This window comes from Geothrix sp., assembly GCF_030219325.1.
In the GTDB taxonomy this organism is placed as follows: Bacteria; Acidobacteriota; Holophagae; order Holophagales; family Holophagaceae; genus Geothrix.
Window position 1 is genome coordinate 3,104,856 of the sequence record NZ_CP126625.1, and the last position, 113,313, is coordinate 3,218,168.

Annotated in this window: 91 protein-coding genes, 4 tRNA genes and 2 riboswitches (1 of these 97 cut by a window edge); of the genes, 55 read left to right on the forward strand and 40 right to left on the reverse strand. The window is 68.5% G+C overall.

The window, feature by feature from the left end; translation table 11 throughout:
- Positions 1 to 2,420: the 5' portion of a TonB-dependent receptor gene (locus QOZ81_RS13805; RefSeq protein WP_291205167.1), read on the reverse strand. The gene continues 460 nt to the left of window position 1, outside the view; the window shows 2,420 of its 2,880 coding nt (coding positions 1-2,420); the start codon lies at positions 2,418 to 2,420; its stop codon lies beyond the left edge, outside the window.
- A 176-nt stretch (positions 2,421 to 2,596) separates the two neighbouring features.
- Here QOZ81_RS13805 and QOZ81_RS13810 point away from each other — a divergent pair, with 176 nt between their 5' ends.
- On the forward strand, positions 2,597 to 2,857 hold the full coding sequence (locus QOZ81_RS13810) for a hypothetical protein (protein ID WP_291205164.1): 261 nt from the start codon (positions 2,597 to 2,599) through the stop codon (positions 2,855 to 2,857).
- 7 nt (positions 2,858 to 2,864) lie between these two features.
- On the opposite strand, the gene QOZ81_RS13815 is transcribed toward QOZ81_RS13810, so the two are convergent.
- Genes QOZ81_RS13815 through QOZ81_RS13840 form a run of 6 tightly spaced genes read right to left on the reverse strand, consistent with a single transcriptional unit; the run spans position 2,865 to position 8,022 of the window.
- Complete coding sequence (locus QOZ81_RS13815) at positions 2,865 to 3,332, reverse strand: DMT family transporter (RefSeq protein WP_291205160.1); 468 nt, start codon at positions 3,330 to 3,332, stop codon at positions 2,865 to 2,867.
- A 43-nt stretch (positions 3,333 to 3,375) separates the two neighbouring features.
- Complete coding sequence (locus tag QOZ81_RS13820; RefSeq protein WP_291205157.1) at positions 3,376 to 4,794, reverse strand: serine/threonine-protein kinase; 1,419 nt, start codon at positions 4,792 to 4,794, stop codon at positions 3,376 to 3,378.
- Entirely contained in the window at positions 4,791 to 5,723 is a 933-nt protein-coding gene (locus QOZ81_RS13825) for a GGDEF domain-containing protein (protein ID WP_291205154.1), read from the reverse strand. The genes QOZ81_RS13820 and QOZ81_RS13825 overlap by 4 nt, the downstream gene beginning before the upstream one ends.
- Positions 5,724 to 5,753: 30 nt before the next feature.
- The gene (locus QOZ81_RS13830; protein ID WP_291205151.1) at positions 5,754 to 6,692 is read right to left on the reverse strand and encodes a GGDEF domain-containing protein; all 939 of its coding nucleotides are present in this window, start codon (positions 6,690 to 6,692) and stop codon (positions 5,754 to 5,756) included.
- The gene (locus QOZ81_RS13835) at positions 6,689 to 7,474 is read right to left on the reverse strand and encodes a hypothetical protein (RefSeq protein WP_291205148.1); all 786 of its coding nucleotides are present in this window, start codon (positions 7,472 to 7,474) and stop codon (positions 6,689 to 6,691) included. Before QOZ81_RS13835 ends, QOZ81_RS13830 begins: the two co-directional genes overlap by 4 nt.
- On the reverse strand, positions 7,474 to 8,022 hold the full coding sequence (locus tag QOZ81_RS13840) for a hypothetical protein (protein ID WP_291205145.1): 549 nt from the start codon (positions 8,020 to 8,022) through the stop codon (positions 7,474 to 7,476). Before QOZ81_RS13840 ends, QOZ81_RS13835 begins: the two co-directional genes overlap by 1 nt.
- 92 nt (positions 8,023 to 8,114) lie before the next feature.
- On the opposite strand from QOZ81_RS13840, the gene QOZ81_RS13845 reads away from it, so the two are divergent.
- A tRNA-Gln gene (locus tag QOZ81_RS13845) sits at positions 8,115 to 8,189 on the forward strand.
- Positions 8,190 to 8,206: 17 nt separating this feature from the next.
- Positions 8,207 to 8,281, forward strand: a tRNA-Glu gene (locus QOZ81_RS13850).
- A 321-nt stretch (positions 8,282 to 8,602) separates the two neighbouring features.
- Here the strand turns inward: QOZ81_RS13850 and QOZ81_RS13855 are convergent.
- Positions 8,603 to 8,857, reverse strand: a complete 255-nt coding sequence (locus QOZ81_RS13855; RefSeq protein ID WP_291205142.1) for a hypothetical protein — start codon at positions 8,855 to 8,857, stop codon at positions 8,603 to 8,605.
- A gap of 151 nt (positions 8,858 to 9,008) precedes the next feature.
- On the opposite strand from QOZ81_RS13855, the gene QOZ81_RS13860 reads away from it, so the two are divergent.
- A complete protein-coding gene (locus QOZ81_RS13860) occupies positions 9,009 to 10,079 on the forward strand; it encodes a VanZ family protein (RefSeq protein ID WP_291205139.1) in 1,071 nt (356 codons plus the stop codon).
- On the opposite strand, the gene yihA is transcribed toward QOZ81_RS13860, so the two are convergent.
- Both yihA and ftsE read right to left on the reverse strand, forming a co-directional pair.
- Positions 10,076 to 10,663, reverse strand: coding sequence for a ribosome biogenesis GTP-binding protein YihA/YsxC (gene yihA, locus QOZ81_RS13865; RefSeq protein WP_291205136.1), 588 nt, complete (start codon positions 10,661 to 10,663; stop codon positions 10,076 to 10,078). The genes QOZ81_RS13860 and yihA overlap by 4 nt on opposite strands.
- Before the next feature lie 42 nt (positions 10,664 to 10,705).
- Positions 10,706 to 11,392 (reverse strand): cell division ATP-binding protein FtsE, encoded by a 687-nt coding sequence (gene ftsE, locus QOZ81_RS13870; RefSeq protein ID WP_291205133.1) that lies wholly within the window; start codon positions 11,390 to 11,392, stop codon positions 10,706 to 10,708.
- 142 nt (positions 11,393 to 11,534) lie between these two features.
- Here ftsE and purU point away from each other — a divergent pair, with 142 nt between their 5' ends.
- On the forward strand, positions 11,535 to 12,389 hold the full coding sequence (purU, locus tag QOZ81_RS13875) for a formyltetrahydrofolate deformylase (protein ID WP_291205131.1): 855 nt from the start codon (positions 11,535 to 11,537) through the stop codon (positions 12,387 to 12,389).
- A 13-nt stretch (positions 12,390 to 12,402) separates the two neighbouring features.
- Here the strand turns inward: purU and QOZ81_RS13880 are convergent, their stop codons facing one another.
- Positions 12,403 to 13,575: an acetyl-CoA C-acetyltransferase gene (locus QOZ81_RS13880; RefSeq protein WP_291205127.1), complete on the reverse strand. Its 1,173-nt coding sequence runs from the start codon at positions 13,573 to 13,575 to the stop codon at positions 12,403 to 12,405.
- Positions 13,576 to 13,684: 109 nt separating this feature from the next.
- Here QOZ81_RS13880 and QOZ81_RS13885 point away from each other — a divergent pair, with 109 nt between their 5' ends.
- The 3 genes from QOZ81_RS13885 to QOZ81_RS13895 are packed head-to-tail and all read left to right on the forward strand — an operon-like array spanning position 13,685 to position 17,540.
- Positions 13,685 to 14,590, forward strand: coding sequence for a DUF4097 family beta strand repeat-containing protein (locus QOZ81_RS13885; protein ID WP_291205124.1), 906 nt, complete (start codon positions 13,685 to 13,687; stop codon positions 14,588 to 14,590).
- A gap of 26 nt (positions 14,591 to 14,616) precedes the next feature.
- Complete coding sequence (locus QOZ81_RS13890) at positions 14,617 to 16,284, forward strand: M16 family metallopeptidase (RefSeq protein WP_291205121.1); 1,668 nt, start codon at positions 14,617 to 14,619, stop codon at positions 16,282 to 16,284.
- On the forward strand, positions 16,281 to 17,540 hold the full coding sequence (locus QOZ81_RS13895; protein ID WP_291205119.1) for a M16 family metallopeptidase: 1,260 nt from the start codon (positions 16,281 to 16,283) through the stop codon (positions 17,538 to 17,540). The genes QOZ81_RS13890 and QOZ81_RS13895 overlap by 4 nt, the downstream gene beginning before the upstream one ends.
- Before the next feature lie 9 nt (positions 17,541 to 17,549).
- On the opposite strand, the gene QOZ81_RS13900 is transcribed toward QOZ81_RS13895, so the two are convergent.
- Positions 17,550 to 18,428, reverse strand: a complete 879-nt coding sequence (locus QOZ81_RS13900; RefSeq protein ID WP_291205116.1) for a phosphoribosylaminoimidazolesuccinocarboxamide synthase — start codon at positions 18,426 to 18,428, stop codon at positions 17,550 to 17,552.
- Positions 18,429 to 18,476: 48 nt separating this feature from the next.
- Positions 18,477 to 19,520, reverse strand: a complete 1,044-nt coding sequence (locus tag QOZ81_RS13905) for a tetratricopeptide repeat protein (protein ID WP_291205113.1) — start codon at positions 19,518 to 19,520, stop codon at positions 18,477 to 18,479.
- 114 nt (positions 19,521 to 19,634) lie between these two features.
- On the opposite strand from QOZ81_RS13905, the gene QOZ81_RS13910 reads away from it, so the two are divergent.
- Both QOZ81_RS13910 and QOZ81_RS13915 read left to right on the forward strand, forming a co-directional pair.
- On the forward strand, positions 19,635 to 20,201 hold the full coding sequence (locus QOZ81_RS13910) for a hypothetical protein (protein ID WP_300714866.1): 567 nt from the start codon (positions 19,635 to 19,637) through the stop codon (positions 20,199 to 20,201).
- Positions 20,202 to 20,278: 77 nt separating this feature from the next.
- On the forward strand, positions 20,279 to 21,040 hold the full coding sequence (locus QOZ81_RS13915; protein ID WP_291205107.1) for an MBL fold metallo-hydrolase: 762 nt from the start codon (positions 20,279 to 20,281) through the stop codon (positions 21,038 to 21,040).
- A gap of 3 nt (positions 21,041 to 21,043) precedes the next feature.
- Here QOZ81_RS13915 and QOZ81_RS13920 read toward each other — a convergent pair whose 3' ends face one another.
- The 8 genes from QOZ81_RS13920 to QOZ81_RS13955 all read right to left on the reverse strand — a co-directional run bounded on the left by QOZ81_RS13920 (position 21,044) and on the right by QOZ81_RS13955 (position 27,785).
- Positions 21,044 to 21,400: an Hpt domain-containing protein gene (locus QOZ81_RS13920; RefSeq protein WP_291205105.1), complete on the reverse strand. Its 357-nt coding sequence runs from the start codon at positions 21,398 to 21,400 to the stop codon at positions 21,044 to 21,046.
- Positions 21,401 to 21,477: 77 nt separating this feature from the next.
- On the reverse strand, positions 21,478 to 21,900 hold the full coding sequence (gene atpC / locus QOZ81_RS13925; RefSeq protein ID WP_291205102.1) for an ATP synthase F1 subunit epsilon: 423 nt from the start codon (positions 21,898 to 21,900) through the stop codon (positions 21,478 to 21,480).
- Between the two features lie 61 nt (positions 21,901 to 21,961).
- Entirely contained in the window at positions 21,962 to 23,383 is a 1,422-nt protein-coding gene (gene atpD, locus QOZ81_RS13930) for a F0F1 ATP synthase subunit beta (protein WP_291205099.1), read from the reverse strand.
- Positions 23,384 to 23,502: 119 nt separating this feature from the next.
- Positions 23,503 to 24,384 (reverse strand): ATP synthase F1 subunit gamma, encoded by an 882-nt coding sequence (atpG, locus tag QOZ81_RS13935; protein ID WP_291205096.1) that lies wholly within the window; start codon positions 24,382 to 24,384, stop codon positions 23,503 to 23,505.
- A gap of 4 nt (positions 24,385 to 24,388) precedes the next feature.
- Positions 24,389 to 25,957: a F0F1 ATP synthase subunit alpha gene (gene atpA, locus QOZ81_RS13940; RefSeq protein WP_291205093.1), complete on the reverse strand. Its 1,569-nt coding sequence runs from the start codon at positions 25,955 to 25,957 to the stop codon at positions 24,389 to 24,391.
- Between the two features lie 36 nt (positions 25,958 to 25,993).
- The gene (atpH, locus tag QOZ81_RS13945) at positions 25,994 to 26,536 is read right to left on the reverse strand and encodes an ATP synthase F1 subunit delta (protein ID WP_291205089.1); all 543 of its coding nucleotides are present in this window, start codon (positions 26,534 to 26,536) and stop codon (positions 25,994 to 25,996) included.
- Positions 26,533 to 27,270, reverse strand: a complete 738-nt coding sequence (locus QOZ81_RS13950) for an ATP synthase F0 subunit B (RefSeq protein ID WP_291205084.1) — start codon at positions 27,268 to 27,270, stop codon at positions 26,533 to 26,535. Before QOZ81_RS13950 ends, atpH begins: the two co-directional genes overlap by 4 nt.
- A gap of 2 nt (positions 27,271 to 27,272) precedes the next feature.
- Positions 27,273 to 27,785, reverse strand: a complete 513-nt coding sequence (locus tag QOZ81_RS13955) for an ATP synthase F0 subunit B (RefSeq protein WP_291205081.1) — start codon at positions 27,783 to 27,785, stop codon at positions 27,273 to 27,275.
- 194 nt (positions 27,786 to 27,979) lie between these two features.
- Here QOZ81_RS13955 and QOZ81_RS13960 point away from each other — a divergent pair.
- The 4 genes from QOZ81_RS13960 to QOZ81_RS13975 all read left to right on the forward strand — a co-directional run bounded on the left by QOZ81_RS13960 (position 27,980) and on the right by QOZ81_RS13975 (position 29,831).
- Positions 27,980 to 28,055: transfer RNA gene (locus tag QOZ81_RS13960), tRNA-Val, on the forward strand.
- A gap of 28 nt (positions 28,056 to 28,083) precedes the next feature.
- Positions 28,084 to 28,160, forward strand: a tRNA-Asp gene (locus QOZ81_RS13965).
- 878 nt (positions 28,161 to 29,038) lie between these two features.
- Positions 29,039 to 29,497, forward strand: a complete 459-nt coding sequence (locus QOZ81_RS13970) for an SRPBCC family protein (RefSeq protein ID WP_291205078.1) — start codon at positions 29,039 to 29,041, stop codon at positions 29,495 to 29,497.
- On the forward strand, positions 29,484 to 29,831 hold the full coding sequence (locus QOZ81_RS13975) for an ArsR/SmtB family transcription factor (RefSeq protein ID WP_291205075.1): 348 nt from the start codon (positions 29,484 to 29,486) through the stop codon (positions 29,829 to 29,831). The genes QOZ81_RS13970 and QOZ81_RS13975 overlap by 14 nt, the downstream gene beginning before the upstream one ends.
- Before the next feature lie 21 nt (positions 29,832 to 29,852).
- Here QOZ81_RS13975 and QOZ81_RS13980 read toward each other — a convergent pair whose 3' ends face one another.
- Positions 29,853 to 30,257, reverse strand: a complete 405-nt coding sequence (locus tag QOZ81_RS13980) for a nuclear transport factor 2 family protein (protein ID WP_291205072.1) — start codon at positions 30,255 to 30,257, stop codon at positions 29,853 to 29,855.
- Positions 30,258 to 30,358: 101 nt separating this feature from the next.
- On the opposite strand from QOZ81_RS13980, the gene der reads away from it, so the two are divergent.
- The 4 genes from der to QOZ81_RS14000 all read left to right on the forward strand — a co-directional run bounded on the left by der (position 30,359) and on the right by QOZ81_RS14000 (position 36,623).
- Positions 30,359 to 31,939: a ribosome biogenesis GTPase Der gene (gene der, locus QOZ81_RS13985; protein WP_291205069.1), complete on the forward strand. Its 1,581-nt coding sequence runs from the start codon at positions 30,359 to 30,361 to the stop codon at positions 31,937 to 31,939.
- Positions 31,940 to 32,010: 71 nt separating this feature from the next.
- Positions 32,011 to 33,267, forward strand: coding sequence for a metal-dependent hydrolase family protein (locus QOZ81_RS13990; RefSeq protein ID WP_300714873.1), 1,257 nt, complete (start codon positions 32,011 to 32,013; stop codon positions 33,265 to 33,267).
- A 276-nt stretch (positions 33,268 to 33,543) separates the two neighbouring features.
- A complete protein-coding gene (locus QOZ81_RS13995) occupies positions 33,544 to 35,883 on the forward strand; it encodes a M4 family metallopeptidase (RefSeq protein WP_291205063.1) in 2,340 nt (779 codons plus the stop codon).
- 59 nt (positions 35,884 to 35,942) lie between these two features.
- On the forward strand, positions 35,943 to 36,623 hold the full coding sequence (locus tag QOZ81_RS14000) for a response regulator transcription factor (protein WP_291205060.1): 681 nt from the start codon (positions 35,943 to 35,945) through the stop codon (positions 36,621 to 36,623).
- Between the two features lie 6 nt (positions 36,624 to 36,629).
- Here the strand turns inward: QOZ81_RS14000 and QOZ81_RS14005 are convergent, their stop codons facing one another.
- On the reverse strand, positions 36,630 to 38,312 hold the full coding sequence (locus QOZ81_RS14005; RefSeq protein WP_291205057.1) for a DNA repair protein RecN: 1,683 nt from the start codon (positions 38,310 to 38,312) through the stop codon (positions 36,630 to 36,632).
- A gap of 60 nt (positions 38,313 to 38,372) precedes the next feature.
- On the opposite strand from QOZ81_RS14005, the gene QOZ81_RS14010 reads away from it, so the two are divergent.
- From QOZ81_RS14010 to QOZ81_RS14085, 16 genes are all read left to right on the forward strand, one after another.
- Positions 38,373 to 39,371, forward strand: coding sequence for a PLP-dependent cysteine synthase family protein (locus QOZ81_RS14010; protein ID WP_291205054.1), 999 nt, complete (start codon positions 38,373 to 38,375; stop codon positions 39,369 to 39,371).
- The gene (locus tag QOZ81_RS14015; RefSeq protein WP_291205051.1) at positions 39,368 to 40,330 is read left to right on the forward strand and encodes an alpha-ketoacid dehydrogenase subunit beta; all 963 of its coding nucleotides are present in this window, start codon (positions 39,368 to 39,370) and stop codon (positions 40,328 to 40,330) included. The genes QOZ81_RS14010 and QOZ81_RS14015 overlap by 4 nt, the downstream gene beginning before the upstream one ends.
- 3 nt (positions 40,331 to 40,333) lie before the next feature.
- Positions 40,334 to 41,275, forward strand: coding sequence for a hypothetical protein (locus QOZ81_RS14020; protein ID WP_291205048.1), 942 nt, complete (start codon positions 40,334 to 40,336; stop codon positions 41,273 to 41,275).
- A 1-nt stretch (position 41,276) separates the two neighbouring features.
- Entirely contained in the window at positions 41,277 to 42,158 is an 882-nt protein-coding gene (locus QOZ81_RS14025) for a tetratricopeptide repeat protein (protein ID WP_291205045.1), read from the forward strand.
- The gene (locus QOZ81_RS14030) at positions 42,155 to 44,644 is read left to right on the forward strand and encodes a sulfatase-like hydrolase/transferase (RefSeq protein ID WP_291205042.1); all 2,490 of its coding nucleotides are present in this window, start codon (positions 42,155 to 42,157) and stop codon (positions 44,642 to 44,644) included. Before QOZ81_RS14025 ends, QOZ81_RS14030 begins: the two co-directional genes overlap by 4 nt.
- Positions 44,641 to 45,864 (forward strand): YaiO family outer membrane beta-barrel protein, encoded by a 1,224-nt coding sequence (locus QOZ81_RS14035; protein WP_291205039.1) that lies wholly within the window; start codon positions 44,641 to 44,643, stop codon positions 45,862 to 45,864. Before QOZ81_RS14030 ends, QOZ81_RS14035 begins: the two co-directional genes overlap by 4 nt.
- 57 nt (positions 45,865 to 45,921) lie before the next feature.
- A complete protein-coding gene (locus QOZ81_RS14040) occupies positions 45,922 to 46,326 on the forward strand; it encodes a response regulator transcription factor (RefSeq protein WP_291205037.1) in 405 nt (134 codons plus the stop codon).
- Between the two features lie 8 nt (positions 46,327 to 46,334).
- Complete coding sequence (locus tag QOZ81_RS14045) at positions 46,335 to 47,414, forward strand: HEAT repeat domain-containing protein (RefSeq protein ID WP_291205034.1); 1,080 nt, start codon at positions 46,335 to 46,337, stop codon at positions 47,412 to 47,414.
- Positions 47,411 to 48,841 (forward strand): glycosyltransferase family 2 protein, encoded by a 1,431-nt coding sequence (locus QOZ81_RS14050; protein WP_291205031.1) that lies wholly within the window; start codon positions 47,411 to 47,413, stop codon positions 48,839 to 48,841. Before QOZ81_RS14045 ends, QOZ81_RS14050 begins: the two co-directional genes overlap by 4 nt.
- 52 nt (positions 48,842 to 48,893) lie before the next feature.
- A riboswitch (SAM riboswitch) is annotated at positions 48,894 to 48,997 on the forward strand.
- Positions 48,998 to 49,063: 66 nt separating this feature from the next.
- Positions 49,064 to 50,932 carry a bifunctional homocysteine S-methyltransferase/methylenetetrahydrofolate reductase gene (locus QOZ81_RS14055; protein ID WP_291205028.1) on the forward strand — a complete coding sequence of 623 codons (1,869 nt, stop codon included), beginning with the start codon at positions 49,064 to 49,066 and terminating at the stop codon, positions 50,930 to 50,932.
- Complete coding sequence (locus QOZ81_RS14060; protein ID WP_291205021.1) at positions 50,926 to 51,210, forward strand: 2Fe-2S iron-sulfur cluster-binding protein; 285 nt, start codon at positions 50,926 to 50,928, stop codon at positions 51,208 to 51,210. The genes QOZ81_RS14055 and QOZ81_RS14060 overlap by 7 nt, the downstream gene beginning before the upstream one ends.
- Before the next feature lie 109 nt (positions 51,211 to 51,319).
- Positions 51,320 to 54,742, forward strand: a complete 3,423-nt coding sequence (gene metH, locus QOZ81_RS14065) for a methionine synthase (protein WP_291205015.1) — start codon at positions 51,320 to 51,322, stop codon at positions 54,740 to 54,742.
- A 157-nt stretch (positions 54,743 to 54,899) separates the two neighbouring features.
- Positions 54,900 to 55,094 carry a hypothetical protein gene (locus tag QOZ81_RS14070; protein WP_291205013.1) on the forward strand — a complete coding sequence of 65 codons (195 nt, stop codon included), beginning with the start codon at positions 54,900 to 54,902 and terminating at the stop codon, positions 55,092 to 55,094.
- A 105-nt stretch (positions 55,095 to 55,199) separates the two neighbouring features.
- A riboswitch (SAM riboswitch) is annotated at positions 55,200 to 55,300 on the forward strand.
- 127 nt (positions 55,301 to 55,427) lie between these two features.
- Entirely contained in the window at positions 55,428 to 56,714 is a 1,287-nt protein-coding gene (locus QOZ81_RS14075; protein WP_291205010.1) for an O-acetylhomoserine aminocarboxypropyltransferase/cysteine synthase family protein, read from the forward strand.
- Between the two features lie 4 nt (positions 56,715 to 56,718).
- A complete protein-coding gene (gene metA, locus QOZ81_RS14080) occupies positions 56,719 to 57,654 on the forward strand; it encodes a homoserine O-acetyltransferase MetA (RefSeq protein WP_291205007.1) in 936 nt (311 codons plus the stop codon).
- The gene (locus QOZ81_RS14085; RefSeq protein ID WP_291205004.1) at positions 57,651 to 58,979 is read left to right on the forward strand and encodes an aspartate kinase; all 1,329 of its coding nucleotides are present in this window, start codon (positions 57,651 to 57,653) and stop codon (positions 58,977 to 58,979) included. Before metA ends, QOZ81_RS14085 begins: the two co-directional genes overlap by 4 nt.
- On the opposite strand, the gene QOZ81_RS14090 is transcribed toward QOZ81_RS14085, so the two are convergent.
- Complete coding sequence (locus tag QOZ81_RS14090) at positions 58,976 to 59,215, reverse strand: hypothetical protein (RefSeq protein WP_291205001.1); 240 nt, start codon at positions 59,213 to 59,215, stop codon at positions 58,976 to 58,978. The two genes, QOZ81_RS14085 and QOZ81_RS14090, sit on opposite strands and share 4 nt — an antisense overlap.
- An 86-nt stretch (positions 59,216 to 59,301) precedes the next feature.
- On the opposite strand from QOZ81_RS14090, the gene QOZ81_RS14095 reads away from it, so the two are divergent.
- Positions 59,302 to 60,054: an SDR family NAD(P)-dependent oxidoreductase gene (locus tag QOZ81_RS14095; RefSeq protein ID WP_291204998.1), complete on the forward strand. Its 753-nt coding sequence runs from the start codon at positions 59,302 to 59,304 to the stop codon at positions 60,052 to 60,054.
- Positions 60,055 to 60,075: 21 nt separating this feature from the next.
- Here QOZ81_RS14095 and QOZ81_RS14100 read toward each other — a convergent pair whose 3' ends face one another.
- Positions 60,076 to 63,351, reverse strand: coding sequence for a S41 family peptidase (locus QOZ81_RS14100; protein ID WP_291204995.1), 3,276 nt, complete (start codon positions 63,349 to 63,351; stop codon positions 60,076 to 60,078).
- A gap of 158 nt (positions 63,352 to 63,509) precedes the next feature.
- Here QOZ81_RS14100 and QOZ81_RS14105 point away from each other — a divergent pair, with 158 nt between their 5' ends.
- The 5 genes from QOZ81_RS14105 (at position 63,510) to QOZ81_RS14125 (ending at position 67,624) form a co-directional block, all read left to right on the forward strand.
- On the forward strand, positions 63,510 to 65,558 hold the full coding sequence (locus tag QOZ81_RS14105) for a M13 family metallopeptidase (protein WP_291204992.1): 2,049 nt from the start codon (positions 63,510 to 63,512) through the stop codon (positions 65,556 to 65,558).
- Positions 65,559 to 65,575: 17 nt separating this feature from the next.
- A complete protein-coding gene (locus QOZ81_RS14110; protein WP_291204989.1) occupies positions 65,576 to 66,169 on the forward strand; it encodes an isochorismatase family protein in 594 nt (197 codons plus the stop codon).
- Between the two features lie 10 nt (positions 66,170 to 66,179).
- A complete protein-coding gene (locus QOZ81_RS14115) occupies positions 66,180 to 66,593 on the forward strand; it encodes a hypothetical protein (protein ID WP_291204986.1) in 414 nt (137 codons plus the stop codon).
- 6 nt (positions 66,594 to 66,599) lie between these two features.
- Positions 66,600 to 67,202 (forward strand): uracil-DNA glycosylase family protein, encoded by a 603-nt coding sequence (locus QOZ81_RS14120; RefSeq protein ID WP_291204983.1) that lies wholly within the window; start codon positions 66,600 to 66,602, stop codon positions 67,200 to 67,202.
- 68 nt (positions 67,203 to 67,270) lie between these two features.
- Complete coding sequence (locus tag QOZ81_RS14125; protein ID WP_291204977.1) at positions 67,271 to 67,624, forward strand: c-type cytochrome; 354 nt, start codon at positions 67,271 to 67,273, stop codon at positions 67,622 to 67,624.
- Between the two features lie 73 nt (positions 67,625 to 67,697).
- Here the strand turns inward: QOZ81_RS14125 and QOZ81_RS14130 are convergent, their stop codons facing one another.
- A complete protein-coding gene (locus QOZ81_RS14130) occupies positions 67,698 to 68,885 on the reverse strand; it encodes a tetratricopeptide repeat protein (RefSeq protein WP_291204974.1) in 1,188 nt (395 codons plus the stop codon).
- 17 nt (positions 68,886 to 68,902) lie between these two features.
- Positions 68,903 to 70,306, reverse strand: coding sequence for a hypothetical protein (locus QOZ81_RS14135; RefSeq protein ID WP_300714886.1), 1,404 nt, complete (start codon positions 70,304 to 70,306; stop codon positions 68,903 to 68,905).
- Positions 70,307 to 70,428: 122 nt separating this feature from the next.
- Here QOZ81_RS14135 and QOZ81_RS14140 point away from each other — a divergent pair, with 122 nt between their 5' ends.
- The 3 genes from QOZ81_RS14140 to QOZ81_RS14150 all read left to right on the forward strand — a co-directional run bounded on the left by QOZ81_RS14140 (position 70,429) and on the right by QOZ81_RS14150 (position 75,731).
- On the forward strand, positions 70,429 to 73,233 hold the full coding sequence (locus QOZ81_RS14140) for a M16 family metallopeptidase (RefSeq protein ID WP_291204967.1): 2,805 nt from the start codon (positions 70,429 to 70,431) through the stop codon (positions 73,231 to 73,233).
- A gap of 135 nt (positions 73,234 to 73,368) precedes the next feature.
- Complete coding sequence (locus QOZ81_RS14145) at positions 73,369 to 75,246, forward strand: RluA family pseudouridine synthase (RefSeq protein ID WP_291204964.1); 1,878 nt, start codon at positions 73,369 to 73,371, stop codon at positions 75,244 to 75,246.
- Positions 75,247 to 75,272: 26 nt separating this feature from the next.
- A complete protein-coding gene (locus tag QOZ81_RS14150; RefSeq protein ID WP_291204961.1) occupies positions 75,273 to 75,731 on the forward strand; it encodes a hypothetical protein in 459 nt (152 codons plus the stop codon).
- 12 nt (positions 75,732 to 75,743) lie between these two features.
- Here the strand turns inward: QOZ81_RS14150 and QOZ81_RS14155 are convergent, their stop codons facing one another.
- Positions 75,744 to 76,052: a 4a-hydroxytetrahydrobiopterin dehydratase gene (locus tag QOZ81_RS14155; protein WP_291204955.1), complete on the reverse strand. Its 309-nt coding sequence runs from the start codon at positions 76,050 to 76,052 to the stop codon at positions 75,744 to 75,746.
- Positions 76,053 to 76,118: 66 nt separating this feature from the next.
- Between QOZ81_RS14155 and QOZ81_RS14160 the strand changes: the two genes are divergently transcribed.
- Positions 76,119 to 76,877, forward strand: coding sequence for a 3-oxoacyl-ACP reductase family protein (locus QOZ81_RS14160; RefSeq protein WP_291204949.1), 759 nt, complete (start codon positions 76,119 to 76,121; stop codon positions 76,875 to 76,877).
- On the opposite strand, the gene QOZ81_RS14165 is transcribed toward QOZ81_RS14160, so the two are convergent.
- Positions 76,874 to 77,248, reverse strand: a complete 375-nt coding sequence (locus QOZ81_RS14165; RefSeq protein ID WP_291204945.1) for a response regulator — start codon at positions 77,246 to 77,248, stop codon at positions 76,874 to 76,876. The genes QOZ81_RS14160 and QOZ81_RS14165 overlap by 4 nt on opposite strands.
- Before the next feature lie 70 nt (positions 77,249 to 77,318).
- Positions 77,319 to 78,233 (reverse strand): bifunctional methylenetetrahydrofolate dehydrogenase/methenyltetrahydrofolate cyclohydrolase FolD, encoded by a 915-nt coding sequence (gene folD, locus QOZ81_RS14170; protein WP_291204942.1) that lies wholly within the window; start codon positions 78,231 to 78,233, stop codon positions 77,319 to 77,321.
- A 179-nt stretch (positions 78,234 to 78,412) separates the two neighbouring features.
- On the opposite strand from folD, the gene rimP reads away from it, so the two are divergent.
- The 4 genes from rimP to hppD all read left to right on the forward strand — a co-directional run bounded on the left by rimP (position 78,413) and on the right by hppD (position 84,759).
- Positions 78,413 to 78,982 (forward strand): ribosome maturation factor RimP, encoded by a 570-nt coding sequence (gene rimP, locus QOZ81_RS14175; protein WP_291204938.1) that lies wholly within the window; start codon positions 78,413 to 78,415, stop codon positions 78,980 to 78,982.
- Position 78,983: 1 nt separating this feature from the next.
- Positions 78,984 to 80,312 carry a transcription termination factor NusA gene (gene nusA, locus QOZ81_RS14180; protein WP_291204935.1) on the forward strand — a complete coding sequence of 443 codons (1,329 nt, stop codon included), beginning with the start codon at positions 78,984 to 78,986 and terminating at the stop codon, positions 80,310 to 80,312.
- Between the two features lie 58 nt (positions 80,313 to 80,370).
- Complete coding sequence (gene infB / locus QOZ81_RS14185; RefSeq protein ID WP_300714892.1) at positions 80,371 to 83,457, forward strand: translation initiation factor IF-2; 3,087 nt, start codon at positions 80,371 to 80,373, stop codon at positions 83,455 to 83,457.
- Positions 83,458 to 83,634: 177 nt separating this feature from the next.
- Positions 83,635 to 84,759, forward strand: a complete 1,125-nt coding sequence (hppD, locus tag QOZ81_RS14190; protein ID WP_291204925.1) for a 4-hydroxyphenylpyruvate dioxygenase — start codon at positions 83,635 to 83,637, stop codon at positions 84,757 to 84,759.
- Positions 84,760 to 84,913: 154 nt separating this feature from the next.
- Here the strand turns inward: hppD and QOZ81_RS14195 are convergent, their stop codons facing one another.
- The 3 genes from QOZ81_RS14195 to QOZ81_RS14205 all read right to left on the reverse strand — a co-directional run bounded on the left by QOZ81_RS14195 (position 84,914) and on the right by QOZ81_RS14205 (position 95,828).
- The gene (locus tag QOZ81_RS14195) at positions 84,914 to 88,867 is read right to left on the reverse strand and encodes an immunoglobulin domain-containing protein (RefSeq protein ID WP_300714894.1); all 3,954 of its coding nucleotides are present in this window, start codon (positions 88,865 to 88,867) and stop codon (positions 84,914 to 84,916) included.
- Positions 88,868 to 89,027: 160 nt separating this feature from the next.
- The gene (locus QOZ81_RS14200; RefSeq protein ID WP_300714896.1) at positions 89,028 to 92,702 is read right to left on the reverse strand and encodes a putative Ig domain-containing protein; all 3,675 of its coding nucleotides are present in this window, start codon (positions 92,700 to 92,702) and stop codon (positions 89,028 to 89,030) included.
- Positions 92,703 to 92,753: 51 nt separating this feature from the next.
- Positions 92,754 to 95,828 carry a TonB-dependent receptor gene (locus QOZ81_RS14205; RefSeq protein ID WP_291204920.1) on the reverse strand — a complete coding sequence of 1,025 codons (3,075 nt, stop codon included), beginning with the start codon at positions 95,826 to 95,828 and terminating at the stop codon, positions 92,754 to 92,756.
- 559 nt (positions 95,829 to 96,387) lie between these two features.
- Here QOZ81_RS14205 and QOZ81_RS14210 point away from each other — a divergent pair.
- Positions 96,388 to 96,789 (forward strand): type II secretion system protein, encoded by a 402-nt coding sequence (locus QOZ81_RS14210; protein ID WP_291204917.1) that lies wholly within the window; start codon positions 96,388 to 96,390, stop codon positions 96,787 to 96,789.
- Between the two features lie 19 nt (positions 96,790 to 96,808).
- Positions 96,809 to 97,336, forward strand: a complete 528-nt coding sequence (locus tag QOZ81_RS14215) for a DUF4149 domain-containing protein (protein WP_291204914.1) — start codon at positions 96,809 to 96,811, stop codon at positions 97,334 to 97,336.
- Here QOZ81_RS14215 and hflX read toward each other — a convergent pair.
- Positions 97,318 to 98,517: a GTPase HflX gene (gene hflX, locus QOZ81_RS14220; RefSeq protein WP_291204911.1), complete on the reverse strand. Its 1,200-nt coding sequence runs from the start codon at positions 98,515 to 98,517 to the stop codon at positions 97,318 to 97,320. The two genes, QOZ81_RS14215 and hflX, sit on opposite strands and share 19 nt — an antisense overlap.
- Positions 98,518 to 98,598: 81 nt before the next feature.
- Here hflX and QOZ81_RS14225 point away from each other — a divergent pair, with 81 nt between their 5' ends.
- From QOZ81_RS14225 to QOZ81_RS14235, 3 genes are read left to right on the forward strand one after another with little or no spacing between them, the layout of a single operon-like run.
- Positions 98,599 to 99,921, forward strand: a complete 1,323-nt coding sequence (locus QOZ81_RS14225) for a response regulator (RefSeq protein WP_291204908.1) — start codon at positions 98,599 to 98,601, stop codon at positions 99,919 to 99,921.
- A 19-nt stretch (positions 99,922 to 99,940) separates the two neighbouring features.
- Positions 99,941 to 101,167 (forward strand): ABC transporter permease, encoded by a 1,227-nt coding sequence (locus QOZ81_RS14230; RefSeq protein ID WP_291204905.1) that lies wholly within the window; start codon positions 99,941 to 99,943, stop codon positions 101,165 to 101,167.
- Complete coding sequence (locus QOZ81_RS14235; protein WP_291204902.1) at positions 101,164 to 101,814, forward strand: ABC transporter ATP-binding protein; 651 nt, start codon at positions 101,164 to 101,166, stop codon at positions 101,812 to 101,814. The genes QOZ81_RS14230 and QOZ81_RS14235 overlap by 4 nt, the downstream gene beginning before the upstream one ends.
- Here the strand turns inward: QOZ81_RS14235 and ruvX are convergent, their stop codons facing one another.
- A complete protein-coding gene (gene ruvX / locus QOZ81_RS14240) occupies positions 101,815 to 102,252 on the reverse strand; it encodes a Holliday junction resolvase RuvX (protein WP_291204899.1) in 438 nt (145 codons plus the stop codon).
- A gap of 41 nt (positions 102,253 to 102,293) precedes the next feature.
- Between ruvX and QOZ81_RS14245 the strand changes: the two genes are divergently transcribed.
- Positions 102,294 to 103,889, forward strand: a complete 1,596-nt coding sequence (locus tag QOZ81_RS14245; protein WP_291204897.1) for a GMC oxidoreductase — start codon at positions 102,294 to 102,296, stop codon at positions 103,887 to 103,889.
- A gap of 33 nt (positions 103,890 to 103,922) precedes the next feature.
- On the opposite strand, the gene QOZ81_RS14250 is transcribed toward QOZ81_RS14245, so the two are convergent.
- Genes QOZ81_RS14250 through QOZ81_RS14265 form a run of 4 tightly spaced genes read right to left on the reverse strand, consistent with a single transcriptional unit; the run spans position 103,923 to position 109,218 of the window.
- Positions 103,923 to 104,858: a glycosyl hydrolase family 17 protein gene (locus QOZ81_RS14250; RefSeq protein WP_291204895.1), complete on the reverse strand. Its 936-nt coding sequence runs from the start codon at positions 104,856 to 104,858 to the stop codon at positions 103,923 to 103,925.
- Positions 104,859 to 104,876: 18 nt separating this feature from the next.
- Positions 104,877 to 105,836, reverse strand: coding sequence for a glycoside hydrolase family 17 protein (locus QOZ81_RS14255; RefSeq protein ID WP_291204893.1), 960 nt, complete (start codon positions 105,834 to 105,836; stop codon positions 104,877 to 104,879).
- A gap of 18 nt (positions 105,837 to 105,854) precedes the next feature.
- Entirely contained in the window at positions 105,855 to 106,109 is a 255-nt protein-coding gene (locus QOZ81_RS14260) for a hypothetical protein (RefSeq protein ID WP_291204890.1), read from the reverse strand.
- 52 nt (positions 106,110 to 106,161) lie between these two features.
- On the reverse strand, positions 106,162 to 109,218 hold the full coding sequence (locus QOZ81_RS14265; protein WP_291204888.1) for an Ig-like domain-containing protein: 3,057 nt from the start codon (positions 109,216 to 109,218) through the stop codon (positions 106,162 to 106,164).
- Positions 109,219 to 109,619: 401 nt separating this feature from the next.
- Here QOZ81_RS14265 and QOZ81_RS14270 point away from each other — a divergent pair, with 401 nt between their 5' ends.
- Positions 109,620 to 110,798: an AraC family transcriptional regulator gene (locus QOZ81_RS14270; RefSeq protein WP_291204885.1), complete on the forward strand. Its 1,179-nt coding sequence runs from the start codon at positions 109,620 to 109,622 to the stop codon at positions 110,796 to 110,798.
- Positions 110,799 to 110,816: 18 nt separating this feature from the next.
- Here the strand turns inward: QOZ81_RS14270 and QOZ81_RS14275 are convergent, their stop codons facing one another.
- Entirely contained in the window at positions 110,817 to 113,108 is a 2,292-nt protein-coding gene (locus QOZ81_RS14275; protein ID WP_291204882.1) for a glycosyl hydrolase, read from the reverse strand.
- Positions 113,109 to 113,313 lie beyond the last annotated feature (205 nt).

Below are 113,313 nucleotides of genomic sequence, written 5' to 3' on the forward strand. Positions count from 1 at the left end.
ATGGTGTTGATCCGGGAGCGCAGGGGCACGTGGCCCAGCAGGTAGCCATAGGGGTTCGTCACGGCGGGATCGTACATCGAGACGCCGTTCTGCACCGTGAACCAGTCGTAGCCCGCGCCGGACCCGGGTGCGCCCTTCACCTCGCCTTCGTAGTTGCCCTTCAGGCGGCTCAGCACGAGGTTGCCGTTCACCGTGTAGCGACCCTTCGCGAGGGCGCCTTCCAGTTCCACGCTCCGGTAGTCGCGCTTGGCGCCGGGCTCGTTGTGCCAGTAGGTGATGTAGAGGGGACTGCCGCCGCCCGGGTTGGCCACGGTGCCATCGTTGCCGGCCCGGAGGTCGATGAGGTGGTTCCAGGTCTTGCTGATGAAGGTGGCCTTCAGGTAGCCCTCGCCCAGGGTCTTGTGCTTGAAGTTGTGCAGGGCGCTCAGCTGCACCTCGTCCACCGTCTGGGCCTGCAGGTTGGGATCCACCTTGATGTTGACGGCGGCATCCGTATAGGACAGCGGAATGGGATTGTAGTTCGCCGGATTGGCCAGGGCCGAGAAGGGCTGCACGCCCGCGGGCCCGTTGTAGCCGAAGGTGGCGGCGATGGGGTTGTTCACGTAGGTGGCCACGCTCAGCTGGATCTCCAGCGGCTTGCCGTTGTAGCGGCTGTAGGCCGCGCCCAGGATCCAGGCGCTGTCGCCCAGGATGTCGAAGTTCACGCCCAGCCGGGGCGAGAGGGCGTTGTTCGAGGCCGTGGTCCGCTTCAGGGCCCGGTCCTCGGCGGTGTACTTGTCCCAGCGCAGGCCCAGGTTGGCGTTCCAGTGCTTGTTCAGGGACCACTTGTCGTTGACGTAGAGCGCGTGCTGCTCGGTGCCCGCCTCTCCGGGCTGGGTGAGGTAGCTGAAGGTGGTGGCGCCATCGGTGTTCACGGTGCCATTGGTCAGGTCGAGGCCGCCGGCGGCGACATAGGAATTCCAGGCCTTTCCGCCGATGAGGAGGTCATAGGGCGTCTGCGCCCCGGAGGCCCTGGTGGTCCCCCGGTAGTAATCCCAGCCCAGGTCGAGCTGGTGGCTGCTGTCGGCGCTGGAGGCGAAGTAGGAGAACTTCAGGTTGGCGGTCTGGTTGTTCCGGATGTCCCCGGGATCCCGGGGATCGAAGTAGCCGGCCCGGTAGAAGTAGCCGTCGTCGTTGTTGAAGATGGGCAGGGCCACGTTGTTGGAGCCCACCGCGATCTTCTGGTCCTTCTTGCCGATCTTGAAGGACATGGTGAGGACATCGGTGAGGAGGCTGCGGAGTTGCAGGCCGTAGATCTCCTGGGTGAAGCGCCGCGTGCTGAAGAAGCCATCGCCGCTGCCCACGTAGTCGATGTTCGCGAAGGTCTCGCTGTAGCCGTGGTAGGTGCCCACCAGCGTGTGCCGGTCCGTGATGGCCCAGGTGAGCTTCAGCTGCCGCCGGATGTCCTTGATGTTCTGGGTGTAAGGGGCGCCCACCGGCGCCCCGATGGCCGCCTGGTCCGTGGGTAGGCTCTGGGCCGTGTCCTGGGCGGTGCTGAAGTAGCTGGTGTAGAACCAGAGCTTGGATTTCACGATGGGGCCGCCCACCTGGAACATGCGCTCCTGGTTGATCTTGTCGGAGAACGCACTGGCGTCCTCCCCGTGCCGGGCCGCCTTCCAGCGGTCGCTGCTGAGGTCCCAGCGCAGCTGGGCGGTGAACTCGTCGCCGCCGGACTTGGTGATGGTGTTCACCACGCCGCCCTCCACGTCGCCGAACTCGGCGGGGATGGCGCCCGTGATCACCTGCGTCTCTTCGATGGCGTCCGTGACGAACTTGGCGCGGGGTCCGTTGTAGACATTGTCCGCGTAGTTCTGGCCGTCCAGGAGCCACAGATTGCCCGTGCCCTGGCTGCCGCGGATCTGCATGCCGCCGCGGTCCTGGTTCAGGTTCTCCACCACGCCCGGCGCCATGAGGGCCACGTTCAGGGGGTTGCGGTCCACCGGCAGGGCGTCGATGGACTCCTTCGAGAAGTTGGTGGAGGTCTTGAACTCCGTCTTGTCCTGTCGGACCGAGGAGGCCACCACCTCGACGGTGGTTCCCGCCTCCTTGGAGAGCGTGAAGCGGCTGTTGAGGTTCTGCTCAAGGCCCAGCCGCTCCTCGCGGGTGACGGTGGTGAAACCGGCCTTGGACAGGCTGATGCGGTAGAGACCGGGGGGCAGCAGCCGCGCGGCGAAGCGGCCCCCCGCATCGGTGACCACCACGCGGACGCCCTGCAGCGAGGGGCTGCTGAGGCGGATCTCCACGCCCGCCATGGGGGCCTCTGCCGCGTCCACCACCTGACCCACGAGGCTGGCCGTCTGGGTGCCCTGGGCCAGGCCCTGGATCTGCCCGGCGGCGAGAAGGGCCGCCATGCGGCCGAAGCTGAGCAGGGTTTGTCTCATGGTGGACCTCCCAAAGGTGGTTGAGACAGGAAACCTGCGATCCAACCCTTCCCTCTGGAAGGCTTTAGGGGCGAGGCCCACCAGTGCGGGACGAGCCGTGGCCCGGCAGGGGGGAACCGCCGGAACCTCCGCCGACGGGGACCCGGGCCGCTATACTCAGCCCTTCCGGAGCGTCCATGTCCCAGTCCATCGACCGTCCCGAACTCAGCGCCGCCGAATGGAAGCTCATCCAGGACCTGCGCGCCCTGCCCGACGAGCCCCTGCGCAGCCGCGTCCACGCGTCCCTGGGCGAGCTCCTCTACTTCTTCCAGAACCCCAAGTGCCAGGGCGTCGGCGTCGATGGTTTCCCCTGCGGCACGCCCCGGTCCTCCTGCGAGGACTGCCACCAGATCTGGGAGGCGCTGGACAAGGTGGCCGAGCGGACGAAGAAGGGGTGAGCTGCCGCTAGGCCTTCGCCAGCCACCGGTCCCCGAAGTTCACCAGCACGGCGCCGAGCAGGAGCAGGGTCGCCCCGGCCACCCGGATCCAGGAGATGTCGCGCACGGGGAGGCCCAGGAGCCCGAAACGGTCGAAGAGCAGGGACGAGACCACCTGCCCTGCCACGATGAGCGAGATCATGGCCGCCATGCCGATGCGTGGGGCCAGCAGGGTCGAGCCGAACACGAAGAAGGCACCCAGCACGCCGCCCAGCCACTCCCACCAGGCGATGCGCGGCAGGCCCGCCAGGGTGTGGAAGGGCTGGCCGGTGGCCACGCAGGTGAGGGCCAGGGCCGCGGTCCCCACCGCGAAGGAGACCAGGGCCGCCAGCAGGGAGCCGCTGCCCAGCGCCTGCCGCAGCGAGTTGTTCACGGCGGACTGGAGGGGGATCACCAAGCCGATGACGAAGGCCATGAGCAGCAGGAGCAGGACCATCCAGGCACCTCGTCGGGAAGCGCCGATGGTACCCCAAGGTTGCTCAGAGTGTCTCCCAGGTGGCCCGGGCCTGACCCGCCGCATCGGCCGTGGCCGCCTTCAGGCGGGATCGCAGGTCGTCGGGCAGGAGGCGGCCCGCCTCCAGGGCCTGGAGCCGGGAGGGCGGGGTGAGGCCCGGCCATCCGGTCAGCATGGCCTTCACCCAGGCCTCGTCGCCCAGGGTCGCCCGGGCGGGCCAGCGCCAGGCATGCCCCAGGCCGGGCTCCCGCAGGGCCCTGAGCGCAACCTCCACCTGCCCCGTGCGGCTGGCCACGGCCGCAACGGCCTCGGCGGCCTCCCGCTGGGCGAAGGGATCCGCCAGCAGGGCCAGCAGGGGTTGCAGCGCCTCGGTGCCGCCCACCTTGCCCAGGGCCCGGGCCAGGGCGAAGCGGGCGCCTTCGGGCGAGCGGGCCAGGGCGGCGATGAGCCATCCGCCGTCGGAGCCGCGGACGGCCGCCACCAGGCCATCGGCGGCGGCCCGCCGGGCACCCACGGGGCCCGTGGCCAGGGCATCCAGGTAGGGCGCCAACCGGACCTCGGGCCCCTCGTCTCGGCGCGGTCCCGCCACGGTGGCCAGCTCCCGGTCCCGGGCCGAGAAGCCCGGCAGGGGTTCCTCGCCCCAGCCCACCGCCTCGGCGCTCTCCAGCCAGTCGGCCAGCTCCCGGCCGAAGGCTGCCATGTCGGGCAGGCGCTTTGCGGGATCCGGCTGCAGGGCCCGCATCACGAGCCCCGCCATCCGGGGCGGGAAGCCAGGCCGCACGGCCGCCGGGGGCAGCTGCACCTGGGCGTAGGCCTGGCCCGTCGTGAACTCGAAGAGGATGGCGCCCAGGGCGTAGACATCGCAGCGGCCATCCACCCGGCGGGGATCGCCGTGCTGCTCGGGGGCCATGTAGCCCAGCGTGCCCACCACCATCTGGCTGCGGGTGGCGCGGGTGCGGCCCTCCTCGCCCTCCCAGTAGCACACGCCGAAGTCGGTGACCTTGAGCTGCCCGTCCGCCGCGAAGAGCAGGTTCGACGGCTTGAGGTCGCGGTGCACCACGCCCGCCGCGTGGGCCACGCCCAGGGCGCCGCAGACCGGGATCAGCCGCCGGACGAGCGCGGCCGGGGCCTCGCCGCGACAGGCCTTGAGGCTGCCGCCGGGCAGGAGTTCCATGATCAGGTAGGGCCAGGCGCCGCTGGTGCCGAAGGCGAAGATCTCGACCAGGCTGGGGTGCGAGAGGCGCGTGAGCACTTCGCCCTCCCGCAGGAAGCGGCGGACCAGATCCTGGTCGCGATGGACCTCCGGGCGCAGCAGCTTCACCGCGCAGGAGGCGGCAGGGCGGAAGCGGTCTTCGCCCCGGAACACCAGGGCCATGCCGCCTTCGCCCAGGGGCTCCAGGAGGCGCACGCTGCCGATCTGCGCGGGGGGCCGCAGGCCGCTCATGGGGCCGGGTACGCCCGGTCGCGTCCTCCGGCCTTGGCGCCGTAGAGGGCCGCATCGGCCCGGGCCAGCAGGGCACCGCCGTCCGAATCCCCATCCTTGAGCTCGGCCACGCCCAGGCTGCAGGTGAGCCGCAGATCCAGGCCGCCCTCCAACTCCAGGGGATGCTCCGCCAGGGCCCGACGCAACCCCTCCGCGGCATTGAGGGCCATCATCACGGAGGTCTCGGGCAGCACGATGAGGAACTCATCTCCGCCCAACCGGCCCACGGGATCCGAGCCCCGGAGACGGAGGTGGAGGAGGGCTCCGAACGATTCCAGGGCACGGTCGCCCGCCCGGTGCCCATGCGTGTCGTTGACCTGCTTGAACCAGTCCAGGTCCGCCAGGATCACGGCCAGGGGCCGGCGGTGGCGGCGGGCCAGGTCGAAGTGCGACTCCAGCTGGTGCAGGACCGTGGCCCGGTTGCCCACGCCCGTCAGCGGATCCAGCGTGGTGCGGGCCACCATGGCCTGGTGGTAGCGGCGCTCGAGGGCATCCATGTGCTTGAGCTTGAAGGCATGCCCTCCGACGCGCACCACGTCCTCGGCCCTCAGCTTCAGGGGACCGGGATTCGCGTAGACCCGCTTGCCGTTGATGAAGACGCCATTGGTGGAGCCCAGGTCGCGCAGCTCCACAGTCTCCAGATCCGCCGCGATGTTCAGCCGGGCATGGCGGCGGCTCACCTCGGGTTCCGGCAGGCAGAGCCCATTCTCCGGCGCCCGGCCGATGCTCAGGCCCTCCAGCGGCAGGGGGATGAATTCGCCCATGGGCTGGCCCACATAGCGGATCAGCACCCACTCGCGGGTATCGAGCTCGCCCAGGAGTTCCGCGTCCTCCCGCACGGAGGCTGGATCCCAGGGGGGAAGATCGGGGGGCGTGTGTTCGAGGGGCATCTGGGAAAGTCTAACGGAGATCGGCGAGGGCTAGCCTTCGCAGACCTGGTTGCGCCCCCCGCCCTTGGCCCGGTAGAGGGCCGCATCCGCCCGGGCCAGCAGCTGGCCGGCGTTGAGATCATCCCCGGTCCGCTCGGCGATGCCCAGGCTGCAGGTGACGCTGAGTCCGCCAGAAGCCAGGGGGATCGGGGTCGCGGCGATGGCCTTCCGCAGCCGCTCAGCGAAGGGCCGGGCCCCCGCCAGATCCGTCTCCGGCAGCACCATGAGGAACTCCTCACCACCGATGCGGCCGGCCAGATCGGCCTCGCGCAGGGTCGCGATGAGGCGCTCGCCGAAGGTGTGCAGCACGAAGTCGCCCGCCCCGTGGCCGTAGGTGTCGTTCACCTGCTTGAAGTGGTCCAGGTCGCAGACCACCACCGAGAGGGGTCGGCCGTAGCGCTGGCTCAGCCCGAAGCGGTTCTGCAGCTCCGCCAGGGCGCTGCCCCGGTTGGCCAGTCCCGTGAGCGGATCCTTGGTGCTGAGGTCGAGGAGCGTCTCGTGGAAGGCCCGCTCCAGCGGATCGAGGAACACCAGCTTGAGTACATGGCCACCGATGGCGATGCGGTCGCCCGGGCGCAGCTCCGCGAGCCCCCGTACCGGGTCCCCATTCACCCGCGTGCCGTTGGTGGACTCCAGATCCTCGACCAGGACCCGGCCCTCTTCGACCCGGAAGCGCGCATGCTGGCGGCTGACCTCGCCATCGAGCAGGGGCACGCCCGAATCCGGCGCCCGGCCCACGATCACCTGCCCGGCCGCCAGCGGGAACACTCGGCCCAGGGCCGCACCCGCATAGGCCACCAGGGCCCACTCGGCAGGGGCCGCCAGGGCATCCACGTCGCTCTTGGTGCGCACCACCGTCGGGATCTCGGGCAGCCCGGGAAGCGTCTTGGCGCTCAGGGGCGGCTTCTTCGACGAGGCCTTGCGCGTCACGGATCCTCCACGAAGCAACTCACCAGGCTTCCATCGTCCTTTCGCCGGGCCAGGATGAATGGTGCACGGGGCGCCCGGACCGCCGAGGCCTCCAGGCGGACGAGGATCCGGCCCTGCCCCGGATCGTGGCGCAGGTCCGCCACGCCCTTGCTGGGGAGGCGGAACAGGCCGAGGACCTCGAGGTTCCGGACGTTCTCCCCGGTGCCCCGCACCAGCTGCAGGCTGTAGCGCATCCACAGGCCCTTGGGCAGCAGGTGGATGGCCTCGGCCCGGATGGGCACCGCCAGCGACAGCATGAGCTCCAGGCCGGCTTCGGCTGTCCCTCCCTCCAGCGTGGGGTCCAGGCGCCGGGCGCCGGGCGGGGGCAGCTGTGCCGACAGGCGGCGCGGGGCGGGGCGGACGAGCGGTTCCAGCCGACCCAGGGTCTGCGCCTTGCGCGGCAGCGGGGGCACGGCCACCCGCGCGGCCTGCCCGCCCGCCAGCGGCGTCATGCGGATGACCTCGGCCTCGGCACCCCACCGGGCCCAGCCAGACTCAGCGCAGAGCCTGGCCTGAAAGGGCTCCAGGGCCTTCGCCTCGGTGGCCCCGCTGAGCCGCTGCATCTCGCGGCAGGCCGTGACGGGGGGCTCCAGGCCGGCCCGGACCTCGGCCCCCAGGGGCGCGGAGCCACGGGCCTGCGGCAGGAAGGGCTCGGCGGCCACCTCCACCACCCGGAGTCCGGCGAAGGCCTGCCGCAGCGTTTCAGCCGCGTCCGCCATCGCATCCTTCACCCGGCCGAACATCAGGACTCCTTGACGACCAGGCTCTGAAGGGCCGCCGTGACGCGCTCCAGGGGCTCGGCCAGATCCATGTGGTAGCCCGCCTCCAGCAGCTTCCCCACGGCCTGCTCCTGAGCCGCCGGTTCCACCGCGGCGGCGAACATCACCCGCAGCGGGGCGGCGCCTTCGGCCAGCTGGATGAGCAACTCCCGCGGCCCGGCCCGGAAGGTGTCCCCCACCTTGGAGAGGGGGGACTCCTGGCTCTTCTGCACCGCCAGGACCGGGTACTTCACGTCGCCGGACCAGCCGCCCGCCAGTTCCGTGGCGCTGAGGATGAACAGGTCGGGCGGCGCCTTGAGCTCCTTCAGCAGCGTCTTCTGGATGACCTCCTCCTTGAGGTGCGGCTCCAGCGACTTGCCGTAGAGGATGCTCTGCAGGCGCGTGGGCGTGATGGGCTCGGTGTAGCGGAAGTCCAGCGGGATCCCGGAGGTGTCCGTGACCAGGAGGCCGCCGAGGTAGCTGGCGCCCTCCTTGACGGCCATGAAGTACGCGAGCTTGATGGGATCTGCCATGAAGACACCTCTGCCGGGAAGGCTACATCCCCATCGGCGGAACCTGCTCTTGCCTTTTGTCCCGCTCCTGGTACATTGGTTATTCCACTCGTTGGGGAGTGGTCTAATGGTAGGACAACGGTTTCTGGTACCGTCAGGTGAGGGTTCAAATCCTTCCTCCCCAACCATTCACAACTTGTTCAGTGGTCCCATCGTATAGCGGTTAGTACACCGCCCTCTCACGGCGGGAACAGGGGTTCGATTCCCCTTGGGACTACCAACAACGGCCCGGCGCAAGCCGGGCCTTCTTCATGTCCCAAGGGGAATCGAAATCCCAGCCAGCGCGCAGGTAGGGCCAGGCTCGGACAGCCTGGGGGGCTGTTCGAGCCGGTCCGCCGCAGGCGGAGGCCCGTGCGCATGCTGGCGTGCGGCCGGAGCGTCACCTCGGAGGCGCAGCCGCAGAGGTGACGAGGAGGGATTCCCCTTGGGACTACCAGCAACGGCCCGGCGCAAGCCGGGCCTTCTTCATGTCCCAATGAGAGTCGAAGTCAGCAGTGGCCGGCCTTCTCACCGGTGCCGTTCCCGCCGTGAGCGCGCCGGATCAGGAGGCCAGCGCCACCAGCGCCCGCACCGCTTCCCACCCCTTCGGCGTGAGCACGTAGGAGTGGCTGAGGTCCAGGCTCAGCAGCCCGCCCTCCTCCAGCTTCGGCAGCGATTCCCCGGCGGGCACGGCCTGGGTCTCGCCCTTGCCCAGCAGCGTGACCACGCCTTCTTCATCGAGGTAGAAGCCGAGGCGCCCTTCGGCATCCCGGGATGCCAGGTGGAGCACGCAACGGTCGTGGGACGTCAACTGCATGGAAACCTCTGGATCCATCTAGTCAGTCGACTGATCGGTTCACAAGTTAATTGATGTTAAGAAGCGGCTTGAGAAGGCCACGAGTGGGTCTTTTCTGCCCTCCCGCATCCGTCCTGTTCGCTTCCGGGCCCGGCCTGTGTTTGGATGGGGCATGCGCACGCGTTGGCTCTGGCTCTTTCCCCTGGCAGTGGCCGCAACCATCGTCTGGCTGAGCGCCCAGTCCCATTATCCGGGCGGCATCCAGCTGCCGCCGCCTCTGGACAAGGTCGCCCACGCCTGCGTGTTCGGGGGCCTCGCCTGGGCCCTGGACTTGGCGATCCGGCGCAGTCGGCCGGACTTGCCCATGTACCGGAGGCATCTGCTGGTCTTCGGGATGGTGGCCGTGTTCGGCGCCACGGACGAGTGGCACCAGAGCTTCGTGCCCGGTCGGTCCTGCGAGTTCGGCGACTGGGTCGCCGATGCCTTCGGGGGGGGATTGGGGCTTCTGGCCGGGAACCTCCACCTCCTGTTCACTCGCCACTTGGCGGCGCTGTCCTGGTGGCGCGGCACGACCCGGCGTTCCGATCCGGGCCGGGACCTGATCCTGGTGGCCGACCCCCACTGGGCGGCGGAGCTCACGGGTCTCGAGGAAGGCACCGCGCGCTTCCCGGAAGCCGACTGGCTCTTCCTCGGCGATGTGTTCGACGTGTGGGTCGGGATGCCCGGCATGGAGACCGAAGCCCAGCGGGCCTTCCTTGAGTGGGTTCGCGTCCGCAGGACCGCAGGCCGCTGGGTGGGGCTGTGGCTGGGCAACCGCGAGTATTTCCTCGAGCGGCATGCCGCCGGCTTCGACCTCATGGGCGAAGGCATCGGCGGCAGGCTCGAAGGCGAGCCCCTGACTTGGGAGCACGGCGACCTCGTCAACACCGCCGACCGGCAGTACCGGCTGTGGAACCTGGTCTCGCGCTCCGGCCTCCTCTGGCTGCTGTTCCGCCTGATGCCCAGCGGCACCGCCCGCCGGGTATCCGCCTGGATGGAACGGAAGCTCCGCACCACCAACAGCACCTACAAGCTGGCCTTCCCGAGGCGGGCCTTCCGCGCCGCCGCCGAGTCCCACCCGGGCACGACCTTCCTCACCGGCCACTTCCATACCCACGAGGTCGAGGCCAACGGCATCGCCCTGCCCTGGGCCCACGAGGGGCGGTTCATGGTGTGGCGCGGCGGGAAGGTGGAGGCGCTCTAAAGGTCCAGCAGGTCCGCCACCTCGCGGCGCAGCTCGGGAATGCCGAGGCCCTTCGCGGCGCTCACCCAAGCGATGTCCGGTGCCTGCAAATGCAAGTCGGCGGCCACGTCCTTGCGCTGTTTCAGCGCCTTGCTGGGTTTCACCTGGTCGCTCTTGGTGGCCACGATGCGGTGGGGCAGGCCCTCGACGCGCAGCCACTCGATCATCTGGTGATCCAGCTTGGTGGGGCCCACTTCCGCGTCCACCAGCACGAAGACCATGCGCAGCGTGGGCCGGCTCGTGAGGTAGCCCTCCACCATGGCCTGCCAGGTGGCCCGCTCAGCGGCGGGACCCGTGGCGAAGCCGTAGCCCGGCAGGTCCACGATCCAGCGATCCGGCCCCGTGAGGAACACATTGATGAGCCGCGTGCGGCCGGGCGTCTTGGACACGCGGGCCAGCTGCTTCTGGTTGGCGAGGGCGTTCAACAGCGAGGACTTCCCCACGTTGCTGCGGCCCACGAAGGCCACTTCCGCGTGGCAGATCCCCAGCTTCCGGGCGTCGGCGGCGGAGGTGACGAAGCGGGCATCGGTGAGGGGCTGGGCCATGGGGATCCAATCTGCTGACTTCAGGCTACAGCCAACGGCTCCTCACACTGTCACGAGGCTCGTCGGCGCGGGCTGGTCGAAGGCGATGCGGCCGTGGTCCAGGCCGATGACGCGCTTGCGCATACGCTGGATGAGGCTGCGATCGTGGGTGGCCACGACCACCGTGGTGCCCTGGCCGTTGATGCGCTCGAAGAGGGCCATGATCTCGTGGGCCAGATCGGGATCCAGGTTGCCCGTGGGCTCGTCCGCCAGCAGCACCAGGGGATCGTTCACCAGGGCGCGGGCGATGGCCACGCGCTGCTGCTCGCCGCCGGACAGCTGCAGGGGGTAGCTGCTGAGCTTGTGCTGCAGTCCCACCATCTTCAGGGCGCGGAAAGTGCGCTGCTTCTGCTCGGCGGCGCTGACGCCCAGCACCTTCAGCACGAAGGACACGTTCTCGAAGATGGTGCGGCTGCGGATGAGCTTGAAGTCCTGGAAGACCACGCCCAGCTTGCGACGCAGCAGGGGAATCTCCGTCTCGGCCATGGAGGCCAGCCGGTGCCCCGCCATCTGGATCTCGCCGCTGCTGGGAATCTGCTCGCGGAAGAGCAGCTTCAGCAGGGTGGACTTCCCCGCGCCGCTGGGCCCCGTGAGGAACACGAACTCGCCGGCGTCGATGCTGAAGCTCACATCCGCCAGGGCGGTGTGGATGCGGTCGTACTGCTTGCCGACGTGGGTGAGCGTGATCATGGCTAGGAGTATTAAACCGCAGATGGCGCAGATGGCCGCAGATTGGATGGGAACCCGCTCCACCGGCGTCCTCGGGGACCCCCTGCAACGCCTTGCCAGCCCCATGGATTGTGGTTCAGGGCGGCCCAGGGTGAAATGGATCATGTCCAACCCGACGGCCATCTTCCTCATCTCCTGCCCGGACCAGAAGGGCATCGTGGCCCGCCTGACCGGCTTCATGTACCAGCACGGCGGCAACATCGTCGACTCGGACCACCACTCGGATCTGCAGGCCGGGCGCTTCCTGGGCCGCATCGAGGTGGAGGTCGCGGGCCTGGACCTGGACCGCGCGGGACTCCGGGCGGGCCTGGCGGCCATCGCCGACCCCATGGGTGGCCACTGGGAGCTGCACTTCTCGGACGTGGTCCCCAGGATCGCCCTCTGGTGCAGCAAACAGGAGCACTGCCTCCTGGACCTGCTGTGGCGGCACCAGGCCGGTGAGCTGGGGGCCGAGATCGCCTTCGTGCTCAGCAACCACCCCACCCTGGGCCGCCATGTCGAACCCCTGGGCATCCCCTTCCACGTGGTGCCCATCACCCGGGACACCAAGGCCGGGGCCGAGGCGCAGGAGCTGGCCCTGCTTCGTTCCGAGCGGGTGGACCTGGTCATCCTCGCGAAGTACATGCAGGTGCTCAGCCCGGATTTTCTGGGGGCCTTCCCCTCGGTCATCAACATCCACCACAGCTTCCTGCCCGCCTTCGCCGGGGCCCAGCCCTACCACCAGGCCCACGCCCGGGGCGTGAAGCTCATCGGCGCCACGGCCCACTACGTCACGCCGGATCTCGATTCCGGGCCGATCATCGACCAGGACGTGGTCCGCGTGAGCCACCGCGACACCGTGGAGGATCTGGTGCGCAAGGGCAAGGACATGGAGCGCCTCGCCCTCTCCCGCGCCGTGCGGCTGCACCTCCAGCACCGGGTGCTCACCTACGGGAACAAGACCGTGGTGTTCGAGTAGGACGATCCCAGCCCTAGAGCCGCTCCACCAGCATGGCCACGCCCTGGCCGCCGCCCACGCAGAGGGCCGCGAGCCCGAGTTTCTTGTTCTCGTCCTGAAGCAGATGCAGGAGCGTCACCAGGATGCGGGTGCCGCTGGCGCCGATGGGGTGGCCGATGGCGATGGCGCCGCCGCGCAGGTTGACCTTGGCGGGGTCGAGGTCGGACAGCTCCGCCAGCACGCCCAGACTCTGGGCGGCGAAGGCCTCGTTCAGTTCGAAGAGGTCGATGTCCTGGAGCTTCACGCCGGTCTTGGCCAGCAGCTTCTGGATGGCGGGCACGGGACCCAGCCCCATGGTGGCCGGGTCCACGCCGGCCTGGGCGAAGCCGAGGATGCGGGCGATGGGCTTGCGGGCCTGGGCGGCGGCCTCGGAGGCCAGCACCAGGGCCGCGGCGCCATCGTTGATGCCGCTGGCGTTGCCCGCGGTCACGGTGCCGTCCTTCTTGAAGGCCGGGCGCAGCTTGGCCAGCCCCTCGGCGGTGGCGTCGGTCTTGATGTACTCGTCCCGGTTGAAGAGCGTGTCGCCCTTCTTCCCGACCAGCGTCACGGCGAAGACTTCGCGGTCGAAGGCGCCGGCGATCTGTGCCGCCGCGGCCTTCGACTGGCTGGCGAGGGCGAAGGCATCCTGGGCCTCGCGGGTGATCCCGTGCCTGGCGGCGACGTTCTCGGCGGTGATGCCCATGTGGGTGTCGCCGTGGCCGCACCAGAGGCCGTCCTGGATCATGCTGTCGATGAGCTTGGCGTCGCCCATGCGGGCACCCCAGCGGGCGGCGGGCAGCAGGTAGGGGGCGTTGGACATGCTCTCGGTGCCCCCGGCCACCACCAGGTCGGCGTCGCCCATGGCGATGGACTGGGCGCCCAGCGAGACGGCCTTGAGGCCCGAGCCGCAAACCTGGTTGGGCGTGTGGGCGGGGGTGGCATAGGACAGGCCGGCCTTCAGGGCCGCCAGGCGCGCGACGTTCTGGCCGCTGCCGGCCTGCAGCACATTGCCCAGCACCACGTCGCCCACCTGCTCGGCGGCAACCTCTGCCCGGGCCAGGGCCTCGGTGATGGCCAGGGCGCCCAGCTGCACCGCATTCAGCGGCTTGAGGGCGCCACCGAAGGTTCCGACGGCCGTGCGGGTGGCGGAGAGGATGTACACGGACATGGGGCACTCCTAGGAAGTTCCAGGGTATCGTGACTAAACCTTCCCACCCCGGGTTCGTGAACTGCACACCAGGCCCGCCCTGGATCTTTCTTCTCCCACGGGAGCCACCATGATCGCCCTTCGCCGCTGGATCCCCCTGTTCCTGGTCGGGAGCGCCCTGCTGGCCCAGGCGCCCCCACCGCCGCCCCCACCGCCGGCTCCGCCCGAACCACCGGCGCCCATGATCGGCGTGGACATCCCCTCGGGCTCCCGTACCGAGCAGCGGACTGAGAAACTGGCCATGGGCTCCAAGCTCTGGGTGAAGAACCGCAATGGCGGCATCCGGGTCACCGGCTGGGACAAGGACGAGGTCGCCCTCACGGCCCAGATCCGGGACAGCGCCAAGCGGAAGGTGGACCTGGTGCTCCAGCGGAAGGGTTCCGACCTCGACATCGAAGCCGTCTTCCAGCAGCCCTCCTGGAGCTTCGGCGTCTACATCAGCCCCCGCTGCGAGATGACCCTCATGGTGCCCCGCAAGCTGCAGGGCCACTTCCGGACCACCAACGGCACGGTATCGGCCGAGAACCTGGATGGCTACGCCCGCTGCGAGGCCACCAACGGCAGCATCGTCGTCTCGCACATCCGGGGCGAGGTCCACGTGGACACCACCAACGGCCCCATCGAGGCCCGGGGCCTGGCCGCGCGCCTCAAGGGCAGCACCACCAACGGACGGATCATCCTCGAGGACGTGGACGGCGGCATCCGCCTGGAGACCACCAACGGCAGCATCCGCGCCCGCAACCTCGACGGCTGGGGCGAGGGCATCCACCTGGAATCCACCAACGGCAGCATCGAGGTGGAACTGGGCAAGGCCGCGGGGGACCTGCACGCCGAGAACAGCAACGGTTCACTGGAGGTCAAGGTCAGCGGCGCCCAGGTGATCGAACAGACCAAGCACAGCGCCCACGTGAAGGTGCCCGGCCGCACCCAGACGATCCGCCTCGAAACCACCAACGGCAGCATCCGGGTCAAGTAGGACTGTGAGGTAGTACTCTGGGAACCATGCGCCTGCTGGTTTCCGTCCTCATCTCGTTCCTCACCCTTCACGCCCAGACGCCCCGCCTGGCCGACGTGCAGGAGCGGCGGCTGGCCAATGGGGTCCGCCTGCTGCTGGTGGAACGGCGCGGTCTGGCCGCCTTCCACGCCACCCTGGTCTTCCGGGGGGGCTGGGCCGAGGAGCCCGCCCCGGCCGCCGGCGGCATGGATCTGCTGGCCCGGGCCCTCTACGGGACCACCTGGCCCGAGGACGTGGACCCCGCGAAGACCCAGCCCGGCCTGGAAGCCCTGCTCAAACAGGAGGAGGGTCTGCTGGAGGCCCTCCGCCTCGAACGCCTCCGCCAGCGCCAGCGCCAGGATCCAGCCAACGCGTCAGCCCTGCCCGCCCTGGAGAGCCACCTGGAGTCGGTCCAGGGCCGCCTGAGGGCGCTGTTCTCGCTTTCCCCCCTGGCCGACCTGTACACCGCGCGGGGTGGACGCCAGACGGCCGAGGCCACGGCCGATGCCCTCCAGGCCCACACGGAATTGCCCCAGGAGGCCTTCGAGTTCTGGTGCCGCACCGAGGCCCAGCGCCTCCGGTCGATCCAGCTCAGCCGGTTCTCGCAGGCCCGCACGGCCCTCGTCACCGAGCTCCGCGCCCAGGGAGCCCAGGGCGTGGCCCTGCTGCGCGGCGCGGCCCTGCCCGGCCATCCCTACGGCCGCGATCTGGCGGACCACCTGCCCTCGCTGGAGGCCCTCCGCTGGTCGGATCTGCGGGCCCTGGCCCGGCGCACCCTGCGGCCGGACCATCTGATGGTCATCATCATCGGCGGCCTGAGCCTGGACAGCGCCCTGCCCACCCTGGAACGCCACCTGGGCAGCCTGCCCGCGCCCCCCGAGGGCGAGGACGCGCTGCTGCCGGAGATTCCCGCCGATCTCGGGGACCGGCGCGTGCAGGCCACCCTGGGTGGGTCGCCCAGCCTGCTGTGCGGCTGGCGCCTCCCCGCCCGCCGGCATCCGGACCACCTGCCCTTGCGTCTGGCGGCACAGCTGCTTGGAGGCGGGCGCACCGCCCGCCTCGAAAGCCGCCTGGTGCGCCAGAAGGCCATGGCCCAGCAGGTGGACCTGCGCATGGATCTGCCCGGCGGCCGGCTTCCGGGTCTGCTGATGATCGGCTTGAAGCCCGCCGATGGCCACAGCCTGGCAGAAGTGGAGGGCGCCCTGCATAGCGAGATCCTCCGCCTCCACCAGGATCCGATCCCCCAGGACGAGTGGCTGCGGGCCATCGCCCAGTTGGAGGCGGACCATGTCCGGATGTTGGACGAACCGGCCGCCCTGGCACGCGCCCTCGGCCAGGCCTGGGCAGAAGGGGGAGACTGGCGGCTGCTGGAATCGGACGCCCAGCGCCTCCGCACCCTGACCCCGGAGTCCGTCCAGGCCGCCGTCCGCGATTGGCTGAAGCCGACCCACCGGACCACCGTGATGCTGGAACCCACGCCCGACGGCCCCCTGAATCCGCTCGAGACAGAGATGAGCCGGGTGCTCAACGCCCTGGCGGCCCACCGCATCCAGGACCCGGCCCAGCGGGAGCGGCTCGTGTCCGAAGGCCTCCGGCAGCTGCGGATGTTGAACCCCGAGGAGCGCCAGCGCACCCTGAAGCTGCTCGAAGCCCAGCTCACCCCGGAGAGACGATGAGGCGGGTCCTGCTGGCCAGCCTGGCGACTGCGCTCGCCCTCCAGGCCCAACCCAGCCCTCAGCGTTTCACCCTGCCCAACGGGCTACGGGTGATCCACCTGGAGGACCATGAGCATCCCGTGGTCCGGGTGCGGCTCCACCTCGGCCTCGAACCTGGCGACACACCCCCGGGCCGCCAGGGGCTGCCCCTGCTGGCGATGCGGATGTTCCTCCACTCCGATGCCGCCGATCTGAAGGCGGAGGCGTTCGACCGTCTGCTGGAGGACTCCGGCATCCAGCTCCGTTCCAGCACAGAGCCCGGGGCCCTAGAGTGGCGGCTGGCAGCCCGCAGCCGGGACCAGGACCGGGCCCTGAGTCTGCTGGCAGATCGGCTGCTCCGGACGGTCTTCGATCCCATGGTCCTGGAGACCCAGCGGCTGGCCTGCTGGCGCCAGGTGGAACAACTGGACGCGACCCCCTTCCAGCGGCTCGAGGCCGCCCTGCTCCAGGCCCCCGACGCGCGCCCCACCCCCATCAGCCTGGGCGCCATCACCCTGGAGGACCTCCTGGCCTTCCGGGCGAAGGTGTTCCGGCCGGACCGGGCCCTGCTCCTGATCCATGGCGATGTGGGCTTGGAGCAGGCCAAGCGGCTGGTGCTGCTGAGCCTGGGTTCATGGACCGCCGGGGACCCACCCCAGCCGCTGGAGCCCTCCGTCCCGGCGCCCCCAGGCAGGGCCCTGGGCCCGGTGGCCAACCCGCTGCGCATTCCCGCACCCGGAGCGGGGTTGCGGGTGCAGGCTGTCCTGCCCCGACCCGCGGGCCTCGCGGCAGAGCCGACCACCCTGATCGCCCTGCTGATCACGGGGGAGCCCACCCTCTTCCCCGTCTCGATCGTCTGCCGCCAGGACTGCCTGGTCGCCACCCTCGATGCCGGGCCGGAGGCCACCCCCGCACAGGCCTGGGCCCTGCTCCAGGGCCGCCTGGACGCCCTTCGCCTCCGGGGGTTCAGCGCCTCCGATCTGGAGAAGGCCCGGTCCGCCTGGGCGGCAGCCCGCAGCCTGGATTCCCTGGACGCGGAGGCCCAGCTGGACGCAGCCGCGGCCCAGGTCTTGGGCCGGGGTGCGACCCGCGACCGCATGAAGGCCCTGGAACTGGACCAGCTGAACGCCGCGCTCCGGACCTGGCTCGGGTCCGGCGAGACCCGCCGCGGCATCAGCGGAGTCCCGGCGGGACCGGGTGATCTCGCGACTGCCGGATCCCAGCGCAGGCTCCGCTAGGGAAGGGCGCTATACCTCCACGCCAAACCGCGAAGCCAGATCGAGGTACCGGGCTCTGATGCCATCCACGACGGGAGCAGGCAGGTGCGGCGCCGGCGGTTGCTTGTTCCAGCCCTCCAGGGTCTCCAGGTAGTCCCGCAGGAACTGCTTGTCCAGGCTCGGCGGATTCCCGCCGGGCGCCCAGCTGTCCGCCAGCCAGTAGCGGCTGCTGTCCGGCGTGAGGGCCTCGTCGATCAGGATCACCTCGTCCGTGTCGCTCAAGCCGAATTCGAACTTGGTGTCGGCCAGCAGAATGCCGCGCTGGCCGGCCAGCTCCGCGCCGCGGCGGTAGAGGGCTAGGCTCAGGTCCCGCAGCTTCTCCGCCAGGCCCCGGCCCACGATGTCGGCCATGCGCTCGAAGGAGATGTTCTCGTCATGGCCCTCCTCGGCCTTGGTGGCGGGCGTGAAGATGGGCTCGGGCAGCCGATCCGCGAGCCTCAGGCCCGCGGGAAGGGGCACGCCGCAGACCATCCCGTTGGCCTGGTACTCCTTCCAGCCGCTGCCCGCCAGGTAGCCGCGCACCACGCACTCGATGGGCAGGGGGCGCGTCTTCTCCACGACGACCGCCCGGCCGGCCAGGGACTCGCGGTAGGGGGCCACCGCCTCGGGCCAGGCCTGGTTGCCGCGGAAGTGGTTGGGCACCAGGTCCTCGGTGGCCGCCATCCAGTAGGAGGCCACCGCAGTGAGGATCCGCCCCTTGTCCGGGATGCCCTCGGGCATCACGCAGTCGAAGGCGCTGATGCGATCGGAGGCCACGATGAGCAGCTGCTTGCCCAGGTCGTAGACATCCCGCACCTTGCCCCGGCGGAAGACCGGAAACGGGAGATCGGTGCTGAGCAGGACGGACATGGGGCCCCCAAAATGGAAAAGGACCATCATCGCAGATCCGCCCGCAGCCTAGCCTAGTTCTGGAAGCCGCCTGGGCGTGGGCGCCGACCAGTTCAGCCCGCCGGGCAGCAGCGCGTACCGGTTCATCACGCCCACCCAGCGGGCCAGCTCGGACTCGCGCACGGAACCATCGGCGCTGGCCAGGGGCAGGCCGAGGAACTGGAGGTAGTCCTGCACCTCGGCGCCCGAGACGCCCAGGAGCGCCGGGAGCCCCTCCAGGTCATAGGTGCGGTCCCCCGCCGGCGCGGCCAGGAGCCGATAGTCGAAGGTCTCCCGGAGCACGGAGGCGGTGGCCCCGGGGTCCAGCTCCTGGGCGGCATCCAGGTGGGGGAAGGGGTTACCGCCCAGAAGGGCCAGCGCCTGGGCCATGCCGAGGTGCGCCAGCAGGTGGACGGGATGGACCTTCAGCACGGCCTCGAAGGCGGCCCTGGCCTCCTGGACCCGGCCCAGGCGCACGAGGGCCTCGCCATGGCGCAGCTTCGCCTCCACCCGCCCCGGTTCCGCCTTCAGCCAGCGCTCGGCCACCGCCGCCATCTCCTCGGCCATGCCCTGGGACCGGAAGAACCCCGTCAGATAGGCGAGGGCGGTGACGTCTCGGGGTGCCAGGAGGAGCAGGCGGTCCAGGATCTCCGCGGCCCTCAGGGCCTGTCCCTCCTGGTCCAAGCGGTGGGACCAGTCCCGCAGGATCTCCACCTGGCGGGGCACGGGGTGGTTCGGGGTGGACCGTGCCGATTCTGCAGGGTGCAACAGTTGGGTGCGGACCCACAGGTAGCGCAGGGCGTTGCGCCCGTCCGGGCCCCCCAGTTCCTCCTCGATGGCATGGATGATGGTCTTCAGGCCGTGCTCCCAGAGGGGCGGCAGGGGCATCTGGACGTGGGTGCGCAGTTCCCGCGTGAGGGGATCGAGAGGGTTCCCCGCCCGTCCCAGGTGCAGCCGCAGCCTGAGCAGCTCCAGTCCAGGTTCCGGTCCCGGCTGGAAGGCCACCCGCAGGGCGAGCTCCCCCGTGTCGGGGTCGAAGTCGTCCAGGATCAGGAAACGCAGGTGGGCCCGCATAAAACTGAGATTAGCAAGTTTCTAGATCCAAAGGAGGTTGACCGGCACAGGACCAGGGCTGATCATGCAGTATCCAGATGATCGGGGGTTACCATGCGCAGGGGGTTGTTGCTCGTGTCTTTGCTGGCCGTCCTGCCGGCTTCGGCCGGGGAGGTGGGCCTGCTGGTCGATAAGCAGGCCGGGAAGGCTCAGGTGGCCACTTTCGGCTCCAGCCAGAAGTACGACGCCGTGAGTCCCACGGGATTTGGCATCAGGGGCGGCTTTGACGTCCTGGACCTGAAGATCGCCGCCCTGCAGCTGAACGCCACCTGGCACAACAAGACCAAGGGTGATCTGACGTATGGCGGAACCAACTTCGGCGAGTTGGAGAACCAGTACTGGGCCGCGGGTGCCATGGTGAACTGGAAGCTCCTGGTCAACGTGGGCGCCGGCGTGGAGTACCGCTCGGAGAAGCTGACCTTTCGGCCCCTCACGGGCGCCAGCACCGACAGCACCCTCGGTCGTCCCTGGGCCCGGGTCAACGTGGGCTTCAGCATTCCCACCCCTGTCGTGAGCCCGTTCTTCCTCCTCGAAGTGGCCGCGCCTCTCTCCAAGAAGGACTCCACCAGCACGGCCAAGGACCTCACTGACGCCATGGCGCCCCAGGTGCAGGTCGGCATCTATGGCGGCATCCGGTTCTAAAGCTGGCCGATCCAATTGAAAGGGGCGCCCCAAGGCGCCCCTTTTCCGTATCATAAGGGCACTTTCACCGAGGGACGATGGAACTCCGGATCCTGGGCTGCAGTGGCGGGGAGGCTGATGGCGAGCGCCTGACGGGGCTGCTCGTGAACGGCTGCGTGGCCATCGACGCCGGCTCCATCACCGCGGCCCTGACCGTGGAGGAGCAGGTCGGGATCCAGCACGTGTTCCTCAGCCACTCGCACCTGGACCACATCTGCACCCTGCCCTTCTTCACCAAGAACATCTTCGGCCGCACCCACGAGGCCGTGGAGATCCACGCCCTGCCCGAGACCCTGGACGTGCTGAGGCGCCACCTCTTCAACGACGAGCTCTGGCCCGACTTCAGCGTGATTCCGAGCCCGAACGATCCCACCATCCGCTACCTGGAGCTCGAGCCGGAGCACACCTACGACGTCTGCGGCCTGCACATCACGCCGATCCGCGTGAACCACCTGGTGCCCTGCGTGGGGTACAAGGTCGATGACGGGAAGGATGCCTTCCTCTTCACCAGCGACACCGCGGAGACCGATCGCATCTGGGAGTTCGCCAACGCCACGCCGAACCTGCGGCTCGTCATCACGGAAGCCAGCTTCCCCAATGAACAGGCCCGCCTGGCGGAAGCCTCCAAGCACCTCACGCCCTCGAAGCTGGGCGCCGAGCTGAAGAAGCTGCATCGCGACGTGCCGGTGAGGATCTATCACCTGACTCCCGGGGACAAGGCGACCATGCTGCCGCAGCTCCAGGCCCTCGGGGACCCCAGGGTGAGCCTGCTCGGCCAGGACGAGCGCATCACCTGGTAGGGATCAGCCCTCGGGAAACGCCGAATGCAGGGCCGCCAGGGCCTCCGCGTAGGCGCCTGGCAGGGTATCCGCCAGGACGGGCAGGTCATCCAGATGACCCTGCCGCGCCTGCGCCTCGATGCAGGAGGCCAGCTCCGCGAACCGCACCAGGCCCAGGTTGCTCAGGGCCCCCTTCAGCTGGTGCGCTTCCATCATGGTCTGCTGGGCATCCCGGGCGCACAGCGCGCTCTGCAGCAGGGCCAGCCGCGCCGGCACATCCTCCTGGAAGAGCGTGATCAGCTCGTGAACCAGCGCCGGTGACGCCCCCAGATCAAGGAGATCGCGCAAGGGCTGGAGATCGAGGACCGGCAGGTCGTTCAACGCGCGCTCCGGATGGGTAAGCGGCTTCGAGGATGGTTCCCGCCCACAGGCGGGCCGGAGGGCGCGATGAGTCCGGATCAGAATCCGTGGCCGGCGGGATGTCCTGCGGCCTGGAGCCGGATCAGGCTGGCGTTGAGCTTGGCCTGGGCCGCAGCCAGGTCGTGTTCGGTCTGGGCATCCTTGAGGAGCTTGAGGGCCCGCTGCCGGGAGGCCTCGGCCCGCTCCAGGTCGAGCATGTCCATGGTCTCGCTCTCCCGGGCCAGGATGGTCACGTGGTCCGGTCCGATCTCCGCGAAACCACCGAACACCGTGATCCAGTGCTTCTGGCCCTCCTGGATGTAGTAGAGCAGGCCGTCGCCCACCTCGGTCATGACGGGCGTGTGGCCCGGCAGGATGCCGTAGTAGCCGCGGGAGGCCGTGGGGAACTGCACCTCGGCCACCTCGGCGGAAAAGACCGGCCGCTCCGGGGTGACGACTTCCAGCTTGATGGTTTGGGACATGACAATCTCTCTGGAATACTCGGAATCCGCTTCGCGGATTCCGAGCCGGGGAACTGCAAACCTAGACTGCCGCCAGCTTCTCAGCCTTCTCGACGGCTTCCTCGATGGTGCCGACGAGGTAGAAGGCCTGCTCGGGCAGGTGATCCCACTTGCCGTCGCAGATCTCGCTGAAGCCCTTGATGCTGTCCTCGAGCTTCACGTACTTGCCGGACATGCCCGTGAACTGCTCGGCCACGAAGAAGGGCTGGCTGAGGAAGCGCTGGATCTTGCGGGCGCGGGCCACGATGAGCTTGTCGTCGTCGGACAGTTCGTCCATGCCCAGGATGGCGATGATGTCCTGCAGCTCTTTGTACTTCTGGAGGATCGCCTTCACGCGCATGGCGGTGTTGTAGTGGTGCTCGCCGAGGATGCGGGGATCCAGCAGGCGGCTGGTGGAGGCCAGGGGATCCACGGCGGGGTAGATGCCGAGGGCCGCGATCTCACGGGAGAGGTTGGTGGTGGCGTCCAGGTGGGCGAAGGTGGTGGCGGGCGCGGGATCCGTGTAGTCGTCCGCCGGCACGTAGACGGCCTGCACGGAGGTGATGGAGCCCTTCTTCGTGGAGGTGATGCGCTCCTGCAGCTCGCCCATTTCCGTAGCCAGCGTGGGCTGGTAGCCCACGGCGGAGGGCATGCGGCCCAGCAGCGCGGACACTTCGGCGCCGGCCTGGGTGAAGCGGAAGATGTTGTCCACGAAGAGCAGCACGTCCTTGCCTTCCACGTCGCGGAAGTACTCGGCGACGGTGAGGCCGGTGAGCGCCACGCGGGCACGGGCTCCGGGGGGCTCGGTCATCTGGCCATAAATGAGCGCCACCTTGCTCTTGGAGAGGTCGTTTTTGTCGATGACGCCGCTGTCCATCATCTCGTGCCAGAGGTCGTTGCCCTCGCGGGTGCGCTCGCCCACGCCAGCGAACACGGAATAGCCGCCGTGGCCCTTGGCGATGTTGTTGATGAGTTCCATGATCAGCACGGTCTTGCCCACGCCGGCGCCGCCGAAGAGGCCCGTCTTGCCGCCCTTCGCGTAGGGTTCCAGCAGGTCGATGACCTTGATGCCCGTCTCGAACATCTCGGAGGAGGTGTTCAGGTCCTCGTACTTGGGGGCCTCGCGGTGGATGGGGAGGGTCATCTTGTGGCCGATGGGGCCGCGCTCGTCCACGGGATCGCCCACCACGTTGATGATGCGGCCCAGGGTCTCGGGGCCCACGGGCACGTTGATGGCCTTGCCGGTGTCAGTCACGATCTGGCCGCGCACCATGCCCTCGGTGGGCTGCATGGACACGCAGCGCACGCGGTTCTCGCCGAGGTGCTGCTGCACCTCCAGCGTCACCAGCGCGCCGCCGATGTCGGTGTGCAGCGCGTTCATGATCGAGGGGAGGTGGCTGTCGAACTCGACGTCCACGGCGGGACCGACGACGGCGATCACGCGGCCTTGAAGGGTGTTGGACATGGGGACCTCGGAAAAGAAGTAACCGCGAATGACGCTAATGGGCGCGAAGAAGAACTTAAAAGCAATGCCGGTGGTTCATTGGGCCGTTCCATTCGCGAACATTCGCGAAATTCGCGGTTTCAAGCATTTGCGCCGCTGACGATCTCGATGATCTGGTTGGTGATGCTGGCCTGGCGGATCTTGTTCATGGTGAGCGTCAGCTTGGCAATCATCTCGCCCGCGTTGTTGCTCGCCTTGTCCATGGCCGCCATGCGGGCGCCGTGCTCGGAGGCGCTGCTCTCTAGGAGGTTGCGCAGCAGCTCCGTCTCCACGAACCGGGGCAGCAGGGTCTCCAGCACCGCGTTGGGATCGGGCTCGAGCAGGTGGGAGACCTCGACGGCGTCCCGCCCTTCGGCGCGGCGATCCAGTTCCATCGGGAAGACCCGGAACACCGTGGGCGTCTGGGCCACGGCGCTGTTGAAGTAGTTGTAGATCACGTAGAGGGCGTCGATCTCGCCGGCGTGGTACTGCTCCGAGGCGCTCTTCGAGATCTCCGTCACGACCTGCTGGAGGCCCGTCAGGGGCACGTTGAGGTACTCCCCGGCCGGAGCCAGCTTGCGCTTCTTCGCCCACTCGGCGGCCCGCTTGCCGACCACGTCCACATGGACGATCTCGGCCTGGCACTCGGAGACGAAGACCGTGGCGGCCTTGAGCACGTTGGCGTTGAAGCCGCCGCAGAGCCCCTTGTCCGAGGCCACGAGGACCACGCGGATGCGCTTCTCCTCGCGGGGGGACAGGAAGGCCTGGGCGGCGGGTCCCGGCTGGATCTCGGAATCACCCTTGATGCGGCCCACGACCCGGCGGACGACTTCCATCATCTTGGTGGCGTAGGGGCGCAGGGCCACCAGGCGTTCCTGAGACTTCCGCAGCTTGACCGCGGAGATCATCTTCATGGCCTTGGTGACCTGCTGGGTGTTCTTCACCGACCGGATGCGGCGGCGAATGTCCTGGAGACCGGCCATCGGACTAGGCTCCCGTGGTCTGGTTCAGGGAGGCCGTGAAGGTCTCCTTGAAGGAGATGACCTGGGTCTTGAGCTGGGCCTTGGCGTCGTCGCTCAGCACCTTGGTGTCGCGGATGCCGCGCAGCACCTCGGGGGCGTTCACGTCGAGGTAGGCCATGAACTCGGCCTCGAAGCGGCGGACCTGGGCGACCGGCAGGTCATCCACGTAGCCGTTGGTGGCGGCCCAGATGATGACCACCTGCTTCTCCACGGCCATGGGCGAGTACTGTCCCTGCTTCAGGATCTCCACCAGGCGCTGGCCGCGGTTCAGCTGGGCCAGGGTGGCCTTGTCCAGGTCGGAGCCGAACTGGGCGAAGGCCGCCAGCTCGCGGTACTGGGCCAGGTCGAGCTTGATGGTGCCGGCCACGGACTTCATGGCCTTCACCTGGGCGGAACCGCCCACGCGGCTCACGGAGATGCCCACGTTCACGGCCGGGCGGACGCCCGCGTTGAAGAGGTCGCTCTCCAGGAAGATCTGGCCGTCGGTGATGGAGATGACGTTGGTGGGGATGTAGGCGGACACGTCACCGGCCTGGGTCTCGATGACGGGCAGGGCCGTCAGCGAACCCGCGCCCCGCTCATCGCTGAGCTTGCAGGCGCGTTCCAGCAGGCGGGAGTGGAGGTAGAACACGTCGCCAGGGTAGGCCTCACGTCCGGGAGGACGACGCACCAGCAGGGAGATTTCGCGGTAGGCCGCGGCCTGCTTGGAGAGATCGTCGTAGATGCAGAGGACGTGGCCGCCCGGGTTGTCCTTGCCGGCGGGCTGGCCGTCTTTGCCGTGCCACATGAAGTACTCGCCGAGGGCGGCACCGGTCATGGGGGCCAGGAACAGCAGCGGGGCGGCTTCGGAGGCGGAGGCGGCCACCACGATGGTGTGCTTCATGGCGTCGTACTCTTCGAGCGTCTTCACCACCTGGGCGATGGTGGAGCGCTTCTGGCCGATGGCGACGTAGATGCAGATCACGCCGGTCTCGCGCTGGTTGATGATCGTGTCGACGGCCACCGCGGTCTTGCCGGTCTGGCGGTCGCCGATGATCAGCTCGCGCTGGCCACGGCCGATGGGGATCAGGCTGTCGATGGCCTTGAGGCCCGTCTGCATGGGCTCGTGCACGCTCTTGCGATCCACGATGCCGGGGGCGATCTGCTCGATGGGGTTGGTCTTGGCGGCCTGGATGGGGCCCTTGCCGTCGATGGGGTTGCCCAGGGCGTCCACCACGCGGCCCACGAAGGCGGGACCCACGGGCACGGACATGATCTTGCCGGTGCGCTTGACGGTGTCGCCTTCCTTGATGGCGGCGGCGTCGCCCAGCAGGATGATGCCGACGTTGTCCTCTTCCAGGTTGAAGGCCAGGCCCATGACACCGTGGGGCAGTTCCAGCAGTTCGCCGGACATGGCCTTCTCCAGGCCGTAGGCGCGGGCGATGCCGTCACCGACGCTGATGACGGTGCCGACTTCGGCCACGTCGACCTGGGCATCGAAGCCCTCGATCTGGCTGCGGATGATGCGGGAGATCTCTTCCGCGCGGATGTCCATGAAGTCCTCCAAACCTGCGAGTTGAAAGCGAATGAATTAGGCGGTGAGAAGCTGCGTCTTGAGCTGGCGGAGCTGGCCCTGGAGCGAGGCATCCAGGACCGTGGAGCCCACCTGGACCTTCACGCCGCCCAGGAGGGTGGCGTCCTGGTGCCAGCTGAGGCGGATGGTCTTGCCGGTGCGGGTGCCGAGGGAGGCGATGAGGGCCTTGGCCTGGGCGTCCGAGAGGGGCTGGGCGCTGGTCACCTTGGCCTCCACGATGCCGGCCCGCTCATCCACCTGGTCGGCGAAGGTGCGGCGGATGTCGGGCAGCAGGTTCAGACGGCCCGCTTCGGCCACCACCTTGAAGAAGTGCCGCATGGACTCGCTCACCTTGGCGGCCGCGAGGATGGTCTCGAAGACCTGGGCCTTCTTGGTGGGCAGCACCAGGGGCGAGGCCACCAGGCGGGAGAGGTCGGCATTGGCGGCCACGGTGGCGGCCACGGTTTCCAGTTCCTGCTGAAGCTGGGGCACGTTCCCCTGCTTGTCGGCGATCTGGAGGAGGGCCTTGGCGTAGCGCCGGGCGGTCAGGCGGCTGCTCACTGGGCGCCTCCGATCTGCTGAATGGCACGGTCCACGGCCTTGGCGGCCTCGGGCCCCTGCAGCTTGGCTTCCAGGCGCTTGGCGGCGCCTTCCACCGCCAGTTCGGCGACCAGGGCCCGCAGTTCCTGCTCGGCCTGGCGCTTCTGGTAGCCGATCTCGGCCTGGGCCTGGGCGAGGATCACGGCGGCTTCGGCCTTGGCGGCCTCCAGCACGCGCTGCTTCTCGGCTTCGGCATCGGTCTCGGCCTTGGCCAGGATGCCCGCCAGCTCACCTTCGAGCCCGGCCATCTTGGCTTCCATGTCCTTCATCTGGGCTTCGCCCTCGGCCTTGTCACGCTCCGCCTGGGCGAGCATGGTCTCCAGCTCTTCCTTGCGGGACTTGAACATGGCGGACAGGGCACCCTTCAGGATGAAGAAGAGACCCGCGCCGTAGATGGCGAAGTTCAGCAGCTGGACGAGGAAGGCACCGCCGTTGCCGTACTCCTTGCCGAAGAGCTTCATGGCCGGGCCGTGGTGGGCGCCGCCATGGGCTTCGGTGCCGTGGGCTTCACCGGGAGCGGCGTGGGCCTCGCCCGCTTGGGCCTCGTGGCCTGCGGGTTGGGCCTCATGGCCGGCCGCGGGGGCTTCGTGCTTCTCGGCAGCCGGGGCCGGATGGGCATCATGGGCCTGCGCCACCAGCGCCACAGGGCTGAGGGACAGCAGGACTGCCAGGGAGAGTCGGGTCAGCTTGTGCATGCTCAGGCCTGCTTCAGAAGGGTCTGGGCCATGGACTCGGCCAGGGCGTCCACCTGGGCCAGGAGGTTCTGCCTGGCCGTGGCCTGCTGGGCCTTGAGGGACTCCACCGCCGCCTGCCGCTCGGCCTGGGCCTTGGTACGGGCCTCGTCCAGGAGGCGCTGCTTCTCCTTGCCGGCCGCGTCTGACAGCGCCTTGCGCCGCTCGAACGCCTTGGCCCGGAGTTCCTTCAGGCGGGACTGGTAGTCCTTCTGGCGAGCCTCCAGAGCGGCGGCAGCCTGGGCCTTGGCGTCGCCGCCGGCATTCAGATCCCGGTCGCGGTCCTCCATCACCTTCGTGATGGGCTGGAAGAACACCACGCGGAGGTAGAAGTAGAGCACCACGAGCAGGACGATCACGAAGAGCAGGGCCGGCAGGTCCGGGCGCATGGGATCCGGCATCTGGGCCAGGATGCGCGCGACCGGGCCACCCCCTTGCGGTGATCGGAGCGTCAGATTCGCCAGTTCCAGCAGCGCCACAGGCCACCCTCCAGAAACATCCCAAGGCCACGGCCGACAGTTCAGCCAGGGTCACACCGACACCAGCTGATGGTCCGCGGGAACCTCTGGCACGGGAGTCCTAAAACCCTACCAGATTGGTCTCATTCCCTCAATCCGGAGCTTTGTCCTTGACCCTTCCGGGCCCCTGTGGGAGGATTTCGGTTCGGCGATTCGGGCGATTAGCTCAGTCGGTAGAGCAGCTGCCTTACACGCAGCATGTCGGCGGTTCGAGCCCGTCATCGCCCACCAGACACCTGGTGAAAAGCAGTAAACGCAAGGGGTTGTAGCTCAGTCGGTTAGAGTGCCAGCCTGTCACGCTGGAAGTCGCGGGTTCGAGCCCCGTCAGCCCCGCCAACAAAAAGGCCCCCACCCGGGGGCCTTTTTGTTGGCGGAATAAAAGCAGGGCTCGAACCCGCGAGTGGGCTCGCCGAGGCGCCACTAAATGTGGCGCCGAACGAGACCGGGGGATGCAAGCCCGAAGGGCGCAGCAGACCCGTTCGAGCCCTCGATGGTATGGGTCGGCACGAGTGGCGGGGAACGGCGGGGCTGCAGGGGCTCGAACCCGCCCCGGCGACGCATGCGTCGCCGGGATCTATGGTCGAGTGGGCTGGTCACACCGTCGTGGAGGCCCTCCGGTGGAGGGCCGGAACAGGTGTGGCCAGACCGGGGGATGCAAGCCCGAAGGGCGCGGCAGACCCGTTCGAGCCCTCGATGGTATGGGTCGACACGAGTGGCGGAGAACGGCGGGGCTGCCGGGGCGCGAACCCGTCCCAGCCACGCAATGCTTGGCCGGGATCCAGCGTCGAGTGGGCTCGCCGAGGCGCCACTCTCCATCTGACGCGCCCTCCCCCGGAGGGCGCTCCCGCTCGCTAGCTCGCGGAGCCGGAGCCTCTGTGGCGCCGAACGAGACCGGGGATGCAAGCCCGAAGGGCGACGGAGCCGCGCTGACTCGGGCTCCGCCCTCGCCCTCCGGGCGGCCATGACCTGCAGTCATGCCGTCCTATTCTCCTTTCGCTTCGCTGCAGTCGAATGGTCGAGCCCCCCGGCCCCTTGGCGCGTGGAGACGGGGCTGCCGGGGCTGAACATCGTCAACAGGTCGGCCGCTCTCTCCTTCGGAGACCCGGGCGGAGCATCCTCCATCCAGCCCGGCCCCAGAAGGGGCCTGAAAAATTATGCAACCCATGGGTTGCGCGATTCCAAAGACGCCCCAACCTGTAACCCGGAGGTTGCCCATGAGCACACTGACCACCGACCGCATTGAGAAGCAGATCCTGCTCCGCGCCCCGCAGTCCCGGGTCTGGCGGGCGCTCACCGACGCCGGGGAATTCGGCACCTGGTTCCGCGTGAAGCTCGATGGCCCCTTCGTCCCCGGCCAGTGGAACCGAGGGAAGATCACCTGGCCCGGCTACGAGCACATCACCATGGAAGTCCTGGTGGAACGCATGGAGGCGGAGACCCTGTTCTCCTTCCGCTGGCACCCCTACGCCATCGATCCGAAGGTGGACTATTCGGGCGAGCCCAGCACCCTCGTCGAATTCCGCCTGGAACCCTCCGGTGGGGACACCCTGCTCCGGGTGGTCGAATCCGGCTTCGACCTGCTGCCCGCGGGCCGTCGCGAGGAGGCCTTCCGCATGAACGATGGCGGCTGGGCCCAGCAGCTGGTCAACATCGAACGCCATGTCGCGGGCTGAGGCCCTCTCGCCTGCCCGGGTGAAGGACGCCGCACCCCTCTTCGCGGCCCTGGGAGACGCGACGCGGCTGGGCCTCCTGGTCACCCTCTGCTCCAGCGGCCCCCTCTCGGTCACCCGTCTCGGCAGCCGGTTCGCCGTGTCCCGGCAGGCCCTCACCAAGCACCTGGATGTGCTGGCTGCCTCTGGTCTGGTCCGGAGCAGCCGGCAGGGCCGGGAGCGCATCTGGGAACTCGAGCCCAGGCGCCTGGGCGACGCCCATGCCTACCTGGAGCGCCTGTCCCGGCAGTGGGACGACGCGCTGGGTCGGCTCAAGGCCTTCGTCGAGCGCGGCTAGGGTCTGTTTTGAAAACAGACCCTAGTCCCGCAGCCCCCACATCTTCACGATCTTCCCCGCCTTCACCTGGTAGATCACCAGGGCTTCCAGGGGGTCACTCTTCCCCGCCCGCCCCTTGATGACCTCCTTCTGGATCACGAAGGTGCCGGAGAGCATCTGGGCCTTGGCCGAGGCGTGCAGGTCCGGGTTCGCCCTGAACCGCTCGGCATAGAGTTCCCGCAATCGGGCTTTTCCCGTGGGCGCGGAGGTGCCGGGGATCTCGGAGACTTCGACGTCGTCCGCGAAGAGGGCCAGGAAACCCTCCAGGTCGTGGGCGTTGAACAGCTCGATCTGCCGCTCCACCGTGCCCGCCGGGCTGAGGTTCTTGGGGGTGGGCGCAGCCAGCAGCAGCGCGGGCATCAGCAGGCAGGACAGCGGTCGGATCATGGACACTCCGTTGGAACGAGAGCCTCACTCTAGCCGCCCCATGGAAATCCGTCCGTGCCCTTTCGACCTATGCCCGATAGACTGAAAGGCTTGGAACTCATATGAAACTGCCCCTCGTCGCCCTCTGCGGACGCCCCAATGTGGGCAAGTCCACCCTCTTCAACCGGCTCACCCGCAGCCGGGCGGCCCTGGTCCACGACCTGCCGGGCATGACCCGGGACCGCAGCTACGGCCGCGTCACCTGCCTGAGTGAGGAGGGCGAGGCCGAGGAGGTCTTCGAGCTGGTGGACACGGGCGGCCTCGACTTCGAGGGCGACGACGTCATCACCCAGGGCATCACCCGCATGGCCCAGGCCGCCCTCGAGGAGGCCCACGTGGCCATCCTGCTGGTGGACGGCCACGACGGCCTCACCGCCGGCGACGAGGAGATCGCCACTCGCCTCCGCCGCCAGGGCAAACCCCTGCTGCTGGTCATCAACAAGCTCGACGGCATGAAGGGTGGCGCGCCGGACGGCGGCTTCTACGGCCTGGGTTTCGACCAGGTCCTGGCCATCTCGGCGGCCCACGGGGCCGGCGTGCCCGAGCTGATCGAGGCGATCCGCTCCCGCCTCCCCTTCCACCGCACTCCCGAAGAGGCCGAGATCCACTCCCTGTCGGACGAGCTGCGCTTCGCCCTCATCGGCCGGCCCAATGTGGGCAAGTCCTCGCTGACGAACCGCCTGCTGGGCTACGAGCGCAGTCTGGTGAGCGAGGTCGCCGGTACCACCCGGGACACGGTGGACACGGTCTTCACCGTGAAGGACAAGGTCTACCGGATGATCGACACGGCCGGCATCCGCAAGAAGGGCAAGACCCACGAGGGCGCCGAGAAGCTCAGCATCCTGAAGGCCAAGCAGGCCATGGCCCGGGCCGATGTGAGCCTCCTGCTGCTGGATGCCGTCGAAGGCGCCACCCACCAGGACGCCGTCATCGCCGGCTACGCCCAGGAAGCCGGCGCCGCCGTCATCCTCGTGGTGAACAAGTGGGATCTCGTCGAGAAGGACACGCACACCATCTACGGCGCCGAGGAGGACCTGCGCCGCAGCCTGGGCTTCCTGCACCACGCGCCCATGATCTTCCTGTCGGCCCTGACCGGACAGCGGGTCTCCAAGCTGTTCGGCATGATCGACGAGCTGGCCGCGGCTCACGGGCACCGGATCCCCACCAGCGAGCTGAACCGTTTCCTGCGCGAATCGGTCTCCGCCATGAGCCCTCACGCCATCGATGGCAAGCTGCCCAAGCTCTACTTCATGACGCAAGTGGGCGTGCGCCCCCCGAGCTTCGTCATCAAGACCAACACCGACCGTGGCCTGCACTTCAGCTACGTGCGCTATCTGGAGAACCGCCTGCGGGAGCAGTTCGGGCTGGCGGGCGTGCCCCTGCGGCTCAGCATCCAGAAGAAGCAGAAGGGCGAGGACGAGCCGGTGGAGACCGCCGTGGTGCGCCGCATCCTGGACCCCGGCGAAGGCCTCAAACCCTCCCGTAGCAACGAAGCGCTCCAGGCCCAGAAGGCCGACAAGATCAAGCCCCGCCCCCGGCCCAAGAAGAAGGAGGGCCCGAAGCCCGCCGCCAAGCAGGCGCCGCGGAAGGGTCCCGGCGCCCCGCCCAAGCGGGTCCGGCAGAAATCCACCAAGCGGTCCTAGAGGCCCTCGGGGAAGTTGCCTGAAAAGGGTGGCTGGCTTGGGCTAACCTGGGCCCTTCCCCGGGAGTTCCCATGCCCCTGCGTTGCCTCTTCGCCTGCCTCCTGGCCATGAGCCTATCCGCACAGGAGCGTCCCCTGATCCTCAAGGCGGCCCGGCTGCTGAACGTCCGCACCGGGAAGCTGGAGACCCCGGGGCAGCTCTGGGTCAAGGCCGGCCGGATCCAGGCCGGACCACCACCCGCCGGGGTCGAAATCATTGATCTCGGCAACCGGACCCTGCTGCCGGGCCTCATCGACTGCCACACCCACCTGTTGTTCCCTGCCGGCCTGGGAGAGCTGGGCTACCTCAAGCGCAGCCAGGCGGCCATGGTGCTGGACGGCGTGGTGAATGCCTGCAAGGTGCTCGAGGCCGGCTTCACCACCGTGCGGGACGTGGGCGCCTCCGCCGGCTTCGGCGACGTGGCCCTGCGCGATGCGATCGCCCGGGGCGACATCCCCGGCCCCCGCATGCTGGTGGCCGGGCCGGCGCTGTCCATCACGGGCGGGCACGGCGACCTCAACGGGTTCCCGCCCCATGTGCACGTCGGGGAAGACCACATCGTGGACAGCCCCGACGCGGGACGGCACGCCGTGCGCGAGTGGCACAAGCGCGGCGTGGACCTCATCAAGCTCCACGCGACCGGCGGGGTGCTCTCCAATCACGACGACCCCGGCGCGCCCAGCTTCAGTCCGCCCGAGTTCAAGGCCATCGTGGAGGAGGCCCGGCGCCGGGGCCTGGACGTGTGCGCCCATGCCCACGGCGACGCGGGCATCCTGGAAGCGACCCAGGCCGGGGTGCGCTCCATCGAGCACGGCAGCCTGCTGAGCCCGGCCACGGCCAAGGAGATGAAGGCCCGCGGAACCTTCCTCGTCCCGACCCTCTACGCGCTGGAGTCCATCCTGCTCCCCGGCAATCCCTACAAGGTCCCCGAAGGCTCCCTGGCGAAGGCCCGGGCCATCCTGCCCCTCCGGAAAGCGGGCTTCAGGGTCGCGCTGGATGCCGGCATTCCCATCGCCTACGGCACGGACATCGGCGTCTTCGAACACGGCCAGGTGGCCGCGGACTTCCGCTACCTGGTGAGCTATGGCATGACTCCGCTCCAGGCCCTTCAGAGCGCCACCCTCGTTGCGGCCGAACTGCTGCGCATGGGCGGCGAGATCGGCTCCCTGGAGCCCGGCCACATCGCCGACGTGATCGCCGTGGATGGAGACCCGCTGACCGACATCAGCACCCTTGAACGGGTCCGGTTCGTCATGAAGGACGGCAAGATGGTCTTGCGAATTCCTTGATCATTTCCTGCAAAGTGGATCTTAGAATTGATTATTAAGTATTAATATACATATATTTATTCGTAAAAATATTAAATAGAATTGATTCTCAAGAAAATTAACAAGCCTTAACTTGAGACGACTGTGGGTCTGCCCGGAAGCTGACTCCCACGCTCCCGTTCTTTCCACACGTCACCCCAGGCCGCCACGGATCAAACCGCAGCTGCCAGGAGCCACCCAGGCCGGAAGAACCTGGGTGGCTGTGAACCCCCCCCCTTCCCCCGTGAGGAGTTGCCCATGGCGACTACCAAAGGCCGCTTGGCCCTGTCCTTCGTCACCGCAGCCCTGGCTGCCGGTTCCCTTTTCGCCAGCTCACCGCAGGAGACCCTGCGCGTGAACAGTGCCGCTGAACGCCTCCACGCGAGCCGGGCCCAGCTGGGCCTGGATGCCGACCACGCGTTCAGCCTGCGCACCTCGCACTCGGATGACCTCGGCCAGACCCATGGCCACTTCACCCAGCTCTACAAGGGCGTGCGGGTCTGGGGCGGCGACGCCATCACCCACACTGACCGCAACGGCGCCGACCTGCCGCTGACCAACGCCCTGCACAAGAACATCCTCCTGAACGTGACGCCCTCCCTGGCCTCGGGCGAGGCCCTGGCCGTGGTCCAGTCGGACCTGTCCCCCAAGGGCGCCTTCTCCTACGTCCCCACCACGGAACTCGTGGTCTTCCCCCAGGAAGTCGACGTCCCCGTCCGCCGGGCCGGCCGCCTTTCGCTGGACCAGGAACTCAGTGCCACCGAGGTCACCCGGCAGGTGGTCCGCTTCGTCCTGGCCTACCACGTCCACACCGAACTCGAGAATGACCTCGACGGCATCAAGCACACGGACTACATGGTGGACGCCCACACCGGCGCCATCCTGAAGCAGTGGAACACCCTGCACACCTCCGCCGCCGTCGGCACGGGCAACAGCCAGTACAACGGCGTGGTGTCCCTCAACACCAACAGCACCACGTCGGGCTTCGAGATGCGCGACATGACCCGCGGCTCGGGCGGCACCTTCGGCAACAACGTGGTGACGAACTCCAACCACGCCTCCACCACCTCCACGGCCACCGGCTCCATCTACACCAACACCACGAACACCTGGGGTGACGGCGCCAACTACGTGGAAGGCAGCTCGACCACCGCCGCCAATGGCCAGACCGCCGCCGTGGACGCCATGTTCGGCATGGCGAAGTCCTGGGACTTCTATCTGAACGTGTTCGGCCGCAACGGCATCGACGGTTCCGGCACCGCCACCTACAGCCGGGTCCACGTCAGCAACAGCTACGACAACGCCTTCTGGTCCGACACCTGCTTCTGCATGACCTACGGCGACGGCAGCAGCTTCACCACCCTGACCGCGATCGACGTGGCCGGCCACGAGATGAGCCACGGGGTCTGCGCCCGCACGGCCAACCTCACCTACTCCGGCGAGTCGGGCGGCCTGAACGAGTCCAACTCCGACATCTTCGGCACCATGATCGAGTTCTATTCCCGCGGAGGCTCCGGCTCCACCATCGGCAGCACCGGCGGCAACTGGACCATCGGCGAGCAGCTCGCCTCCACCCCCCTGCGCTACATGTACAAGCCCAGCCTGGACGGCGCCTCTCCGGATGCCTGGTCATCCTCCGTCGGCAGCCTCGACGTGCACTACTCCAGCGGCCCCATGAACCGCTGCTTCTACTTCCTGAGCCAGGGCGCCACCACCACCGGCAACACCAGCACCACCTACCTGCCCTCCGGCATGACCGGCGTCGGCAATGACGCCGCCGCGAGGATCTGGTTCCGAGCCCTCTCGACCTACCTGACGGCCAGCTCGAACTACGCCGCGGCCCGCACCGCCTCCATCAGCGCCGCCAAGGATCTCTACGGCGCCGGCAGCGCGCAGGAACAGGCCGTGTGGAACGCCTTCCACGGCATCAACGTGGGCGCCGCCTGGACATCCACCGGCGGCGACACCACCGCCCCCACCTCCACGGCCTCCGAGTCCGGCACCACGGGCACCATCACCCTCTCTGCCACCGCCACCGACAACGTCGGCGTCACCAAGGTCGAGTTCTACATCGACGGCGCCCTCGTCGGCACCAGCACCACCTCGCCCTACAGCGTCACCTACAACTCCGCCAACCTGGCCAACGGCACCCACAGCCTCGTCGCCAAGGCCTATGACGCCGCCGGCAACGTCGGTTCCTCCTCCGCCGTCAGCTTCAGCACCAGCAACACCACCACCGGCACCACCTTCAACGAGGTGGAGAGCAACAACACCCGAGCCACTGCCAACGTGGTCGGCGATACCGTCAACAAGATCGTCGGCTACATGAGCTCCACCACCGACATCGACTACTTCAAGGTCAACGTCCAGCCCGGCAAGAGCATCACCGTCAACATGACCGGCCCCTCCGGCGTCGACTACGACCTCTACTTCCTCAACAGCAGCGGCACCACGCTGAAGAGCAGCCTGGGCAGCACCGCCACCGAGAGCATCACCTACAGCAACACCTCGGCCACGGCCACCGTGTTCTACATCAAGGTGATCGCCTACGCCGGCTCCAGCACCACCACCCCCTACAACCTCGCCCTCACCCGCTGAGGCACCACCTCCCCAGACAGGGCCGCGCGAGCGGCCCTGTTTTTCGTTAGACTGCCCCCATGGCGGTCCTGATCGCAGAACCAGACGAAGTCGAGGCCCGGCGCATGATCGAGGGCCTGGCCTCGGAGGGCTTCCTCTGGGAGTGGGTGAAAACCGGGCACGACGCCCTGGCCCGGGCCTCCGCCTGCGAGGCCCTGGTTGCGGAGATCGCCCTGCCGGGCATCTCGGGCATGGATCTCGTCGGGCGTTTGAGGGAATCCGGGATCACCACCCCCCTGATCTTCGTGACGACGCTCTGCACCCCGGAACACCGCGTGCGTGGGCTCGAAGCCGGCGCCGATGACTACCTCTGCAAGCCCTTCACCATGCCGGAGCTGGCGGCCAGGCTGCGGGCCCTCATCCGGCGGAGCCGGATGCCCTCCCGGCTCCGCCGGGTGGGCGTGGCCGACCTGATCTGGGAGCCGGATCTGCGTCGGGTGCACCGGGGGGAGCGTCGCCTCGACCTCACGCCGAAGGAGTACACCCTGCTGGCCCTCCTGCTGGAGCGGCCCGGCCAGGTGGTCAGCCGGGACGAGATGGCCCTGGCCCTCTGGGGCGGCGAGAATCACCGGCCTGACCTGCGGAGCCCCAATGCCCTGGATGCCCAGATCCGGCGCCTCCGGGCGAAGGTGGACGGCCCTTTCGATCGCCCCCTGCTGCACACCCAGCGGGGACGCGGCCTGGTCATCGAGGCACGGTAGGGCCGGTCAGCGCTCCAGCAGCACCTTGGCGTGCTCGATGGCCTCCGCGCGATCGGGCTGGCCCGACAGAAGCCGCGCCAGCTCCCGGGTGCGGGCTACCCCCGCGACCCAGCTGAGGGCGCTGCGCGTGCGGCCGCCTTCAGTCTCCTTGTGCAGGCATCCGTGCCGGTCCGCCCGGGCCGCCACCTGGGCCAGGTGGGTCACCGCCAGGACCTGGTGGGCCCGACCCAGCTCGGCCACCGCCTGTCCCACGGCCAGGGCCGTCTCGCCCCCAAGCCCCGCGTCCACTTCATCCAGCACCAGGGTGAGGCCCTCGCGGACGCCCGCGCCCAGGGCCAGTCCCGCACCCACCAGGGCCAGCATGAGACGGCTCAGTTCGCCGCCGGAGGCGATCTTGGCCAGGGGGCGGAAGCCCTCGCCGGGATTGGGTTCGATCCAGATGGCCAGGGCCGAGAAGCCCGTGGCGGCCACGCGCACGGACCGGCCGCTCTGTTCGACTGGACTGCCAGGGTCTTCCGCCAGGGCCAGGCGCAGCTGGATCCGCGCCCCCTTCATCCCCAGGTGGCCCAGACGCTTCTGAACCTCGGACTCCAGCTTGGGCAGGGTCGCCGTGCGCTTGCCATGCAGGGCCTCAGCCCCACGACGGTAGGTCTCCACGGCACGGGCCAGGGCCGCTTCCAGTTCCTTGATGGGTGCGTCTCCTGCCAGGAGGGAGCGCTGTTCGGCCTTCAGGGTCAGCAGGCGGTCCGGGAGTTCCTCTGGCTCGCAGCGGTGGCGGCGGGCCAAACGCTCGTACAACGCCAGGCGCGCCTCCATGGCCTCGATGCGATTGGCGCCGGCGCCGGCCCAGCGAAGGGCCTGATCCTGTGCCAGGGCGAGCAGATCCTCCAGCTCCAGGACCGCGGAGCGGAGCCGGTCCTGCTCGGCCACGGCATCCGGCCAGTGGGCCACGGCCCGCATCAGCGCCTTGTGGGCCAGCTCGACCTTGGGCAGCCCCTCGTTCAGGGCCTCGGCAGCCTCCCGGAAGGCTGCTTCCAGGTGCACAGCGTGGCGGAGAGGCTCCCGGTCGGCCTTGAGCTGGGCCCACTCCCCCGGCTTCGGCGCCAGCTTGTCGAGGTCCGCGAGGGCCTCGGCCAGCTGCTCCAGGCGCTGCTCCCGGTCCGCCTGGCTCCGGCGCCGGGCCTTGAGGGCGCCTTCGGCCTCCCGCACGGCCGCGGCTTCGGCTTCCAGGCAGGGATCGAGACCCAGCACCTCGTCGATGAGCGCCAGATGGCGGTCCTCGCCCAGCAGCGACTGGTGGTCGTGCTGGCTGGTGAGCCGCATCCAGAGGCGGCCGGCCTCGCGGAAATCGGCCAGGGCACAGCTGGCCCCGTTGATCCAGGCACGGCTGCGGCCCGACCCGATCTCGCGGCGCAGCACCACAGGCTGTTCCTCGGGCAGGCCCCGCTCGGCGAGGAAGGCCCGCCAGGCTTCGAAGCGGCCCTCCACCACGGCCTCCACCGTGGCCCGCTCGGCCCCGTGGCGGATCAGCTCGGCATCGCCGCGGGCACCCACCAGCAGCGAGAGCGCATCCACCAGCAGGGACTTGCCCGCGCCCGTCTCGCCCGTGAGCACCGTGAAGCCCGGCCCCCAGTCCAGGGACAGGTCTTCCACAAGGGCCAGGTTCTGAATGCGGAGCGACACGAGCATGGCTTCAGGGTAACGGAAGGCGGCCCCGCCCCGGGCATACTGGCTGATGGAGGAAATGCCATGTCGTACCGGAAGCCCTGCGGCAGCGTCCTGGAGGCCATCGGCAACACGCCCCTGGTCCGGCTGCGCCGCGTCGTCGCGGACCTGCCGGTGGAGGCCTTCGCCAAGCTCGAGTTCCTGAACCCCATGGGCAGCAGCAAGGACCGCATCTCGAAGTACATGATCGAAGCCGCCGAGCGGGACGGCCGCCTGAAGCCCGGCGACACCATCATCGAGAACTCCTCGGGCAACACGGCCATGGGCCTGGCCCTCATGGCCATCCAGAAGGGCTACCGCCTCAAGGTCGTGGTGCGCGACACCATCTCCCAGGAGAAGCTCAATCAGCTGCTGGCCCTGGGCGCCCTGGTCCACAAGGTGGACACCAGCCTGCCCCCGGAGCACCCCGACAGCTACAACAACATCACGCCCCGCCTGGCCCGGGAGACGCCCAACTGCTACTTCCCCGACCAGCATGGCAACCGGGAGAACAACGCCGCGCACTACGCGGGCACGGGTCCCGAGATCTGGGAGCAGATGGAGGGCCGCATCGACTACCTCATCGCCGGCGCGGGCACCGGCGGCACCGTGAGCGGCGTGGGCCGCTACCTGAAGGAGAGGGACCCGAACATCAAGGTCATCGCCGTGGATCCTGTGGGGTCCGTATTCTCGCCGCACTTCCATGGCGAGAAGGAACCCAAGGCCGGTCCCTACAAGCTCGAGGGTCTGGGCGACGAGTTCCTCATCCACACCATGGAGTTCGACCAGCTCGACGACATGCTCCAGGTCACCGACCGCCAGGCCTTCCATCAGGCGCGGCGCCTCGTGAAGGAGGAGGGCATCCTGGGCGGCGGCTCCAGCGGCGCGGCGCTCTGGGCCGTTCTGCAGGTGGCGAAGAACCTTCCCCCCATGGACCGTCCGGCTCGCATCGTGACCGTCTTCCCCGATGGCGCCGGCCGCTACCTCAGCAGCATCTTCAACGACGCCTGGCTGGCGGAACGCGGACTGCTGGAGAAGGAATGACCGCCTTTTCCGGCACCTACGTCGAGGCCATCCGCCAGGCCCTTCATGACGCCATGGAGGCCGATCCCCGCGTCTGCTGCCTGGGCGAAGACATCGGCGCCTACGGAGGTGCCTTCCGGGCCACGGAGGGCCTGCTGGCGCGCTTCGGCCCGGAGCGGGTGATCGACACGCCCATCGCCGAACAGGCCATCGCCGGTTCGGCCATCGGTCTCGCCCTCATGGGCCAGCGGCCCGTGGCGGAGTTCCAGTTCATGGACTTCGCGCTGCTGGCCGCGGATCTCATGGTGAACTTCGCGGCCAAGGCCCACTGGCGCTGGGGCCCCACGGTGCCCGCGGTCTTCCGGGGGCCCTCCGGCGGCGGCAATGGTGGCGGGCCCTTCCACAGCCAGAACCCCGAGGGGCATTTCCTGGGCAGCCCAGGCCTGAAGGTCATCGCGCCGGGCACGGTGCGCGATGCCTACGCCCTGCTGCGGGCGGCCATCGAGGACCCGGACCCGGTGATGGTCTTCGAGCACAAGCACCTCTATCGCCGGCTGAGGGACCAGTGGGACGAGCCCCCCACGGCCCGGCTCGGCGAGGCGGCCCTGCGCAAGGACGGCGCTGCGGCCTGCATCATCACCTACGGCGCGGCCCAGCAGGTGGCCCTGGCGGCCGTGGCCGATCTCGACGTGGCCGTGCTGGACCTGCGCACCCTCTGGCCCCTGGATGACGAGACCATCACGGCCCTGGCCAGGCGCACCCACCGCGTGCTGGTGCTCACGGAGGCCAGCCGCACCTACGGCCCCGGCGCGGAGCTGGCGGCCCGCATCGGCGAGACCTGCTTCCCCTGGCTCGATGCGCCGGTGCTGCGGGTGGGCGCCGCGGACACGCCCACACCGGCCAGCCCCCCGCTGGAAGCTGCGGCCCTGCCCAGCGTCGAGCGCGTGCGCTCGGAACTGGACCGCCTGCTGGCCTGGTGAGGGATGCGTTTGCGCGCCCTGTTCCTGCTCCTGGCCTGCGCCGTCCTTCCGGCGGCTCCGAAGGCCATCTGGGTGTGGGAGACCGAGACCCTGCGCCTCCTGGATGACCGGGCCTACGAAACCCGCGTGGCGGGCCTGCTCCGGACTCACGGCTTCCGCACGCTGTTCCTGTATGCCGACGACTACCGGGGTCGCAATCCCATCCTCAATGAGCGGGCGGCCTACCGTGGTCTTCTCGCCCGCCTCCATGCGGCGGGCTTCCGGGTCGAGGCGCTGCTGGGTTCGTACCCCATGAAGACCTGGGAGTACGTGCTGCCCGAGCGCGATCCGGCGGCCCGCGCCATGATGCAGCACATCCTCGACTACAACGCCACCGCCGGGGCGCAGGAGCGCTTCGACGGCGTCCACCTGGACATCGAGCCCCATGCCCTGGATTCCTGGAATGACGGGACGCGCGTCGCCCTGTCGCGGATGTTCCTCGCCCGGTCCCGGGAATGGGTGGCCATGGCCCGCCAGGCAGGGGGGGACTTCCTCGTGGGCGCGGCGATCCCCTTCTGGTACGACGGGTTCACCGTGGCGTGGGAGGGCGTGACCAAGCCCCTGAACGCCCACCTGCAGGACCTCTACGACTACGTGGCGGTCATGGATTACCGGAACCGGGCGGAAGGTCCCGACGGGATCATCGCCCATGCCCGCGAGGAGATCGCCTATGGCACGGCGCTTGGGAAGGTCGTGCTCCTGGGGCTCGAAACCGGCGAGGCCCAGCCCCCGAAAGTGACCTTCCGGAACCGGGGTGCGGCCGCGCTGACCCGCGAGATGGCCGCCACCGAACAGGCCTTCGCCAAGAAGAGGGCCTTCGGGGGTTTCGCCATCCACCACCTGCGGACCTGGCTGGAGCTGATCGAAGCCCCCGCCCCCGCCACCGCCGCCTCCGGGCAGCCCTGACATGCCTCCGCACCTCCGGCGCTTCGTCGCCGCCCTCCTCGTGCTCGCCATCTGTGGATGGGTGCTGAGCGAGGCCCCCGCGCAGGAGGGCAGCGCCCAGGATGGCGGGCTCCAGGCCTCCCGGGACCTCCAGGAGAAGAGCCGGGCCCTGGTGGGGGCCGGTCGCTATGCCGAGGCCCTGCCCCCGACCCGCGAGCTGCACGAGGCCTATCCCACCAACCACGTCTACCTCAGCCGCCTCGCCGACATCCACGAGCACCTGGGCCAGTGGCCGGAGTGCGCCGCCGCCTGGGAGGCCTACCTGAAGGTCTCGCCCACCCCCTGGGAGGCCTTCCCCACCCTCGGGGACACCTACCGGAAGCTGGGTCAGCTGAAGGCCTCCACGGACGCCTTCGCCCGGTGGCTGGACCTGCAGCCGGACAATCCGGACGCGGCCTTCTACCTGGGGCGGGCCTGGGAACGCGACCATCAGTTCCAGAAGGCCCGGGCCGTCTACCAGCAGGGGCTCAAGCAGCATCCCGACAGCACCGACCTCCGCGTGGGCCTGGCGCGCATGACCCTCTTCACGGGCAGCGCCGTCGAGGCAAGACGCATGGCCGAGGAGGCCGTGAAGCGGTCTCCGACTTCGGTGGATGCGCGGCTGATCCTGGGCATGGCCCTGCGCTCCGAGGGCAACCTGGCTGAGGCCCGCCGCCAGCTCGAGGTGGCGCGGACCATGAGCCCCGACTACCTGGATGTCCTGCAGGTACTGGGGGGCGTGGCGGAACAGCAGGACGACCTGCCCGCGGCCCGCGCCGCCTACGGCCGCATCCTGCAGCTGGATCCCGGCCATGCGGCGGCCCGGACGCGGCTGGCGGGATTGCCGAAGGGAGGCCGGCCGTGACGCCCAGCCTGCGCCCCTGGGCCCGCGGGGCCTTCCTGCTGGTCATGGTCGCCTCGGCCACCGCCTGCCTGCTGGTGGACATCCCCTTCACCTACCAGGCCGTGATCCGGGCCGGCCTCCTGCCCTGGCTGCCCACCGCCATGCGGCTCCAACCCTGGGCCCTGCTCCTGGTCGTGGTCGCCAACGCCATGGCGGACCGCCAGCCGCCGGGGTTCAGGCTTGCGCCCTGGCGGGCGTGTTTCCTGGGTGCCATGGCCCTCGGCGCCCTGGCGCTGATCCCCGTGTCCGGCCTGAGCCACCTGGCGCCCGGGTTCCCCGCCCGCCTGGGCACCCTGGCCTTCCTGGCGGCCGCCGGGGCGCTGCTGGCCCTGGATCTGGTCGAGGCCCGGGCGGCCTGGCCCCAGCGCGAGGCCGGGTCGGACGATGCCCGCCGCCTCTTCGTGTCGTCGCTCCTCACGGCCGCGCTGGTCACCCTGACCTTCTTCGCCATCGGCCTGGGCCGCGCCCTGGCCTCGGGTACCTCCGTCCATCCCTGGGAAGCCGCCACCACGCTGGGATGGAGCTTCCTGGCCCACGGGCTGGTGCTGTCCATGGCGGCGGTGGCGCTCCTGGGGCTGCAGGCCGCGGCGGGCTTCTTCCCGCGGATCCGCGCGGCGGAGTTCCTCCTCACCCTGCTGGCCCTCACCGCCTCCTTCGCCGGGATCCTCCAACTGGTCGTCTTCCCCGGCATCGCCTTCGCCGGGCCCTTCGCCTTGGCCGTGGCCCTGCTGCTGGGATTCTGCGTGGTGGCCCTGCTGGCCCAGGTGGGGCTCGGGGAGCGCCCCGTGGGCAGCGCCCTGGAGGCCTTCCTCCGCCCCCTCCACCCGGTGCGGGTGAACCGCTGGAGCGTGGCGGCGGGCCTGCTCCTGGCCCTCGGTGTGGCCCTACTGTTCGGGCTGAAGGTCTCGCGCTTCGACTGGAACCAGCTCTTCCAGCAGCTGGGCGCAATCCTGGTGGCGGTCCTGGTCTTCACGCCCATCTACCTGAGCCAGTCCGCCACGCCCGGACCCCATTCCTGGTCACCCCGGCTCTTCGCGGCGCCGCTGGGCCTGCTGGCCCTGTTCCGGCTCTGGGGCACGCCCCTGCCGCAGCCGTCGAAGGACTGGCTGCCGCGGCCGGTCGCGCGGGCCGTGGAGGCGCACGCGGGCTTCGATGCCTCCGCCCACCTGGTGGCCAACCTGCTGCGGCCCCCTGCCGGCAGCGGCGAATCCATCTACCGGATCCTTTTGGCCAACAGCAACATCCCCCACGCGGTGAAGGTCGATGCGAAGGACCTGCGCTTCGTCGATCCCCTGGCCCCCTCGACGGTGGATCGGCCCGACATCTACATCTTCGTGGTGGACAGCCTGCGCCAGGACTACCTGGGGGCCTACAACCCGCGGGTGACCTTCACGCCGAACCTCGACCGCTTCGCGGCCGAGAGCACCGTGGTTCCCCGGGCCTTCACCCGCTACGGCGCCACCGGCCTCTCCGAGCCCTCCATCTGGGTCGGGGGCATGCTCCTGCACAAGCAGTACATCGTCCCCTTCCACCCCCTGAACACCCTCCAGAAGCTGGTGGAGGCCGACGGCTACCGGCCGTACCTGTCCATGGACTCCATCCTCGACGTGGTGGTGAAACCCACGCCGGACCTCGTCCGGCTGGATGCCGGCATCGGCACCGGGGACCTGCGCCTGGGCGCGACCCTGAAGGACCTCCAGGGGAGGCTCGACCAGGCCCCCGCGAACCGCCCCGTCTTCGTCTACAGCCAGGCCCAGGACCTCCACATCTCCTCCATCAGCCGCGAGGGCAAGGACGTGCCGGGCGGGGGGGACTATCCCGGCTTCTACGCGCCCTACGCCAGCCGTCTCCGCCGCCTGGATGCCGAGTTCGGGGCCTTCATCCAGTACCTGAAGGGCCGGGGCCGCTACGACCGCAGCCTCATCATCTTCACGGCGGACCATGGCGACTCCCTCGGGGAGGAGGGGCGCTTCGGCCACGCCTACACCCTGTTCCCCGAGATCATGAAGGTGCCCCTCCTCCTCCACGTGCCGGAGAAGCTCCGCGCGGGGCTGGTCATGGATCCCAGCCGGGCGGCCTTCCTCACGGACCTCACGCCGACGCTCTACTACCTGCTGGGCCACCGCCCCCTGGCCTCGGACCCCGTCCTGGGGCGCCCCCTCTGGACACAGACACAGGCCGAGCAGGACCGCGCCCGCCGGGACCACCACCTCATCGCCTCCAGCTACGGCGCGGTCTGGGGCATTCTCAGCGGCGATGGGAAGACCCTCTATGTCTCGGATGGCGTGAACTTCGCCGATCACTGCTTCGACCTTGGATCCGACCCGAAGGGAACCCGGATCACCGTCACACCTGAGTTGAAGCAGCGCTATGACCGGTTGATCCTCCAGGAGATCGATCACCTCAACGCCTTCTACGCGTTCACTCCCGGAAAAGGATCCCCATGACGCCCATCGCCAGGATCCATCGACCCGCGCTGCTGCTCACGGCGGGGCTGGCCCTGTGGGGGCAGGAGGGGGTGGATGAGCTGTTCGCCAGGGCGCGTCGCCTAGCCTTCGACGGCAAGCGGGCCGAGGCCCTCGAGCTCTGTCGCACGGCCCTCCAGCGCAGCCCCGGCTACCACGACATCCGCATCCTGATGGGACGCATCCACGCCTGGGACGGACACTACGACGAGGGTCGGGCCGAGCTCCAGCAGGTGCTGCGCGCCGAGCCCGGCCACCTGGACGGGCGCGTGGCCCTGGTGGACCTGGAGCTCTGGTCGGATCATCCGCGCACCGCGCTCACCCTCTGTGACGAGGGCCTGACCCTGCGGCCGGCCCAGCCCCTCCTGCTGTTCCGCAAGGCCCGGGCCCAGAAGGCCCTGGGCGCCTACCCCGAGGCCCTCGAAACGGCCAGACAGTCCCTGGCGGCGGATCCGGGGCTGTACGAGGCCCGCCAGCTCATCGAGAACCTCGCCGAGCTCAGCCAGCGCTCGAAGGTGTCCCTGACCCAGACCTACGATCGCTTCGACCGCACCTTCGACCCCTGGAAGATGACCTCCCTGGGCATGGCCCACCGCTTCGACGCCGGCTCCCTCATCGGCCGCGTCAACCGCGCCTCCCGCTTCGGCGACACGGGCAGCCAGCTCGAGGTGGACGCCTACCCGCGCTGGAAGGACGGCACCTACTTCTACCTGAACGCCGGGTTCTCCGAGTCCAGCCTCTTTCCCCACCGCCGCTATGGCGGGGAGATCTACCAGTCCTTCCCCCGCGGCCTCGAAGGCTCCCTCGGCTTCCGCCACCTGCGGTTCAGCGCCTCGACCGTCACGATCTACACCGGCTCCCTGGGGAAGTACTGGGGCGACTACCTCTTCAGCCTCCGGGCCAACGCCACGCCCAGTTCCATCGGTTCGTCGGAGTCCGGCTCCATTGCGGTGCGGCGCTACTTCGGCGACGGCGAGAACCACCTGACCTTCAGCCTCGGTTCCGGCGTCTCGCCGGATCAGCCCAACCCCAATGCCGAGATCCTCAACCTGCGCTCCCGCAAGGCCAGCCTCGCCGCCCAGGGGTGGATCCACCGGCGGCTCATCCTGTCGGGCAGCCTCGCCTACGAGAAGCAGGAGCTCGGCCAGGGCGTCGAGCGGGCGCAGACGACCTTCGGCGCCGGACTGGAGTGGCGTTTCTGATCACATCTGAAGCAGCGGAGAGCGCTGAAACAGCGTCTTGTTTGCTAATCTCTCCCCATGAGTCGGAAGTGGCCTGACCCCACCCGGGTCCTAGTCGTGGAGGATGACCAGGCAACTGCCCGGCTCATCCAGGCGCGCCTGGAGATGGAAGGGTTGAAGGTCTTCATGGCTTCCAACGGCGTCGAAGGGCTGGAGATCCTCCAGCGCGAACCCATCGACCTGGTCACCACGGACCTGATGATGCCCGCCATGAACGGCTTCCGCCTCGTCCAGGAGATCCGCGATCTGCCGCCGCCCAAGGGGCGCGTGCCCATCCTGCTCATCTCCAGCAACCAGAACGAGCAGGACATGATCCGCTGCCTGGCGGCCGGGGCCGACGACTACATGACCAAGCCCATCTCGGCGCAGGTCCTGGTGGAACGCCTCTGGCGGATGCATCAGCGCTCTTTCAGCGCGGGCTGAGGCAGGCGATGCACCTGCCTCCGGCGATGGTGCTCCAGGTCCTGATCTGGGGGACGGTGATCCTGGGCAGCCTGGTCTCCGGCCTGGTCCTCCTGGGCGCGGGCATCCAGTTCCGGCGCGACCGGCAGAACCGGCATCGCATCGCCCGCTACCAGGCCTGGGAGACCGATCTGGCCGTCTACCTCTTCAGCGGCGACGACACCGCGCCCGCCTTCCCCCGCATCGCGAAGGAGGACCGGCAGCTCTTCCGGAAGTTCCTCACCCGCTACCACGCCACCCTGGCCGGCCAGGAGGCGGAGGCCCTGCGGGAGCTCTACCTCGGCCTGGGCGTGCACGAGTCCCTCCCCGGGCGCCTGAAGCACCGCCAGACCACCGTCCGCGCCCAGGCCGCCCAGGAGGTGGGGATCTTCAAGCTGGGAGAATACCTGGACGCGGTCGTCCCGCTCCTGGATGACCCCGTGCCCTACGTGACCCACCTGGCGGCGCAGGCCCTCACCTTGAGCGGCGACCTCCGCTTCGCCCAGCCCGTGGTCGACTGGGTGCTGCGGGAGGAGCGCTACCAGCGGGAGCGGCTGCTGCGGGTGCTCGAGGGCTTCGGCCCGGACCTCCTCCCATGGCTGGAGTCGCACCTCGAGCCGCCCGGAGGCGCTCCGGAACCCTGGATCCTCTTCGCCCTCCTGGCGGGTTCGCACCGGCACCGCGAGAGCGAGCCCCGATTGCTGGAGCTCATCGCCAACCCCGACGTGGACATCCAGGCCTCGGCCCTGAAGGCCCTCGCGGCCCTGGCCGATCCCCTCACCTATGCCAGGGTGGAGCCCCTGGCCCAGCACGAGGCCTGGCCCGTCCGGGCCCAGGCTGCCAAGGCCCTCGGCCTGATCGGCGGTCCCGATGCCATCCCCGCCCTCATCGCCCTGACCAGCGATCCGATCTACGAGGTCCGGCGCAACGCCGCCCAGGGCATGGCCGACCTGGGCCATGCCGGAACGTCGGCGCTCACCTGGCTGGCGGAGGATCCCACGGCGGACCGCTTCGCCCGCGACATCGCGCGGGAGCGCCTGGAGTGGGCCGACGAGCGGGGGCACCAGTGAGCTTCCGCGGCTTCGTCACCGTCTTCATCGAGTGGGGCATCCTGGTCTACTTCCTGGCCCTCCACCTCACGCACCTGTCCCTGATCCTGCGGGCCTTCTTCTCCATCCGGAGCTACCTCGAGGAGGTGGAGACCGATCGGCTCGACACCGCCTTCGAGACCAGCCACTACAAGCCCATGACCCTCATCTGCCCCGCCTACAACGAGGAGGCGGGCGTGGTGCCCAGCGTGAACAGCCTCATCAGCCTCCGCTACCCGGAGTTCCAGGTGGTGGTGGTGAACGATGGCAGCAAGGACGCCACGCTGGAGAAACTCATCGAGGCCTTCCGGCTGAAGCCCAGCCATCGCGTGCTCCGCCAGCTCCTGCCCACCAAGGAGGTCCGCGGCATCTACGAGAGCGCCTACGTGCCCAACCTCGTGGTGGTGGACAAGGCCAACGGCGGCAAGGCCGACGCCCTGAACTGCGGCATCAACCTCGCCCGCTACCCGCTGGTGTGCTGCATGGACGGGGACAGCCTGCTGGAGAACGATTCGCTCCTCCGCATCGCCCGGCCCTTCATGGACCGCCCCAACCTGGTGGCCTCCGGCGGCGTCATCCGCCCCCTCAACGGGTGCCGGGTCACGGCCATGGGCATCCGCGGGATCCATCTCCCCGATTCCTGGCTGGCCCGCTTCCAGATCGTCGAGTACCTGCGGGCCTTCCTATTCGGCCGCGTGGGCCTCGCCTCCCTGGACACCATGTTCATCGTGAGCGGGGCCTTCGGCGTGTTCCGCAAGGAGCTGATCGTCCAGTCCGGCGGTTTCGAGACCGCCACCATCGGCGAGGACTTCGAGCTGGTGGTGCGCATGCACCGGTGCCTGCGCGAGTGGAAGCGGCCCTACCACATCACCCTCGTGCCCGACCCCGTCTGCTGGACCGAGGTGCCCGAGGACGCCAAGGTCCTGGGCCGGCAGCGGAACCGCTGGCAGCGGGGCCTGCTGGAGACGCTCTGGAAGCACCGGCGGATGTGGTTCAACCCGAAGTACGGGCGCGTGGGCCTCTTCTCCATGCCCTACTTCATCTTCTTCGAGGCGCTGGCGCCGGTCATCGAGGTCCTGGGCTACGTGGTGTTCGTGTGGTCCCTGTGGACCCACTCCATCAACAGCGCCTTCGCGATCCTCTTCATCTACGTGGCCCTCCTGCTGGGCGTGCTGAACTCCGTGGTGTCCGTGGTGCTCCAGGAGATCAGCGGCCACCGGTACCAGGGGCTCAAGGCCTGGTCCCTGCTGCTCTTCACCGCCGTGGTCGAGAACTTCGGCTACCGACAGATGACCGTGTGGTGGCGCCTGAAGGGCACCATCGACTGGTTCCGGGGCAAGGAGGGCTGGGGCCAGATGAAGCGCAAGGGCATCGGCCCCCAGCCGCCCGCGGCGCCACCCCCGGCTTGACGGCGGTCCTCTCCCCATTCATTCTTGACGCTCGATCTTTGGCAGTCCTAGAGCGCTATCCAGAAAGGTGGAGGGAAAGGCCCTGTGAAACCTTGGCAACCTGCGACAGCAAGGTGCCAACTCCTGCCCTCGGCGTGCCCGGGGGGAAGATACCGAACCGTCACAGACTGACCCGAACCGACCTGGATGCCGATCAAGCGACTGTCCCTTCCAGGCGCAGCCATGACCCATCCCACCTTCCAGCAGGCCCTCGACGCGGGCGAGTGCTTCCTCTTCGACGGAAGCACCGCCACGGCCCTGCATGACCGCGGGATCACCCTGCAGCGCAGCTTCGAGGAGTGCAACCTCAAGTCACCGGACCTGCTGCTGGCCATCCATGGCGAATTCCTCGCCGCCGGTGCCCAGGTGCTCACCACCAACACCTGGGGGGCGGGTCGGCTGAAGCTCGCGGCCCGGGGCCTCGATGGCGAGCTCGACGCCATCAACCGCCAGGGTGTGGACCTGGCCAAGAGGGCCATCGCCCAGCAGGGCGCCCGGGCCTGGGTGGCCGGCTGCATCGGCCCCCTGGGCGTGCGCATCGAGCCCTGGGGACCCACCTCCTTCGACGAGGCCCGGGCCCTCTTCCGCGAACAGGCCACCCCCCTCATCGAAGCCGGCGCCGATCTCATCGTCCTGGAGGGCTTCGAGGACCTGAACGAGATCCACCAGGCCATCCTTGCGGTGCAGGAGGCGGGCCAGCTGCCCATTGCCGCGCTCATGACCACCAACGAGGACGGCCAGGCCCTCTTCGGCGCCGAGCCGGACTGGTTCATCAAGCAGTTGGATACCTGGGGCGCCGACATGGTGGGCCTCATCGGCGGCAACGGTCCGGCGCCGCACCTCCGCCTGCTGGAAAAGCTGAAGGCCGTCACGGCCAAGCCCATCGTCCTCCAGCCCAACCCGGGCCTGCCCAACATGGTGGATGGCCGCCTGATCTATGGCGCCAGCCCCGAGTACCTGGGCGGCTTCGCCGGGCGCGCCCTGGCGGCGGGTGCCCGCGCCGTGGGTGGCTGCAGCGGCACCACGCCGGCCCACATCCGGGCCATGCGCGGCGCCTTCCGGCAGGAGCGCGCCTTCGTGCAGGGCGGTGGTGGCTTCGAGCTGAAGCCCCACGAGCAGCCCCAGCCCGAGGTGCCCTTCGCCTTCCGCAGCCGCTTCAGCCTGAAGCTGGCCCAGAACGAGTTCATCCACACCGTGGAGCTGGTGCCACCCAAGGGCATGGAGTACGACAAGCTCGTGGCCAAGACCCGCCAGTGCCGGGCCCTGGGCGTGGACGCCATCAACGTGCCGGACGGCCCCCGCGCCATGGCCCGCATGTCGGCCCTGGCCACGGCACTGATCATCGAGCAGCAGGTGGGCCTGGAGACCATCCTCCACTACGCCTGCCGGGACCGGAACCTGCTGGGCATGCAGAGCGACCTGCTGGGAGCGGCAGGCCTGGGCCTGCGCAACATCCTGGCAGTCACCGGCGATCCCCCGAAGCTGGGCCCCTATCCCCAGGCCACCGCGGTCTTCGACGTGGACGCCATCGGCCTGGTGAACATGCTGAAGCGCCTCAACACCGGTCTCGACCTGGGCGGCGCCAGCATCGGCAAGCCGACGTCCTTCAGCGTGGGCGTGGGCGCCAACCCCGTGGCCGCGGACCTGGAGCGGGAGAAGACGCGCTTCCGCTACAAGGTGGAGGCCGGTGCCCAGTGGGCCATCACGCAACCCGTCTTCGACGCCGAAAGCCTGTTCCGCTTCCTCGACTTCACGGAAGCCCTCGACGGCAAGGGCGGCCTGCCCATCATCGCGGGCATCTGGCCCCTCAAGAGCCTGCGCAACGCCGAGTTCATGGCCAACGAGGTGCCCGGTGCCTATGTGCCGCCGACCGTGCTCACGCGCATGGCGAAATGGTCCACCGCCGAGGATCAGATCAAGGAGGGCCTCGCCATCGCCCAGGAGGTCATCGACGCCATCCGCCCCCGCATCCGTGGCCTGCAGCTCTCCGCCCCCTTCGGCCAGGTGGAGCTGGTGGCGCCCCTGCTGCCCAAGCCGGAGGCCCCGTGGTGAAGGTCCACTTCCGCCTGGAGGACCTGCTGGTGGAAGCACCGGCGGGCACGTCCCTGCAGCGCATCGCCGATGCCGCAAGCGCGGACATCACCTTTGGTTGCCGCACGGGCTCCTGCGGCACCTGCCGCGTGCGCGTGATGGAAGGGCTATCTCATTGCAGTGAAATGGGACCCGAAGAACGAGATTTCCTGGGTGGCCTGAACGCGCCCCCCGATCAGCGCCTGGCCTGCCAGGTCACCGTTCTGGGCGATGTCGCTATCGATTACCTGGGGCTTTAAAGATGAAACCGCAGATGACGCAGATGGCGCAGATAAATGAACGGGAACAACGCCCGGTTTCTCATCTGCGCACATCTGCGCCATCTGCGGTTAAAAACAAGGTTTTCCCATGACGAATCTCAACGCCCTCCTCCGCGACAAGGTGCTGCTGCTGGACGGCGGCATGGGGACGCAGATCTTCGCTCGGAAGCCCACGGTAGAGGACTACGGCAGCGCGGCCCTGGAAGGCTGCGTAGACCTGCTGACGGAGCGGCGCCCCCAGTGGATCCACGAGATCCACGAGAGCTACTTCAACGCCGGTGCCGACGCCGTGGAGACCAACACCTTCGGAGCCAATCCCCTGGTGCTCGGCGAGTTCGGCCTCTCCGACAAGGCCTACGCCCTGAATGTGCAGGCCGCCTCCATCGCCAAGGAGGTGGCGCGCAGCTTCGACCGGCCGCGCTTCGTCATCGGCTCCGTGGGCCCGGGCACCAAGCTCATCACCCTGGGGCACGTGGGCTACGCCGAGCTGCTGGCCTCGTACCGCGTCCAGATGGACGGCCTGCTGGATGGCGGGGCCGACGCCATCCTCATCGAGACCTGCCAGGACCTGGGCCAGATCAAGGTGGCCGTGCGGGCCGCCCGGGAGGCCATGGCCGCCAAGCAGCGCCACCTCCCGCTCTGGGTCCAGGCCACGGTGGAGACCACGGGCACCCTGCTGGTGGGCTCGGACATCTCCGCCGTGCTCACCAGCGTCGAGCCCCTGGGCATCGACGTGCTGGGGCTCAACTGCGCCACGGGCCCCGACGAGATGCACCAGCACCTGCAGACCCTCTGCGAAGCCAGCCCCTTCGCCATCAGCTGCCTGCCCAACGCGGGCCTGCCGGAGAATCGCAGCGGCCAGGTGGTCTACCCGCTGGATCCTGCAGGCTTCGCGCCCAAGGTCCTGCATGCGGCCACGGAGTTCGGCATCGCCATCCTGGGCGGCTGCTGCGGCACCACGCCCGATCACATCCGGGCCCTGGCCCCCGGCGTGGAAAGACTGAACCCGCCCAAACGCACTCCCACCCTGGAGCGCAGCGCCGCCAGCCTCTACCAGAGCGTCACCCTCAGGCAGGAGCCCGCCCCCCTCATCGTGGGCGAGCGGACGAACGCCAATGGCTCGAAGAAGTTCCGGGACCTGCTGGCCGCCGAGGACTGGGACGGCATGATCACGCTCGCCAAGGAACAGCAGCGGGAAGGCGCCCACCTGCTGGACCTCTGCGTGGCCTACGTGGGCCGAGACGAGGTGCGCGACGCCGACGAGCTGCTGAGCCGCCTCGTCTCCCAGATCACCCTGCCCCTCATGATCGACAGCACGGAGTTCCCGGTCATCGAGCGGGCCCTGCAGCGGTCTCCGGGAAAGTGCGTCATCAACTCCATCAACTTCGAAGACGGCGACGCCAAGGCGAGGGCCATTCTTGGACTCTGCAAGACCTACGGCGCGGCCGTGGTGGCCCTCACCATCGACGAGCGGGGCATGGCCAAGACCCGGGAACAGAAGCTGGAGGTGGCCAGGCGCCTCCACGCCCTGGCTGTGACTGAGTACGGTCTCGATCCCGGCGACCTCATCATCGATCCCCTGACCTTCACCTTGGGCAGCGGCGACGAAGAGTTCCGCGGATCGGCCATCGAGACCCTGGAGGCCCTGAGGCTCATCAAGGCCGAGCTGCCCGGCGTCATGACCATCCTGGGCGTGAGCAACGTGAGCTTCGGCCTGAACCCGGCCAGCCGCCACGTGCTCAACGCCCTCATGCTCTACCACGGCGTGAAGCACGGGCTGGACATGGCCATCTTCAACGCCTCGAAAGTCATCCCCGTGGCGAAGATCGATCCCGACGACCGGAAGATCGTCGAGGATCTCATCTTCGATCGCCGGAGCGAGGGCTACGATCCCCTCAAGGCCCTCATGGCGCGCTTCAGCGACCGCAAAGCCGCCGTGGCGGACGATCACCGCGCCGACCTGCCCGTGCTGGAACGGCTCCACCGCGGCATTCTGGACGGCGAGAAGCAGGCCATCCTCGCCGATGTGGATGAGGCCCTGAAGGATCACGATCCCCTGAAGCTCATCAACGAAACCCTGTTGGCGGCCATGAAGGTCGTGGGCGAGCGCTTCGGCGCCGGCGAGATGCAGCTGCCCTTCGTGCTGGAGAGCGCCGAGGCCATGAAGGCCGCCATCAGGCGCATCGAGCCGCACCTGCCCCGCGAATCCAACTACCAGAAGGGCCGCATCCTGCTGGCCACCGTGAAGGGCGACGTCCACGACATCGGCAAGAACCTGGTGGACATCATCCTCAGCAACAACGGCTTCGAGGTGAAGAACCTCGGCATCAAGCAGCCCATCGAGGCCATCCTCAAGGAGCTGGAGGCCTGGCCCGCCGAGGCCATTGGCCTCTCGGGCCTGCTGGTGAAGTCCACGGTGATCATGAAGGAGAACCTGCACTTCATGGAGGAGCTGGGACTCAAGGTACCCGTGATCCTCGGCGGCGCGGCCCTCACCCGCGACTACGTGGAGGGTGACTGCCGCCGGGTCTACGCGGGTTCCGTGTACTATGCCGAGGACGCCTTCGAGGGGCTTCGGCACATGCAGGCGCTGGTGTCGGGCGATGCCAGCACGCCAGCACCCGCGCCCGCCGCGTCCGCGGCGGGCGCGATCAAAGTGCTTCACCGGGGCACGGCTTCGGTGCCTCTGACGGAGCAGGGCCAGAGCAGTTGGGTGCGCCACGAGGCCGCACCGCCGACGCCGCCGTTCTGGGGCGTGCGCGAGCTGGCGGATACGCCAGTGGACCTCTTCGAGCACCTGGACGAGTTCGCCCTGATCCGCAACCGCTGGGGCTTCAGCCAGGGCAGCCAGGGTGACGAGGCCTTCGCGGCGGTGCTGCGCGACAAGGCCGCGCCCCAGCTGATGCACTGGAAGGAACGGCTGGCAGCCGATCCGTTCTTCCAGCCGAAGGCCCGCTACGGCTACTTCCCCGTACGGGCCGAGGGTGATTCCCTCCGGGTGTTCGATCCCGCGGATCCCGCACGGACTCTGGCACGACTCAGCTTCCCCCGCCAGGCCACAGGCCGGCGGCTCTGTATATCGGACTTCTTCTCCGCCGGGCACACGGATGTGCTGGCCCTCCAGCTCGTCACCCTGGGCCAAGCCGCCGCCGACCACGCCGCGAAGCTCTATCGCGAGGACGGCTACGCGGACTACTTCGCCTTCCACGGCCTCGCCACGGAGCTCACCGAGGCCTACGCGGAGCGCCTCCATGCCCGCATCCGCAAGGAGCTGGGCATCGCCGCGAAGGACCTGCCCGGCCGCGCCCTCTTCGCCCAGGGCTACCAGGGCTCGCGCTATTCCTACGGCTATCCCGCCTGCCCGGACCTGGAGGGCAACGGCCCCATCCTGGACCTGCTGGGCGGCGCCCAAATCGGCGTGACCCTCAGCGACAGCCACCAGATGGACCCCGAATACACCACCAGCGCCCTGGTGGCCTGGCATCCCCAGGCGCGGTACTTCTCGGTCTGAGGCCAATAGGCATCCTGCGGATCTTGTAAGGGCCAGCTCTGGCGCGCCTTCGGCGACTTGTCTGTCGCGACAAAAAGCTTATGGTGAAGGGGAATTTCGTCGATAGGCTTCCTATGGTTGGCACGGATGCCATCGACTCGTCGCCTGGGAGGCCATCATGAGTTCCATTCAAGGTCTTGGCCCATCGAGCGCTGCGGCGATCATCCCGAAACCCCAGGCGGTGGCGCCCAAGCCCGAAGCCCGCGAGACGGCGCAGGACGAGCGCGCCGAGGCCGCCCGTGGCGCCCAGGAGGCCAATGAGGCCCCCAGCACGAACCCCCAGGTGGGCAGCCGCCTTTCTGTGACCGCCTGAAGAAAATCCCTCTCGGGGCAGGTTGAAACCACGACCTCGAAGCGTTACCTTTGGGGATCGGCCCTTCGGGGTCGTTTCCATCGAGATCCTTGTCAGTTCCATAGCGAGTTATCCAGAAAGGTGGAGGGACGGGCCCTGTGAAACCTTGGCAACCTGCGAAAGCAAGGTGCCAATTCCTGCCGTGAGCAATCACGGAGAGATGTCGAGCTGTGTCGAACTGACGACGGCGACAAAGGGGCCCGAGCGATCGGGCCCCTTTGTCATGTTTGCTTTTCCTGGACTTGCTTGGACGACAGGGCCTCGGCCTTCTCACCTTTCTTTTCAGGAGCCGCCATGAGCGCCGCGCAACCCAACTTCGAAACCATCGCCCTCCACGGCGGCCAGGTCGCGGACAGCGACACCAAGAGCCGGGCGGTGCCCATCTACCAGACCACGAGCTACGTGTTCGACTCCGCCGAGCATGGCGCCGCGCTCTTCAACCTGTCGGTGCCCGGCAACATCTACACCCGCATCATGAACCCCACCCAGGCCGTTCTGGAGACGCGCGTGGCCCAGCTGGAGGGTGGCATTGCCGGCCTGGCCGTGGCCTCGGGCCAGGCGGCCATCACCCTGACCTTCAACACGCTGCTCCGCAACGGCGACCACATCGTGGCGGGCGACAACCTCTATGGCGGAACCTACAACCTGCTGCACCACACCCTGCCCCGCACGGGCATCGACACCACGTTCGTGGACTCGAAGAACCCCGAAGCCTTCCGGGCCGCCATCAAACCCCAGACCCGCGCCATCTACATCGAGGCCCTGGGCAATCCCAAGCTGGACGTGCCGGAGTTCGAGGCCATCGCTGTCATCGCCAAGGCCGCGGGCATCCCCCTCATCGTGGACAACACGCTGCCCAGCCCCTACCTCCTGAACCCGCTGGCGCTGGGCGCCAACATCGTGGTGCACAGCGCGACGAAGTTCCTGGGCGGCCACGGCACCTCGGTGGCGGGCGTCATCGTGGACGGCGGCACTTTCGACTGGAAGAACGGCAAGTTCCCCGAGTTCACGGAGCCCTTCGCCGCCTACCACGGCGCCGTGCTGGCGGACCTGGCCGGGCCCGCCGCCTTCATCACCAAGGCCCGCATCGAGGGCCTGCGCGACACCGGCGCCGCCATCAGTCCCTTCAACGCCTTCCTCATCCTGCAGGGCATCGAGACCCTGCACCTGCGCCTGCAGCGCCACGGCGAGAACGCCCTGGCCATCGCCCAGTGGCTGGAGAAGCACCCCAAGGTGGCCTGGGTGAACTACCCCGGGCTGGCGACCAACGCGAACCATGCTGCGGCGGCCCGCTACTTCCGCAAGGGTGCGGGCTTCGGCGGCATCCTCACCTTCGGCGTGAAGGGCGGACTGGAGGCCGGCAAGGCCGTCATCAACGGCGTCCAGCTCTTCTCGCGCCTGGCCAACGTGGGCGACGCCAAGAGCCTCATCATCCACCCCGCCAGCACCACCCACCAGCAGCTGTCCTCGGCCGAACGGGAGGCCACGGGCGTCACCGAGGATCTCATCCGCCTCTCCGTGGGCCTGGAGAACATCTCGGATCTCATCGAGGACCTCGAAGCCGCACTGCAGAAGGCCTGATCCCATGCCCGTCAAGATCCCAGCCTCCCTGCCGGCCCGCGACGTGCTCGAGGCGGAGAACGTGTTCCTCATCGAGGAATCCCGCGCACTCCACCAGGACATCCGCCCCCTGCGCATCGCCATCCTCAACCTGATGCCCACCAAGGTGGCCACGGAGACTCAGCTGCTCCGCCTGCTGGGTAACACGCCCCTGCAGGTGGAGGTGACGCTCCTGCACATGGCCTCCCACGCGTCGAAGAACACCTCCGCCGAGCACCTGCTGGAGCACTACGTGTCCTTCGAGGAGGTGCGCCACCAGACCTTCGACGGCCTCATCGTCACGGGCGCGCCGGTGGAGACGCTGCCTTTCGAGGAGGTGGACTACTGGCCGGAGCTCACGCAGATCCTGGACTGGGCGAGAACGAACGTCTTCTCCTGCCTCTTCATCTGCTGGGGCGCCCAGGCCGCCCTGCACCGCTACTACGGCATCCCCAAACATCCCCTGCCGGAGAAGATGTTCGGGGTCTTCCCCCACCATCTGCGGGTGGCCAACGAGCGGCTCGTGCAGGGCTTCGACGATGTGTTCTACGCGCCTCACTCGCGCCACACGGAGACCCGCCGGGCGGACATCCAGGCGGAGCCGCGTCTGGTGCTCCTGGCGGAGTCGGACGAGGCCGGGGTGTACCTGGTGCAGTCCGCGGACCGGCGGCTGGCCTTCGTCACGGGGCACTCGGAGTATGACCCCTGCACCCTGCAGGGCGAGTACGCCCGCGACCTCGGCAAGGGCCTGCCCATCGGCATCCCGCAGAACTACTTCCCGGAGGACGACCCCACCCGGCCACCCCAGGTCCGCTGGCGCGGGCACTCGAACCTGCTCTTCTCCAACTGGCTGAACTACTTCGTCTATCAGGAGACGCCCTTCGACCTGGGGCTTTCCGCGGTGGAAGGGGGGAAGGCATGAGCCTGAAAGTCCTCAAGTTCGGCGGCAGCTCCGTGGGCAGCGCCGAGGCCCTGCGCCGAGCCGCCGGCATCGTCCGCGACGAGTTGCCTGCCGGGGGCCTGGTGGTGGTGTCCGCCCTGCGGGGCACCACGGACCAGATCCTCGATGCCTGCGCGGCGGCGGGCCGAGGCGACCTCGCCACGGCCCAGACGATCCTGGCCGCCATTCAGGCACGCCACCAGGCCGTGGCCGAGGAACTCGGCCTCACCCAGGCCGTGGCACCGGCCTGGCCCCCCCTCTTCACCAGGCTGGATCAGCTCCTGACGGGCATGGCCATGCTGGGTGAGACCACGGCCCGGGCCCGGGATGCCGCGCTGGCCGTGGGCGAGACCCTCTCCGCGAACCTCGCAGCCCTCTGCTTCCAGGGGACCTTCCAGGACGTGCGGCAGGTCATGCAGACCGACGCCCGCTTCGGCAAGGCCCGCCCCCGGCTGGAAGCCCTCCGCGAGGCCGCCGCCCCCTGGCGCCAGGCCCTGGCCGCGGGCGCCCTCTGGATCACCCAGGGCTTCCTGGGCTCCTCCCCCGAGGGTGTCACCACCACCCTGGGCCGGGGCGGCTCCGACACCAGCGCCACCCTGCTGGGCGAGGCCCTCGACGCGGAGGAGGTGCAGATCTGGACGGACGTGGACGGCGTCCTCACCGCCGACCCCAGCCTGGTGAAGGAGGCGCGCCCCATTCCCCAGATGAGCCTGGGCGAGGCCGAGGCCCTCAGCGCCTTCGGGGCCAAGGTCCTGCACGCGGACTCCCTGGCCCCCGGCGGGCGGGCGGGGTTCCGCCTGGTGGTGGCCAACACTCTGCGTCCTGGCGCCTCACGCACCGAAATCCTGCCGGTGCCGCCCGCTCGCGCCGCCGGTGCCGTCACCTCGGTGGCCTACAAGGAGGGCATCAGCCTCCTGCGCTTCCCGGCCTCGGCGGGCCTCGAGCCCCCGCTGGAGGCGGCCCGGAGCCTGGAGGAGGCCGGCGCCCTGCGCTTCGGCCTCATCTCCAGCCCCGCGGGTACCCTGCTGGCGGTACGCCCCGAGACCCACGCCGCCACCGAGGTGCTGGGCACTCTGGCGGCCTCGGGAGTGCCCTGCGAGTCCGGCTGGGCCGTGGTGGCCCTGGTGGGCGAGGGCCTGCGGGCCGACCCGGTGGCGGCCCTGCGACACCTGGGCGAGCTGGGCCAAGAGCCCGTGGGCGGACTGCTCACCGGCAGCAGCACGGTCTCCATGGCCTTCCTCGTTCCCGAGTCCCGGCTGGGCAGCCTCATCCCCCGCCTGCACTCCCGATGCGTGCTCGGCTACTAGCCTTGCTGGCCCTGCCGCAGCAGCCAGGCCGTGAGACGAGAGTGGAAGCCCTCGGGATTTTCCAGATCGGTCGGGAGCAGGCGGGCCGGATGGGCCGGATCACCCACCACCAGGGGGGCCGCCTCCACCAGGTTGGGAAGGCGCTGGCCATCGGGCAGGGTCCAGAGGGCCCCCCGGCAGTCGGCGTCCCTCGGTGTGGAGGCCTGGCGCCGTTCGCCCTGTGTCTCGCAGACCATCCGCTTTCTCCTGTGGAATCTAAAAGATAGGCCTCCCCGCTACCCGCGCCACCCCTCGCCTGCCACCCTTTGGGAAAGGAACCGCCATGACCCGACGCATCCTCATCACGGGCGCCTCGCGCGGCATCGGCCGGGCCTGCGCCCTGTGGCTGGCCCAGACTGAGGCCGCCCACCTGGTCCTCCTGGGCCGGGACGCCCAGGCCTTGGCAAGCTCGGCCGAGGCCGTCCGGCAGGCGGGAGGGACCGCCGAGGTCCATGCGGCGGATGTGGCCGACCGGTCCGCCCTTGCCACCCTCGCCGGATCGGTGGGCCGCCTGGACGGACTGGTGGCCGCAGCGGGCATCTCCGGCATGACCCCCGTGGACCGGGACTCGGATGCCTTCTTCGATGAGATCCTGGCCACGGACCTGACGGGCCCCTGGAACACGGTGCGGGCCTTCCTGCCGGCCATGGGTGCGGGCGGCCGCATCGTGCTGGTGTCCAGCGTGCTGGGCCGCTTCGGCGTGCCGGGCTACGGGGCCTACTGCGCCGCCAAGCACGGCCTCATCGGCCTGGCCAAGGCCCTGGCCCTGGAGCTCATCGACCGGGGCATCGTGGTGAACGCCGTGGCGCCGGGCTGGGTGGACACGGACATGGCCCAGACCGGCATCCGGCAGATCGCCGCGGCCACAGGCCAGACCGAGGCCCAGTTCCGGGCCCAGGCCGAGGCGGCCGTCCCCGTGAAGCGGTTCTTCCAGCCCGAGGAGATCGCCCAGGGCATCGGCTGGCTGCTCAATCCCGCGAACACCATGCAGGTGGGCCAGTGCCTGAACCTCGACGGGGGCGTGGTCCAGTCCTGACGGACCACGCCCCCTTGGGTGCTATTTCGTCCGCACCGGGAAGGGCGGCCGCACCAGCTTCTGGGGCGGGTTCTTCTTCAGCTCCGCCTTCACCAGCTCGATGGCCTTCTCCAGCTGGGGGTCCCGGCCGGCGATGACGTCCTTGGGCAGCTGCTCCACTTCGATGTCCGGGGCCACGCCCTCGTTCTCCACCACCCAGCCCTTCTCGGTCCAGATGGCCAGGTTCGGGGCCGTGATGTTGCCGCCGTCCATGAGGGTGGGGAAGCCGAGGATGCCCACGAGTCCGCCCCAGGTGGGACGGCCCACGAGGGGGCCCAGGGCGAACTTGCGGAACATCCAGGGCAGCAGGTCGCCGCCGGACCCGGCGGTCTCATCCACCAGCATGACCTTGGGGCCCTGGATGGAGGCCTGAGGCGTCTTCAGGTCCTGGCCGTAGCGCATGGCCCACATGGCGATGAAGGGGCGGCGCAGCAGGTCGATGTAGTAGTCCGCCACCTGGCCGCCGCCGTTGTAGCGTTCGTCGATGATCACGGCGTCCTTCTGGGCCTGGGGATAGAAGTAGCGCTTGAAGTAGGTGTGGCCCAGGCTGGTGGTGTTGGGCACGTAGACGTAGGCCACGCGTCCCTCCGTGGCCTCCTGGACCTTCTTCAGGTTGCCCTCCACCCAGTCGCGGTTGCGCAGCGCGGCCTCGCTCTCCACCGGCACCACCGTCACCGTCCGCGCGCCCTTGCCGGTGGGATCGGCCCCGACCGTCAGCTCCACCAGCTTCCCGGCGGTGTTCTCGAAGCGGGCGTGGAGGTTCTCCGGGGCCGCGAGGTCGCGGCCATTGACGGCGAGCAGGTACTCGCCGGGCTTCACGTTGACGCCGGGCTCGGTGAGCGGTGAGCGCAGCTCCGGGTTCCAGTTCAGGCCCCCGAAGATCTTGGCGAAGCGGTAGCGGCCGTTGGCCACGTCGAGATCCGCGCCCAGCAGGCCGCCGGGGATGGGCTTGCCCGTGTCCGGCAGGTCGCCGCCGCCGCCGCGGTGGTGGCCCACGGCGAGCTCCGAGCACATCCACTGGATCACCCGGTTGAGGTCCGCGCGGGTGGCGAGATCCGGCAGGAAGGCCGAGTACTTCTGCTTCATGGCCTTCCAGTCGGCGCCGTGCATGTTCGGGGCGTAGAAGAAGTCGCGGTTGATGCGCCAGACCTCGTCGAGGATCTGCGCCCACTCCTGGCGGGGCTCCATCTGCACCTGCAGGGCGTCCAGCCCCACCTTACCCTTGCCCGGCTCAGGCTTGCCCGTGGTCGGGATGATGGTGGCGGCGTCCTTCAGCCGGTAGATGAGCTTCTTGCCGTCGGCCGAGAGTCCGTAGGCATCGGCCTTCTCCACGAGCACGGTCTCTTCGCGCTTCTTGAGGTCGAAGCGGCAGAGCGTGGCGGCCTCGTTCGCGTTGAAGCGATTCTCCCCGCCGGCCTTGCGGAGGTAGAAGAGGCTCCCCTCCTCGCCGGTGGCCAGATCCGTGAAGGCGGCGCTCTTGGCGGCCTCGATGGGGACGATGCGCTCAGCCAAGCCCTCGAAGTCGATGCGGACCTTCACCTCGGCCTTGGCGCCCTTCTTCTCGTCGCCCTTGCCCTTGTCCTCCGCCTTGCCCACGCCGGACTCTTCGTCGCTTTCCTTGGCCAGAGGCGAGGGCGTGTCCTTGGCCAGCACCATGAGGTAGAGGTTCCCGCGCATCAGGGCATCGGCATTGGACTGGGCGAACCAGTCCCGGACCGGGCCCGCCTCGGTGCTGGCGGTGAAGTAGAGGTACTTGCCGCCGCGGTCGAAGACGGGCTCGCCGGCATCGGCCAGGCCATCCGTCAACGCCGTGGACTTGTCGTCCTCCACCGAATAGACGTGGATGCGCTGCATGCCGGACTCGGTGTTGCGGGTGTAGGCGAGGAAGCGTGAATCCGGCGACCAGTTGTGGGTGAGGGTGGGCGAGGGCGTGTAGAGCAGCTCGCTGGAGATGGGCTTCGCCGCGCCGGTTCCCAGGTCGAGGATGTACAGGGCCATGGCGTTGTCGATGTAGGCGATGCGCTTCCCATCCGGCGACCACTTGAGGTCGCGGTAGAAGCCGGCGCCCTTCAGGGCGTAGCTGCGTACCTCGCCCTTGCCGTCCTGGGCCTGCACCTTCAACGCGTACTCACCGCCCGCATCCGACACGTAGGCGATGGCCTTGCCGTCCGGGGACCAGGCGGGGTTGCGCTCGTGGGTGCCCGGCGTGCGGGTGAGGTTCCTGGCATCGCCCTTTTCGGCGGGAACGCTGAGGATCTCTCCGCGGAACTCCACGGCCACGCGGTTGCCGGAGGGCGAGAGGTCCATGCTCCGCACCCACTTGGCGCCGGAAGCCCAGCGGCTGCGCGTCTCCGGCAGGTCTGCCGCGACGGCGACCTTCAGGCGCGTGGCCTGCCCGGTGCCGGGGTCGAAGCTGTGGAGCCAGCCCGCCTGCTCGTAGACGATCCGGCCCGCGCCCTGGCTGGCGGCCAGGATGGGGAAATCCGCGTGCTTGGTCAGCTGCGCCACGGCCCTGGTCGCCAGGTCGTAGCTGAAGAGGTTGAACTCGCCGGCGCGGTCGGACACGAAGTAGACCTTGCCGCCGATCCACATGGGGTCGATGTCGTTGCAGCGCCCCTCGGGCTGGGGGATCTGCGTGACTTCGTGGTCCTTCACCCGGTAGATCCAGAGCCGCGAGGCCGTGCCGCCCCGGTAGTGCTTCCACTGGCGGAAGGCGTCGGACAGGGGGTTGTAGACGATGTGGCTGCCGTCCGGCGAATAGGTGGCCCGGGCGGCGTTGGGGATGGGCAGCTTGGTGGGCATGCCGCCTGCCAGTGGCACGGTGAACAACTGGGTGAAGCGGGTGGTGTGGACCGAGCGGCCCGAGGTGAACAGCACCGCCTTGCCATCCGGCGTCCAGTCCTGCACCAGATCTGCGCCGGGGTGCCAGGTGAGGCGGCGGGGCTCGCCGCCCGCCGCGGGGATCACCCAAACGTCCGCGTTGCCCTCCAGGGCCGCCGTGTAGGCGATCCAACGGCCATCAGGGCTGAAGCGGGGCGTGCCGATGCAGCCCCCGCGGGTGGTGAGCCGCCGGGCAGCGCCGCCATCCGGCGCGCTGGTCCAGAGGTCCCCGGCATAGAGGAAGGCCACCTGGCGGGCGCTGAGGGCCGGCGAGGCCACCAGCCGGGTGTCCTGCAGATCCACCGCCGAGAGGGGCTGGACGAGGGCCGCAGCCATGACCAGGGCCAGGGGCGTCAGGGAGGAGGAGCGATGGATCATGGGGTGTCCTTCCATAGCAAGACGATGTATAAAAAAGGGCCCCTCCACCTTGCGCCTCCGCCCGGGCCCGGGTCAAGGCTTGCGGACCGGGAATCCCGGGACGGGTATCATGCACTCCGGATTGCTCTTTCCCAACCGCCGCCATTTGAGGTTCTTCCATGCGCCGATCCGCCTCTTTCCTGGTCCTCTGCCTGGCCGTCCCCGCGCTGGTGGCCGCCCCCCCCAAGGCTGGAACCCGCGGCCTCGACCTGGCGGGCATGGATCGCGCCGTGGCCCCCGGCGATGACTTCTTCGCCTATGCGAACGGCGGCTGGGTGAAGCGGACGGAGATCCCCGGCGACCGGGGCTCCTTCGGCGTGGGCCATCAGGTGACCGACCTCACGGATCGCCGGGTGGCGGCCCTCATCAAGGCCGCGGCGGCGACCAAGGCGCCGGCGGGATCGGAACTGCGCAAGGTCGGCGACTGCTTCACCAGCTTCATGGACGAGAAGACCATCGAGGCCCGGGGTCTGGCCCCCCTCCAGCCCACCTTCCAGGCCATCGCGGCCATCCGGGACCGCAAGGATCTGGCCCGCTACCTGGGCACCACGCTGCGCGCCGACGTGGACGTGCTGAACGCCACCAACTATTACACGGCCAACCTCTTCGGCCTCTGGGTCGCCCAGGACCTGGACGAACCCAGCCGGTATTCCCCCTTCCTGCTGCAGGGCGGCCTGGGCATGCCCGAGCGCAGCTACTACCTGGATCCCTCCGAAGGCATGGCCAGGATCCGCGCCCAGTACCTCGCCCACGTGGCGGCCATGTTGAAGCTGGCCGGCGTTCCCGACGCCGACGCCAGGGCCGGGGCAGTGCTGGACCTGGAGACGCACATGGCCACGGCCCACGCCGGCCGCGAGGAATCCGGGGACGTCCTGAAGGGCAACAACCACTGGCGCCGGTCGGATTTCGGCACGAAGGCCCCGGGCCTCGACTGGGAGGTCTACTTCGCCGCCGCCGGCCTGACGCAGCCCGAGACCTTCGTGGTCTGGCAGCCCGGCGCCTTCACCGGCCTTTCCGCCCTGACGGCCGAAGTCCCCCTCGAAGTCTGGAAGGACTACCTCACCTTCCACGCCCTGCAGAGCCGGGCGCGCGTGCTGCCCAAGGCCGTGGCGGACCAGTCCTTCTCCTTCTACGGCAAGGTCCTCAGCGGGGCGGCCAAGCCCCGCGAACGCTGGGTCTACGGCGTGGCGGTCACCAATCAGGCCCTGGGCGAGGCCATCGGGAAGGCCTACGTGGCGAAGTACTTCCCGCCCTCCGAGAAGGCCCGGGCCCAGAAGATGGTGGCCAACCTCATCGCGGCCTTCCGGGCCCGCATCGCGGCCCTGGCCTGGATGTCCCCGGAGACCAAGGCCAAGGCCAACGCCAAGCTGGACACGCTCAAGGTGGGCGTCGGCTATCCCGACCGCTGGCGGGACTACGCGGGCCTGAAGATCGTGGCCGGCGATGCCTTCGGCAACGCCGAGCGGGCCGAGCGCTTCGAGTACGAGCGCAACCTGCGCAAGCTGGGCCAGCCCATCGACCGCAGCGAGTGGGTGATGACGCCCCAGACCGTGAACGCGGTGAACCTGCCCGTGATGAACGCCCTCAACTTCCCGGCGGCCATCCTGCAGCCCCCCTACTTCGACCCGAAGCGGTCCGAAGCCATGGACTACGGCGCCACCGGAGCCACCATCGGCCACGAGATCAGCCACAGCTTCGACGACTCCGGCTGCCTCTTCGACGCCAGCGGCAAGCTCAACAACTGGTGGACCCCCGAGGACCTGAAGCACTTCGAGGCCTCGGCGGAGCAGCTGGTGAAGCAGTTCGACGCCTACGAGCCCTTCCCGGGCCTGCACATCAAGGGCCGGCAGACCCTGGGTGAGAACATCGCGGACGTGGCCGGGCTGGCCGCCGCCCATGACGCCTACCGCCTCTCCCTGGGCGGCAAGGCCGCGCCTGTGGTGCAGGGGCTCACCGGGGATCAGCAGTTCTTCCTCAGCTACGCGCAGAGCTGGCGGGAGAAGACCCGCGAGCCGCTGCTCCGCCAGCAGATCCTCACGGACGGCCATACCCCGGCCCCCTTCCGGCCCACCACCGTGCGGAACCTGGACGCCTGGTACCCCGCCTTCCAGGTGAAGCCCGGCCAGACCCTCTATCTGGCCCCGGCGGATCGGGTGAAGATCTGGTAGCGAACCCGGAGGTTCCCATGGCGCTTCTCGACTCCAGCCGCAGCATCCTCGTCGTCATCGACTTCCAGGGGAAGCTCGTCCACATGGTGCACCGCCCGGCCCCGGTGCTGGAGTCGGCGCGCCGCCTTCTCCGGCTGGCGGACCTCTTCGCCGTGCCCGTGGTGCTCACGGAGCAGTACCCCAAGGGCATCGGGCCCACGGAGGAGAGCATCCGCGCCATCTACGACGGCCTTGCCACCCCGAAGTTCTTCCTCGAGAAGACCGCCTTCGGCTGCTGCGGCGACACGGGCTTCGAGACCCTGCTCCAGCAGGCCCGGCCCATGCTGCGGCCCCCGCAGCGCCAGATCGTGATTGCGGGCATCGAGGCCCACGTCTGCGTCATGCAGACCGTGCTCGAGCTGCTCGCTCAGGGCTCCGAAGTGCACCTCTGCTGGGACGCCATCAGCGGCCGGGGGGAGGAGTACCGGGACCGCGCCCTGGACCGCATGGCCGCCGCCGGCGCGACCCTCACCAACCACGAGTCCGTGGCCTTCGAGTGGGCCCGGGACAAGAACCACCCCCAGTTCAAGGCCCTTTCGGCGCTCATGAAGGAAGGCCAGCCCCAGGGTTAAGATCTCCTCCATGAAGCTGCTCCCATCCCTCGCCGCCCTGCTCCTCATCTCCGCCCTGGCCTGCGGAGGTCACGACGATGACGACAAGAACAACGAGCTGATGGCCCCTGGCCAGAACTGCTTGGCCTGTCATGGCTTCACCGTGGCGGGAACGGTGTTCGGAACCGCCAACGCGGACTCCGGCAGCGGCCTCGCCGGGATCACGGTGATCATCACGGATGCCAACTCCGTGGACACCACGCTCACCACCAATGCTGCGGGCAACTTCTTCTCCAGCGCCACCCTGGCCCTGCCCCTGAAGAAGGCCGCCGTGGTGCGCAACGGCACCCGCACCGACATGGGTGGCGTCCCGGAAGGCGCCTGCAACCGCTGCCACACCCTGCCCGCCACCGGCGGCGCGGCGGGACGGATCCACGCTTCCTAGCCCATCATGTCCCGCATCCAAGGCCACCCCGTCCCCGCCCTGTTCCCGGCCTCCGGAGCGGTTTCCGTGATGCTCTTCGGGGAGGCTCCCGGTCCCCGTGGCGCAGACCAGTCGGGCATCCCCTTTTGGGGGGACGGCGCGGGCATCACGGTGTACCGGGCTCTGGCCGCCACGGGCCGCGCCGAGGTGCCCGCGGCGGCCTGGGAAGACTGGGATGGGGCCCGTTTCAAGGCCCTGGGCCTGGCACCCCGGCTGCATCGCACGGCCCTCAGCAACGCCTTCCCCGCCTGCCCGACGAAGGACGGCGAGCACTTCCACGCCCCTTCGAACCGCGACCTGCTGGCCCCCGCCAACCTGGCCCGGCTCTCGGCGGAGCTGACCCGGGCGGCCGCGGGGCGAACCTCGCCGCTGCGCGTCATCGCCTTCGGCAAGCGGGCCGAGTGGGTGCTCAGCCGCCTGCCCGGGGCCTCGGTGTTCGACCTCCACGCCCTGCCCCACCCCAGCGCCCAGGGACTGCTGCAGGGCGCCCCGGGGAAAGGGAAGGGATTGAAGCTGGAAGACCTCCGCGCCGCCTGGCAGGCGCAGCTCTGCGGCCTCCTCTCCGATTGAGCGGCGCCTCGGCTGGCGGTCCGCCGCATCCGACCCTATGTTGAGCCCTCAACCACTCCGAGGTGCCGATGCGGTCCGCTCTCCTCCTGTCCCCGCTCCTGCTCTGCTCCCATCTCCTGGCGGATCCGTCCCCCAAGACCGTGACCGAGCTCAAGGCCTTCTTCGCCGCGAACTGCGTCAAATGCCACGGACCCGACGGCTCCGCCATGGCCGACGGCAAGAAGCTCGGCGGGCGGGACTTCACGGATGCGGCCAAGCAGGCCAAGCAGACTGACGAAGAGATGGCCAAGACCATCCGGAAGGGCATCTTCTTCGGGGTCGTCATGCCTTCCTTCAAAGACCGGCTCAGCGACGAGGACGCCCTCCTGATGGTCAAAGAGGTCGTCCGCAAGGCCGAGAAGGGCAAGGTCATCGCCCCCTAGGATCCTCTCCTTGAACCAGGGCTGGCAGGCGGAACCTGGACCACCACCAGGGGTGCAGGTCCCGCCCTCCAGGTCAGTTCGTCCAGACTTCGTAGACGAAGGGCCGGTCCGCCGCGGGGGGCGCCACCGGCACGCGGGACACGCGTAGGATCTCGGGTTCCTTGGCCTTCTTGTGCAGGACGGTCAGGGCCACCTCGCTGCCCACGGGGCCCCGCAGGCGGCGGACGATCTCGGCGGGAGCCAATTCCTTGATGGGGAGGCCATCGATGGCGATGATCTCATCCATCTTCTGGAACCCGAGGGCCTTGGCCCGGTCAGTGAGGGGTGCCGTGTAGCTGCCCACGCCCAGGTGGCCCTGCCACTCGTGCCGGATCAGGACCCCGCCCGGCAGGTAGGCCAAATCCACGGGAATATCGATCCCCCCTTCCGGGAGGGGACCCAGCAGCATCACCTGGACCTCGTCCTTGCCTAGGCTGGTCACTCCTCGGCAGTCCACGGGATCCAGGAAGAGGTTCACGCTGGTGCGGCTCTGGAATCGCGTCCTCTGCATCTTGAGGGTCAAGCGCCCGGCGGCCTCGTCGTACGAGCCCTCCACTTCCACCACTTCCGCCGGCACCGTGCACTTCCCCGCCACCACCTCGCTGCGCGTGCTCGTGCCCGTGACCTTGGTGCCCTGCAACTCCAGCCGGAACTCGCGGACGGGGATCCCGGTATCGCCACCCATGAACTCGTTCGCGTCCAGCTCCCGAGCCGACATGCGCTGCCGCGCCGTCTTCAGGACAAGGCTGTTGCCTTCCGCCTTGGCCAGGTAAGGCATGCCCCCCTCCCCGACCCAGATCCCGCCCCTGTTGCGGATCCGGGCGCTCTGCTCAAGGCGGAACTCCAGCTTGATGAGTTCGTCGCTGACCTTGCCCGCCTCCTTGTCCTCCGGCGCCAGGACGAGGAAGCGCTTGTAGCTGGCCATGGCCTCCGGCAGGCGGCCCAGCCTCGCCTGGACCTGGCCCAGGTTCATCCAGGCAAAGGCCCATCCCGGGTAGATGGTCACGGCCTTTTGGAACTCGTCGGCGGCCAGGGCGAGATCACCATCGTTCTTGGCCATCTCGATGGCGGCGGCGCCGCGCACCAGATGCCGTCTCGCCTCGTCGAAGGTGGCCTTGTCCGGTGCCTGCGCTGGAGCCGGGGGGGGGTCGGCCTGGCTGCGTCCGGTCGGCCCAGCGAGGCCGAGGAGCATGCAGATGGCGAAGGCGGCAAGGTGGCGCATCGGGTGCTCCGGGAAGGTCACAGGGGGGAGACGGGACTCGCCAGCCGCGGCAGGGATGGCTGGGCCTGGACCGGGATCAGGTCCTCGGGGCGTACCCCCAGCTTGGCGGCCAGGGTGGCGCGGGAATCCTGGAGGCGGCCCACCAGCACGGTCATCTTCCCCAGGACCGCCTTCTGCCGCTGGCTCAGCAGCGCCTGGTCGCCCGCGGCGCCCTTCTGGTAGGCCCAGGCGTCCAGCTCCTGGGCCACATCCAGGCCGGAGCCCACGATGCTCTTGCCCAGCTCCCACTGGGTACTGAGGGGCTTCCAGGCCTTGTTGGCGTGCTGCAGGTTGGTCGCGATGAAGTCGAGGTTCTGGTACAGCGACTGCTTGGCCTGGACCCAGTCCACCGCGTCCCGCGCCGCCAGGGCGCGGTCGGCACGCTCGGTCACGAAATCGGTGAAGTCGTTCACCTGGGTGAGGGCTTCCACCGTGCCGCTCCAGACTCGGGGGTTCTTCTGGAGGGTACGGAGGCCCGCGGCCGTCCCCTCGGGGATGAGGGTCCCCGTGAGGAGGCTGGTGCCCCGCTCCAGCGAGTTCTGGATCGCCCGATCCACCGCCGCGCCCCAGGCCTCGTGCTCCCGCGCGAGCTGGCGGCCGTCCGAGCCCAGCCGGGCGGCCTCGGCTTTCAGGCGGGACAGCTCGTCTTCCAGCTCGTAGAAGCGCTTGCCGAGCATCTTCAGGTCCCCGTTTTCGGCCATCATGCGCTGGAGCCGCGCCTGGGCTTCGGCCCGGCGCCGGAGAACCTCGTCGGGCGTCACGGGCCTGGGTGCCGGTTCGGCGGCCTTGAGGTTGCCAGGGGTGAGCGCCCGCGCATCCCGGAGGTCCACGACCAGCGGATCTCCACCAGGAGTCCGGGTCCCACCGTCCCACATTCCCGACTGGGCTGCGGTCTGGCCCTCCAGGTTGCCGCCCCGCAGGGACAGGAGCTGGTGATTCAGCTGAGAGGCGTAGTCCTGGGCCCAGGACTGGAGTGCCTGCTGGTCTCGGGCCAGGGCCTCCTGACGCTGCTGCTGGATCCGGGCCTCGATCTGCGCCTGCTGCTCGTCGTGGTGGGCCATGCCGGAGCCGGGCTGCGGGCCCGCGGAAAGAGCCTGGGACAGCAGCCCGCCGAACACGCCACCCAGCAGGCTCGCCGCCTGTTGGTCGGGGGTCAACCGCGCAGGCTTCACCACCCTACTGGCAGCCGTGGGAGCCTGCCGATACCTGTAGGCGCTGGAACCCTGGAAGCGCTGGACCTTTTGGCCGGTCATGCTCTCCAGCTGACCCAGGGCGCTCTGGGCCGGCAGCTGGGTTCCCACCAGGCCAAGCAGGGTGACTGCGAACCACCCGGCGCGGGATTTCGTCGCGGCATTCATGATCTTGGCCTCTGGAAACACCACTACCCTGCCTCCCCGATGCCCTCGGGTCAAGCTTTCGTACTTATTCTTAACGGGCCAATCCCGGAAACCTTTCGTAACCTGGGGTCTTCCCCAGCGGGGATCTTTCACAGCCTGGAGGCTCCATGCGCTTCTCCCGTCGATTGTTGCTGCCCCTCTGCGGGGCCCTGGCCTTCACGCTGGTGGCGGGGGACGCCCCCAAGGCCGTCGCTAAGAGCCCCTCCAAGGCGAAAGCCGCCAAGTCCGCGCCCCTGCCTGATCCCATCAAGGTCACGGCGGTGGAGGGCATCACCGAGTACCGGCTGGCGAACGGCCTGCGGGTGCTGCTCTATCCCGATGCCAGCAAACCCACGGCCACCACGAACATCACCTACATGGTGGGCAGCCGCCACGAGCACTACGGCGAAACGGGCATGGCCCACCTGCTGGAGCACATGCTCTTCAAGGGCACGAAGGACCGCCCTGAGACCTGGAAGATCCTCAATGAACTGGGCGGTGACGCCAACGGCACCACCAACTTCGACCGCACGAACTACTACGTCTCGTTCCCAGCCAGCGAAGAGAACCTGAAGAAGGCCCTGGATCTGGAAGCGGACCGGATGCTGAACTGCACCTTCACCGCCGAGACGCTGTGGGGCAAGGACGGCAAGAGCGGGGAGATGACCGTCGTCCGCAACGAGTTCGAGTCCGGTGAGAACAATCCCTTCCGCACCACCCTCCTCCGGGTCCTGTCGGTGGCCTTCGACTGGCACAACTACGGGAAGCCCGCCATCGGGGCCCGCAGCGACATCGAGCACGTGAACGTCCAGCACCTGCGCGACTTCTACCAGAAGTACTACCAGCCGGACAACGCCGTGCTGGTGGTGGCGGGAAAGTTCGACGAGCCCAAGACGCTGGCCTACATCAACGCCACCTTTGGCCGGCTCCCCAGGCCCACCCGGTCCCTGGAGCCCACCTACACCGTCGAGCCCACCCAGGATGGCGAGCGCCAGGTCACCGTCCGCCGCGTCGGCGGCACGCCGCTGCTGGTGGCCGGCTACCACTCCGCACCCGCGGCCCACGCCGACCGCACGGCCACGGACATGGCGGCCTCCATCCTGGCGGATGTGCCGAGCGGCCGCCTCTACAAGGCGCTGGTGGAAACCAAGCTGGCCGCCCAGGTCTTCCAGATCTCCTTCACCACCTTCGAACCCGGCCTCCAGATGTTCGGCGTCGTGCTGCCGAAGGACGGCGACATGGAGAAGGCCAAGGAGGCCCTGGTGCGCGAGCTGGAGGGTCTGAAGGACAAGCCTCTCACCCAGGCCGAGCTGGACCGCGCCAAGGTGCAGGCCCAGAAGGGCATCGACCAGGCCCTGTCCGACACCAAGAACATGGCCATCAGCCTCAGCGAGGCCATGGCCGCCGGCGACTGGCGGGAGTGGTTCCTGGATCGCGATCGCACCCAGACGGCCACCCTCGAGCAGGTGCAGACGGCCGCCGTGGCCTACTTCAAGCCCAGCAACCGCACCCTCGGCCAGTTCATCCCCACCGAGAAACCGGACCGCACGACGGTGCCGGGCGTACCCGACATCGACGCCGAGGTGAAGGGCTACACCGGCAAGCAGACCATCGCCCAGGGCGAGGCCTTCGATGCCAGCCCCGCCAATGTGGACCAGCGCACGCTCCGCTTCACGGCCCCCAACGGCCTGAAGGGCGCCCTGCTCTCAAAGAAGACCAAGGGGGGCATGGCGTCGATCCAGCTGACCCTGCGTTTCGGACAGGAGACGGCCCTGCGGGACAAGGCCGCCACGCCGGGCCTCACCGGCGGCATGCTCATGCGCGGCACGCTGAAGCACAGCCGCCAGGAGATCGCGGATGCCTTCGACAAGCTGAAGGCCGAGGTGTCCATCACCGGCGGCGCCACCTCCGCCAATGCCACCCTCACGGTGCCGCGGGAGAACCTGGCCGCCACGCTGCGACTGGTGGCTGAAGTCCTTCGCGAGCCCGCCTTCCCCGTTGCGGAGCTCGACACGCTCGTGAAGCAGCAGACCACGGGGCTGGAGTCCCAGCGCCAGGAACCCCAGGCCAAGGCCATGGAGTTCATGGGCCAGACCTTCGATCCCTATCCCGCCGGGCACCCCTCGGCCTACCGCTCCTACGAGACGCGGATCGGCGAGCTGAAGGCCGCCAAGGTCGAGGACCTGAAGGCCTTCCACGCCGCCTTCTACGGCGCCGACCACGCCACCTTCGCGGCCTCCGGCGACTTCGACGCCCAGGAGGTCCAGGGCCTCGTGACCGAGCTCTTCGGCTCCTGGAAGGCCACTTCGCCCTATGAGCGCATTCCCGCCCGGCTGAAGGAGGTGGCAGGCCAGTCGAAGGTGCTCGAGACCCCCGACAAGCAGATGGCCTTCTTCCTGGCCTCCGAGCGCTGGGCCATGAAGGATACCGATGCGGACTACCCGGCCTTCCTCATGGCCAACCAGGTCCTCGGCGGAGGCGCCCTGAAGAACCGCATCGCCGACCGCCTGCGCCAGAAGGAGGGCTTCAGCTACGGCGCCGGTTCCTTCGTGAACGTCAGCAGCCAGGATCCCGTCTCCGCCTGGCAGGCTTACGCCATCTACGCGCCCCAGAACGTCGCGAAGCTGGAGGCCGCCTTCCACGAGGAGATCCAGAAGGCACTGAAGGAGGGCTTCACGCAAGATGAGCTCGAATTCGCGCGCAAGACCTGGCTGCAGGGGGAAGAGGCCCAGCGGCAGGAGGACAAGGAGATCGCCGGCTGGCTGAACAGTTCGCTCTACCTCGGGCGGTCCGTCCTCTTCCAGGCGGAACTGGAAACCAAGGTGAAGGCCCTGAAACTTGACGAGGTGAACGCGGCCCTCCGGAAGTACCTGGATCCCGCGAAGCTGGTGGTGGTCAAGGCCGGAGATTTCGCCAAGGATGCAAAGAAGTAGCTCCATTCTTTGACTTAGCGAAAAGGGGGTGGCGCATGCCGCCCCCTTTTCGTTAGGAACAGAGCCCATTCCATGGTCTGCTGTTAGTCCGTTCGGCGTTGATGAGGATGCAGGACGATGACGGAGGGCGTTGCCATGGCACGCATCGAACGGGAGTGGCAGGCGGAACATGAGGGCTCGGCCCTGGCTTCTGAACTGCACCGGATCATGGTCATCAGCCACCGGCAGGCCAAGGGCTTCATCGACTGCAACTGCGTCACGGTGAATGGCGAGATCGTGCAGAAGCACGGCCATCGGCTGAAGGCCGGCGACTCGGTCAGGGTGGAATTCGATCCCGAGCAGACCTACGAGGTGCTGCCGCCGGAGCGCAAGCTGAAGGCCGGCCCCTTCGAGACGCTGTGGGAGGACAACCACCTGCTCTTCGTCTTCAAGCCCGCGGGCCTGCTCACGGTGCCCGCCGAGCAGGGCGGCGAGCCCAGCCTGGCCGAGGCCATCACCGAGGCCTACCGGCGTCGCGGCTTCAAGCGTTTCAACCTGTACATCGTGCATCGCCTGGACCGCTTCACCAGCGGCGTGCTGGTGTTCGCGAAAACGCCCGAGGCCCTCCACGGCCTGAAGAAGCACTTCGAGCTGCACCGCCTCCAGCGCGTCTATTTTGCCGTGCTGGTCGGTGAGCTGCCGGAGAACAGCGGCACCCTGGCCGGGCACCTCATCGAGCACGCCAAGTCCCTGAAGATGTCCGTGGCCGTCGCCCGCAAGGGACCCGGCGGCGGCAAGCGCATGCCCCCCGGCGCCAAGGAGGCGGTGACCCACTACCGCGTCATCGAGCGCCTGCCAGGCCACACCGTGGTGGAGGTGAAGCTGGAAACCGGCCGCCGCAACCAGATCCGGGTGCAGTTCGCCGACCGCGGCTTCCCCCTCCTGGGCGACCAGGTCTACGGCGTCGAGAGCCCCCTGCTGGACCGCCAGGCCCTGCATGCCGAGCTGCTGGGCTTCAAGCATCCCGTCACCGAGGAGCAGGTCACCGTCACGGCCCCCATGCCCGCGGACATGGAGGCGGCCCTGAAGGTGCTGCGCAACCAGGCCCGGCTCGTCCGCGCGTCCACGGGCGTGAAGGGTGAGGAGGGCATCTTCCAGCCCACCGAAAGCTTCGATCACAAGCTCAAGCGCGTGGCCCGCGCCAAGCGCTATGAGGATCGGGACGAGGCCCCCAACCGTCCGGCCCGCCCCCGACCAGGTGGCAGCGAGGAGCGGCCCCGCCGCACCTTCGGCGCCACGGATCGGCCGTCCCGTCCTCCTCGTCGCGAGGATGGCGATACCCGCCCCAGGCACACCTCCGGGCCCAGCGATCGCCCCGCCCGTCCCCGCCGGGAGGATGGTGACGCCCGGCCCAGGCCCGCTTCCGGCCCCAGCGAGCGCCCCGCCCGCCCGCGTCGCGAGGATGGTGATGAGCGTCCCCGCCGTAGCTTCGGGTCCGCCGAGCGTCCGGCCCGGCCCCGCCGGGAGGATGGTGACGCCCGCCCCAGGTCCACTTCCGGCCCCAGCGAGCGCTCCGCCCGCCCGCGCCGCGAGGACGGTGATGAGCGCCCCCGCCGCAGCTTCGGTTCCGCCGAGCGTCCGGCCCGGCCCCGCCGGGAAGACGGTGATGCCCGCCCCAGGTCTACTTCCGGCCCCAACGATCGCCCAGCCCGCCCTCGCCGCGACGACGGTGACGAGCGCCCCCGCCGCAGCTTTGGTTCCGCCGAGCGTCCGGCCCGGCCCCGCCGGGAGGATGGCGAGGTCCGCCGGCCCAGGCCCGCGTCGGGTCCCGCGGATCGCCCGGCCCGCCCGCGCCGCGACGAGGGGGACGAACGCCCGCGCCGTACCTTTGGCGCCGGTGACCGGCCCACCCGGCCCCGCAGCGCCTCAGGCCCCCATGACCGCCCGTCCGGTCCCCGCCGGGAAGGCGCCACTGGGCGCCCCTCGGGCAAGCCCGCCCCGCGGACAAATAAACCCAAACCCCGGAAACCCTAGCCCTGCCCTGGGGCATCCTTGATCCGATGCGACCCCTCTGCTGCTGTCTGTTTGCCACGATCCTGGTCGCCCAGGATCCGGGGGCAGCTCAAGCGCTCCCGCTGAAGGTGCGGACAGGCCTGGGATCAGGTCCCACCACCGCCATCGAGCTGGCGCCCCCCGGCTGCTGGGACGGACTGTTGCTGTCGGCCTCCCTCCGTCCCGCGCCGCCCCCACGGCGCCGCGGGGCCGAGGCCACGGTGGAGGTCTGGGACCTGCTGCCACCCAGTGAAACCCGCCGCGAGGCCTTCAGCCTCTACCTGGGGGGCCTCCGGGAGCGTTTGTCCAGGGCCTTCACACAACCACCCCCCAAGCTCCAGGCCCTGGAACTGGGCGACATCATGCAGTCCGACCCCAGCCAGCCGCAGAAGCTGGATCTGACCAAGGTGAAGTCCATGCAGGAGCGCTTCAACCGGCTGCCGCCCAGCGGATTGCCGGCGAAGTAGGCACCGCCCGGGCTAGAGGTGCTCCAGATACAGCCGGTCCAGGGCCTCGGCCAGGTCCAGGTCGCGCTGGGTGATGCCGAGGCTGACGTGGGTCATGAGTACGGCGACGACCCACCGGTAGCCCAGCGTCAGGTCCGGGTGGTGGTTCACGGCCTCGGCGTGCTCCGCGGCGGCCACCACGAAGCCGAGCCCGCGGGGATAGGACGAGAACGCGAAGCGCCGGCGCAGCGTCAGGCCGTGGGAATCGCCCTGGGCCACCCACTCGGGATGCCGCGCCAGGAAGGCCTCCATGGCTTCAGGGCTGACCAGATCCTTGGACATGCTTTCCCCCCTGGTGCATCCTAATCCGTTGCCTCCGGTTTTGTTACGCCTTCCTCGAGTCCCGCCATGCCCTTCAACCACCCCCCCCTCCTCGGCCGCGTCGCCTTCGTCAGTGGATCCTCCCGGGGCATCGGCCGGGCCATCGCCGTGGAGCTGGCCCACTGGGGGGCGGACGTGGTGGTCCACGCCCAGAAGAACCTGGACCTGGCCGAGGCCGTGGCGGCTGAAATCCGCGGCCTGGGCCGCCGCGCCATGGTCGTGCTAGCGGACGTGCGGGTGAAGGCGGAGCTGGAGGCCGCCGCCGACCGCGTGAAGGCCGAGCTGGGCCCGGTGGACATCCTCGTGAACAACGTGGGCACCCGGCAGGACGGCCCCTTCATCCTCATGGGCGACGAGAAGTGGGAGGAGGTCATGAACGTCAACCTCCGGGGCACCGTCTACGCCACCAAGGCCTTCGTGCGGGGCATGATGGCCCGCAAGTGGGGCCGCATCGTCAACATCGTCAGCCCCACGGGCATCATCGGCAAGGCGGGCCAGACCAACTACGGCGCCAGCAAGGGCGCGGTGATCGCGCTCACCAAGAGCCTGGCCCGGGAGATGGCCCCCTTCGGCGTCCTGGTGAACGCCGTGAACCCTGGCCTCATCCACACCGAGCTCACCCAGGACGTGTCCGAGGAGATGCGCCGCGAGATGCTGGCCCCGGCCATCCTCAAGCGGGAGGGCGAGCCGGAGGAGGTGGCCGGCGTGGTGGCCTTCCTCTGCTCCGAGTGGGCCAGCTACATGAGCGGCCAGATCATCAACGTGGACGGGGGGCTGTGCCCCTAACTTACCGATGGCCCTAGCAGTGCGTTGATCTTCCCCACCAGCCGGACCAGGTCCACGGGCTTGGTGTCGTAGTCATCGCAACCCGCCGCCATGGCTTCCTGCCGGTCCGAGGTCAGGGCCCTGGCGGTCAGGGCCACCACGGGGATGTGGGCGGTCCGGGGGTCGGCCTTGATCTGCCGGGTCGCCTCATAGCCATCGATGCCGGGCAGCCCGACGTCCATGAGCACCAGGTTCGGCTGGCGTTCCCGGCAGAGCTGCAGGCCCTGTTCCCCGTCCTCGCCGGTGATCACGGTGAAGCCGCGGCGCTCCAGCAGACGCGAAATCGCGTCCCGGTTCATCTCGTTGTCTTCCACCAGCAGGAGCGTCGGCATCGGGGGGGTCCACCGAAAGTGTTACCGAAGCACCGGGATTTCGCACCCTCGGGAGAAGGGGGAGGTCCGGCTAGGCGTTCCGGTTCGCGGCCACCAGGGTGTTGCTGAGCAGGCCGGCGATGGTGAGGGGGCCCACCCCGCCCGGGACCGGCGTCACCGCAGAAGCCACCTCCATGGCCTCCCCGAAGCGGACGTCGCCGCAGAGGACCCCGCCCTTGGCGCGGAGGGTCTCCAGCTTTCTGGGTTCGGCAGCGAAGATCCGGGCGCCAAGGGCCTCGTCCTCCACCCGGTTGATGCCCACGTCCACCACCACGGCGCCGGGCTTGATCCAGGAACCCTCCACCAGGCCGGGGCGGCCCACGGCGGCCACCAGCAGGTCCGCCTCGCGGCAGACCGCCGCCAGGTCCTGGGTGCGGCTGTGGGCGATGGTCACGGTGGCATGCTGCTCCAGCAGCATCAGGGCCATGGGCTTGCCCACGATCTCGCTGCGGCCCAGGACCACGGCGCGGATGCCCTTGAGGGCCACGCCGTGGTGGGCCAGCAGGGACATGCAGGCCGTGGGCGTGCAGGGGCGCAGGCCCGGCAGGCCCTCCAGCAGCAGGCCCTGGTTCATGGGGTGGAACCCGTCCACATCCTTGGCGGGGCTGATGCGGTGGAGGGCCCGCTTGGAATCCAGCCCCTTCGGCAGGGGCAGCTGCACCAGAATGCCGTCCACGCCGGTGTCGGCGTTCAGCTGGTCGATGAGGGCGTCGAGGGTGGCTTGGGGCGTGTCCGCCGCCAGCCGGTGCTCGATGGAGGTGATGCCGACCTTGGCGCAGGCGGCTGACTTGTTTCGGACGTAGACCTGACTGGCCGGGTCATCGCCCACCAGCACCACGGCCAGGGCCGGGGCCCGGAACCCCTTGGCCAGGCGTCCCTCGACCCCCTGCCGGACCTCCTCCAGCATGCGGTCCGCGTGCGCTTTGCCGTCCAGGATCATGGCCATGGGTGCCCCCTCCAACCATTGAATCCCAAGGCCCCTGTGGCCCTCATCAAGATTCTGTTCTCTTGAGCATTCGGGAGAAAAGCGTTAGACTTCAGGCTCAATTCGGCCATGGTGTCCCGTTTCGGGCCCAAGACTGGGTGGGTTCGACCCACCTTTTTTGTTGTTCTGTCGGAGTCTCAGTGGACTTGAAGAAAGTGCAGCCTCCCCTCGAGCGCCAGCTGGCCCTGCTGGGCTATGAGCTGGTGCACCTGGAGCTTGTCCGCGAGGGCAAGGATGAGACCCTGCGCCTCTACATCGACCATCTGGACGCCGAGACCAGCCACCGCAAGGTCACCCTGGACGACTGCACCACCGCCCACGAGGGCCTGCTGCTCTGGATGGACGTGGAGTTCCCCGACCTGCGCGAAAAGCTCGGGGTGGAGGTGAGCAGCCCCGGCATGGAGCGCCCCCTGGTGAAGGCCGATCATTTCCGGCGCTTCGCGGGGAGGCTCTGCCGCGTCCAGACCGCCGCCCCCATCAACGGCCAGAAGCGCTTCAAGGGGTGGATCGGCCCCGTGGCGGACGGCAGCGTCACCCTCGAAGAGGACGGCGTGCTGAAGGCCGTGCCCATCGAGGCCATCCAGAAGGCCCGGCTGGCCCCCTTTGACGAAGACAAGACCCCCCGGCCCAAGCACCTGGTCGGGCGATTCACCGAACTGCCTGATGCCGACGGCGTAGAGACAAGCGCCGCCGAAGAAGAGGAGGCCTGAGATGGCAAACGTCGCAACGACCTTTTTCGACAGCGTGAAGATGATCGCCGCTGAAAAGGGCATCCCCGAAGAAGATGTATTCGCCGCCGTCGAGGAAGCCCTCGCCAAGGCCGCGGACAAGTATTTCAATGCCCAGGATTTCTACGGCAACTTCCAGGCCCAGATGGACCGGGAGACCGGCGAGTTCCACGTCTACGCCCTGAAGCAGGTGGTGGCCGAGGTCGAGGAAGAAGATCTCGAGATCAGCCTGGCGGAAGCCCAGACCCTGAACCCGGACGCTGCCGAGGGGGACACCCTCTGGCTGCCCCAGGACACCAGCCAGCTGGGCCGCATCGCCGCGCAGGCCGCCAAGCAGGTGCTGGTCCAGAAGGTCCGCGAAGCCGAGCGTGAGCGCATCTTCACCGAGTTCGCCGACCGCATCGGCGAGGTGGTGGTGGCCGAGGTCAAGCGCTTCGAGAAGAGCGCCATCATCCTCGAGATCGACCGCGTGGAATCCATGCTGCGCCGCAGCGAGGCCCTCCGTGGCGACCGCTTCGACAAGGGCCAGCGCATCAAGGTGGTCATCGTCAGTGTCGACCGCAGCGCCAAGGATCCCCAGGTCCAGGTGAGCCGCACCGATCCGCGGCTGCTCATCAAGCTCTTCGAGAACGAAGTGCCGGAAATCCATGACGGCACGGTGGTCATCCGCAACTGCGTCCGCGAAGCCGGCGACCGCGCCAAGGTGGCCGTCCACAGCCTCGATCCCGATGTCGATCCCGTGGGCGCCTGCGTGGGCCTCAAGGGCAGCCGCGTGCAGGCCATCATCCGCGAGCTGAAGAACGAGAAGATCGACATCGTCCGCTACTCGGACGACCCGGCCCAGTTCATCGCCAACGCGCTGAACCCGGCCAAGGCCATCCGCGTGAACCTCGGCGACCCCGAGGGACGCCGGGTCGAGGTGGTGGTGGACGACGAGCAGCTCAGCGTCGCCATCGGCAAGCGCGGCCAGAACGTGCGCCTCGCCGCCAAACTGACGGGCTGGAACATCGACGTCCGCAGCGAGGCCGACAAGCGCCGCGAGGCCGAGGTCGCCATGGGTCTGGCCCTGCCCGTCCCGGAGGCCGTGGATGCCCCCGATGAGGAGGCCGCCGCCCCCGCTTCCACCCTGCTCGACACCCTCCAGGTCGAGGGCCTGGACGCCATGCTGGCCGACCGTCTGGCCGCGGCGGGTTATCCCGACGCCAAATCCCTTTACACTGTTACGGCCGAACAGCTGATGCAGGTGGAAGGCATGGACCAGGATCTGGCCTTCCGTCTCATCGATGCCGTGCAGGCTCACTTCGGGGAGTAGGCTGTCGTCCTGCAGCCCCCTTCCTTCTTCCCACCCCAGGCCGAGGTAATCCGCTTACATGCTGCGCATCAACCAACTCGCCAAAGAGCTCGGAGTCGCCAATCAGGAGGTCATCGAGGCCTGTGAGAAGCGGCTGGGCCTCCAGGGGAAGAGCCACAGCTCCAACCTCACCGATGACCAGGCGGACCAGCTCCGCCGGGGTTTCCAGGGCAAGCACAAGGGCGAGCAGGAAGCGCCCCCCCTCGCCCTGCACAAACCCTCCGCCGCCGTGAAGGTGGTGAAGGGCCCCGCCCCCGCCGCCCCCGCCGTCCGCCTCGAACCCAAGGCGGAGCCCGAGCCCGCCAAGCCCGCCCCGGCCGTGCTGGTGAAGAAGGCCGAGCCCAGGCCCGAGCCCCCGGCTGAGCCCGCCCCTGAGGTGAACCCCGCTCCCAAGGCGGCCGACCCCGTGGTGGCTGAGGCCCCCGCCGTCGAGCCCCCCGCCAAGGCGCCGGCCCCGGCTCCGGTGGCGCCCCCCGCCCCTGCCGAGCCCGTGGCGGAGACCTTCTCCCGCCTCAAGGTGTCCACCGCCGCTCCCGCGCCGGCGCCCCGGGAGGACAAGCCCGCCCGCTACATCCAGCTGCCGCCCGCACGCCCCACGGGCCCCGCGGCTCAGCGCCCGGCCCCGCAGGCCCCCGCGCCCGCCCAGCCTCAGACACCGGCCGGCGGCCCCCGCCCCGAAGCGGGCGCCCGGCCCATCGTCCAGCGCCCCGGCCAGTCCCCGAGCAATGTCCAGCGCTCGGGCATGCCGCAGAAGGAAAAGGCCGTCCTGCAGATGGCCACCAATACCGGCCGCGGCGAAGTGCGCCACGAGCCCGTGCCGCCCGTCACCCCGGCCCGGCGCCCCTACATTCCGCCCGCCATCACCGAGATGCGGACGGATCAGGGCTTCAGCCGCATCAAGACCTCGGACACCCCGGCCCCGGCCCCAAGGTCCACGGAACCCGCCCGCTACATCCAGCTGCCCCAGGCCCGACCTGCGCCTGGCAGCCGGCCCAGCGGCCCTGGCGGCCGCCCCGGCGGTCCCGGTGGCCCTGGTGGTCGCGGCCCCGGTGGCCCCGGCGCGCGTCCCGGTGGCCCCGGCGGTCGTCCCGGCGGCCCCGGTGGCCGCCCCGGCATGGGCCCACGCACCGGCGGTCCCGGCCGCGGTCCCTCCATTCCCGCCTCAGGTCCCATTGATCCCAACAGCCAGAAGGGCCCCGGTCGCGGCGCCCACGTGGGTGGCAAGAAGAAGAAGGGCGGCTACGTCCGGAGCAAGGAAGAGGAACTCGACCTCAAGCTCCGCCAGCCCCGCTCCCGCGCCCAGCAGGTGGCCAGCGAATACATCGAAGAGGAAATCGGCATCGTCATGCTGTCCGAAGGCGTGACCGTCAAGGAACTCGCCGAGAAATGCAACCGCCCCGCCAAGGACGTGGTCGCCAAGCTGCTCCACCGCGGCATCTTCGCCACCATCAACCAGCCCCTCGACACCGAGATGGCCAAGGACATCGCCCGCGAGTTCGGGTTCCTGGCCGACATTGTCACCTTCGAGGAGGACGTCCAGATCATGGCCGACGAGTCCGGCGATGTGCAGGGCGAGAAAAAGCCCCGTCCCCCCGTCGTCACCATCATGGGCCACGTCGACCACGGCAAGACCTCCCTGCTCGATGCCATCCGCAAGACCAAGGTGGCGGCCGGCGAAGCCGGCGGCATCACGCAGCACGTGGGTGCCTACCACGTGGACGTGAAGGATCCGAACACCGGCGAGATGCGCCAGGTGGTCTTCCTCGACACCCCGGGCCACGAAGCGTTCACGAAGATGCGCGCCCGCGGCGCCAAGGTCACGGACATCGCCATCCTGGTGGTGGCCGCAGACGATGGCGTCATGCCCCAGACCGTGGAATCCATCAACCACGCCAAGGCCGCGGATGTGCCCCTGGTGGTGGCGGTCAACAAGATCGACAAGCCCGGCGCCAACCCGGACAAGGTCCAGCAGGGCCTGCTCCAGCACAGCGTCCAGACCGAGGCCTATGGCGGTGACGTGCCCGCCGTGCTCGTCAGCGCCAAGACCAAGCAGGGCCTGGATGAGCTCCTCGAGACCATCCTGCTCGTGGCCGACCTGAAGGAACTGAAGGCCGTTTACGACTGCCCCGCCGCCGGGTCCATCATCGAGGGCCGCCTCGACCGCGGCCGCGGTCCCGTGGCCACGGTCCTCGTGCAGCGCGGCACCCTCAAGGCCGGCGACATCTTCGTGGCCGGCGCCACCATGGGTCGCGTCCGCGCCATGTTCGACGACCTGGGCCGCAAGGTCACCGAGGTCGGTCCCTCCAGCGCCGTGCAGATCCTCGGTTTCGAGGAGGTGCCCAGCGCCGGCGACAACTTCCAGGTGGTCGAGGACGAACCCAAGGCGCGCACCATCGTCACGTTCCGCCAGGAGAAGGCCAAGCAGGCGGCGCACCTCAAGCAGCGCGCCACCCTGGAGACCCTGTTCAGCACCATCAAGGACGGCCAGGTCAAGGAGCTCGCCCTCATCATCAAGGCCGATACCCAGGGTTCTGTCGAATCCCTGGTGGGCCAGTTGGAGCGCCTCAGCACCGACAAGGTCCGGGTGCGCATCATCCACAGCGCCGCCGGCACCGTCACCGAGAACGACGTGCTGCTCGCCGAGGCTTCCAAGGCCACCATCATCGGCTTCCACACCAAGGCCGAGAAGAAGACCGAGGAGCTCGCCCGCGAAGAGGGCGTGGATCTGCGCTTCCACGACATCATCTACAAGGTCACGGAGGAGATCGAGCAGGCCATGGTCGGCATGCTGGATGCCACCGAGAAGGAGACCGTCCACGGCCAGGCCGAAGTGCGCCAGCTCTTCAAGATCGGCCGCACCGTCATCGCCGGTTCCTTCGTCACCGAAGGCAAGGTCCAGAAGTCCTTCAAAGTCCGCGTCAAGCGGGGCGAGGCGGTCCTCTTCGAGGGCGGCCTGAAGAACCTCAAGCGATTCAAGGAGGACGTGACCGAGGTGAAGAACGGCCTCGACTGCGGCATCTCGCTCGAGGGCTTCGACGAGCTGAAGGAAGGGGACATCCTCGAGTTCTTCAGCAAGGAGAAGGTGATCGCCACCAGCCTGAGCTGATTGCGCCCTGCGCTTCGCGCAGAGCGATGACGGGCCCGCTTCGCGGGCCCGTTTCATTATTGATCAAATATGACTCAATGGTATTCAAATGTTGATTAGACTGAAGTAACTATTTCCGCTGTGATCCCGATCACCTACATTGATCCGCACACTGGTCTCTCCCCCCAGGACACCCCCATGTCTACGCCCAGCTCCGCCACGCCCAGCTTCGACCTCAGCACCCCGGTCGAGGCAAAGACAGCCACGAACCCCCTCGGGCTCAGCCGCATCGACCACTTCCAGCTGACCGGTTCCATCGACCGGCTCGAGCCCCTCTACCGCCGCCTCGGCTTTGAGCGCCTAGCCGTGGGCAGGCACGCCTGGGGCTTCGTGGTCCACCTGCGCCAGCAGCGCATGGACATCCTGATCTTCGAGGCGGATGCGACCCACCCCGCCGGACGGTATTTCCAGGCCCACGGCGAGGGCGTCTGCGCCCTGAACTTCGCGGTGGAGGACCTGGACATGGCTCTGGCGCGGGCCCGCTCCCAGGGGGCGCGGGTCATGCTCGAACCCCAGACCCATGCGCTCGGGGAAGGCACGCTGCGTTTCGCGGCCATCCAGGGGGTGGGCGATGTCTGGAACTACCTCGTGGAGCGGAAAGGGGACCCCACCAGCTTCTGGCCTGGTCTCGTCGCCGAGCCCGCCCCGGCCTTATGCGATCCCGGCCTGGTGCGGGTGGACCACCTCACCAATAACGTGGGCCCGGGCGAGATGGAGGCCCTGGTGGACTTCTACGAGCGGGTCTACGGCTTCGTGGTCACCCGCGAGTTCCACATCCGGGGCGCCCTGGGTACAGGCCTGGATTCCAAGGTCGTACAGAGTTCCAACAACCAGGTGATCATCCCCATCAACCAGCCCACGGACGAGAAGAGCCAGGTCCAGGAATACGTGACCCGCCACCGGGGCCAAGGCGTCCAGCACATCGCCATGTCCACCAACGACATCTTCCACACCCTGCGCACCCTGCGCGACCAGGGCTTCCAGTTCCTCCGGGTCCCCGATACCTACTACGACCTGCTCCCGGGCCGCGTGGCCCGCAGCGGGTATACCGTCCGCGAGGACTTCTCCACCGTGAAGGAGATGGGCGTCCAGATCGACGGCGACGAGACCGGCTACCTCCTGCAGATCTTCAGCGAGGACCAGATCGGCCCGCTGTTCTTCGAGATCATCCAGCGGCGGGGGAACATGGGCTTCGGTGAAGGCAACTTCCAGGCGCTGTACGACTCCATCGAGCTGGATCAGAAGAAGAGGGGCGTGCTCTAATCCTCCGATCGTGATTCGCTCCTCGCCGGGTCCCGGCTCCGCAGGCTCCCCCGGAGCCTGCTCTGCCACCCGGCGGTCGCGACCATCGAGCTCGACCAGAAGAAGAGGGGCGTGCTCTAGACACGCCCCTCATTTCCGCAACGGCCCACCGCTTCTACTGGATCCGGAAGTCGTCCAGGTTCAGGCGGGCGGCGGGGGTGCCGTCCACGGCCAGCTTGAAGCGGACCGGCCCCGTGAGGTTGAGGCCGCTGAAGGTGGCGGTGCTCAAGGTGTTGGAACTGGCCGTCACGGAGGAGCCGACCTTGGTCCAGGTGCCGCCCTGGTCCTGGGAGTAGTAGAGCGAGAAGCTGGCCGTCTTTCCGGCCGTGCCATCGCTCTTGTACACCCCGTAGGCCACGCTGACGCTACTCGCCTGGGTGCTGGCGCTGCCGAAGTCGAAGTTCATCCAGACCGCGCTATTGGCTGCCGCCTTCATGCGGAGACCTTGCCCGTCGTTCTTGGCGTCGCTGGCGTCCGCCGCGTAGCTCATGGTGGTCACGAAGTGCCAGGAACCCGTGGATAGGGTGTAGTCCCCCGTGGCGTAGACCGTCCCCGTGCCGGCCCAGGTGAAGGCCTCCGACAGAGCTGTCGGCGGGGTGGCGATCCCCACGGCGAAGGTGAGGGTCTTGGTGGTGGTGGCAAGGTCGCCGTCCGTGACGCGGACCGTGAGGGTCACGGTGCCGGTGGCGCCCGTCGCGGGCACGATGTGGAGCACCGGACTGGCCATGGTGCCGGTGAAGCTGAGGCCGCTGTCGGGCACGATGCTCTGGTCGCTGGAGGAGGCGGTGAACGTCACGGCCAGGGGTGCGACATCATCGCTGACGGTGAAAGCGAGATCCTTGGCCGTGTCCGCCGGTGTGGTGTCCGAGGCGGGCAGGCCGGTGACGGTCGGGGCCTGGTTGCCGCCGGTGACCGTAACCACCCGCGTGACGGCGTTGCTCACGCCGAGCCCATCCGTGGCGGTGAAGGTGACGCTGTAGGTGCCGCCCGCGGTGTAGCTGTGGCTGGCGGTGGGCCCGTTGGCCGTCTGGCCATCCCCGAAGGCCCAGCTGGTGCTGGCGACGCTGTTGTTCGGGCTGGTGGCGTCCCCTTGGAAGGTGAGGACCGTTCCCACGGGGGAGCTGATGTCCCAGCTGGGGGCGACCATGTGGACGTTGGGCTTGCCCATCACTTCGAAGGCGCTGCCCCAGCCGCGGACGTCCACGGCCGTCTTGAAGGTGGCGGGCAGGGGGCTGGCGGGGGCCGGGAACAGGTCCAGACCGGTCAGGGCCTCGATGCGGGCCACCGAGGTCGTGTATTTCTGGATCTCCGCCTCGGACATGGCCAGGCCTGCCTTGTTGGGGGTCAGGACCGCCACCACCTTCGGCTGCCCAGGCGCCGTCTCGCGGACGACGACCTTCCAGAACCCGCTGGAGATGCGCACGGGCGCCACGGCCCCGGGAAGCAGGGGAGCACCGGCGTCGAAGGTGGGTCCGGTGTAGATCCAGATCCGGTTGAAGGTATCGGCCAGGCCAGGTGCCCAGGCGCCGCCGGAGCCGGTGAAGCTCCCGCCCACCACCTGCTCCAGGTGGTTCCAGAAGTTGTTGTTGTGGTCCGTGTCCTGGGGGGCGACGTTGGAGAGCCGGCAGGAGTCCGTGCCGGCCTGGGAACCGTAGCGGTAGGCCAGGTCGGACATCATGACCTGGTGCCCCCGGGTCCAGCCGCTGCCGGAGTAGTCGCCATCCGTCACCTGCGGCGCGGCCAAGCGGTCATCGGCCAGGAAAGTTCGGGTGCCGTTGGCGAAGGCGGTGGTGAACTTGAAGTTCGCATAGGTCGTCCAGGCGGGATTCTTCAGTGTCTCGTCGTATCCCACGCGGAAGGCCCCGTGCGGGAAGGCCGTACCCACCTGGTACGAGGGCAGGACCGTGAGGGGGCGACTGGGCACCGCCACCGGATCGCCGGCATAGGTGGGTTCCGGCGCCATGACGGTGAGGGTGGCGTTTTCGCTGGTGGTGGTGGCTCCGCTGCCATCCTTGACCACCACGCTGTAGGTGGCGCTGATCTCCTGGAGGTCCGTCGGGCCGACCGTGAGGCTGGTCCCCATCTCGCCGGGGATGTCCGTGCCGTTCTTCCGCCACTGGTAGGTGAGGGTGCCGATTCCCGTGGCCGCCACGGTGAAGGTGGCCCCCTCGGGGGCGATCACGTTGGCGCCCTGGGGCTGGGTCTGGATGACCGGGGCCTGGGCGCTGACCGTGATGGCGGCCTGGCTGCCCGTGAGGGTGGCGGACACCGTATCCGTGGCCGTCAGCGTCTGGGCTCCAGCGGTGTTCAGGGTCGCCATGAAGCTGTGGGCCCCGTTATCGGACCCCGCAAAGGCATAGTCGCCGGGCAGGATCGCCACGGGGTCCGTGCTGGTGATGTGGATCGTTCCCGCATACCCCGTCGCCGTGTTGCCATAGGCATCCAGGGCCGTGACAGTGAAGGTGTGGGAGGCCCCGGATGTGGTGGGGCTCGTGAATCCCGTCACACCGAAGTGGGTGGCCACCGCGTTGACGGTGACGGCCTGGGTTCCCGTGATGGAACCGCTCACCGTGTCCGTCGCGGTGAGGGACTGGGAGCCGGCGGACTTCAGCGTGGCCGAGAAGGTGTGCGTTCCGCTGTCAGCGCCCGCAAAGGTGTAATCACCCGGGAGGGTTGCTGCGGCATCGCTGCTGGTGAAGTGGACGGTTCCCGCATACCCGGGGACCGGATTGTTCGACGCATCCAGGGCCGTGATGGTGAAGGTGTGGGAAGTGCCCGCTGTGGTGGGGTTCGTGAACCCCGTCACGCCGAAGTGGGTGGCCACCGCGTTGACGGTGACGGCCTGGGTTCCCGTGATGGAACCGCTCACCGTGTCCGTCGCGGTGAGGGACTGGGAGCCGGCGGTCTTCAGCGTGGCCGAGAAGGTGTGCGTTCCGCTGTCAGCGCCCGCAAAGGTGTAATCACCCGGGAGGGTGGCTGCGGCATCGCTGCTGGTGAAGTGGACGGTTCCCGCATACCCGGGGACCGGATTGTTCGACGCATCCAGGGCCGTGACGGTGAAGGTGTGGGAAGTGCCCGCTGCGGTGGGGTTCGTGAATCCCGCAACGCTGAAGTGGGTGGCCGCCGGGGCGGTCACTGTCAACATGGCGGTGCTGCTCAGAATCGACTGACTGGTGCCATTCAGGGTGTTGGTGACCAGCACCGTGTAGCTGCCCGCATCCGTGAGGGCCACGGGGTTGAGGGTGAGCGTGGCCGAGGTCTTCCCGGCGAGGTCTGCCCCGCCCTTCTTCCACTGGTAGGTCAGGGTGCCGTTGCCCGTGGCCCCGATGCTGAAGGCGGCGCTGCCCCCTTCGGTGACCGACTGGCTAGCGGGCTGGGTCCCGATCACGGGCGCCGTGGCGGCGGGATTCACCGTCAGGGTGGCGACGCTGCTGAGGGTCGCCTGACTGGTGCCATTCAGGGTGTTGGTGACCAGCACCGTGTAGCTGCCCGCATCCGTGAGGGCCACGGGGTTGAGGGTGAGCGTGGCCGAGGTCTTCCCGGCGAGGTCTGCCCCGCCCTTCTTCCACTGGTAGGTCAGGGTGCCGTTGCCCGTGGCCCCGATGCTGAAGGCGGCGCTGCCCCCTTCGGTGATGGCCTGGCTGGCGGGCTGGGTCCCGATCACGGGCGCCGTGGCGGCGGGATTCACCGTCAGGGTGGCGACGCTGCTGAGGGTCGCCTGGCTGGTGCCATTCAGGGTGTTGGTGACCAACACCGTGTAGCTGCCCGCATCCGTGAGGGCCACGGGGTTGAGGGTGAGCGTGGCCGAGGTCTTCCCGGCGAGGTCTGCCCCGCCCTTCTTCCACTGGTAGGTCAGGGTGCCGTTGCCCGTGGCCCCGATGCTGAAAGCGGCGCTGCCCCCTTCGGTGATGGCCTGGCTGGCGGGCTGGGTGGAGATGACCGGAACTGTGGCTGCAGGTGTCGGCGCGGGGTTGGACCCGCCACCGCCGCCACAGGCCGGACCGAGAACCAGGGTACCCGCCAGGAAGAAACAGGCCACCCACCGGCCCAGGAAGCGTGTCTGGAACATGGTCATCTCCGGAGGCGGCCGTCGGTCAAGGCCACGAAGGCGCCAGGGGACCCGATGGGCCGGGCCCCCTGGCGATGGTGCAGTTGGTCAGGCTACTGGTTGGCCGGAGCCACCACCTGATAGACGGAAACCTTGGTGTCTGGTGGAACGTTCACCCGAACTACTTGTTGGCAGGAGCGACAGCCGTGTAGACCGAATTGCCAGAAGTCAGCACGAGGTCACCCGTCGAAGTGATGGAGATTCCCTGGGGGGAGAACACGTAGCCACCCGTGAGATTGCCGGGATCCCCGGTGGTGCGGTCGCTGTTCAGCAGGCCCATGCGTTGCCCGTAGTAGTTCGGGGCGATCGTGCTGGTGGGGGTTCCGACCAGGGTGGCCACATTGTTGCTGTTGCCAGTATCGATCACCCGGATGGCGTTGTTGGCGGTATCCGTCACATAGACATACCCATTCCCGTCTGCGACAAGGCCGACGGGCGTCTTGAAGGTGGCCGTGGCGGCGGTACCATCGAGGAAAGCGCCAGTGGGCGTGGTGCCCGCCGCAACGCCCACGATGGCCAGGGCGCCGCCGGACAGGTCGAAGGACTTGACCTGGTTGGTGCCCGTGAAGGCTACCCACAGGGTCTTGGTCGCGCCGGCCTGGATGGCAATGCCAGTGGGGGTGCCGGACCCACCGGTGACGAGGACACTGGTGGCATTGGCGTTGGCGAGGTCCACCTTGTAGACGTTGTTGGCGGTGAAGTCCGTGAAGTACAGGTTCGTCCCATCCACGACCATGCCCTGGACGTTCAGGCTGGCCGCGGCCGGGAAGGTGCCGGTGAGCGTGAAGCTGAGGTCCTCCGTGAAGAAGGGCTGCCCTGAAATGGGCGTGAAGCGGCGGATCTTCTTGGTGGTTCCGGTATCGGCCACGAAGAGGGCCGTGAGCGCTCCCGTCCCGTCCACCTGGGCCGCGAGACCCTTCGGACTGAAGAAGATGATCGCGTTGCTGTTAGTGTCCTTCATCGTCGTCACTGTGCCATCCGCGGCGATGATGCGGACGAGGTTGTTGCCCGTATCGGCGACGAAGGTCTTGCTTCCGCCAGGCAGCGTGGCGAGGTTGGCGCCCGTCGTCAGGCTTCCGGTGGCCAGGCTGCTGAAGCGGAACTGGGCGACAGCGCCAAGGCCGTCCATGTTTCCGTAGATCCGGGGACCACCGGCGAAGGCGTAGTTCTGGTTGGCCGGATCCTCCACGGTGAAAGCCGTTCCGGCCTTGGGGAATCCGTTGGCGTCCATCCCGGAAATGCTGACGCAGCGCACGGATTGGGTATAGAAGAGGCCCGTTTCCGCGTCCGCGACATAAAGCTTTGATCCATCGCTGCTGAGGGTGATGCCATAGGGATAGGCGATGGTCGCGACGGTGTTGGCCGCGGTCGGCAGGCCCCCATCCAGGGTCTGAGCCGCATTCTGGTACCCGGTCGTGTAGGTACCGGCCTTGCCGACCACGGTGATCAGGGCTCCCGCATAGGTCCCACCGGCCGGCACCATGCGGATGGCAGCATTGTCACGGTCAGACATGTAGAGGTTGCCCTTGGCATCCACCGCGACGGCCATGGCGGTCTTGAGGGTGCCGGTGGTGGCGGTCAGGCTGTCCGCGAACCCGGCCGTCCCCGTGCCGGCGTAAAGGGAGACGGTCGGCGTGGCCGGGGCCAAGTCCACCTTGGCGATCTTGTTCGTGCCGATGATGTAGAGGAGCTTCCGTCCCCCGTTGAAGTCCTTGGCCATCTGTCCGGCCGAGTTGGCGGCGATGACGGACGTGATGTCCAGGATCTGGGTGGGCGCGGGGCTCGCGGCCTTGAGGTCCATGCTGTAGAGGTAGGTGTTTGGGGTGCTGTAGGTGACGCAATACATGATCTGATTGCTGTCGATCACGAGGCCATTGGCATTCAACGTGAAATTCGGCATCACGCTCGGGGTGTAGGTTCCGTCCGCGTTCCGGGCCAGCTTCAGCAGGCGGCGGGTGGTATAGGTTTCACCGCTCACGTAGACATCGCCGGTGACGGGATCCACGGCGACGGCCCGCGGGTTGGACATGGTGGTGGCGACCAGGTTGTCGGTCGCGGCGCCCTGGACGCCCGGGGTTCCACCGATGGTGCGGACCTTCCGGTCGGAGCTGATCCGGCGGAGGGAGTGGGCGGAGTATTCGCCCGCGAAGATGGCTCCGTTGTCGGCCGGATAGTCGCTCATGGTGAGGACCTGGGTGCGGTAGAAGCGCGCCGTGGAGGTCCCCTTGGAATCGGGATCCCCGTCCAGCGTGCCCCGGCCGCTGCCGTAGGAGCCGGCCACGTGGTACAGGTCGCGCTGGGCCACGAACCCGGTCTTGGTGGCGCTCTTCAGATCATTCTGGGCAGTCAGGGTGTAGGTCTGGCGGCCGGGCAGGAGGTTGGTGACGGTGAAGGAACGGGCAGCGCCCGACAGGTCGCCGCTGATCTTGGTTCCGGCGGGATCCTTGACGAACTGGGTGACGGGAACGCCACTGGTGATGGACCAGGTGATGGGGGCCTGGGTGCTGCCGAAGGGGACCACGGCGGGGCCGAAGCTCCCGATGGTGATGTCACCGGCATCCACGTGGACCGTGGCCGTGGTGGTGAAGTCACCGGGCTGCACGGTCATGGTGTAGACCTGGGTCGCCGTGGGCGCCGTGAGATTGAAGGTGCCCGTGGTCGTGGAGGGCGTGTAGGGCGTGGGCTGGACCGTGGGTGTGATGGTGAAGCTGGTGACGCTGGGATTCACGGACCAGGTGAGCACCACCGTGCCTCCCGGGCCGGCGGGGTTACCCGCGCTGGTGGGGGAGCTGAGGCTGAAGGCGGGGGCGGGGTTCACCAGGATGGAAAGCGTGCCATCCACGAAACCGCCGCTGTTGGTGGCCCGGACGATGATGTGGGAAGTGTGCGGGAGGCTGACGGCTTCGTTGGGGGTTCCGCTGATGGCCCCGGTGGAGCTGCTCAGGGAGAGTCCATTGGGCAGGGGATCGCTGGTCGGAGCCAGGGCGAAGGTGCTCAGGCCCGGCTGGGCGGAGCCCAACAGGATCGGCACGGCGGCCGCGGCCATGGGCACCGTGTTGAAGAGGGACACGGAGGCCGGATTGTAGGTGAGGCTGGTGGGAGCGGTGTCCTTCAGGGTGAAGGAACGGGTGCCGGTGGTGATGGTATTGGCCGCGTTCTTCACATCACAGGTGAGCTGAAGGACCGTGCCTACGGTGCTGCCGGCCGTGAAGCTGAACGTGTTGGCCGTGGCGGCACTGACGGCCGTTCCACCGGCAATGGACCACTTGTAGGTACAGCCGGCCTGGGCGGGGACGGAGGCCGTCAGCCCGGTGGTGCCGATGGTGAGCGTGGAGGCCGGGTCGGCGCTGGTGGTGATGGTGGCATCCGCGAGGCCGGGGATCGCGATCTGGACCTGGCTGTTGACAGCCACGCCCTTCGCATTGGTCACCGTCAAGGTGTAGGTCGTGGGCGTGGTGATGGGCCCCACGGGGACCGGGACATTGGTCGTCACGGAGAGGTTGCCAGGCGTGATGACGGCTGTTCCGCCAGTCACGGCGAAGGTCCCACGGAGGTAGATGGAAGACCCGCTCACGATGGAGATGGTGGTGCCGGTCTTTGGCGGCTCGGGGCTCGTGGGGTCGGGCAGAGTGAAGGTCTTGTCCTTGCATGCGAGGAAGGAGGAGATGGCGGGCGCGGGATCCTTGTAGGAGCTGGGATTCGAGGCGCAGCCTGTGTGCAGGGCGGCAAGGCCGAGGCCCATGGACAGGGCCAGCAGGATCCTGCCGGACCTCTGGCGCAGTGAGTGGATGGACATGCGGACTCCTGAATGGCGCAGGGCAGAGTGGAGGGGATTCATGCCAGCCTCCTAGAACCGGGCCTTGAGGGTGAACTGGACTTCGCGGGATCGGTTGTCCGGGGAATCAATGGCCCCGAAGTACGGATTCACGCTCCCCGAGGACAGGGTGTACTGGGTCTGGCGGGTGTACTGGTTGGCCCAGTTGAAGACGTTGTAGACGTCGATGGTCCCCTCCAGGGAGAGGGCCCGGGTGACCCGGAACGGTCGGGAGAGCCTCAGGTCGAAGGTCTTCTCGCTGGGCTGGCGATGGGAGTTGCGGCCATTCACCGTATCGATGTACTTTCCGTCGCCGTTCTGGTCGGCGTAGTAGATCCCGTTCCAGGGCCGGCCGGTGGTGTAGGTCGTGATGCCCGACAGCCGGATGCCGAAGAAGGTGGGGGCGAACCAGGCCAGGGTGGCGCGGAAGGCGTGGTCGTTGTCGCTCAGGGCCCAGGAGGACAGGGGATCCGCCGGATTCTCCGTGAGGGCGTTGGTGGAGGTGAGGGTGGCCCGCTCGTTGGAGTTGTTGTCCTCGGCCTTGGCGAAGGTCAGGCTGCTCTTGAAGCCCCAGCCGCTGCCGGGCTTCCGGCCAGCTTCCAGCACCACGCTGCGGTACCGCCCCTCGCCGTCATACTTGGAGAGGATCACGTCGCCGAAACCGCTGAGATCCAGGGCGCGGCCACGGACGATGGCACGCCCAGGGCGCGCGCCCGTGGAGAACCGGTTCCAGGTCGAGGGGTAGCCGTCGTTGTAGATCGCGGTGGGATCCACGGTGCTGGTCCCCGGCGCCATCTGGCCCAGGTTGATGTTCACGGCGTACTGAAGGTTGTTGAACTTCTTGTAGGTGCCGCGGATCCCCACGGTAAAGCCGTTGCCCAGATCCTGCTCGACGCCCAGGGAGGTCGCTCGGGCCTGGGTCATCTTGGCCTCGGGATCGATGATGGTGGGCACGATGGTGTCCACCTTGAGGTTGGGATCGGTCAGCAGGGTGCTGGTGGGAATGCGGGTCAGGGAGCCCGGGCCCGTCAGGGGGCCGCTCCACCGCTGGGAGGCGGAGAGCAGGCCGGTGGGGTCGAACAGGGCGGGGTTCGCCGAGGCCGTCATGTAGTAGGACACCAGGTTGATGCCGTTGTTCATGATGGCGCCGGAGGTCGTCTGGCCCGGGTTGCTCACGCTGAACCAGCCGTAGCCGCCCCGGATGATGGTCTTCGCGTTGCCAAAGAGGTCGAGGGTGAATCCGAAGCGGGGGTCCATGCTCTTGTCGTTGGGGGCGCGGTCCAGGCCCTGGAGCTTGGGGTTGGGGCTGGGGTTGCCGCTCCAGATCTCGGTGGTGTAGCGCAGGCCCAGGCTGACCAGGAGGCGCTTGTTGAGGAGGGCGCCGTTCTGGGCCTGGACGTAGCCGGCCATGAACTTCTCGCTGAAGCTGCTGACGCCATCCACGGGCGAATAGCCCTGGGTGTAGGTCACGCCGCTCAGGGAGGCTGCCGGGGCGCCCGTGAACCAGGACTGGGCCAGGGCATAGGTGGGGAAGACCCAGCTACCGTTGCCATTGGGCAGGTAGCGGTTCTTCATGTCGATGAACTGGAGATCCACGCCGCCCTTGAGGACCCAGTCCCCGGTCATGAAGGTGAGGTTGTCCTGGATCTGGGTGGTGGTCTCATCCGTGGTGCGGGGATCGATGTAGTACTGGCCTGCGTTGATGTCGTAGACCGAGCCCACCTTCTGGATGCGCACGGGGGACGAGACGGTGCTGTTGGGCGTCGTGGGCCGCTTCTCGTTGGAGAGTTGGACCCGGGCCTCGTTCAGCAGGCTGGGGGACAGGGTGGAGCTGAGCTCCAGCACCGTGGAGAGGCTGGTGAACTTCATGGTGGAGTTGCCGGACTCGGCGGTGTCGTTGTGGCGCACCCCGGCATAGATGTCGTTGAGCCCCTGGTAGTTCTGGGAGTTCATCCGGAGGGTCGCCCGGTGGTCCTGGTTGATGTCCCAGTCGAGGCGGCCCATGAACACCAGGTTCTTCTGCTCGTCGGTCCACGCCCGGTGGCTCTCGTCCGCCAGAGTGCGGCCCGGCATGGTCACGAGGAGGGCGCCCATGCCGGTCCCCGGCGCAAAGAAGGCGTTGGAGGCGGCGCTGCCGTCCCCGAAGAGGGGGATGCTGTCCTCCCGCTTGCGGGCCATTTCCACGTTCACGAAGTAGTGCAGCTTGTCCTTGAGGATGGGGCCGCCCAGGTTGAAGCCCATCTGCAGGGTCTGGTAAGTGCGGGTCCGGGCCTCGTCGGTGTTCACGCCGTTGGCGTCGTAGGGCACGGGCTTGACCTTGGCCGTCAGGGAGTTGGGACGGAACAGCATGAAGGCCGTGCCCTGGACCTCATTGGTGCCGGTCTTGGTGACGGCGTTGATGACCGCGCCCACGGCATCGCCGAACTGGGCATCGAAGGAATTGGTGATGACCTGCAGCTCCTTGATGGAGTCCTGGCCGAAGGTGAAGGGGATGCGGGTGCCGCCCCGCTGTTCGCCGTTGAACTTGGAGTTGTAGCTGCCGCCGTCGATCTGCAGGTTGTTCTGGATGCCGCGGGCACCCTCGACCGTCGTGTAGTAGCTGGTGTTGCCCACGGCCGCGCCGGGGGTGAGCTGCACCAGGTCCGTGAAGTTGCGGCCGTTCACGGGGATGGCGTCGACCAGTTCCTGGGAGATGGAGGATTGGGTGTTGATCTGGGCCGCATCCAGGGCCGTGGCATCGGCCACCACCGTGACCACCGCGCTGGCTTCCACCGCATCGAGGCTGAAGTTCTGGAGCGCGGTCTGGCCCAATCCCACGCGCAGGGAAGCATCTTTGGCGGTCCTCAATCCAGGGGCGGCGACGGTCAGCTCATAGGTGCCCACGGGCAGGAAGGCGAAGTGGTACTCGCCATTGGCATTGGTGGTGGTGGTGCGGGTCAGCCCGGTCTCCAGGTTCCGCAGGGTGAGCGAGGCGCTGGCGACCACGCCCTTGGCCTTGGACTTGACCGTCCCCCGGAGGGCCCCCGAGGTGGTGCTGGTCTGGGCGTGGGCGACCACCGAGCAGGCCAGGGCTGAAAGGAGGAGGACTGCGGTTCTCTGGGCTGGCATCAAGACTCCTTGCCCCACAGGGGCAGATCAGTAAGAAGGAAGCGGAACGGTTCAGGACGAGGGCAAGCTCGTTCCGGCTTCGGTCGTGGCGTTGGGGGCCGAGCCCCCGGGATTGCAGACGATCAGGACGGTATCCCATCGAAGGTCTCCTTCAACCTTCGGGGTGTCTATGACCGATGTCACGGAACAACTCTGTAACGCCTCTTCATCAGCAGACTTCCAGACCCCCTGACTCCGGGTAAAATTCCCTTGCGGCATGGTTTGCTACATATGTAACAAATATGGGAATAGGGAGTTAGTCCGAACAGCCGGACCTCAGGCCCCCGAAAAGGCACCGGCGTGATGCCCACCCACCCTCCCGGCCTGTGAAGAAAAAGTCAGGTAGTCCAGAGGCCATCCCTCCGTCTGACGCACCTGCCGCTGGGTGAGCGAGATCGGTCCGCCGGGGTGGCGGCCGTGAAGGCGGTACCTGGTCCTGGCGGCTCCAGACGAAGACTCCGGGATGCCACCATCCGAACCTCCCTGGGCCCCGCCGCATCCCATGCGTTAAGGTGGTTCCATGCGCCTTTTCCCTTCCCGCCAGCGGGGCTTCACCCTCATCGAACTGGTCGTGGTCATGACCCTCCTGGCCCTGCTGGCCACCGTGGGGTTGGCCGGGTACCGGCAGAAGGTGCGGGCGGCCAAGGAATCCGTGCTCAAGGAGAACCTCTTCCAGATCAACCATGCCCTGGAGCAGCACCGGGCGGACCGGGGCAAGTACCCGTCCAGCCTGGGGCCCCTGCGGGAACTGGGCTACCTGCGGGACATCCCCTACGACCCCATGACCCAGTCCCGGGAGACCTGGCAGACCGAGCTGGAACCTCCTGACCCGGACAATCCCGATGCCGAACTGGGCGTCTTCCGGGTGCGCAGCGGTTCCGCCGAGAAGGGCTCGAACGGCATCTCCTACAACGAATGGTAATGAGCGCCCGCAGGAACCCATGAACCCGAACACCCTCCGCCGCCTCGACCAGCTCTCCCAGATCCTGCTGCTGCTCTGGGCGGGCGCGGCCCTGGGCTTCGGAATCTTCTCGGCCCCGGTCTTCTTCCGGGAACTCCCCAGCCGGGATGTCGCGGGGCGCATCGCAGGGCTGATCGTCGGTCGTCTCGACTGGGCCGCCTGGGTCGTGTTCGGCCTGGCCGGACTCAGCTGGGTCGGCCGCTGGGTCGCCGAGGTCAAGGAGGACCTCATCGGTCCCATCCGCCTCTGGAGCGGCGGCCTGATGGTGGCCCTGCTCATGTGCCTGGCCAGCAGCTTCGTCGTCACCCCCAAGGTGCAGGCCATCCGGGCCCGCATCAACGCCCCCATCGAAAGCCTGGCCGCCGATTCCGCGGACCGGGTGGCCTACGACAAGGCCCACGGCCTGAGCCGCAACCTGTTCTTCCTGCGCATCATCCTGGCGGTGGGTCTGGCGGCCACCGTGGGCTTGCTGCCGCGGAGCGGCAGGGATCAGGAACCGGCGGCGTGAGGCTCGGCCTCCGGTAGCTCCCAGGCCTCCAGCTCCCGGGGCTTCGCCGGACCGGGGATCAACTCCCGCAGCCAGAGGCGGATCTCGTCCAAGCCGAGGTCCTGGATCGCGCACGACTGCACCGCGCCGGGGTGGTGCTTCCGGAGCTCGAGTTTCTGAGGCCGGTGCAGGCGGTCCACCTGGTTGAGGATCAGAAGCCGGGGCTGGGCCTCGATGCCCTCCGGTTCGCAACCGATCTCCCGCAGGGTGGCGCCGACGACCTTGAGGTGGTCCTCCAGGTCCGGGTGGGCCGCGTCGGCCACCACCAGCAGGGCATCGGCGGTGCGGACCTCCCCGAGGGTGCTGCGGAAGGCGGCCACCAGCTGGTGGGGCAGTTTCCGGATGAAGCCCACGGTATCGGCCACCAGGCAGTGCCTGGGTTCCAGGCTGCCCTCGCCGGTCTCCGCGTTGAAGTCCTGCCCCAGCCAGGCCTTGCGGGTGGTGGTGTCCAGGGTGGCGAAGAGCAGATCTCTGGGTTCACCTTCTCCGGTCAGGGCCTTGAGCAGGCTGGTCTTCCCGGCATTGGTGTAGCCCACCAGGGCCACCCGGGGCAGCCCCTTGGGCCGCCCCTGGCGCTGGGTCTCCCGCACCTGCTCCAGGTGCGCGAGCTCCCGCTTCAGCTGGCTGATCCGGGTGCGGACCATGCGGCGGTCCACCTCGATCTGGGTTTCGCCGGGGCCCCCGCGCAGGCCCACGCCCCCGCCCTGGCGCTCCAGGTGGGTCCAGGCCCCCTTCAGGCGGGGCAGTTCGTATTCGCACCGGGCCAGCTCCACCTGGGCCTTGGCCTCCCGGGTCTGGGCCCGCTGCTCGAAGATGCTGAGGATGAGGCCCGTCCGATCCAGGCAGATCAGGCCCGTCAGCTTCTCGATGGCGTTCACCTGGCTGCCGCTCAGCTCGTCATCGCAGATGAGGTGCCGCGTCCCCTGGCGGGCCGCCTCGTCCGACAGCGCCTCCAGCTGGCCCGAGCCGTAGAAGGTCCTGGGAGCGATCTGGGGGCGCTTCAGGATCCGCCGGGACTGCACCTCGAAGCCGCAGCTCCGGGCCAGATCGGCCAGTTCCAGCAGGTGGTCCTGGATGCGCTCCTCCCGATCCTCGGGGCCTTGACGGGCGATGAGCAGGCAGCGCAGGGGCGATTCATCCATATGGCAAACCTGCCTGCCCCTGCGGTAATAATCAAGCCCTTGTCCCCGGGGACGATGCAGAGGTCTGGGAGTCACGACTTCATGGCCATGTTCGGGCTGAAAAAATCCAAGCCGTCGGAAGGATCCGAGCTGGTCCTGGCCTACCTGGAGGACGCCCAGCGCGTCCGGGCCACCATCTTCGCCGTGGACCCCAAGGGCCGCGAGATCCCGGCCTCCCTCGTGGTCGTCACCGAGGAGCGGGTGACGCTCGGCGTCCAGGGACGGGTCATGGCCGAAAAGGGCGAGCCCATCGGCCTCCTCTTCTACCTGGACGGCCTCCGGCTCAAAGCCACGGGCCGCCTCCAGGAGTTGAAGACCGGCACCCTGGTCATGGAGTTGCCCACAGCCATCGCCCTGGCCGAACGCCGGAAAAAGCCCCGGGCCCGGCTCAACCAGCGGGAGGGCGCCACCGCCATCGCCCTTACGGGACTGTTCGAAGGCATCGGCCTCACCGGCACCATCGACAACATCTCCGAAGGCGGCATGTGCCTGAAGGTCGGTCGGGCCATGAACGTGAAGACCCAGGGTCCCATGCACATGGGGCCCAACCTGCTGTCCAAGGGCGAAGTCTTCATGGTGATCAAGCTCAGCAAGCTGCCCAAGTGTCCCCTGATCGAGGTGGGCGGCGTTGCCGCCCATGTGGCCTCCGAAGGGAATGGCCTCTCGGTCGGAATCAGCTTCGAATCGGACAAGGAGTCGATCCTGGGCCCCGTCAAGGCCATGGTGACGAGCCGGGCCGGCTCACTCCCCACCTCGGTGCCCCCCAAGGTCCGGCGCCAGCAGCCCAAGGCCGAGCCCGGCGAGCCCGCCATCGAACTGGCCGCCCCGCGCCCCGTGCAGAAGAAGGAGCCGGATCCCCCGCCAGCCACCCCGCCCCCCGCCGTGGCGCCAGATCCCCTGGCCATGGCCCCGGCTTCCACCCCCATTCCCGAGGCCGCGCCCGCGCAACCCGATGCCGCCAACCGGGGATCCGCCCTGAACCGCATGAAGAAGCGCACCCGCGGCGTGCTGCTCGCCATGTCCGAGGGGCCCGATCGGGAGGCCCTGGTCGGGTTCCTTGCGGCGGACGGCTACGGCAAGATCCGGGTCGCGGCCACCCTCACCGAGCTGCTGGATCAGCTGGACGAAGCCCAGCTGGTGTTCGTGGACGGCGGCGTGGTCGAGTTGCAGGGACTCGCCCTGGCCTCCCTGCTGCGCCAGCGCCTGGATGGCGAGGGGATCCCCGTGCTGCTGGCCGAGGCCTCCGTGGATGCGGAGCTGGTCCTGGGCGCCCAGGAGGTGGGCGTGGCCCAGGTCCTGGTGAAGCCCTACGGCCTGGATGCCGAGTTCCTGCAGATGATCGAAGGACACCTGGGCATCAGCTAGCTCCGGCTAATCTGGAGCCATGCCCTTGTTCGAACGCACCGTCGCCGACCGCTACCTGAAGACCCACCGCAAGGGGGCCTTCATCCGGACCATGGTGCGCTTCGCCCGGGGCGGCACCGCGGTGGGCGTGTTCGCCATGGTGGTGACCCTGGCCCTGATGACGGGGTTCCGTGAGGAGATCCAGGCCACCCTCTTCAGCGCCACGGCCCACTTCACAGTGTTCCACCTGGCCGGCGACATCCCGGATACCGAGGGTGCCCTGAGGACCATCCGGGCCGTGCCCGGCGTGAAGGCCGCCTCGCCCATCCGCATGGAGAAGGGCCTGCTGCGCCGACCCGACAGCGAGATGCCCCCCGAGGCCGTCGTGGTGAAGGCGGTGGACCCGGCCACCGCCCACGGCACCTCCAGCATCTTCGATTCCATCAAGCCACTGCCCATCGAGCAGCTGAAGGAGGGCGAGATCGTCCTCGGCAAGGAGCTGGCCCAGCGCATGAGCCTGCGGGTGGGCGACACGGTGGCCCTGGCCCTCTTCCGCCTGGAGCTGGGCCTCGGCGGCCAGCAGCCGAAGGTGGCCGCCTTCCGCGTGGCCGGCGTCTTCCACAGCCACATCGCGGAGTACGACAAGGCCTGGGCCTTCATCCACCTGGGCGATGCCATGCGGATTGCCAAGGCCGAGGGCCGCGCCGAGATGATCGAGGTCCGCGCCAGCGGCATCGACGCCATCGCCGAGGTGAAGCCCCGCGTGCTGGAGGCCCTGGGCTCCGCCTACCTGGCCACGGACCTGCGCGAATCCAATCGGAGCCTCTTCGCCGCACTCATCATCGAGAAGTGGCTCTTCACCGCCGTTCTCAGCCTCCTCGTGCTGGTGGCGGCCTTCAACATCGTGGCCTCCCTGGTGCTGCTGGTGACCGAGAAGCGCCGCGACCTGGGCGTGCTGCTGGCCCTGGGGGCCACCCCCCGCCAGATCCAGCGGCTCTTCGAGCTCCAGGGCCTGCGCATCGGCGCCGTGGGCACGGCCTGGGGCCTGGGCCTCAGCGTGCCCCTCTGCCTCATCCTCGACCACTTCCGCCTCCTGAGGCTCCCCGCGGCGGTCTACGACTTCATCAGCTACCTGCCCTTCCGGCTCAAGGTGCTGGACATCGTGCTGGTGGCCGCCTTCCCCCTGGTGGTGTCCTGGCTGGCCGCGCGGTACCCCGCGAAGAAGGCCGCCGCTCTGGATCCCGTTGACGCGCTGAGGGCGGAATGATCGGTCAGACGCTTTCCATCCACGGGCTGCACAAGACCTATCCAGGGAATGCCCACCCGGTCTTCGATGGTTTCTCGCTCGAAGTCGAAGCCGGCAGCCTCTGCGCCATCGTGGGCGTCTCCGGCGTGGGCAAGACCACCCTGCTGAACTGCGTGGCGGGCCTGGATCACTGGGAGGACGGCCGCATCACCGTGGGCGACGCCCCCGTGCCCGAAGGCCCCGAGGCCCGGGCCCTCTACCGCCGCCGCTCCGTGGGCCTGGCCTTCCAGCAGCCCCATCTCCTGCCGGAGTTCACGGTGAGGGAGAACCTACGCATGCCCCTGCTCATCGAGGGCGACGTGCCCCCCGAGGCCGAGGCCTGGATCGGTCGGCTCCTGAGCACCGTGGGCCTGGGCGGCCTTGGCGAGCGCATGCCCGGCCAGCTCTCCGGCGGCGAGGCCGCCCGCGCGGGTCTCGCCCGGGCCCTGGTGCGAAAGCCGGCCCTGTGGCTGCTGGACGAGCCCACCGGCAACCTCGACCCCGCCACCGCGGAAGAAGTGTTCGGCTTCCTCCTGGGCCTCCACGCCGAGCTGCGCCCCACCACCCTCCTGGTCACCCACAACCCGGGCCTGGCCGAGCGCTGCATGCGGACCGTGCGGCTGGGCTAGTCAATCCAGTTCGGCTGGCGCGATCCCCTTGGCCCGCCGGTCCTCCAGCAGCTCACTGAGGATCACCGCCGCCGCCGCTGCGTCCAGCAGCAGCTTCCGCTTCTCGGGCTTGACGCCCCGCTCGCGCAGCAGCCGCTCGGCCTCGGCGCTGCTGAGGTGTTCGTTCACGAAGCGCAGGGGCAGGCCGGTGCGGGCCGCCAGGCTTTCGCCGAAGGCCCGCGCCGCCGGGGCCGTGGCGCTCTCGGCACCATCCTTGTGGCGGGGCAGGCCCACGCAGAGGGCCTGGACGCCCTCCTCGCGGCAGAGGCGTGCCAGGCGGTCCAGCGTGCGCTCCTCCTCCTGGGGCCACACCTCGAAGGGCGAGGCCAGGATCTCCAGCTCGTCCGAGAAGGCGAGGCCGATCTTCTTCGTGCCATGATCGATGGAAAGCCAGCGCATGCCATCAGCCTAGCGGGAACCCCTGCCGTCCAGGAGACACCGTGGAGTGGGACTACATCATCATCGGGTCGGGGTTCGGCGGCAGCGTCAGCGCCCTGCGGCTGGTGGAGAAGGGCTACAAGGTGCTGGTGCTGGAGAAGGGGCGCCGCCTCCAGGCTGGCGACTTCCCCAAAACGAACTGGAACCTGAAGCGCTTCTTCTGGCTGCCCCAAGTGGGCTTCCGCGGCCTGTTCAAGATGACCTTCCTGGGCCACGTCACGGCCCTGTCGGGCGTGGGCGTGGGGGGTGGCTCGCTGGTCTACGCCAACACCCTGCCCGTGCCCAAGGATCCCTTCTTCGAGGCCCCCTCCTGGGCCCACCTGGCGGACTGGAAGACCGAACTGGCGGCCCCCTACCAGCTGGTGCTCCGCATGCTCGGGGCCACCCGGAACCCCGCACTGACCTACCCGGACGAGGTGCTGAAGGCCGTGGGCCGGGAGATTGGCCGCGAGACCACCTTCGAGCACACGAACGTGGCGGTCTACTTCGGGAAGTCCGGCGAGACGGTGCGGGATCCCTTCTTCAACGGCGAGGGCCCGGACCGCACAGGCTGCACCCTCTGCGGGGGCTGCATGCTGGGCTGCAACCACGGCGCGAAGAACACCCTGGATCGCAACTACCTCTACCTCGCCGAAAAGCTTGGCCTGAAAATCGAGGCCGACACCGAAGTCACCTGGGTGAAGCCGGTGGACGGCGGCTACGAGGTGGAGGCTCGCCAGGGCACCTGGGCGCTCCCGGCCCTGAACCGGAAGCAGACCTACCTGGCGAAGAACGTGATCTTCGCCGGCGGCGTGCTGGGCACGGTGCCCCTGTTGCTGAAGCTCAAGGAGGCGGCCGCGGGCCTGCCGGCCCTGTCTGACCGCGTGGGCGACTTCGTGCGCACCAACTCCGAGGTGCTGGTCGGCGTCGTCACCCAGCGCCGGGACCAGGATCTGTCCAAGGGCATCGCCATCGGCTCGATCCTGCACACGGACGAGCATTCCCACTTGGAACCCGTACGCTACTCCGCAGGCGCGGGCTTCTTCCGCACCCTCATGCTGCCCATGGCCCCCGGCGACACGCTCTTCCAGCGCTTCGCCAACGCCCTCGGCCTGGTGCTGCGGCACCCCATCCGGACCCTGCGCACCTACTTCGTGTCCGACTGGGCGAAGTTCACCATGATCCTGCTCTACATGCGCACCGTGGACGGCCACATCAAGATGCGGCTGGGCCGGGGCTTCCGCACGGGGTTCCTGCGCGGCGCCGTGACTGAGCCGGGCGATGGACCCCCAGCCAAGGCCTGGGCGCCTGAAGCCACGGACCTCTCCGAGCGCGTCGCCAGGCGGCTCGATGGCTACCCCACCAGCCTGCTCACGGAGACGCTGCTGGGCATCCCCACCACGGCCCACATCCTGGGCGGGGCGCCCATGGGCGATTCCCCGGAAACCGGCGCCATCGACCACCGCCACCGCCTCTTCGGGTATGAAGGAGTCTTCGTCATCGACGGCGCCGCCATCTCCGCCAACCCCGGGGTGAATCCCTCGCTCACCATCGCGGCCCTGGCCGAGCGCGCCATGACCTTCATCCCGCCCAAGCGGGAGCTGGAGCCGACCGCCTGAGGTCCAAGCCTGCGCACTTCAGGACGCGACGGCCTACTCTTCCTCGGGTGCCACCACGGGGAAGCGCGATCTCATCACCAGCTTGGGCCGGCGGTCCACCGTGAAAAGGCCCCAGTGCTTCTCCGGCTCGAGGGGATCGGCGGAACCCTTCCATGGCTCATCGAAGGCCTCGAAGACAAAGATGAGAATGCCCGCGGCCCGCGCCCAGGCCAGGAGGTCTCCACAGTAGATGGCCTGCAGCTCCTCCGAGGCATTCTCGGGGTGGATGCCGCGTCCGTTGGCATTCGTGGCCCAGCCAGCCTCGGTGATCACCACCGGCTTGTCGGGGTAGCACCTCGCCACACTGGCGTAGTTGTCCTGGGTGTAGCGGAGTGCCTCGTGCACCTGCTTGTACTCCCAGACCGGGTAGGTGTGGAGCGAGATGAAATCCAGTTCCCCGCCCACCTGTCGCAGCTGATGCTGCCAGGGCACGTAGTTCTCGCAGATGGTCACCGGCTGGTGGACCCGGCTTTTCACTCGACGAACCAGCTCGCCTAGGCGATCGACGGGCACGAGATGGTCGGTCCACTCGACGGTCGCCTCGTTGCCCACGGCCACAGCGAAGACCAGGTCCTCGAACTGCCGGGCAAGGGCCACGAGCCGCTCGACCTCGGCGTCGTTCTCGGCATGGCTGGCCCTGAGGGCCGATTCGGTGTAGGTCGTACCCCAGGGGCAGGCCGGATTGTTCACCTCGGCACCGATGTGGGCGCCAAGCAAGATCCGGAAGCTAAGGCCAGCTTCACGGATGACTTCCAGAACCCGCTCCGCATGGGGACCGCTGTCGTACAGCCGCAGCAGCTGCCAGTGGCCCGCCAGGAGACGCAGGTCCTCCAGGATCTCCGCTTTCGAGGGATAAATTCGGTCCCCTGGGCTCTGGCCCCGCCGGTAGCCTGAGTAGCAGATGGCGTTGCCGGTGGGCAGGTTCAGCATGGGCGAGAGTCCACGGGTCTACGCATACTTCGGCCGACCGTCCTTGTCCCAGAGCCCCCAGTAGGCCCCCACATCCCCCTCGTCGCCGATCTTCCAGGCCTCATCGAAGGCGGCGAAGTAGAAGACGGGAACGTCCTCCTCCCGGCTCCAACGGCAGGTGTCGATGAAGTAGCGCAGGGCTCCCTCCACCGACGGCACCGAGCCGTGGAACGCCTGCCCGGTATTGGGCCAGCCGGTCTCGCTGACGATGACCCGCTTGCCCCCGGCCACGGCGAGGGTCCGCTGGTGCATGCTCTGCATGTAGGCGATGGCCTGCTCCCGGGGACAGCCTTCCCAGAAGGGATAGCAGTTGGTCATGAGGACATCGCAGGCGGCCGTGATGCTGGGGTGCTTCTCGAAGAGGTAGTAGGCATCCACGTAGCCCACCGGCACACCAGGCACTGCCGCCTTGGCCCGCTGGAGGTAGTCCAGCAGCTCGTCCTCGGCCAGGTCCTCCCGCAGGAGCACCTCATTGCCGATGGCCAGGAGGTCGGCATGCCCGGCGCGGGCGACCTCGATGGCGGCGGCGAGTTCCGCTTCGTTGTCGTCCCGGTTGGTCCCGAGCCAGGCGCCCACGAGGGTCTTCAGGCCCAGCCCGTGGGCGAGCCGCGGGGTATGCTGGTGCCCCTCGGTGCAGGAGAAGGTGCGGATCCAGCGGGTGTAGGGGCGGATGATCTCCAGCCGCTCCAGGATCTGCGCCTCGGTGACGATAGATCCCGGCGCCTGCCCTTCCACGTAGGGACTGAAGCAGAGGCCATGAATGCCTGCCTGGAGGGTCTGGCGGAAGGCTTCCGTCAGATGGGCCAGCTCCTGGGGTGCGGGGACGGCAGGGGGCGGCGGAAGGGGGGCGCCACCCGCTTCCAGGAGGAAGCCCTCGGCGCCTTCCGGCTGGGCGGCATGGTGGGCCCCTGCGGGCTCATCCTGTCTGGGCTTGGACATGGCGTGACTCCCGGAAGCTCAGTCGCCCTGGGTCGCCTTCGGCACCCTGGCCCTGGATCTCCCCCGCGCGGAGCCGCCCGGCACCAGGGAGACCACGAGCGTGCCCTTGGCGATCTCGGCACGGAGGGCCGTGGCGAAATCGGGTGGCAGGGTCTCCAGGTAGGTCTCCAGGGTCCAGGGCTCTGCCCCCTGGGCCGGGCCAGGCTCGGGGGGGACGTGGTGCTGGATGGACAGTTCCATGACCTGCCGGACCGTCCTGAGTTTCTTGGTCATCGCTAGGCTCCACCGCGGCTGGTCGGATGACTCCGACCAGGGGAGTCCACCCTCAAGGAAGGAAGGTGATGTCGTCGAGGTAGTAGGTCTTGGCAGCCCCGGCCGCGGCCCCCGTGGTTCCGAAGTTGAAGAAGATCGAGAGCTTGTTGTAGGTGAACGCGAGGTTGAGGGCGGCGGTGCCGGTGGCCTGGTTGGCGAAGTTGAAGGTCAGGGTCTGCCAGCCGGCAGCCGTGGTGACCGTGGCCTCCGTTTCACAGGTATGAGTGACGTCTGCGGCATCCTCGACCTTGACGCGCACCTGGATCCCCGCATCCGGCGACCACACGCGCGCCGAGATCTGCTTCCTGGTCGCACTGAAGGGCAGCGTCGGGATCGAGTTGTTCGCGCCGGTGGACACCGTGGTGCCCGCCCACAGCTCGGCCGTGGCGGACTTCACGACCTTGGCGACCTTGTTGCTGCCACCGGCCGGATCGGTCACCACGGTGGAATCCTCCGCGCCGCCGAAGCCCGTCAGGGTGTAGGTGAGGGCGGCGTCGTCGAAGGTGATGGGACTATAGCTGGCTCCGCCAGCACCCCCGCTGCCAGTCCCACCGATGAAGGTCACGTCGTCGCAGTAGTAGGTCCTGGCCGAGCCCACGGTGACCCCGGCGGTGCCGAAATCGAAGAAGATCGAAACCTTGTTGTAGGTCTTGGTCACGTCCAGGGCCGCAGTGCCCGTGGCCGGGCTGGCGAAGTCGAAGGTCAGGGTCTCCCAGGCATTGGCCACGGTGGTGGTCGCCTCCGTCTCGCAGGTGATGGTGTTGTTCGAGGCGTCCTCCACCTTCAGCCGAATCTTGATGCCCACGACAGGGGAATAGGTCCGCACGGTCATCCGGGTGTTGGCGGCATCGAAGGGGAGCTTGCCGACGGACTGGTTGGCCCCGGTAGACAGGGTGGTCCCCGCCCAGGTCTCGGCCGTGGCCGACTTCACCACCTTGGCGACCTGGTTGGCCGCACCACTCGGATCCGCCGCGAGGGTGGAGTCTTCGGCACCGCCGAAGCCCGTGAGCGTGTAGGTCGTGGCACCGGTCTCGAAGGTCAGGGTGCTGAACGCCAGCGCCCCGCCGCCGCCCGAGCCTGTTCCGCCGATGAAGGCCAGGTCATCCAGGTAGAAGGTCTGGGCCCCCGCCGTGGCTCCGGCCGTCCCGAAGTTGAAGAAGACGGAGACCTTGTTGAAGGTCTTGCTGACATCCAGGGCCGCGGTGCCCGTGGCCGGGCTGGCGAAGTCGAAGGTCAGCGTCTCCCAGGCATTGGCCACCGTGGTGGTCGCCTCCGTCTCGCAGGTGATCGTGTTGTTCGCGGCATCCTCGACCTTCAGGCGGACCTTGATGCCGATGGCCGGCACATAGACGCGCGCCGTCATCCGAGTATTGGCGGCATCGAAGGGGAACTTCCCGACGGACTGGTTCGCGCCTGTGGAGATGGTCGTGCCCGCCCAGGTCTCGGCGGTGGCGGACCGGTTGACCTTCACCACCTTGTTGGTGCCACCGGTGGGATCAACCACCACCGTGGAATCCTCCGCCCCGCCAAACCCGGTCAGGGTGTAGGTCAGGGCGCTGTCATCGAAGGTGAGGGTGCTGAAGCCCACCGCGCTGCCGCCGGCGCTCATCGCCACATCATCGAAGTAGAAGGTCTGGGCACCCGCGGTGGCGCCCGCCGTTCCGAAGTTGAAGAAGACCGAGACCTTGTCGTAGGTCTTGCTGACATCCAGGGCTGCGGTGCCCGTCGCGGGACTGCTGAAGTCGAAGGTCAGGGTCTCCCAGGCGTTGGCCACCGTGGTGGTCGCCTCGGTCTCGCAGGTGATGGTGTTGTTGGCGGCATCCTCCACCTTCAGGCGGACCTTGAGGCCCGTGGCGGGAGCGTAGACCCGCAGGGACATCCGCGTGTGGGTGGCATCCAGGGGGATCTTCCCTACGGACTGGTTCGCGCCGGTGGAGACGGTGGTACCGGCCCAGGTCTCGGCCGTGGCGGACCGGTTGACCTTGCCCACCTTGTTGGAACCCCCGGCCGGATCGGTCACCACGGTGGAGTCCTCGGCGCCACCGAAGCCCGTCAGGGTGTAGGTCAGGGCGGCGTCATCGAAGGTGATGGCACTGAACCCCGTGGCACCACCGCCACCGCCCGTCCCGCCAATGAACGCCACATCATCGAAGTAGTAGGTCTTGGCGCCGGCCGTGGCTCCGCTCACGCCGAAGTTGAAGAAGATGGTCGCCTTGTCGTAGCTGCTGGCCACGTTCAGGGCAGTGGTTCCCGTCGCCTGGTGGGCAAAGTCAAAGGTCAGGGTCTCCCAGGTGTTGGACACCGTGGTCACGGCCTCGGTCTCCACCGAAGTGGCGGGGGTGGTGTGGTCCTCGACCTTGAGCCGGACGGGAATGCCTGCATTGGGGGAATAGACCCGCACGGTCATCCGGGTGTTGGCCGCATCGAAGGGGATCTTCGCAGCGAAGCCAAGGGTGCCATCGGCCGTCAGGGTGGTGCCGGCCCAGGTCTCGGCCGTGGCAGACTTGACGACCTTGGCCACCTGGTTGGTGCCGCCTGCGGGATCCAGGACGATGCTGGAGTCGTCGGCGCCCCCAAACCCGAGCAGGCCGTAGTTCACGGTGGCCGAGTCGAACGTGACCGGCAGGCTCATCTGGGTCAGCACCACCGGGCGGGTATCGAAAGCCTGGGTGACACTGGCGCCGCTGGTGTTGGCTACGCCGGCGGCGCTGTGGAACGCGCCCGCAGCCACGCTGACGGTCAGGGTCCCGACCGAATTAGCGGGGGGAGTGACCACCAGGGTGTACTGGTTGGCCGAGACTTTGGTCGTGCTGGCAGCCCCCGTGCCGCTGGTGACCGTCACGGCCGAGGCCGGGAAGCTGCTCACGGGTTGGCTGAAGGTGAACATGAAAGTCACGGGGCCTTTGGCTGCGGTGCCGCTGGTCCCCCCGATGACCACGGCCGGCGCCGGGTTGTAGGTCTGGACGGGGGCGGGGTGAGTGGCCTTGCCGCCGCAGCTGGTCAGCAGGATCAACGGGGCTGCCAGGAGCGCCAGCGGAACCAGGAATCCTCGCAGTCGACGGCGTGTCATGGGGTCTCCTCGGATGGGTCATGGCTCATGGGCCGATGGGTGCAATCAGATGGGTGCGGGACTTGGTTCCGGCGAGCAGGCGCCGTGCGGACACTGGGCTGATGGAGGGCTGGTCAAGGTTGGGTTCTGGAAAGTGGGTTGTATATGATCTTTTTTCGTAATCTAGAATGAATTTTCAGCGCCCGCCCCTATTGTGCCTGCCCAGCTTCGAACCCTTTGCGCGTTCCCGAATCAATGGCTCAAATTCATGGATTATCTATTTTTTATCAATCAAGACCGGTGCCCTGGGCCCCCGCCCAACCCTGCCAGCCTGGGCCCCACAGAGGGCTGGTCACCCGCCAGGCTGGGGCGGTCCGACCTCCCCGATTGCCAAAAATCTAGACAGGCTGCAATCTCTTTTCATGCCCAAGAACCGCCACATCGCCCTCCTGGTCCCCGCCTCTGGGGGCTACAGCCGCGGCGTCTGCCAGGGTGTGGCCACCTATGCCCTTGAGCACGATGACTGGCTGATCTTCCCCTACGAGCGGGCCGAGGTTACCAAGCTGCCGGCCTGGCTCAAGAAGGGCCACATCGACGGGCTCATCGGTTTCATCTCAACGCCCGAGCTGGGCCGCCAGATCTCCTCCCTGGGCGTCCCAGTGGTGGACGTGCAGGGAGAGGGTAACTGCCCCGCCTCCCCAGTGATCGACACCGATGCCGAAGCGGTGGCCCAGCTGGCGGCGGACTTCTTCCTCCAGGCTGGCTTCAACAACTTCGCCTTCGGGGGCTATCCCGGCATCTTCTTCTCGGACCGGCGGTCAGCCGCCCTGGTGAGGATTCTCGAGGCCCAGGGCCGGCAGGTGCACTGCTACGCACCCCCTGAGAAGGTGGCGGCGACCATCAAGATGCAGTTCCAGGAGCTGCGTGGCCTGGAATACGAGGCGGCCCTGGCCGCCTGGCTCTCGAAGCTCCCGAAGCCCGTGGCCATCCTCGCCTGCAACGACATCCGCGGCCAGCAGATCATCACCGCCTGCCGGGACCTGGGCATCTCCATGCCCTCGGATGTCTCCGTGATCGGCGTGGACAACGACGAGATCCTCTGTCGCCTCTGTCGCCCCACACTCACCAGCATCGCACCCAACATCGAGGGCATCGGCCAGATGGCCGCTGACATGCTGAACCGCATGCTGGACGGCGAGCCCGTCCCGCCGATCCTGCACCGCGTGGCCCCCTTGCGCATCGTCGAGCGGCAGTCCACGGACATCACCACGGCCCAGGATCCCCTGGTCCTGGCGGCATCTCGCCTCATCCGCGACCGGGCCTGCCACGGTATCTCGGTGGACCAGATCTGCGAGCTGGTGGACTGCTCCCGCTCCACCCTGGACAACCTGTTCAAGAAGCACCTGGGCCGGCCCGTGGCCCAGGAGATGCTCCGCATCCGGCTGAACCGCGGCATGCGCCTACTGGAGGACTCCAGCCTCGCCATCGAGGAGGTGGCCAGGGAATGCGGGTTCACCTCGGCCACCTACTTCTGCCGGTTCTTCAAGCGGGAGGCGGGCACCACTCCGGCCCTCTACCGGACGCAGTTTGCCCGGCGCTGAAGCTTTGCATCCTGCGGCTCACGGCACCCCGGCAGGTGGGGCAGCCGTGGTCTCCGCCAGGCTTCGCGGGGGAACTGGGAGCTGCGTGCCATCGCTGAACCGCACCGGGAGGGGCGCACTTCCCGCATTGAAGGCCAGGTAGGTCCGCCGGCCGTCGGGTTTCCGGAACACGGCGTAGAGGGCCGTATCCGCAGTGACCGAGACATCCGGCAGCCCCATGCGCTCCAGGTTCAGCAGCCAGTGCAGCGTGTGGGACCGGGTGTTGCCGAGTTCCACGGCGCCCCACCGGTTCCACTGGGCCAGCGCGGCGGGGGGATCGGCCAGGGCCAGGTACTCGGCAAAGACATCCTGCCAGATGTCGGGCGGGTCGGGGCGCCGGCCGCGGGTGGCCCAGGCGGCACTCTGGGCCGGCAGCTCCGCCAGGCTGCGCTTCACGAAGCCCGGGTCCTTGCCCAGGTAAAGTGAGGCTGTCGTCAGGGGCAGCAGGTTGATGCCCTTGATCTGCCTTGGCTCGTCCGTCCACCAGGTGTTGTGAGCGAACTTGCCGCCGAAGAGCATGCTCACCTCGCTGTTCCGGTACTCGGGTGGCAGTACCTGGCGGTCCAGGTCGAACCAGTAGGTCTGGATTCCCTTGATCTCGCTTGAATACAGCCAGATGCCGAGGTCCCGCAGGGCCCGGTCGCCGGTGACCTCCGCCCAGAGGATCAGGCCCGCCCAGGCGTTCACCGCCTCACTGGAGCTCTCCTGGTTGTTGCCGAAGGGGCCGAGGCCGACGCCCGAGGCCCAGGAGTGGCTCTCATAGGGGTCAAAGTTCCGCAGGAAGGGAAATTCCGAGCCCCCGCGGGTGGGCGTGGCGATGTCGGCCACGAGCTTGTCCACCAGCCCGCCCCACCTGTCCTTGGCGGCCCAGGCGGGGTCGCGCAGCGCGATCTGGGCCATGGCGAAGATCCAGTAGCCGTAGTGGAAGTGGTGGTCGTTGACCTGCTCGACGCTGAAGTACTCCTCGGGATAGGCGACCAGGGTCCCGAGTGTCCGGGTATAGCGGAAGTAGGTCTTCCGGTCCGTGCCCGAGAACCACTGCTCGACCCGGCCCTTCAGCAGCTTGAGCAGCGCGTCGCGCGCCTCGAGGTCACCTTGCTGCTCCGCGACATTCATCAGCTGGATGATGCGCTGCAGGCCCTTGCCCTGCCAGTAGGGACCGTTGCCGATCTCCAGCATCATAGGCCGGGCCCGGCGCACATCAGCCTTGAGGAGGTCGGCCAGCTCGGCCGCCCGGGGGGTGCCCTTCACGCCGGGCCACCAGGGCAGCAGCCCCGGATAGGCCACCCGGGTGGTGAAGCCCGCGGCTGGGAGCACCAGGATGCGGCCCCGGAGGGTGTCATAGCCCGGCCCCAGCTGGCCCTGGATGGCGGCATTCCCGGACCACTGGTGGGGGTAGAGCCCCAGGAGCGGCCTGGCCTCCGCCCCCTCCACGGCCAGCACGGTTGCCTCGAAGCGTGTCTCGACGGTGCTCGTGGCGGCGTCGTAGTGCCAGGAAACCCGCGTGTCCTCGAGGAACGCGTAGGCATGGCGGGTGAAGAGGGCAAGGGTTTCCGGCCGCTCATCGGGCAGGGCCGCCGCGGAGAAGTGCTCCCGGCCGGTAGGCATGCGCGCCAGCCACTGCCGGTCGGAAACCTGCTCCCAGCGCACCCCCGTGGGACCGAAGAACGCGTACACCTTCCCCTTGACCCGCAGGGCCAGGACCCGCGGATCCTCCTGGGAGGGCAGGCGGACCCCGACCTCGGGCAGGCCGACCTGCACATCCCCCCGCGAGACCCGCAGGTAGGCGTAGGGACTGCCGTGGGCGATGGTGGCCTCCATCCGGTCTTCGCCCCTGGAGAAGTCGATGCCGATGGACCAGTCGCCGGCCTTGCCCAAGCGCGCCGGTCCGGGCACGAAGGCCACCGGGCTGATGAGGACCGGATCCGCATGCGGGTAGTGGATCTCCGTGTCCTTGCGCTCAGTGGCGACCACGGTCTTCACGGGCAGGGACATCTCCAAGCCCGCGGCGACAGCCCTGAAGGTGAGGGGCTGAGCGAAGATGGCCTCCGGCGTCCGGTTGAAGATGAGGGTGGAATACCACTGGCTCGTCTGGGCCGCGGTCTTCAGCAGCGCCTCCGTCCTCATGGGGGCGGGCGGCACGTCCTTGTCGCTGCCCAGGGCGTCCAGCCGGTAGGCGCCGGCCCCGACCTTGACCGTCTGGGATGCTCCCGTGACCGTCAGCAGCAACCCGAAGAGCCCCAGCCGCAAGAACCTCCAGGTCGAGTTCATGGAAACTCCTTGGTAATTTTGATCATTGCATGAAGTTTTTTGTGTTTCGGTCGAGCATCGTATACCCAAAATACTCAATCACCCAAGGGATAAAGCGCGATGAAAAATCGACCATAAAAATGAAAAAAGACAATTTACTTCCCCTATTTTTGAATCACCCTTGATCAGCTTCTGCACCATCCATCCTCGATACTCGCGAACCAGC

What these genes read in the sequence shown, in the direction of transcription:
- QOZ81_RS14075 (WP_291205010.1), top strand. Translation starts at nt 55,428, where the DNA reads ATGAGCGCCGCGCAACCCAACTTCGAAACCATCGCCCTCCACGGCGGC.
- atpG (WP_291205096.1), bottom strand. Translation starts at nt 24,384, where the DNA reads ATGGCCGGTCTCCAGGACATTCGCCGCCGCATCCGGTCGGTGAAGAAC.
- QOZ81_RS14020 (WP_291205048.1), top strand. Translation starts at nt 40,334, where the DNA reads ATGCGTTTGCGCGCCCTGTTCCTGCTCCTGGCCTGCGCCGTCCTTCCG.
- QOZ81_RS14140 (WP_291204967.1), top strand. Translation starts at nt 70,429, where the DNA reads ATGCGCTTCTCCCGTCGATTGTTGCTGCCCCTCTGCGGGGCCCTGGCC.
- QOZ81_RS13885 (WP_291205124.1), top strand. Translation starts at nt 13,685, where the DNA reads ATGATCGCCCTTCGCCGCTGGATCCCCCTGTTCCTGGTCGGGAGCGCC.
- QOZ81_RS14115 (WP_291204986.1), top strand. Translation starts at nt 66,180, where the DNA reads ATGAAGCTGCTCCCATCCCTCGCCGCCCTGCTCCTCATCTCCGCCCTG.
- QOZ81_RS14215 (WP_291204914.1), top strand. Translation starts at nt 96,809, where the DNA reads ATGAACCCGAACACCCTCCGCCGCCTCGACCAGCTCTCCCAGATCCTG.
- QOZ81_RS14025 (WP_291205045.1), top strand. Translation starts at nt 41,277, where the DNA reads ATGCCTCCGCACCTCCGGCGCTTCGTCGCCGCCCTCCTCGTGCTCGCC.
- QOZ81_RS14195 (WP_300714894.1), bottom strand. Translation starts at nt 88,867, where the DNA reads ATGTTCCAGACACGCTTCCTGGGCCGGTGGGTGGCCTGTTTCTTCCTG.
- QOZ81_RS13810 (WP_291205164.1), top strand. Translation starts at nt 2,597, where the DNA reads ATGTCCCAGTCCATCGACCGTCCCGAACTCAGCGCCGCCGAATGGAAG.
- QOZ81_RS14100 (WP_291204995.1), bottom strand. Translation starts at nt 63,351, where the DNA reads ATGATCCATCGCTCCTCCTCCCTGACGCCCCTGGCCCTGGTCATGGCT.
- QOZ81_RS14250 (WP_291204895.1), bottom strand. Translation starts at nt 104,858, where the DNA reads ATGCTGAACCTGCCCACCGGCAACGCCATCTGCTACTCAGGCTACCGG.
- QOZ81_RS14055 (WP_291205028.1), top strand. Translation starts at nt 49,064, where the DNA reads ATGACCCATCCCACCTTCCAGCAGGCCCTCGACGCGGGCGAGTGCTTC.
- QOZ81_RS14255 (WP_291204893.1), bottom strand. Translation starts at nt 105,836, where the DNA reads ATGTCCAAGCCCAGACAGGATGAGCCCGCAGGGGCCCACCATGCCGCC.
- QOZ81_RS13980 (WP_291205072.1), bottom strand. Translation starts at nt 30,257, where the DNA reads ATGATCCGACCGCTGTCCTGCCTGCTGATGCCCGCGCTGCTGCTGGCT.
- hflX (WP_291204911.1), bottom strand. Translation starts at nt 98,517, where the DNA reads ATGGATGAATCGCCCCTGCGCTGCCTGCTCATCGCCCGTCAAGGCCCC.
- QOZ81_RS13950 (WP_291205084.1), bottom strand. Translation starts at nt 27,270, where the DNA reads ATGCACAAGCTGACCCGACTCTCCCTGGCAGTCCTGCTGTCCCTCAGC.
- QOZ81_RS13970 (WP_291205078.1), top strand. Translation starts at nt 29,039, where the DNA reads ATGAGCACACTGACCACCGACCGCATTGAGAAGCAGATCCTGCTCCGC.
- QOZ81_RS13890 (WP_291205121.1), top strand. Translation starts at nt 14,617, where the DNA reads ATGCGCCTGCTGGTTTCCGTCCTCATCTCGTTCCTCACCCTTCACGCC.
- QOZ81_RS14275 (WP_291204882.1), bottom strand. Translation starts at nt 113,108, where the DNA reads ATGAACTCGACCTGGAGGTTCTTGCGGCTGGGGCTCTTCGGGTTGCTG.
- QOZ81_RS14205 (WP_291204920.1), bottom strand. Translation starts at nt 95,828, where the DNA reads ATGCCAGCCCAGAGAACCGCAGTCCTCCTCCTTTCAGCCCTGGCCTGC.
- QOZ81_RS14110 (WP_291204989.1), top strand. Translation starts at nt 65,576, where the DNA reads ATGGCGCTTCTCGACTCCAGCCGCAGCATCCTCGTCGTCATCGACTTC.
- QOZ81_RS13905 (WP_291205113.1), bottom strand. Translation starts at nt 19,520, where the DNA reads ATGCGGGCCCACCTGCGTTTCCTGATCCTGGACGACTTCGACCCCGAC.
- QOZ81_RS13860 (WP_291205139.1), top strand. Translation starts at nt 9,009, where the DNA reads ATGCGCACGCGTTGGCTCTGGCTCTTTCCCCTGGCAGTGGCCGCAACC.
- ftsE (WP_291205133.1), bottom strand. Translation starts at nt 11,392, where the DNA reads ATGATCACGCTCACCCACGTCGGCAAGCAGTACGACCGCATCCACACC.
- QOZ81_RS14210 (WP_291204917.1), top strand. Translation starts at nt 96,388, where the DNA reads ATGCGCCTTTTCCCTTCCCGCCAGCGGGGCTTCACCCTCATCGAACTG.
- QOZ81_RS14230 (WP_291204905.1), top strand. Translation starts at nt 99,941, where the DNA reads ATGCCCTTGTTCGAACGCACCGTCGCCGACCGCTACCTGAAGACCCAC.
- QOZ81_RS13855 (WP_291205142.1), bottom strand. Translation starts at nt 8,857, where the DNA reads ATGCAGTTGACGTCCCACGACCGTTGCGTGCTCCACCTGGCATCCCGG.
- QOZ81_RS14225 (WP_291204908.1), top strand. Translation starts at nt 98,599, where the DNA reads ATGGCCATGTTCGGGCTGAAAAAATCCAAGCCGTCGGAAGGATCCGAG.
- QOZ81_RS14270 (WP_291204885.1), top strand. Translation starts at nt 109,620, where the DNA reads ATGCCCAAGAACCGCCACATCGCCCTCCTGGTCCCCGCCTCTGGGGGC.
- metA (WP_291205007.1), top strand. Translation starts at nt 56,719, where the DNA reads ATGCCCGTCAAGATCCCAGCCTCCCTGCCGGCCCGCGACGTGCTCGAG.
- yihA (WP_291205136.1), bottom strand. Translation starts at nt 10,663, where the DNA reads ATGGCCCAGCCCCTCACCGATGCCCGCTTCGTCACCTCCGCCGCCGAC.
- QOZ81_RS14040 (WP_291205037.1), top strand. Translation starts at nt 45,922, where the DNA reads ATGAGTCGGAAGTGGCCTGACCCCACCCGGGTCCTAGTCGTGGAGGAT.
- atpC (WP_291205102.1), bottom strand. Translation starts at nt 21,900, where the DNA reads ATGTCCCAAACCATCAAGCTGGAAGTCGTCACCCCGGAGCGGCCGGTC.
- ruvX (WP_291204899.1), bottom strand. Translation starts at nt 102,252, where the DNA reads ATGCGCTGGCTTTCCATCGATCATGGCACGAAGAAGATCGGCCTCGCC.
- QOZ81_RS14085 (WP_291205004.1), top strand. Translation starts at nt 57,651, where the DNA reads ATGAGCCTGAAAGTCCTCAAGTTCGGCGGCAGCTCCGTGGGCAGCGCC.
- QOZ81_RS14150 (WP_291204961.1), top strand. Translation starts at nt 75,273, where the DNA reads ATGCGACCCCTCTGCTGCTGTCTGTTTGCCACGATCCTGGTCGCCCAG.
- QOZ81_RS13895 (WP_291205119.1), top strand. Translation starts at nt 16,281, where the DNA reads ATGAGGCGGGTCCTGCTGGCCAGCCTGGCGACTGCGCTCGCCCTCCAG.
- QOZ81_RS14105 (WP_291204992.1), top strand. Translation starts at nt 63,510, where the DNA reads ATGCGCCGATCCGCCTCTTTCCTGGTCCTCTGCCTGGCCGTCCCCGCG.
- QOZ81_RS13915 (WP_291205107.1), top strand. Translation starts at nt 20,279, where the DNA reads ATGGAACTCCGGATCCTGGGCTGCAGTGGCGGGGAGGCTGATGGCGAG.
- QOZ81_RS14070 (WP_291205013.1), top strand. Translation starts at nt 54,900, where the DNA reads ATGAGTTCCATTCAAGGTCTTGGCCCATCGAGCGCTGCGGCGATCATC.
- QOZ81_RS13900 (WP_291205116.1), bottom strand. Translation starts at nt 18,428, where the DNA reads ATGTCCGTCCTGCTCAGCACCGATCTCCCGTTTCCGGTCTTCCGCCGG.
- atpD (WP_291205099.1), bottom strand. Translation starts at nt 23,383, where the DNA reads ATGTCCAACACCCTTCAAGGCCGCGTGATCGCCGTCGTCGGTCCCGCC.
- QOZ81_RS13815 (WP_291205160.1), bottom strand. Translation starts at nt 3,332, where the DNA reads ATGGTCCTGCTCCTGCTGCTCATGGCCTTCGTCATCGGCTTGGTGATC.
- nusA (WP_291204935.1), top strand. Translation starts at nt 78,984, where the DNA reads ATGGCAAACGTCGCAACGACCTTTTTCGACAGCGTGAAGATGATCGCC.
- metH (WP_291205015.1), top strand. Translation starts at nt 51,320, where the DNA reads ATGACGAATCTCAACGCCCTCCTCCGCGACAAGGTGCTGCTGCTGGAC.
- QOZ81_RS14045 (WP_291205034.1), top strand. Translation starts at nt 46,335, where the DNA reads ATGCACCTGCCTCCGGCGATGGTGCTCCAGGTCCTGATCTGGGGGACG.
- QOZ81_RS13995 (WP_291205063.1), top strand. Translation starts at nt 33,544, where the DNA reads ATGGCGACTACCAAAGGCCGCTTGGCCCTGTCCTTCGTCACCGCAGCC.
- der (WP_291205069.1), top strand. Translation starts at nt 30,359, where the DNA reads ATGAAACTGCCCCTCGTCGCCCTCTGCGGACGCCCCAATGTGGGCAAG.
- QOZ81_RS13990 (WP_300714873.1), top strand. Translation starts at nt 32,011, where the DNA reads ATGCCCCTGCGTTGCCTCTTCGCCTGCCTCCTGGCCATGAGCCTATCC.
- infB (WP_300714892.1), top strand. Translation starts at nt 80,371, where the DNA reads ATGCTGCGCATCAACCAACTCGCCAAAGAGCTCGGAGTCGCCAATCAG.
- QOZ81_RS14200 (WP_300714896.1), bottom strand. Translation starts at nt 92,702, where the DNA reads ATGTCCATCCACTCACTGCGCCAGAGGTCCGGCAGGATCCTGCTGGCC.
- QOZ81_RS14000 (WP_291205060.1), top strand. Translation starts at nt 35,943, where the DNA reads ATGGCGGTCCTGATCGCAGAACCAGACGAAGTCGAGGCCCGGCGCATG.
- QOZ81_RS14120 (WP_291204983.1), top strand. Translation starts at nt 66,600, where the DNA reads ATGTCCCGCATCCAAGGCCACCCCGTCCCCGCCCTGTTCCCGGCCTCC.
- folD (WP_291204942.1), bottom strand. Translation starts at nt 78,233, where the DNA reads ATGGCCATGATCCTGGACGGCAAAGCGCACGCGGACCGCATGCTGGAG.
- QOZ81_RS13835 (WP_291205148.1), bottom strand. Translation starts at nt 7,474, where the DNA reads ATGTTCGGCCGGGTGAAGGATGCGATGGCGGACGCGGCTGAAACGCTG.
- QOZ81_RS13820 (WP_291205157.1), bottom strand. Translation starts at nt 4,794, where the DNA reads ATGAGCGGCCTGCGGCCCCCCGCGCAGATCGGCAGCGTGCGCCTCCTG.
- atpA (WP_291205093.1), bottom strand. Translation starts at nt 25,957, where the DNA reads ATGGACATCCGCGCGGAAGAGATCTCCCGCATCATCCGCAGCCAGATC.
- QOZ81_RS14125 (WP_291204977.1), top strand. Translation starts at nt 67,271, where the DNA reads ATGCGGTCCGCTCTCCTCCTGTCCCCGCTCCTGCTCTGCTCCCATCTC.
- QOZ81_RS13975 (WP_291205075.1), top strand. Translation starts at nt 29,484, where the DNA reads ATGTCGCGGGCTGAGGCCCTCTCGCCTGCCCGGGTGAAGGACGCCGCA.
- QOZ81_RS14235 (WP_291204902.1), top strand. Translation starts at nt 101,164, where the DNA reads ATGATCGGTCAGACGCTTTCCATCCACGGGCTGCACAAGACCTATCCA.
- purU (WP_291205131.1), top strand. Translation starts at nt 11,535, where the DNA reads ATGTCCAACCCGACGGCCATCTTCCTCATCTCCTGCCCGGACCAGAAG.
- QOZ81_RS14260 (WP_291204890.1), bottom strand. Translation starts at nt 106,109, where the DNA reads ATGACCAAGAAACTCAGGACGGTCCGGCAGGTCATGGAACTGTCCATC.
- QOZ81_RS14155 (WP_291204955.1), bottom strand. Translation starts at nt 76,052, where the DNA reads ATGTCCAAGGATCTGGTCAGCCCTGAAGCCATGGAGGCCTTCCTGGCG.
- QOZ81_RS13840 (WP_291205145.1), bottom strand. Translation starts at nt 8,022, where the DNA reads ATGGCAGATCCCATCAAGCTCGCGTACTTCATGGCCGTCAAGGAGGGC.
- hppD (WP_291204925.1), top strand. Translation starts at nt 83,635, where the DNA reads ATGTCTACGCCCAGCTCCGCCACGCCCAGCTTCGACCTCAGCACCCCG.
- QOZ81_RS14130 (WP_291204974.1), bottom strand. Translation starts at nt 68,885, where the DNA reads ATGCGCCACCTTGCCGCCTTCGCCATCTGCATGCTCCTCGGCCTCGCT.
- QOZ81_RS14005 (WP_291205057.1), bottom strand. Translation starts at nt 38,312, where the DNA reads ATGCTCGTGTCGCTCCGCATTCAGAACCTGGCCCTTGTGGAAGACCTG.
- QOZ81_RS14010 (WP_291205054.1), top strand. Translation starts at nt 38,373, where the DNA reads ATGTCGTACCGGAAGCCCTGCGGCAGCGTCCTGGAGGCCATCGGCAAC.
- QOZ81_RS13880 (WP_291205127.1), bottom strand. Translation starts at nt 13,575, where the DNA reads ATGTCCGTGTACATCCTCTCCGCCACCCGCACGGCCGTCGGAACCTTC.
- QOZ81_RS14265 (WP_291204888.1), bottom strand. Translation starts at nt 109,218, where the DNA reads ATGACACGCCGTCGACTGCGAGGATTCCTGGTTCCGCTGGCGCTCCTG.
- QOZ81_RS14035 (WP_291205039.1), top strand. Translation starts at nt 44,641, where the DNA reads ATGACGCCCATCGCCAGGATCCATCGACCCGCGCTGCTGCTCACGGCG.
- QOZ81_RS14160 (WP_291204949.1), top strand. Translation starts at nt 76,119, where the DNA reads ATGCCCTTCAACCACCCCCCCCTCCTCGGCCGCGTCGCCTTCGTCAGT.
- QOZ81_RS14015 (WP_291205051.1), top strand. Translation starts at nt 39,368, where the DNA reads ATGACCGCCTTTTCCGGCACCTACGTCGAGGCCATCCGCCAGGCCCTT.
- QOZ81_RS14145 (WP_291204964.1), top strand. Translation starts at nt 73,369, where the DNA reads ATGGCACGCATCGAACGGGAGTGGCAGGCGGAACATGAGGGCTCGGCC.
- QOZ81_RS14095 (WP_291204998.1), top strand. Translation starts at nt 59,302, where the DNA reads ATGACCCGACGCATCCTCATCACGGGCGCCTCGCGCGGCATCGGCCGG.
- QOZ81_RS14090 (WP_291205001.1), bottom strand. Translation starts at nt 59,215, where the DNA reads ATGGTCTGCGAGACACAGGGCGAACGGCGCCAGGCCTCCACACCGAGG.
- QOZ81_RS13825 (WP_291205154.1), bottom strand. Translation starts at nt 5,723, where the DNA reads ATGCCCCTCGAACACACGCCCCCCGATCTTCCCCCCTGGGATCCAGCC.
- QOZ81_RS14165 (WP_291204945.1), bottom strand. Translation starts at nt 77,248, where the DNA reads ATGCCGACGCTCCTGCTGGTGGAAGACAACGAGATGAACCGGGACGCG.